This is a genomic window from Rhodopirellula bahusiensis (assembly GCF_002727185.1).
In the GTDB taxonomy this organism is placed as follows: domain Bacteria; phylum Planctomycetota; class Planctomycetia; order Pirellulales; family Pirellulaceae; genus Rhodopirellula; species Rhodopirellula bahusiensis.
In genome coordinates this window covers 403,700-519,042 of sequence record NZ_NIZW01000001.1, presented here as the reverse complement: position 1 = coordinate 519,042, position 115,343 = coordinate 403,700, and the positions used below count along the sequence as shown (strand labels likewise).

At 56.3% G+C, this 115,343-nt stretch carries 88 protein-coding genes, 2 tRNA genes and 1 pseudogene (1 of these 91 cut by a window edge); 49 read left to right on the top strand and 42 right to left on the bottom strand.

Features of this window, described 5'->3' with window-relative positions; genetic code table 11:
* Positions 1–62 precede the first annotated feature (62 nt).
* Positions 63–1,745, top strand: coding sequence for an FAD-dependent oxidoreductase (locus tag CEE69_RS02105; RefSeq protein ID WP_099258966.1), 1,683 nt, complete (start codon positions 63–65; stop codon positions 1,743–1,745).
* A 10-nt stretch (positions 1,746–1,755) separates the two neighbouring features.
* Here CEE69_RS02105 and CEE69_RS02100 read toward each other — a convergent pair whose 3' ends face one another.
* A complete protein-coding gene (locus CEE69_RS02100) occupies positions 1,756–2,970 on the bottom strand; it encodes an NAD(P)/FAD-dependent oxidoreductase (RefSeq protein WP_099258965.1) in 1,215 nt (404 codons plus the stop codon).
* A gap of 1 nt (position 2,971) precedes the next feature.
* Entirely contained in the window at positions 2,972–3,910 is a 939-nt protein-coding gene (locus CEE69_RS02095) for a TIGR04282 family arsenosugar biosynthesis glycosyltransferase (RefSeq protein ID WP_233214519.1), read from the bottom strand.
* A 167-nt stretch (positions 3,911–4,077) separates the two neighbouring features.
* Here CEE69_RS02095 and CEE69_RS02085 point away from each other — a divergent pair, with 167 nt between their 5' ends.
* The 3 genes from CEE69_RS02085 to CEE69_RS02075 are packed head-to-tail and all read left to right on the top strand — an operon-like array spanning position 4,078 to position 8,292.
* Complete coding sequence (locus tag CEE69_RS02085; RefSeq protein WP_099258961.1) at positions 4,078–5,610, top strand: serine/threonine protein kinase; 1,533 nt, start codon at positions 4,078–4,080, stop codon at positions 5,608–5,610.
* A complete protein-coding gene (locus CEE69_RS02080) occupies positions 5,607–6,833 on the top strand; it encodes a lysophospholipid acyltransferase family protein (RefSeq protein ID WP_099258959.1) in 1,227 nt (408 codons plus the stop codon). Before CEE69_RS02085 ends, CEE69_RS02080 begins: the two co-directional genes overlap by 4 nt.
* A gap of 34 nt (positions 6,834–6,867) precedes the next feature.
* The gene (locus CEE69_RS02075) at positions 6,868–8,292 is read left to right on the top strand and encodes a c-type cytochrome (RefSeq protein ID WP_099258957.1); all 1,425 of its coding nucleotides are present in this window, start codon (positions 6,868–6,870) and stop codon (positions 8,290–8,292) included.
* A 54-nt stretch (positions 8,293–8,346) separates the two neighbouring features.
* Here CEE69_RS02075 and CEE69_RS02070 read toward each other — a convergent pair whose 3' ends face one another.
* Both CEE69_RS02070 and CEE69_RS02065 read right to left on the bottom strand, forming a co-directional pair.
* On the bottom strand, positions 8,347–10,134 hold the full coding sequence (locus CEE69_RS02070; protein ID WP_099258955.1) for an aspartate kinase: 1,788 nt from the start codon (positions 10,132–10,134) through the stop codon (positions 8,347–8,349).
* Between the two features lie 78 nt (positions 10,135–10,212).
* Positions 10,213–11,454, bottom strand: coding sequence for a cofactor-independent phosphoglycerate mutase (locus CEE69_RS02065; RefSeq protein WP_099258953.1), 1,242 nt, complete (start codon positions 11,452–11,454; stop codon positions 10,213–10,215).
* A gap of 271 nt (positions 11,455–11,725) precedes the next feature.
* On the opposite strand from CEE69_RS02065, the gene CEE69_RS02055 reads away from it, so the two are divergent.
* A complete protein-coding gene (locus tag CEE69_RS02055) occupies positions 11,726–13,072 on the top strand; it encodes an acyltransferase family protein (protein ID WP_099258949.1) in 1,347 nt (448 codons plus the stop codon).
* A 279-nt stretch (positions 13,073–13,351) separates the two neighbouring features.
* Here the strand turns inward: CEE69_RS02055 and leuS are convergent, their stop codons facing one another.
* Both leuS and CEE69_RS02045 read right to left on the bottom strand, forming a co-directional pair.
* On the bottom strand, positions 13,352–16,204 hold the full coding sequence (leuS, locus tag CEE69_RS02050; protein WP_099258947.1) for a leucine--tRNA ligase: 2,853 nt from the start codon (positions 16,202–16,204) through the stop codon (positions 13,352–13,354).
* 294 nt (positions 16,205–16,498) lie between these two features.
* Positions 16,499–17,557 carry a hypothetical protein gene (locus CEE69_RS02045; RefSeq protein ID WP_233214517.1) on the bottom strand — a complete coding sequence of 353 codons (1,059 nt, stop codon included), beginning with the start codon at positions 17,555–17,557 and terminating at the stop codon, positions 16,499–16,501.
* Here CEE69_RS02045 and CEE69_RS02040 point away from each other — a divergent pair.
* The 3 genes from CEE69_RS02040 (at position 17,556) to CEE69_RS02025 (ending at position 19,177) form a co-directional block, all read left to right on the top strand.
* Complete coding sequence (locus CEE69_RS02040; RefSeq protein WP_099258945.1) at positions 17,556–18,209, top strand: phosphoribosylanthranilate isomerase; 654 nt, start codon at positions 17,556–17,558, stop codon at positions 18,207–18,209. The genes CEE69_RS02045 and CEE69_RS02040 overlap by 2 nt on opposite strands.
* Before the next feature lie 76 nt (positions 18,210–18,285).
* Positions 18,286–18,370: transfer RNA gene (locus tag CEE69_RS02035), tRNA-Leu, on the top strand.
* A gap of 381 nt (positions 18,371–18,751) precedes the next feature.
* Entirely contained in the window at positions 18,752–19,177 is a 426-nt protein-coding gene (locus tag CEE69_RS02025) for a hypothetical protein (RefSeq protein ID WP_143549132.1), read from the top strand.
* On the opposite strand, the gene CEE69_RS02020 is transcribed toward CEE69_RS02025, so the two are convergent.
* Together CEE69_RS02020 and CEE69_RS02015 are read right to left on the bottom strand one after the other, a co-directional pair.
* A complete protein-coding gene (locus tag CEE69_RS02020) occupies positions 19,174–19,590 on the bottom strand; it encodes a DoxX family protein (protein WP_099258940.1) in 417 nt (138 codons plus the stop codon). The genes CEE69_RS02025 and CEE69_RS02020 overlap by 4 nt on opposite strands.
* Positions 19,591–19,702: 112 nt before the next feature.
* Positions 19,703–20,266, bottom strand: coding sequence for a DUF1579 domain-containing protein (locus CEE69_RS02015; protein WP_099259220.1), 564 nt, complete (start codon positions 20,264–20,266; stop codon positions 19,703–19,705).
* Between the two features lie 179 nt (positions 20,267–20,445).
* On the opposite strand from CEE69_RS02015, the gene CEE69_RS02010 reads away from it, so the two are divergent.
* Together CEE69_RS02010 and CEE69_RS02005 are read left to right on the top strand one after the other, a co-directional pair.
* Positions 20,446–20,907: an SRPBCC family protein gene (locus CEE69_RS02010; protein ID WP_099258938.1), complete on the top strand. Its 462-nt coding sequence runs from the start codon at positions 20,446–20,448 to the stop codon at positions 20,905–20,907.
* Positions 20,888–21,241: an ArsR/SmtB family transcription factor gene (locus CEE69_RS02005; protein WP_099258936.1), complete on the top strand. Its 354-nt coding sequence runs from the start codon at positions 20,888–20,890 to the stop codon at positions 21,239–21,241. The genes CEE69_RS02010 and CEE69_RS02005 overlap by 20 nt, the downstream gene beginning before the upstream one ends.
* Before the next feature lie 96 nt (positions 21,242–21,337).
* Here CEE69_RS02005 and CEE69_RS02000 read toward each other — a convergent pair whose 3' ends face one another.
* The 7 genes from CEE69_RS02000 to CEE69_RS01960 all read right to left on the bottom strand — a co-directional run bounded on the left by CEE69_RS02000 (position 21,338) and on the right by CEE69_RS01960 (position 33,680).
* A complete protein-coding gene (locus CEE69_RS02000) occupies positions 21,338–22,159 on the bottom strand; it encodes a glycosyltransferase family 2 protein (protein ID WP_099258934.1) in 822 nt (273 codons plus the stop codon).
* 110 nt (positions 22,160–22,269) lie between these two features.
* Positions 22,270–23,334: an NAD-dependent epimerase/dehydratase family protein gene (locus tag CEE69_RS01995; protein ID WP_099258932.1), complete on the bottom strand. Its 1,065-nt coding sequence runs from the start codon at positions 23,332–23,334 to the stop codon at positions 22,270–22,272.
* 145 nt (positions 23,335–23,479) lie between these two features.
* Positions 23,480–24,439 carry an acetyltransferase gene (locus CEE69_RS01990; protein WP_099258930.1) on the bottom strand — a complete coding sequence of 320 codons (960 nt, stop codon included), beginning with the start codon at positions 24,437–24,439 and terminating at the stop codon, positions 23,480–23,482.
* Between the two features lie 148 nt (positions 24,440–24,587).
* Positions 24,588–26,066, bottom strand: coding sequence for a family 43 glycosylhydrolase (locus tag CEE69_RS01985; RefSeq protein WP_099258928.1), 1,479 nt, complete (start codon positions 26,064–26,066; stop codon positions 24,588–24,590).
* 281 nt (positions 26,067–26,347) lie between these two features.
* Positions 26,348–27,430 (bottom strand): sialidase family protein, encoded by a 1,083-nt coding sequence (locus tag CEE69_RS01975; protein WP_233214516.1) that lies wholly within the window; start codon positions 27,428–27,430, stop codon positions 26,348–26,350.
* A 428-nt stretch (positions 27,431–27,858) separates the two neighbouring features.
* Positions 27,859–31,767 carry a PVC-type heme-binding CxxCH protein gene (locus CEE69_RS01965; RefSeq protein WP_233214515.1) on the bottom strand — a complete coding sequence of 1,303 codons (3,909 nt, stop codon included), beginning with the start codon at positions 31,765–31,767 and terminating at the stop codon, positions 27,859–27,861.
* 329 nt (positions 31,768–32,096) lie between these two features.
* Positions 32,097–33,680 (bottom strand): alkaline phosphatase D family protein, encoded by a 1,584-nt coding sequence (locus tag CEE69_RS01960; RefSeq protein ID WP_099258920.1) that lies wholly within the window; start codon positions 33,678–33,680, stop codon positions 32,097–32,099.
* A gap of 431 nt (positions 33,681–34,111) precedes the next feature.
* Between CEE69_RS01960 and CEE69_RS01950 the strand changes: the two genes are divergently transcribed.
* From CEE69_RS01950 to CEE69_RS01940, 3 genes are all read left to right on the top strand, one after another.
* A complete protein-coding gene (locus tag CEE69_RS01950) occupies positions 34,112–35,545 on the top strand; it encodes a PhoX family protein (protein ID WP_233214514.1) in 1,434 nt (477 codons plus the stop codon).
* Positions 35,546–35,908: 363 nt separating this feature from the next.
* Positions 35,909–36,964, top strand: coding sequence for a DUF1559 family PulG-like putative transporter (locus CEE69_RS01945; protein ID WP_099258916.1), 1,056 nt, complete (start codon positions 35,909–35,911; stop codon positions 36,962–36,964).
* 1 nt (position 36,965) lies between these two features.
* On the top strand, positions 36,966–37,412 hold the full coding sequence (locus CEE69_RS01940) for a peptidase associated/transthyretin-like domain-containing protein (RefSeq protein WP_099258914.1): 447 nt from the start codon (positions 36,966–36,968) through the stop codon (positions 37,410–37,412).
* A 5-nt stretch (positions 37,413–37,417) separates the two neighbouring features.
* Here CEE69_RS01940 and CEE69_RS01935 read toward each other — a convergent pair whose 3' ends face one another.
* Genes CEE69_RS01935 through CEE69_RS01925 form a run of 3 tightly spaced genes read right to left on the bottom strand, consistent with a single transcriptional unit; the run spans position 37,418 to position 39,743 of the window.
* Positions 37,418–38,380, bottom strand: a complete 963-nt coding sequence (locus CEE69_RS01935; protein WP_099258912.1) for a hypothetical protein — start codon at positions 38,378–38,380, stop codon at positions 37,418–37,420.
* A gap of 7 nt (positions 38,381–38,387) precedes the next feature.
* On the bottom strand, positions 38,388–39,326 hold the full coding sequence (locus CEE69_RS01930; RefSeq protein ID WP_099258910.1) for a hypothetical protein: 939 nt from the start codon (positions 39,324–39,326) through the stop codon (positions 38,388–38,390).
* Positions 39,327–39,371: 45 nt separating this feature from the next.
* Positions 39,372–39,743, bottom strand: a complete 372-nt coding sequence (locus CEE69_RS01925; protein ID WP_158230944.1) for a hypothetical protein — start codon at positions 39,741–39,743, stop codon at positions 39,372–39,374.
* 14 nt (positions 39,744–39,757) lie between these two features.
* Between CEE69_RS01925 and CEE69_RS01920 the strand changes: the two genes are divergently transcribed.
* Positions 39,758–42,190 carry a hybrid sensor histidine kinase/response regulator gene (locus CEE69_RS01920; RefSeq protein WP_099258906.1) on the top strand — a complete coding sequence of 811 codons (2,433 nt, stop codon included), beginning with the start codon at positions 39,758–39,760 and terminating at the stop codon, positions 42,188–42,190.
* 42 nt (positions 42,191–42,232) lie between these two features.
* Here the strand turns inward: CEE69_RS01920 and CEE69_RS01915 are convergent, their stop codons facing one another.
* The 5 genes from CEE69_RS01915 to CEE69_RS31800 all read right to left on the bottom strand — a co-directional run bounded on the left by CEE69_RS01915 (position 42,233) and on the right by CEE69_RS31800 (position 46,854).
* Positions 42,233–42,982, bottom strand: coding sequence for an MIP/aquaporin family protein (locus CEE69_RS01915; protein WP_099258904.1), 750 nt, complete (start codon positions 42,980–42,982; stop codon positions 42,233–42,235).
* Positions 42,983–43,043: 61 nt separating this feature from the next.
* Complete coding sequence (locus CEE69_RS01910; RefSeq protein ID WP_099258903.1) at positions 43,044–43,799, bottom strand: SDR family NAD(P)-dependent oxidoreductase; 756 nt, start codon at positions 43,797–43,799, stop codon at positions 43,044–43,046.
* Between the two features lie 54 nt (positions 43,800–43,853).
* Positions 43,854–44,984 carry an Mrp/NBP35 family ATP-binding protein gene (locus tag CEE69_RS01905; protein WP_099258902.1) on the bottom strand — a complete coding sequence of 377 codons (1,131 nt, stop codon included), beginning with the start codon at positions 44,982–44,984 and terminating at the stop codon, positions 43,854–43,856.
* A 38-nt stretch (positions 44,985–45,022) separates the two neighbouring features.
* Entirely contained in the window at positions 45,023–46,360 is a 1,338-nt protein-coding gene (locus CEE69_RS01900) for a hypothetical protein (RefSeq protein WP_099258901.1), read from the bottom strand.
* Between the two features lie 290 nt (positions 46,361–46,650).
* A complete protein-coding gene (locus tag CEE69_RS31800; RefSeq protein WP_143549131.1) occupies positions 46,651–46,854 on the bottom strand; it encodes a hypothetical protein in 204 nt (67 codons plus the stop codon).
* 355 nt (positions 46,855–47,209) lie between these two features.
* Here CEE69_RS31800 and CEE69_RS01890 point away from each other — a divergent pair, with 355 nt between their 5' ends.
* From CEE69_RS01890 to CEE69_RS01850, 9 genes are all read left to right on the top strand, one after another.
* Positions 47,210–48,631 carry a prolipoprotein diacylglyceryl transferase gene (locus CEE69_RS01890; RefSeq protein WP_099258899.1) on the top strand — a complete coding sequence of 474 codons (1,422 nt, stop codon included), beginning with the start codon at positions 47,210–47,212 and terminating at the stop codon, positions 48,629–48,631.
* An 81-nt stretch (positions 48,632–48,712) separates the two neighbouring features.
* Entirely contained in the window at positions 48,713–49,711 is a 999-nt protein-coding gene (locus CEE69_RS01885; RefSeq protein ID WP_099258898.1) for a 2-hydroxyacid dehydrogenase, read from the top strand.
* Positions 49,708–50,463, top strand: a complete 756-nt coding sequence (locus CEE69_RS01880) for a methyltransferase domain-containing protein (protein ID WP_099258896.1) — start codon at positions 49,708–49,710, stop codon at positions 50,461–50,463. Before CEE69_RS01885 ends, CEE69_RS01880 begins: the two co-directional genes overlap by 4 nt.
* Positions 50,460–51,791 carry an NAD(P)/FAD-dependent oxidoreductase gene (locus CEE69_RS01875; RefSeq protein WP_233214512.1) on the top strand — a complete coding sequence of 444 codons (1,332 nt, stop codon included), beginning with the start codon at positions 50,460–50,462 and terminating at the stop codon, positions 51,789–51,791. Before CEE69_RS01880 ends, CEE69_RS01875 begins: the two co-directional genes overlap by 4 nt.
* Positions 51,788–52,891, top strand: coding sequence for a type III polyketide synthase (locus CEE69_RS01870; protein ID WP_099258894.1), 1,104 nt, complete (start codon positions 51,788–51,790; stop codon positions 52,889–52,891). The genes CEE69_RS01875 and CEE69_RS01870 overlap by 4 nt, the downstream gene beginning before the upstream one ends.
* 84 nt (positions 52,892–52,975) lie before the next feature.
* On the top strand, positions 52,976–53,839 hold the full coding sequence (locus CEE69_RS01865) for a fumarylacetoacetate hydrolase family protein (protein WP_099258892.1): 864 nt from the start codon (positions 52,976–52,978) through the stop codon (positions 53,837–53,839).
* Between the two features lie 46 nt (positions 53,840–53,885).
* The gene (locus tag CEE69_RS01860; protein ID WP_233214511.1) at positions 53,886–54,776 is read left to right on the top strand and encodes a hypothetical protein; all 891 of its coding nucleotides are present in this window, start codon (positions 53,886–53,888) and stop codon (positions 54,774–54,776) included.
* The gene (locus CEE69_RS01855) at positions 54,731–55,498 is read left to right on the top strand and encodes a class I SAM-dependent methyltransferase (protein WP_233214510.1); all 768 of its coding nucleotides are present in this window, start codon (positions 54,731–54,733) and stop codon (positions 55,496–55,498) included. The genes CEE69_RS01860 and CEE69_RS01855 overlap by 46 nt, the downstream gene beginning before the upstream one ends.
* A gap of 51 nt (positions 55,499–55,549) precedes the next feature.
* On the top strand, positions 55,550–56,332 hold the full coding sequence (locus CEE69_RS01850; RefSeq protein ID WP_233214509.1) for a hypothetical protein: 783 nt from the start codon (positions 55,550–55,552) through the stop codon (positions 56,330–56,332).
* A gap of 241 nt (positions 56,333–56,573) precedes the next feature.
* Here CEE69_RS01850 and CEE69_RS01845 read toward each other — a convergent pair whose 3' ends face one another.
* Positions 56,574–58,409 carry an AAA family ATPase gene (locus CEE69_RS01845; protein WP_099258888.1) on the bottom strand — a complete coding sequence of 612 codons (1,836 nt, stop codon included), beginning with the start codon at positions 58,407–58,409 and terminating at the stop codon, positions 56,574–56,576.
* Positions 58,410–58,607: 198 nt separating this feature from the next.
* Between CEE69_RS01845 and gyrA the strand changes: the two genes are divergently transcribed.
* Positions 58,608–61,535: a DNA gyrase subunit A gene (gene gyrA / locus CEE69_RS01840; RefSeq protein ID WP_099258886.1), complete on the top strand. Its 2,928-nt coding sequence runs from the start codon at positions 58,608–58,610 to the stop codon at positions 61,533–61,535.
* Positions 61,536–61,645: 110 nt separating this feature from the next.
* Here the strand turns inward: gyrA and CEE69_RS01835 are convergent, their stop codons facing one another.
* Positions 61,646–61,930: an acylphosphatase gene (locus tag CEE69_RS01835; protein ID WP_099259216.1), complete on the bottom strand. Its 285-nt coding sequence runs from the start codon at positions 61,928–61,930 to the stop codon at positions 61,646–61,648.
* A gap of 109 nt (positions 61,931–62,039) precedes the next feature.
* On the opposite strand from CEE69_RS01835, the gene CEE69_RS01830 reads away from it, so the two are divergent.
* Positions 62,040–62,987: an alkaline phosphatase family protein gene (locus CEE69_RS01830; protein WP_233214508.1), complete on the top strand. Its 948-nt coding sequence runs from the start codon at positions 62,040–62,042 to the stop codon at positions 62,985–62,987.
* Between the two features lies 1 nt (position 62,988).
* Here CEE69_RS01830 and CEE69_RS01825 read toward each other — a convergent pair whose 3' ends face one another.
* The 4 genes from CEE69_RS01825 to CEE69_RS01810 form a co-directional block, all read right to left on the bottom strand.
* Positions 62,989–64,851 carry an alkaline phosphatase D family protein gene (locus CEE69_RS01825; protein WP_099258882.1) on the bottom strand — a complete coding sequence of 621 codons (1,863 nt, stop codon included), beginning with the start codon at positions 64,849–64,851 and terminating at the stop codon, positions 62,989–62,991.
* Positions 64,852–64,925: 74 nt separating this feature from the next.
* A complete protein-coding gene (locus CEE69_RS01820) occupies positions 64,926–65,921 on the bottom strand; it encodes a cation diffusion facilitator family transporter (protein WP_099258880.1) in 996 nt (331 codons plus the stop codon).
* Between the two features lie 23 nt (positions 65,922–65,944).
* Positions 65,945–66,835, bottom strand: coding sequence for a ZIP family metal transporter (locus CEE69_RS01815; RefSeq protein ID WP_099258878.1), 891 nt, complete (start codon positions 66,833–66,835; stop codon positions 65,945–65,947).
* Positions 66,836–66,874: 39 nt separating this feature from the next.
* Positions 66,875–68,446: an ABC transporter permease gene (locus tag CEE69_RS01810; protein ID WP_233214506.1), complete on the bottom strand. Its 1,572-nt coding sequence runs from the start codon at positions 68,444–68,446 to the stop codon at positions 66,875–66,877.
* 95 nt (positions 68,447–68,541) lie between these two features.
* Between CEE69_RS01810 and CEE69_RS01805 the strand changes: the two genes are divergently transcribed.
* Positions 68,542–70,248: an ABC1 kinase family protein gene (locus CEE69_RS01805; protein ID WP_099258874.1), complete on the top strand. Its 1,707-nt coding sequence runs from the start codon at positions 68,542–68,544 to the stop codon at positions 70,246–70,248.
* Positions 70,249–70,544: 296 nt separating this feature from the next.
* Here CEE69_RS01805 and CEE69_RS33605 read toward each other — a convergent pair whose 3' ends face one another.
* The gene (locus tag CEE69_RS33605) at positions 70,545–70,760 is read right to left on the bottom strand and encodes an addiction module protein (RefSeq protein ID WP_390179956.1); all 216 of its coding nucleotides are present in this window, start codon (positions 70,758–70,760) and stop codon (positions 70,545–70,547) included.
* Positions 70,761–71,041: 281 nt separating this feature from the next.
* Between CEE69_RS33605 and CEE69_RS01790 the strand changes: the two genes are divergently transcribed.
* Positions 71,042–72,148, top strand: coding sequence for a hypothetical protein (locus CEE69_RS01790; protein WP_099258868.1), 1,107 nt, complete (start codon positions 71,042–71,044; stop codon positions 72,146–72,148).
* 2 nt (positions 72,149–72,150) lie between these two features.
* Here the strand turns inward: CEE69_RS01790 and CEE69_RS01785 are convergent, their stop codons facing one another.
* Positions 72,151–72,600 carry a nucleoside deaminase gene (locus tag CEE69_RS01785; protein ID WP_099258866.1) on the bottom strand — a complete coding sequence of 150 codons (450 nt, stop codon included), beginning with the start codon at positions 72,598–72,600 and terminating at the stop codon, positions 72,151–72,153.
* 123 nt (positions 72,601–72,723) lie between these two features.
* Here CEE69_RS01785 and CEE69_RS01780 point away from each other — a divergent pair, with 123 nt between their 5' ends.
* On the top strand, positions 72,724–73,683 hold the full coding sequence (locus CEE69_RS01780; protein WP_099258864.1) for an alpha/beta hydrolase: 960 nt from the start codon (positions 72,724–72,726) through the stop codon (positions 73,681–73,683).
* A gap of 19 nt (positions 73,684–73,702) precedes the next feature.
* Here the strand turns inward: CEE69_RS01780 and CEE69_RS01775 are convergent, their stop codons facing one another.
* Positions 73,703–74,458, bottom strand: coding sequence for an RNA polymerase sigma factor (locus CEE69_RS01775; protein WP_099258862.1), 756 nt, complete (start codon positions 74,456–74,458; stop codon positions 73,703–73,705).
* Positions 74,459–75,266: 808 nt separating this feature from the next.
* Between CEE69_RS01775 and CEE69_RS01770 the strand changes: the two genes are divergently transcribed.
* Positions 75,267–76,196, top strand: a complete 930-nt coding sequence (locus CEE69_RS01770; protein WP_099258860.1) for a ComF family protein — start codon at positions 75,267–75,269, stop codon at positions 76,194–76,196.
* Positions 76,193–77,429, top strand: a pseudogene (locus CEE69_RS01765) (DUF502 domain-containing protein). The gene CEE69_RS01770 and the pseudogene CEE69_RS01765 overlap by 4 nt, the downstream one beginning before the upstream one ends.
* 2 nt (positions 77,430–77,431) lie before the next feature.
* On the opposite strand, the gene CEE69_RS01760 reads toward CEE69_RS01765, so the two are convergent.
* Entirely contained in the window at positions 77,432–77,926 is a 495-nt protein-coding gene (locus tag CEE69_RS01760; RefSeq protein ID WP_099259215.1) for a 6-pyruvoyl trahydropterin synthase family protein, read from the bottom strand.
* Between the two features lie 175 nt (positions 77,927–78,101).
* Between CEE69_RS01760 and CEE69_RS01755 the strand changes: the two genes are divergently transcribed.
* The 4 genes from CEE69_RS01755 (at position 78,102) to CEE69_RS01740 (ending at position 83,186) form a co-directional block, all read left to right on the top strand.
* Positions 78,102–78,947 carry a hypothetical protein gene (locus CEE69_RS01755; RefSeq protein WP_233214502.1) on the top strand — a complete coding sequence of 282 codons (846 nt, stop codon included), beginning with the start codon at positions 78,102–78,104 and terminating at the stop codon, positions 78,945–78,947.
* Between the two features lie 128 nt (positions 78,948–79,075).
* A complete protein-coding gene (locus CEE69_RS01750) occupies positions 79,076–80,464 on the top strand; it encodes a Gfo/Idh/MocA family protein (protein ID WP_233214501.1) in 1,389 nt (462 codons plus the stop codon).
* A 173-nt stretch (positions 80,465–80,637) separates the two neighbouring features.
* The gene (locus CEE69_RS01745) at positions 80,638–81,561 is read left to right on the top strand and encodes a dihydrodipicolinate synthase family protein (RefSeq protein WP_099258854.1); all 924 of its coding nucleotides are present in this window, start codon (positions 80,638–80,640) and stop codon (positions 81,559–81,561) included.
* Positions 81,562–81,569: 8 nt separating this feature from the next.
* Complete coding sequence (locus CEE69_RS01740) at positions 81,570–83,186, top strand: sodium:solute symporter (RefSeq protein WP_233214500.1); 1,617 nt, start codon at positions 81,570–81,572, stop codon at positions 83,184–83,186.
* Here CEE69_RS01740 and CEE69_RS01735 read toward each other — a convergent pair.
* Entirely contained in the window at positions 83,153–83,848 is a 696-nt protein-coding gene (locus CEE69_RS01735; RefSeq protein ID WP_099258850.1) for a GntR family transcriptional regulator, read from the bottom strand. The genes CEE69_RS01740 and CEE69_RS01735 overlap by 34 nt on opposite strands.
* A 215-nt stretch (positions 83,849–84,063) precedes the next feature.
* Between CEE69_RS01735 and CEE69_RS01730 the strand changes: the two genes are divergently transcribed.
* The 5 genes from CEE69_RS01730 (at position 84,064) to CEE69_RS01710 (ending at position 92,229) form a co-directional block, all read left to right on the top strand.
* Entirely contained in the window at positions 84,064–85,422 is a 1,359-nt protein-coding gene (locus tag CEE69_RS01730) for a DUF3748 domain-containing protein (RefSeq protein WP_233214499.1), read from the top strand.
* A gap of 54 nt (positions 85,423–85,476) precedes the next feature.
* Positions 85,477–87,822 (top strand): FG-GAP repeat domain-containing protein, encoded by a 2,346-nt coding sequence (locus tag CEE69_RS01725; protein ID WP_099259214.1) that lies wholly within the window; start codon positions 85,477–85,479, stop codon positions 87,820–87,822.
* Between the two features lie 119 nt (positions 87,823–87,941).
* On the top strand, positions 87,942–89,585 hold the full coding sequence (locus CEE69_RS01720) for a ribulokinase (RefSeq protein ID WP_099258846.1): 1,644 nt from the start codon (positions 87,942–87,944) through the stop codon (positions 89,583–89,585).
* Positions 89,586–89,606: 21 nt separating this feature from the next.
* Positions 89,607–91,235, top strand: a complete 1,629-nt coding sequence (locus tag CEE69_RS01715) for an L-fucose/L-arabinose isomerase family protein (protein ID WP_099258844.1) — start codon at positions 89,607–89,609, stop codon at positions 91,233–91,235.
* A 166-nt stretch (positions 91,236–91,401) separates the two neighbouring features.
* Positions 91,402–92,229, top strand: a complete 828-nt coding sequence (locus CEE69_RS01710; protein WP_099259213.1) for an endonuclease/exonuclease/phosphatase family protein — start codon at positions 91,402–91,404, stop codon at positions 92,227–92,229.
* Between the two features lie 84 nt (positions 92,230–92,313).
* Here CEE69_RS01710 and CEE69_RS01705 read toward each other — a convergent pair whose 3' ends face one another.
* The 4 genes from CEE69_RS01705 to rho form a co-directional block, all read right to left on the bottom strand.
* Positions 92,314–93,429: a Gfo/Idh/MocA family protein gene (locus CEE69_RS01705; RefSeq protein ID WP_099258843.1), complete on the bottom strand. Its 1,116-nt coding sequence runs from the start codon at positions 93,427–93,429 to the stop codon at positions 92,314–92,316.
* Between the two features lie 116 nt (positions 93,430–93,545).
* Positions 93,546–94,859, bottom strand: a complete 1,314-nt coding sequence (locus tag CEE69_RS01700) for an L-serine ammonia-lyase (RefSeq protein WP_233214548.1) — start codon at positions 94,857–94,859, stop codon at positions 93,546–93,548.
* Positions 94,860–95,083: 224 nt separating this feature from the next.
* Positions 95,084–95,166: transfer RNA gene (locus CEE69_RS01695), tRNA-Ser, on the bottom strand.
* A 52-nt stretch (positions 95,167–95,218) separates the two neighbouring features.
* Positions 95,219–96,550: a transcription termination factor Rho gene (gene rho / locus CEE69_RS01690; protein ID WP_099258839.1), complete on the bottom strand. Its 1,332-nt coding sequence runs from the start codon at positions 96,548–96,550 to the stop codon at positions 95,219–95,221.
* An 842-nt stretch (positions 96,551–97,392) separates the two neighbouring features.
* On the opposite strand from rho, the gene CEE69_RS01675 reads away from it, so the two are divergent.
* The 10 genes from CEE69_RS01675 to CEE69_RS01625 all read left to right on the top strand — a co-directional run bounded on the left by CEE69_RS01675 (position 97,393) and on the right by CEE69_RS01625 (position 111,912).
* Positions 97,393–99,012, top strand: a complete 1,620-nt coding sequence (locus CEE69_RS01675; RefSeq protein ID WP_233214497.1) for an SPFH domain-containing protein — start codon at positions 97,393–97,395, stop codon at positions 99,010–99,012.
* Positions 99,009–100,601, top strand: a complete 1,593-nt coding sequence (locus CEE69_RS01670) for an SPFH domain-containing protein (protein ID WP_099258834.1) — start codon at positions 99,009–99,011, stop codon at positions 100,599–100,601. The genes CEE69_RS01675 and CEE69_RS01670 overlap by 4 nt, the downstream gene beginning before the upstream one ends.
* Before the next feature lie 275 nt (positions 100,602–100,876).
* Positions 100,877–101,920, top strand: a complete 1,044-nt coding sequence (locus CEE69_RS01660) for an AAA family ATPase (protein ID WP_099259212.1) — start codon at positions 100,877–100,879, stop codon at positions 101,918–101,920.
* A gap of 3 nt (positions 101,921–101,923) precedes the next feature.
* Complete coding sequence (locus CEE69_RS01655) at positions 101,924–102,799, top strand: DUF58 domain-containing protein (RefSeq protein WP_099258831.1); 876 nt, start codon at positions 101,924–101,926, stop codon at positions 102,797–102,799.
* Positions 102,800–102,813: 14 nt separating this feature from the next.
* On the top strand, positions 102,814–103,845 hold the full coding sequence (locus CEE69_RS01650; RefSeq protein WP_233214496.1) for a hypothetical protein: 1,032 nt from the start codon (positions 102,814–102,816) through the stop codon (positions 103,843–103,845).
* On the top strand, positions 103,842–104,915 hold the full coding sequence (locus CEE69_RS01645) for a vWA domain-containing protein (RefSeq protein ID WP_099258830.1): 1,074 nt from the start codon (positions 103,842–103,844) through the stop codon (positions 104,913–104,915). The genes CEE69_RS01650 and CEE69_RS01645 overlap by 4 nt, the downstream gene beginning before the upstream one ends.
* Positions 104,916–104,989: 74 nt before the next feature.
* On the top strand, positions 104,990–107,056 hold the full coding sequence (locus tag CEE69_RS01640) for a VWA domain-containing protein (protein ID WP_099259210.1): 2,067 nt from the start codon (positions 104,990–104,992) through the stop codon (positions 107,054–107,056).
* Positions 107,057–107,064: 8 nt separating this feature from the next.
* Positions 107,065–109,944, top strand: coding sequence for a BatD family protein (locus tag CEE69_RS01635; RefSeq protein ID WP_099258829.1), 2,880 nt, complete (start codon positions 107,065–107,067; stop codon positions 109,942–109,944).
* Between the two features lie 160 nt (positions 109,945–110,104).
* Entirely contained in the window at positions 110,105–111,133 is a 1,029-nt protein-coding gene (locus tag CEE69_RS01630) for a DUF1349 domain-containing protein (protein ID WP_233214494.1), read from the top strand.
* A 128-nt stretch (positions 111,134–111,261) separates the two neighbouring features.
* Positions 111,262–111,912 (top strand): pentapeptide repeat-containing protein, encoded by a 651-nt coding sequence (locus CEE69_RS01625; protein ID WP_099258825.1) that lies wholly within the window; start codon positions 111,262–111,264, stop codon positions 111,910–111,912.
* Positions 111,913–111,918: 6 nt separating this feature from the next.
* Here CEE69_RS01625 and CEE69_RS01620 read toward each other — a convergent pair whose 3' ends face one another.
* The 4 genes in view from CEE69_RS01620 to CEE69_RS01605 are tightly spaced (at most 6 nt apart) and all read right to left on the bottom strand, a layout consistent with a single transcriptional unit that may run on beyond the window.
* A complete protein-coding gene (locus CEE69_RS01620) occupies positions 111,919–112,836 on the bottom strand; it encodes a dihydroorotate dehydrogenase (RefSeq protein ID WP_099258823.1) in 918 nt (305 codons plus the stop codon).
* 6 nt (positions 112,837–112,842) lie between these two features.
* A complete protein-coding gene (locus tag CEE69_RS01615) occupies positions 112,843–113,499 on the bottom strand; it encodes a phosphopantothenoylcysteine decarboxylase domain-containing protein (protein WP_099258821.1) in 657 nt (218 codons plus the stop codon).
* Positions 113,496–113,936 (bottom strand): tellurite resistance TerB family protein, encoded by a 441-nt coding sequence (locus tag CEE69_RS01610; protein WP_099258820.1) that lies wholly within the window; start codon positions 113,934–113,936, stop codon positions 113,496–113,498. The genes CEE69_RS01615 and CEE69_RS01610 overlap by 4 nt, the downstream gene beginning before the upstream one ends.
* Positions 113,933–115,343, bottom strand: the 3' portion of a protein-coding gene (locus tag CEE69_RS01605) for a sigma 54-interacting transcriptional regulator (RefSeq protein WP_099258818.1). Its footprint extends 395 nt past the window's final position; the window shows 1,411 of its 1,806 coding nt (coding positions 396–1,806); its start codon lies off the right edge, out of view; the stop codon is at positions 113,933–113,935. Before CEE69_RS01605 ends, CEE69_RS01610 begins: the two co-directional genes overlap by 4 nt.

Genomic DNA, 115,343 nt, shown 5'->3' with positions numbered 1-115,343 from the left:
GAGGGGGAGTCGATATTTATGTGTCGTAATGTTACGAGGTAACGACCGAAAAGGGAAGTCAAATGTCGGCTGAATCAAATGCACCCGTTCGCTTGGTCATCGTTGGTGGCGTCGCTGGAGGCGCTTCGGCGGCCACCCGAGCCCGACGCATGAACGAACAAGCTGAGATCATTCTGTTTGAAAAGGATGATGATGTTTCGTTCGCCAATTGTGGGCTGCCCTATCATATCGGGGAAGAGATCAAAGACCGCGACGCCTTGGTGGTGGCTTCAGCGGATTTTCTTCGTCGGCGTTTTCGGTTGGACGTGAGGACTCGGGAAGAAGTGGTCTCGATCGATCGCGAAAAGCGGGTTGTCACCGTGGTTCGGCGTGGCATGACATCTGAGCAAGACAAAACGTATGAGCAGCCTTATGACAAGGTGATCCTGGCACCGGGTGCTTCGCCAATCGTTCCGGATCTTCCGGGTGTTGATTCAGACAATGTTTTGACGTTGAGAAATTTGGTCGACATGGACCGGATCAAGGCTCGTGTGGATTCCGGATCGGTTCGCCGTGCCGTGGTCGTGGGAGCTGGTTACATCGGATTGGAAATGGTCGAGCAACTGCGCCGTCGCGGTGTGGCCGTTGACTTGATCGAGCTGCGCGATCAAGTCCTGCCGTTGCTCGATCATGAGATGGCTCGTCCGATTGAGGAGGCTTTGCGTCGAAACAATGTTGGTGTTCACACCGGCGTGGGGCTGGAGTCGATTCAGCGCGACGGAGAGTTGGCAACTTCTGTTCGATTGAGCGATGGAAAGGAATTGCCGACAGAGTTGGTGATCCTTGGAATCGGCGTCCGCCCCAACGCCCGGCTGGCGAGCGAAGCCGGTTTGGAAATCGGCGGAACTGGTGGCATTTCCATTGATGAGTATTCCCGGACCAGCGACCCGGATATCTATGCCGTTGGCGATGCATCCGAACCAGTTTACGGTCCAACCGGGACACCGATGCGAGTGCCTTTGGCTGGTCCAGCCAACCGTTCCGGACGACTGGCTGGCGAGCATGCGGTGACCGGAATGTCCGCCACGGCGACGTCGGTGTGGGGAACGAGCGTGGTGCGAGTGTTTGATGTTTCGGTTGGCATGACTGGATTGACACGAGCCTCGGCAAAACGGTTTGGCAAGGAAGCTGACAGCGTGACCGTCGTTGCAAAGCATCATGCGGGATACTTTCCCGGTGCCGAGACGATGACTTTGAAATTGGTCTATGAGCCGAATACTGGAAAGGTATTGGGGGCTCAGTGCGTTGGCGGTGAGGGCATCGATAAACGGATCGATGTGATCGCCACCGCGATGCATTTTGGCGGAAGCGTTCGTGACTTGGCTGGGTTGGATTTGGCCTACGCACCGCCATTCGGTTCGGCCAAGGACCCGGTTCACATGGCCGCCTTTGCGGCGAGCAACTCGCTGGATGGCATCGAATCGTTTCGCGATTCCGATGCTTCGCTCGAGGAGGTGCAAATCGTCGATGTCCGTGGTGCGACAGAGATCGAGAAGGCACCTCTTTGCAAAGCATCCGGTTCGATTCACATTCCCGTTGACGAGCTTCGTGATCGACTGGATGAACTGGATCGAACCAAGCCAACCGTTGTCAGTTGTGCCGTCGGAGTCCGCGGTCACATCGCCGCCAGGATTCTGCGACAGAACGGTTTCGAAGTTCAGAACCTTGCGGGCGGTGCCACCGTTCGCAATCGTTGCTTTGACTGAGTCGGTTGGCTCAATGCACAACGGCTTGCTGTTTGCCAACTGAAAAGGCGGACAGGTCCATGAAGGACTGTTTGCCTTCGAGAATGTCAGCCATCGCGACGGCGGTTCCGCTGGCCAGGTGGATCCCGCTGCGATAGTGACCGCCCGCGACAAACAGGTTCGATTGATCTGGCACGCGTCCGATCATTGGGAAGCCGTCGAACGTCATTGGTCGGTGACCTGACCACTGCGAGACGACGGTGGCTGATTCAAGTTCCGGGCAAACTCGATTCGCGAAGTGCCGGAGTCCTTGAATGACTTCGCAGGTGGTGCCTTCTTCAAAGCCCACTTCTTCTTCGCAAGAACCGACCAACACGTTTCCATCTCCGCGAGCAACCAAGTAGCGGTTGCCGACGTTGAGCACGATCGGGTCCGTGAACGTTTCGCTGTGCAGCAACAGGATCTGACCACGGATTGGAATCACCGAGGACTCCAGTCGGATCTCGGGGCAGATGCTGCCGATCGAAGCCCCGCCGCAAAGAACCACGCGGTCGCACCGCAAAGTGTGTTCGGTGGCATCTCGAGTCATGACCTTCGCGGTGCAACCGGTATCGTCCGTCGAGAGATCTAGGACGGAAGTGTGCGGCAGCAAAACAACGCCTCGACTTTGGCAGGCGGTGGCCAAAGCCGTCAGCAATCGCGACGGGCGAATTTGATATTCATCGGGTGTCCACCAAGCGGCGCTGTTTGGATGCGACTGAATCCATGGGTTGGTCTGTGCCCAATCTTTGAGTCGAGGTTGTCGGCGGAGCAAATCGGTCGCTTCGATTCGTTCGCATTCCAAATCAAGGTCGCCCCAGTACGACATCATTCCGGTCAGGGCGGACGCTTCACCGACTGTTTCGGCCAAGTACAAACCGCCGCAACGAATCAGTCCGGGATCGATGCCGGTTTGATCCAGGAGTTGTTGGCACCACAACGGCCAAAGCGTGTGGCTGAATCCACGAAGACGATCAATCGGGTCGGTCGCGCGATCGAAGTTGGCTGGCGGAAAGATGCCTGCGGCGGCCCATGAGGTTCCATGAGCGATCGGGCCACGGTCAATCACTGTCACGTCCTCGCCTCGGCGGACCAATTCCCAAGCGATGGAAAGTCCGATCACGCCACCGCCCACGATCAGCGTGCCAGTTGCTTCCTGGGCAGGCTGGCTGGGCTGGTCGCTCGTTGAGGTTGAAGAGGCGGACAATTCAGGTCGTTTGGTCGGAAAGGATGCGGCGGAGGTCTCGGGCGAGTTCAATGTCGTCGGAGGGCACTTCCTCATTGTCGACTGGATGTTCGATTTGATGAAGGAGGGCAGTCAGGTCTTCTTCCGTGTCGACATCCGATCGGACCGGAAGCGTGCCAACTCGCATACCAATCGACTCCGCCGCCGCGACCGTGCGGTCGAAGACTTCGTCGGTGCTCCATGGGATATCGTTCCACAGGGTGTCCAATATCTGTTGCGGCGAGGGAATGCCTGGCCTCGGGCAATCGCTTTCAGTTGTCCGCTGGTGAGGCTCGGAATTCGCGGTTGAGTCCGAAGACTGGAACGATCCCGATAGCCCGATCAGGTAGTAACCACCATCCGCGGCCGGTCCCAGCACCAAATCACATTCCCGAAAGAGTCGAGCGGCCTTGTCGAGATCTGCGTGACTCAGCAGCGGGCAATCGGCACCGATCAAAACTGCGTTGGTGCGGGGCAGGGCAGGGCGGTCGAAGACATGATCGGTAAACCAGCGTCGCATTCGGTCGCCCAGATTTCCGCCACCCTGGTCGATGATCCGCCACTGAGATGGTGGTGTGAATGTGGTCCGGGAAACGGATTCGATGGGGGAAGCGACCCAGTGCCGTTCGTCGCCCCAGTCCTGCAATCTGCCGAATAGATGATCCAGAAATCGTTGGTGAATCTGGGCCGATTTGTCGAAACCAATGGTATCGCCCAATCGCGTTTTGACTTTCCCTTCGATCGCGACTTTGGCCATCACACCGAGCTTGCGGATGTTCGGGGCAGAGGTCTCGAGCGAACGGAGTGGAGTCGACGGCGGTTTGGGCATGAAAAATGATTTGACGGAGTCAGGAAACGGCGGCGCTCGCGACCACTCAGCGATGTCGGATTCGTCTACAATTCCGCCCTTGGCGTTCGGCAATCCAGCAATTTCGTTCTGTCGAACGCGAAGTTTTGGTTAAACTTGATTGAGGGGGCGGTCGCGTGGGGATACCTTCGCCGCGTCGCCCACTTCCTTTGTAAGGCGTCTCGTCGATCGGGATGTTCACCAACGGACTTGTCTTCTAGCGGGATTTCTTTCCACACGCCATGGCTTCGATCACATCGGAACGATTTGTCGAAATGGTTGCACGTAGCAACTTGGTCGACGAAGCCACGCAAGAACGGTTCCTGAAAAAGGTTCGCGAAAAGTGCGGTGGAAAGTTGCCGGCCAGTTCCAAGAAGCTGGCAATGGCCTACAAGAAAGCGGGCCTGCTGTCGGATTGGCACATCGAGAAACTGTTCACGGGAAAGTACAAAGGCTTCTTCCTCGGCAAGTACAAACTCCTCGGTCACATCGGGTCGGGTGGGATGAGCAGTGTGTATTTGGCCGAGCACATCGGGTTGGGCGACAAACGCGCGATCAAGGTGTTGCCCAAAAAACGCGTCAACGATGCTTCGTATCTGGCTCGCTTCAAACTGGAAGCGAAAGCGATCGCGTCGCTGAATCACCCCAACATCGTGTTGGCGCACGACATCGACAACGACGGCGATGTTCACTACATCGTGATGGAATATGTCGACGGGGTGGATTTGCAAGTGCTGGTGCGGCGCGACGGGCCACTCGATTTCTCGACCGCCGCCGAGCTCATCTCTCAAGCGGCTCGCGGGTTGGCGCACGCTCATGATCGCGGCGTCGTGCATCGAGATGTCAAACCTGCCAACTTGTTGATCGACAGCGACGGCCGTGTGCGGTTGCTGGACATGGGGTTGGCTCTGGTTTCGAAAACGGGCGACGACGAATCATTGACCGTCGCCAACAACGAAAACGTCCTCGGCACGGCCGACTACTTGGCACCCGAGCAGGCTCTGAACAGTCACACCGTTGACCACCGAGTCGACATCTACGGCCTTGGCTGCACGTTGTATTTCTTGCTGACCGGTCGTCCTCCGTTCGCCGAAGGCACGCTCGCCCAGCGAATTGCAAAGCACCAAAATGAAATGCCCAAAGCGATTCGAGAATTGCGACCGGAATGCCCGGGCGAACTCGAAGGCATCGCGGTGAAGATGATCCAAAAGGATCCTCGCTATCGCTATCAAAACGCCACCGACGTCGCCGAGGTCTTGGAAAAGTTTGCAGCGGCGGTTCCCAAGGGCGAAGTGATTCGAGTCGGGTTGGGCGAAGGTCCAGATGAAGACAGCAGTTTGTCTTCGATGGATTTCGATAGCAGCTCGGGATCAATGGTCACGCAGTCCAACCAAGACACGCTGACGAACAAGAACGACGACACGCTGGCGAGTAGTCGATCGAAGCTCATTCGTGAACAAGATCAAGCGGCCAGCGAAAGTGGTCGATTGGTAAAGGTTGGGTCGATGGGAACTCCCGCCGACATGTTGGAAGGCAGCTTCCTCGATTTGGAAGTCGAGTCCGGATACAAAGGGCCCACGGGGCGGGCACCCAGTTCCGGTAGTCGGCGCGGAGTCGGTTCCGGCATCGATCGAGGTGAAGGGGCAGCGGCACAAACGCAACGCAACGACAGTCGGAACAAGGGCATTGATCCGGTTTTGTTGGGCACCGTGGTGACATCGCTTTTCGTCGCTGCATTGGCACTGGGTTATTTCCTCGCGAAAGTGACGTCTTGACTGTTGTTCTTGATCGGCCCTACGAATTTGTGCCGCCTTATCGCGGAAACCTTTGGCCCTCCGCAATTCAAAACTTTCGGTTGATCGACTGGCACCTTCGGAAGAAGGAAGCCGTCCTCAGTTTTGAATGCCGCAACGCCGAACGATTCGCTGAATCGTTGCGAGCCGGCCACGGCATCCTTCTGGCACCCAACCATTGCCGCTACGCCGATCCGATCGTGCTGGGGTGGTTGGCTCGCCAGGTCAACACGCACCTGTATGCGATGGCCTCGTGGCATCTCTTCAATACCAATAAATTCGAACAGTTCGCACTTCGCCGGATGGGAGCCTTCAGCGTTTTTCGCGAGGGAAACGATCGCAAGGCGTTGGAAACAGCGATCGATATTTTGGTCAGCGGCGAGCGACCGCTGGTGTTGTTCCCCGAAGGAACCACGAACCGCACCAACGATCTTCTGAAGCCACTCCTGGATGGTGTCTCATTCATCGCTCGATCCGCCGCGAAGAAACGTGCGAAGCAAGACAAAGGTCAGGTCGTTGTTCATCCCGTTGGCCTGAAATACCTGTGTCTCGAAGACGCTCACGATTGGGCCCACGAGCAGTTGGCTGAGCTCGAGCGAACGCTGAGCTGGCAACCAGCCTCCGCACCAGGATCGATCGAGAAACTGATCGAGCGATTGCTTCGAGTTTCGCAGGCGTACTTGGCGTTGAAAGAGATCGAATTCACCGGCCACGCGTCGACGGGTGAACTCAGTCCCCGGCGAGATGCTTTGATCGAGAAGTTACTTCTGCAGGCCGAAGAACGGTATAGCTTGGTGGCGAAGCCGACGGAGGATGTTCGAGAACGCGTTCGGAAAATCCGTGCCGCGGTTTCAACGACGTTCTTTGCTGCTGAGGAAGCGGTTCGTGACCCTGCGACTTTTCGTCGCGACGCAGAACGCGCGGACTTGGCACAGTTTCTCCTTTCGTTTCCCGATGAATATTTGACACCGGGGAAAATCACCGACACTCGCATCGTAGAAACGATCCAACGCATCCAAGAGGCCATTTTTGGCAAGGCGAAGGAGTCTCTTCCGATGAGTGTCGTGATTGATGTTGGGGAAGCAATCCCGGTTCCTGCCGGACGTCCACCGCGCGGAGAAGCTGATCCGGTGCTTTGCCAATTGCGTGAACAACTGCATACAATGGTGACATCGTTGTCCCAAGAGGCCAAATTGTTGGCCTGAGTCATCTTTCAACTCATCTAACGCCAACACGATCATGCCGTCCAACTTTCTTCGTCGTTCGAAATCCCTTTCGTGTTTGGCCGGGGCGTTCACGGTCGCGGCCGGCGCAGTGTTTGTCAGCGGTTGCAGCGAACCGAAACCGATGACGTTCGAGCCCAACCTCGTGCACTCGATGAAGTACGAGCTGAAAGAGGGCATCGAGATGGAGCAAGCGACCGAGGATGCGTTTTGGATTGTGACGCAAATGTTCGGAACGCCCGAGCAACCGAAGCTGCCCGAAGTCGCGATGGAGGACGAGGATTTCGCGACACTTGTGTCGCTGGACAACTTGATGATGGCATCGGGGCCCGCTGACGCCGAAGGTCGCGGGCTGTATCAAAAACACTGTGTCATTTGCCACGGTATCAGTGGCGATGGACGCGGGGCGTCATCCGCCATTCTGAACCCGTATCCTCGCGATTACCGCAAAGGCGTTTTCAAGTTCAAATCGACCGAGCGGGGTGAAAAGCCAACGCGGGAAGATTTGGCGAAGTTGATCAAAAACGGTATTCAGGGCACCGCCATGGTGGCTCTTCCAAAGCTGACTGAAGAGCAAGTTGCGGCTCACATTGGAAAAGCATTCGATACGCTCAGCGGCGACGAAGTCGAAGCGGTCAACGAAGAAGTGATTGACCAGCAAACCGAAGCGTTGACCGACTACGTGATCTACCTTTCCTGGCGCGGCGAGCTGGAGCGAAGCTTGATCGACGACGCGATCTTTGAGTTGGATTTGGAAGGTGGCGATCGAATCATCAATCCTGCCCACAAGAATTCAACCGACGAAGAAGAGAAGGAATTGTTCGACGAAGGCTGGGAGATCGCCGAAGACTACGCCCTCGAGATCGCCGATGCTTGGTTGGCGGCTCCCGACATGGTTGTGGAAGTCCCTGAGCCACCCGCTGACTTGCCTGTGGCGGACAACTACGAGGAGTTCGTCGCGTTCCAAAACGGTGACGAAGCCGAGACGCTGGCCGAATCCGTCAAGCGAGGCCAAGAGTTGTACGTTGGCAAAATTGCTTTGTGCAGCAAGTGCCACGGAGTGAAGGGACTGGGCGACGGACAAACGACCGACTTCGACGATTGGACGAAAGAGTGGACTCTCGGCATCGGTATCAAGCCGGAGAATCGCGACGAGTTGATTCCGCTTTTGGCCCGAGGTGCTTTGCCACCCATCAATGCCGTGCCACGAAACTTCACCAACGGGTTGTTCCACGGCGGTGGAACCGCGAACGATTTGTACGTCCGAATCACGCAAGGCATTGAAGGTTCACCGATGCCCGCTGCCACGTTCGTCGATGGCGAATTCGAAGAAGACGATGTGTGGCACTTGATCAACTTCCTGCGTTCGTTGCAGACGCCGCCCGAACCAGAGGAAGAAACCACCGAAGAGCCAAAAGCCACCGAAGTCGCCGCTCGGTAGTCTTCGAGGCGAACCATTTGGGACGCGAACGTCCGATTGGAACCGGACCGACGTCTAATTCAAGGCTTCCGCGAAGGCTTGTTTCAGCCTCGCGGCGGCGTCGCCGGCTTGGTCGCTTTGGATGACCACGTTCACTTGCAATTCGCTGGTCGCAATCATCTCGACATTGATTCCCGCACCGGCCAATTGTTCAAACAGCACCGTGCCGACTTGCGTGTGGCTTCGCAATCCGATGCCGCTGACGCTGAGCTTGGTGATTCCGGAAGCACCACGGACGTCGCGCATCGAGTGCTTGTCGCAAATCGCTCGAGCAACCTTTTCTGCAGCATCCAAGTCGGCTTGTTCGACCGTGAAGCTGACGCTGGTGCTGCCGTCTTCGCCATCGTAACCTTGCACGATCATGTCGACGAAGATTCCGGCCTCACCGATTTGTTCGAACATGTCCGCTGCCACGCCGACTTGGTCCGGCACGCCATCGAGCGTCACGCGGGCTTGATTGGGAACGATCGAAATGTCGGTGAGCGTGAGAGCTTCCAACGCATCGTTTTGCAAACGGGCCACGACATCGGCCACATCGGCTTCTTTCGCGTTACTCGCTTTGATCTCGTTCCAAGTTTTTGCGTCACTCGGACGTTGGTCCAAAGAGAACGCTTCGTGGACCGTTCGCAGAGCCTCGTTGGCTTGGTCGCGAGGCACCAGGCAAGAAATTTTGATCTCACTGGTCGTGATCATGTGAATGTTCACGTTGGCGGCCGCCAGAGCACGGAACATGCTCGCCGCGACGGCTTTTTGGTGAGCCATGCCCAGGCCAACGACGCTGACCTTGGACACTTGATCGTCGTGCGTGACGCCATCGGCACCGAGTGATTCCAGGATGCCTTCGAGAGCCGCGAGGGTTTTCTTCAGCTCGCCACCGGCAACTGTGAAGGACACATCGGCCTTACCGGAAGTGCCAACGTTTTGGACGACCATGTCGACGGCGACTTTTTCAGCGGCGATCGCCGAGAAGATTTGTTGGCTCATACCGGGGACGTCTGGAACGCCCAACACGGTCACGCGAGCTTCGTCACGAGTGAGGGCTGCGCCCGATACCGGAGCGGTTTCCGATTCGGGTTGGGCGACGATCATCGTGCCGTCTTGATCGGAGAAACTGCTGCGGACGTGGATCGGCACTTCGAACTTCTTGGCGAATTCGATCGAGCGGGAGTGCATCACTCCGGCGCCCAGAGAAGCCAGTTCGAGCATCTCGTCGTAGCTGATCACGTCCACGCGACGAGCCTCGGCCAGTAGTCTGGGGTCGGTCGTGTAAACGCCATCGACGTCGGTGTTGATCTCGCAAGCGTCCGCGCCCAACACGGCTGCCAAAGCCACCGCGGTGGTGTCGCTGCCGCCTCGTCCGAGCGTCGTGATGTTCAAGTCATCATCGATGCCTTGAAAACCCGCCGCAACGACGATGTTGCCGGCGTCGAGCAAGCGTTCAATGCGGCCCGTGTCGATCGATTGAATGCGTGCTTTGCTGAAGCTGTTGTCGGTCTTCAGCCCAATCTGACCACCGGTCAGACTGACCGCTTGGGAACCCATGCTGTGGATCGCCATTGCGACCAACGCCACGCTGACTTGTTCGCCCGTGCTGAGCAGCATGTCCATTTCGCGAGCCGGTGGTTCATCGCTGATTTGCGACGCCAGATCCAGCAGCGTGTCCGTGTTCTTCCCCATCGCGCTGACCACCATGACGACTTGGTGGCCAGCTTTTTGCGCACGGATAGCCTTCCGAGCCGCGGCACGAATCTTCTCGGTGTCGGCAACCGACGTGCCGCCAAATTTTTGAACGATCAGGGACATGGAAGTGACGAAGCGAAACGGAAAGAAACGGAGTTGCGGAAGAAATCGGTCGCCGGCGTTGCCACCAGGCCCGGCCGATCAACCTTTTTGAATGTAGACGTCCATCATCGTCCAGCCGGGATCGAACACCCATCCAGCCGCGTTGGCGGAGATCTCGTCAAAGGTCGTCGCCGAGTCGGATTCGATGCCGGTGCCAGCCATGGTCAGCGGCACGGGGCCGTGCGTGTGTTTCTTGGTCCGACAGAACGTTGGGTGGTCGGGCAAGATCAACATGCGATGCTCGTCGTGCTTGGAAAGGGCATCCCAAAGCGGAGCGACGATTTGCTGGTCGATCTGCTGGAGCGCTTCAATCTTGGCTTCGACATTGCCCTCGTGAGAGGCCTCGTCGGGAGCTTCAATGTGGACGCAGACGAAATCATAGTCGGCGAGCGCTTGGATTGCCGCTTCACCTTTGCCTGCGTAATTCGTGTCGAGGTACCCGGTTGCACCTTCCACTTCGATTCGAGGCCAACCGGCGAGTGCACCGATGCCACGAAGGAGATCCACCGCCGTGATCATTACACCCCGAATGCCGTAGCGTTCTTCGAACGTTGACAATTTGGGTGCTCCGCCCGAGCTCCACAACCAAACGTGGGTCGCGACGTCTTTGCCGGCTGCTTTGCGAGCGACGTTGATCGGGTGTTTGGCCAGGATCTCGGCCGACGCGTTCATCAGGTCGACCAAAATTTGGCTGCCTGGACCACGCGGGAAATCATCGACCACGCTGAGGTCGGTCAAATCGTGCGGGGCGCTCGACCGTGTCGAATTGGTGAACGGCGACGGATGTTCCGCGTCGCCGCGATACAGCATCAAGTTGCGGTAGCTGACTCCGGGGACAAATTCCAGTCGGCCGGCCAAGTCGCTGTCGCCGAGAGGTCCGTTTTCACCAAACAACTCCTTCGACAGATCTTCCAGCAACGTGGTCGCTTCTTCGGTGCTGATGTGATCGGCGGTGAAGTCGATCATCGTCTGGTCGCGAATCGTCACCAAATTGCAACGCACGGCGCAATCTTGCGGGCCCAGCTCGATGCCCTGTGCGGCGGCTTCCAAGGGAGCCCGGCCGGTGAAGCAAACGTTTGGGTCGTATCCCAGCAGGCAAAGATTCGCGATTTCGCTGCCGGCGGGGAAGTCGATCGGTGTGTTGTCGGTCACGCCGACGCGGCCCAGCGACGCGATTTGGTCCATCGCTGGCAAATTCGCGGCTTGCAGCGGTGTGCGGCCGTTCAGTGATTCGAGGGGTTCGTCGGCACAGCCGTCGGGAATGATCAGGACATATTTCATGGCGAAGGCTCCGCCTGGATGGTCGAAAGAATTGCGGCAGTTTCGTTGAACGCCCGCGAAAACGAAAGGGCCCGACAGAAACCAGCGTCGCAAGAACCGGCAAAATCGCTCCGATTGCCGTCATCGTTGACATCGGATTGATCGATGCAGCCTTCCACGCGAAAGAGTGGACTTTGACCAGACAAGCAAAAATTGGTGGTGCAGAGGGAGGAGCTGACCCATCCTTGAGCGGACACAGAGATCCTCTTCGTTCCCGGTCCATTTTCAAACGATGCAATCTGCCCCACCACCATCGGATTCCGACTCGGCGACTGGCCCCTTTTCAGGTCATTTTCCGTCTGAGCATGCGTGGGACAATCCGCCCGTTCAGGAAAGGTGGGAAGAACCGGTTGTGCCGACGTTGCCCGCCGTTCGATCCTCGTTGGAGGTTCGGCAGCTAGCGCGTGCGGTTCGTAAAGGTCGCGATGTGTCTTTCGGTGGTTTCTCGCCAGCGGATTCCGAACAAGAAACGCTAGAAAGTGAAACGGTCGAAACGCCGTCCACCCTGAAGCTGCATCGCCGGATTCTAGAGCTGGATGCGTTGCGTGCGATGGCGGCCATCAACTTGGTGTTGTTCCACTTCACGCACGTGTATGCGGTCAAGTTTGGCTTCTCCAGTCCGCTGGGCGGAGAATGGCCCTATGGTGCCTACGGCGTCGAGCTGTTCTTTATCCTCAGCGGTTTCGTCAACAGCATGTCGCTGATGCGTCGTGGCAAGCCAGTTGATTTTGTGGCTGCTCGATTGATTCGAATCGTGCCACTGTTCTTAATGGTAATTTTCGCGAACCTTTGGATCGTGACGTTTGCTCCGCTGAACGGCCAACCGGTTTCAACGCAGCAGTTCCTGGCCAATTTGACTTTGATGCCACGTGTCTTTGGCTACGAATGCATTGATCCCGTGATGTGGACCTTGCAAGTTGAGATGATGTTCTACTTCGTCTTGGTGACGCTGTTTTGCAAAGGCTACTTGCAGCGGTATTTCGTCGGCTGGGGATCGTTGTTGGTCGCTTCGTTGGTGTTGTGTCCTGCATTGGATGCTGCCCAAGCCAGCTATGGACACACGTCGTTGTTTGCTGCATTGTCCGCGGTCAGGCACTTGTTGGTGCTCGACTTCGTTCCATTGTTCGCGATCGGGTTCTTGCTCTACATGATCAAGACCGGAGTGGGACCAAAGTGGAAGAACTTGCTGGGCATTGTTGTCGCCGCGGGCGTTTTCCACAGCATCGATCACGGCAAGCACAACCCTGCCGCGACGGCCTTGATCATCGGTCTGGTAACCATGGCCGCTTACGGAAAGATTCCTGTCCTGCGAATGAAACCGTTCGTGACCATCAGTGCGATCTCGTACGCGTTGTATCTGTGTCACAACAACCTCGGCTGCGTGTTGCTGAACACATTCGATCAAGCCGGCCTGCCACCGTTGGTTTGTTTGGCGATCGTGATCGTGTTCTCATTCGCTCTGGCGTTGGTAATCACGAACCGGATCGAGCAACCCATCACGAAGGCTCTGCGTCGGCTGTATGCGAAGGTTTCCGAGCGAGTGCGACGACCCTCGGTTGCGGAAGCAGTCGCCGGCTGAGCTGCCCGCCTTCGAAACGTCGTAGCCAGTCGTAGGCCAGGTTGTACCTGGCGACCCAACCGGTGCGCGTGAGAAGCGAGGCTTGGTACCCGCACAACGCTCCTTCACGAGCGTCGGTTATCTCGGCATTTCACCATCGCCATGTGAGACATGGCCTACGGCGACGACCTGAAACATCGCAACCGGATTCACCAGAATTCGTGCGTTAACCTGCAGCGCGGTGGTCCCCCACCGAGAACTGATTCCCATTCACGACGGTGACCGCCACGCTACAGGAGGTTACTTGACGACTAGGTTCACCATTCGGCCAGGGACGGCGATCGTTTTGACAACCTTCTTGTCGCCGATCGCGTTTTGCACCGCCGCATCCGCCAGTGCTGCTTCGCCCATCTCGTTCGGCTTCGCATCGGGTGACAACGAGATCTTCGCTTTCACCTTGCCGTTGATCTGAACCGGGATCTCGATGCTGGACTGAACCAAAGCGGCTTCGTCCCACTCCGGCCAAGGCTGCAGCGAAATCGATTCGGTGTGACCGAGGTGCTTCCACAGTTCTTCGCACATGTGAGGTGCGTAGGGAGCCAGCAATATCAGGAACGATTCCATCGCTTCACGCGGTCGCGTTTCGCAACGGGTGAAGTGATTGGTGAATTCCATCATCTTTGCAATCGCGGTGTTGAAGCTCATCGCTTCGTTGTCTTCGGTTACCTTGCGAATCGTTTGATGCAGCACGCGAAGTTGCTCTTCATCGCAAGCCGTGTCCACCACCGCACCGGAAAGCTTCAGCTCGTCTTCGGGCTCATCGATGATCATCCGCCAGACGCGATCGAGGAAGCTGCGCACGCCGCCGACGCCGTTCATCGCCCAAGGCTTGGTCGCCTCCAGCGGGCCCATGAACATCTCGTACAAACGCAGCGAGTCCGCGCCATAATCGCGAACGACTGAGTCTGGGTTGACCACGTTGCCGCGGCTTTTGCTCATCTTGAATGCGCGACTGTCGACCTTGATCGAGGCGTCGGATGCCAAGACAAAACCTTCGCCTTTCTTGACGACTTGTTCTTCCGTCAACGCAACAATCTCGACTGGTTCGCCGGTGGCTTTGTGGACGCGATTGTCCTCAGAGTCTTTCTTGACGTCTTTCGTGGAAACGTGTTTGCCGGACGGATCCACAAAGCTGGTGAATTCGACTTCGCCGAGAATCATGCCTTGGTTGACGAGTTTGCCAAACGGTTCCGGGCAAGTCACATGGCCGCGATCAAACAGGACTTTGTGCCAGAACCGTGAGTACAGCAAGTGCAACACAGCATGCTCGGCACCACCGACGTACAAGTCGACCGGCATCCAATCCTTTTCCTTCTGCGGATCGATCAATGCGTCGCTGTTCTTCGGATCGATGTACCGCAAGTAGTACCAGCATGAACCAGCCCACTGAGGCATCGTGTTGGTTTCGCGGCGATAGCGTTTGCCGTCGAGCTCCACGATCAACCAATCGTCGTCGGCTTTCGCGAGCGGCGGCTCGGGGCGACCGTGTGGTTTGAAGTCCGCGAGTTCCGGCAACGTCACGGGCAATTGATCATCGGGAACCAAGCGACGCACGCCGGTCGCATTGCCTTCAGAATCAATTTCGTGCAAGACTGGGAAGGGCTCGCCCCAGAAACGCTGGCGGCTGAACAACCAATCACGCAGCTTGTAATTGACGGCTTCGCAGGCCAAGCCTTGTTTGGCCAATTCCGCGGTCAAAGCGGCTTTGACTTCCGCGGTCGTCTTGCCATCGTACTCGCCGCTGTTGATCGCAACGCCTTCCGCGGCGAAGCAGGCTTTGCCGGCCAAGATCTCTTCGCGTTGCTTGTGGTCCGCTGGTGGATCGACGACTGGGATGACAGGCAAGTCAAACGCCACGGCGAATTCAAAATCGCGTTCGTCGTGAGCAGGGACGGCCATGATCGCGCCGGTTCCATAACCGGCCAACACATAGTCGGCGACCCAAACCGGGATGCTGCGTCCGTCGGCAGGGTTGATCGCGTGCGAGCCCGTGAAGACACCCGTCTTGGCTCGGTCGCCATCGGTTCGTTCGCGGTCACTTTTGAACGAAGCCTTTTCGCGATAGGCGTCGACTTCGTCTTTCTGTTCGGGTTTGACCAACACGTCGATCAATGGGTGTTCCGGCGCGACGACCATGTAGGTCGCTCCGAACAAGGTGTCGGGACGCGTCGTGTAAACACGCAAGCAATCCTTGCCGGGATCGGATGGAAAGCCTTCTGTTTCGCGAGCTCGTTTGAACGCAACGAACGGACCGGTGTCGTCGCCCGCGGCACCGCGTTGCAAGTAGAAGTCGACTTCGCCACCGGTGCTGCGGCCAATCCAATCGGACTGCAATTTCTTGATGCCGTTGGGCCAATCGAGATCGTCCAAGCCTTCCAACAACCGTTCGGCGTAATCCGTGATCCGCAACATCCATTGCCGCAGCGGAATCCGTTTGACCGGGTGCCCGCCCACTTCACTTTTGCCATCGACCACTTCTTCATTGGCCAACACCGTGCCGAGTTTCGGGCACCAGTTCACCAAAGCGTCATCGAGGTAAGCCAACCGCTTTGAATCGCGATACTGCTCGATCGCCAACTCGCCTTCGGCGGTGACGTTATCGGGGATCGGCAACTCCGCGATCGGGCGACCTTTTTGTTGGTCCTGGTCGAACCAAGTGTCATACAAGACGCCAAAGATCCACTGCGTCCAGCGGAAGTACTCTTCGTCTGTCGTCGCCAAGACTCGGTCCCAGTCATAGCTGAAACCGAGCATCTTCAATTGGCGAGTGAAGTTGTCGATGTTGCGTTGAGTTTGAACGCGAGGGTGCTCGCCGGTCTTGATCGCATGCTCTTCTGCGGGCAATCCAAACGCGTCGAATCCCATCGGGTGCAAAACCGATTCCCCGCGAGCTCGTGCGAATCGCGAAACGATGTCGGTTGCCGTGTAGCCTTCCGGGTGCCCGACGTGCAAACCGTCGCCGCTGGGGTAGGGGAACATGTCCAGCACGTAACGTTTCTTTTCACCGACCTTTTCGGGCGTGGCGAAAGTGTGGTGTTCGTCCCAGTAAGCTTGCCAGCGAGGTTCAATTTCGTTGGGGTTGTAGCGGACCATGTCGTCTTAGCGATGCGGGGAAGGGCAGGGCAGAGCGGGGCAGGGCACTTGCAAAGAAAAAGCGACCGCTCCGCGTTGCAAACAGGTTCCCTCAGAGGGCGTTTTCGGGCAAGCGGTCTGGTAGGCGAGCCGCGTGGGATGAGAGCTGGCTGCCACGTCTGGGGTTCGCTGGATCGCTCGGTTCTCAGCGGTGGTCCAACGATTGCAACCCGCCGCGTGAGCAAGGAATCGATCACCGGGGCGTCTGGGCAGGCTCAGCCTTGCTGACGCGGCGGGTTACGAATCAGCTATCTGCTAAGCGACGCCTAGCACACGGACGATAACCAGCACGCCCGCAGCGACCACTAGGCTCACCGCAACCGTTCGACGCAGCCAGACTCCGGCGGGCTGAGTCACCGCGACCCATTCGGCGCGAAATGTCATCGCGGTCCAATCCGCTTCGGATCCCTCGGCCGCTTTCGCTTCCTGGTCACCGATGCCCAACGATGCAAGTTCCAGCCGGCGGACCGGCGAGGAATCTGCCCAGGTCCAACCCGTGATGGCAACCATCAGAGCCACGCCAGTCGCCCACATCCAAGCCTGTAGCGGCCATGACGTAGCGAGCTTTTTCACTTCGATGGACTTGGCAAACAACGCGATCCGGTCCGCATTGGCTCGCTCGTATCCCGCCAGCCACTCGTTGGTACGGGTTGTTTCGCTCCGCCAAAACGTAGCCCACTTGGAAGCTTTGGGTGGCGGTTCGGAAGTCGAATGACTGGCCAATCGGAGCGGCGATTCTGAATCGCTCTCATTCGCTGCGAATCGGCTTTGTTCCGCGTTCGCGTAGAAGGCCGCCACCTCGCTTCGCCAACGCACCCATCCGACATTGGCGGACGCCTTGGGTTGCTGGGCGTCGAGCAGCCGCTTGCGAAACCCATCCACGTTGTCGCTGGTCACAACTCGATGAGACCACTCGGTATCACTGTGGTTCGCGGCGGAAGATTTCGCGTGAACCGATTGCGGGTAGGAAACCCGTTGCCGTGCCGGTTCCGGAGGCCAGATAGCCATCATCAACATGAAACTGGCGATCGAGGCGACCGCGATGCCGACGAGCGGGTTGCGTGTTAGGATTCTCAATGCAGCGAATTTGCCAGACACGAAACGATGCCACTGAAAACGCGAGGGACCGGCGATTCGGTCGCGATCGGAGAGATCGCGGACCGTCCTTGTTGTTGATCGGCCGGTTCCACTTCGGTGATCCAGGAAACTTGAAACGATTGTGACAACCTTGCCTCCATCCGGTCCCAGTGATCCCCCCGCCGCGGCTTTTGCTCGTCCGGTGGGGCCTCCCTTCGCGATCAAAATCTGCGGCATGCGAAGCGTCAACGACGTACGAGCCGTCGCGGAGGCTGGAGCCGACGCGGTAGGACTGAACTTCTACGAACCCAGCGTCCGTTCACTCAACCCCGATGCTGCCGAAACTTTGCAGATCAACGACGCCGCCCGAGACCACGGGCTGACCCGCGTCGGACTGTTCGTCAACCACGACTCGGCATTCATCCTGCGGGTTGCCGGTTCGTTGCAGCTCGACTGGATTCAGTTGCATGGGGACGAACCGGTGTCCCTCGCGAAGACCCTGATTGCGAATGGGAAACGAGTGTTGAGAGCCGTTCGATTGCCTCGCGGGAAACTGGAGCCCGGTCAGATCGAATTTGTTATCGGTGAGTGGAATGGCGTGGACGTGTCGCTGTTGCTCGACGCCGACGCGGGAGCCTCATTTGGCGGAGGCGGCCAGTCGTTGGATTGGCCCAGTATTCAAGCGTGGTCAAAAAATCGTGGTGAGTCCGCGGCCGCGTGGGTGCTGGCTGGCGGTCTGAATCCTGAAAACGTTCACGAGGCGATTTGCGTCAGCGGGGCGAGCAGCGTCGATGTGGCCAGCGGTGTGGAACAGCCCAAGGGACAGAAAAACGCCGAGAAAATCCGCCAATTCGTCGCAGCCATCGGGCGAGGCGGGGCGGCCCGGTGAATCCAGGGTAACTGGGCGTTGACGTCGGACGGATTTGTGCCAAACTTTGCCACCCAGTCAAAGACCAACACAGCTCGCGGCCGTGGCGGAACTGGCAGACGCGCTAGGTTGAGGGCCTAGTGGGAGATAATCCCGTGGAGGTTCGAATCCTCTCGGCCGTACTGATTGAACCCCGTGATTCACGGGGTTTTTTCATGCGCGGACGGAATGGGGAGCATAGGCAATTCTGACGGAAGTTTTGTTGTTCAGGCTTGCCAGTCCCCAGGTCGAAAACGCAGCAGCTTCTTCGTCTGATGCGAACTTTGGTTCACTCCTGAGGAATCATCGATTCCCGCTCGCTCGCGAACAACAACGATGGCCGGAGGCACGCTGAGTTGAGAGATGGAATCGAACGACCGGAGGAAATCATTCTTGTTCCGGGGCTTTTGGAACCAAGCATCGCGATGGTTCCACTGCAATGGTCGCTCCTTAAACACTGTCCTTGTGTGGAGTGCTGGCAAGACCGCTGCATTTTTCGTGACCTCGATCGCAGCGTTGATCGAATGGTCAAACGTATTTCGGGAGACCGCGAGGCAGGGAAGTCGATAGGAGTTGTCACGCACAGTTTTGGTGACTGGGTTGTTCGAGCTGCGATCGCGAGGGCGCCGGAGCATCGTGTCACGACACTCGTTTCGTTGACTCCGTTGATGCGGTTCGGATTTCTGACCGGATTGCTTTCCGTCGTCTCGGGGAACCGGATCCCGGAGGTGACGGTGATCATGGATCCCGATCGAGCCTCCGCGAATGCAGACTGTGATTCCAATGTGCGGCGATTGGTGTTGTGGTCTTGGATCGACGAAAGCTTGCGAAGCGTCGACCTTTCGCACGTTAGTAACTTGGAGGCTCGACGCGTCGCTGCAACTCACCTGTCAATTCCATTGCAACCAAACGTTCACCACGCGGTGGCCGATTTTATGTTCGGTTTCTAGTCCGAATGCCCTGCGGTTTCCGTCGAATGCAGAACGGATTGAGGTGCGAAGGCCATGCGGAACACGGCCGGGTTACGAAGTCCAAGGGCAACCCAAACGGCGATCCCAACGATGATCGGGATGAAGAATGGTTCTTCCATTCGAACGTGTGTTGCGGTCGCGCCACCCAAGTAGGCAGCCAACAGAATGGCGCCGATGAACGATGTTCGCGGAATCAGAAACAGGACCGTGACGGTCACTTCGACGATGCCAATCCAGAACATCACATCTTCGCTCCATCCCATTTTGGCAAACATTTCGGATTTGCCCTCCCACGAAGTCAGCTTCCCGGAGGCACTTGCTCCAATCAGCATCAGGGCCAAAAGACCGCTCAGGATCCATCCGGCAATGGTCAACTTCTTGTTTGATTTCATCTTTGTGCCAATAGGTTCTAGAGCAGATGATTCGGTAGATGCGATGTTTACGTCGGGAATCACGATACGATGCCGGGGGACCGAGCGTTCGTGATCATGGTTGATTGTCGATTCAGTCGGATTTGCTTCGGGTTGCAATGCCGCTCATGAATGTGACCCACTTGCCATCTTCGGCGAGGATTCGAGATTTGATCGAGAGATCGTTTTCGGACTTGAACTCATAGATGTCTTCAAATTTTGTTGTCGTTCCATCCGTCATGAAATTGGGACCCTCAGCTTCCAGCGTCAAGATTTTCCCAGTGGTGTCGACCTGACCTTGATAGTGCCACATGAAGGATGTCATTGAGTCGACCCAGGTGCCCACATACTTCTTTTTCGTTGTATCGAAGCCGATCGTTTGAATGCCATTCATCGGCGTTCCCGCATAGTCGCCTTTCATGTTGTTGATCAACCAAAAGCCGCCGAGCATACGGGATGTCATGGTGCCTTCGCATTGAACTGGCGGTTGTTCCGGTCCCATGCTGGCTTCTGATTTGGTGGTCCAAGTGCCTGAGAATTTTTGCAGCCATTCATGCTTTTGAGTGGGCTCGGACATTGCAGGTTGCTCTTGTGCGATCGCGTGCCCAGTCAACAGTGATGCGAATGCAAGCGACAGCAGCAGAAATGAATGGTGCATGTTTGGTTTCCTGGTCAGTTGAGAGTTTCGATGATTGCGTTTTATTCTGGTCGAACGCATTGGTCCTGAATCGACAAAACGCCCGAAGAATTTCCAATTTGACTTGAGCATAACGCCCGATCACGCTAACGTGCAACCGATATGTTGCATGTTACTGTCTGGGAAATAAGGCGGAAGTGATGAATGAAACAACCGATCGAATCGAAAAGCAAATTGAAATCGATGCCCCGGTTTCGCGTGTTTGGAGAGCGATCACGGACCACCAAGAGTTTGGTGAGTGGTTTCGAGTGAATTTGGAAGGGCCGTTCGAGGTGGGGGAGATGACTCGCGGTGCAATCACCTATCCCGGCTATGAGCATGTGACGATGGAAGTGATCGTGGAGGCGATCGAACCGGAACGCCGCTTCGCTTTTTGGTGGCGTCCCTATGCAGTCGATCCAAAGGTTGATTACTCCAACGAGCCTCGTACATTGGTGGAGTTCATCTTGGATGCGGTTGAGTCAGGGACATTGGTTCGCGTCACCGAGTCCGGCTTTGATGGAATTCCCGCCCATCGTCGTGAGGAAGCTTTTCGCATGAATGATGGTGGTTGGGCAGCGCAGGTCGTGAACGTTCAGAACTATGTCCAAGACAACCTCTGATTCATCCAACAAAATTGACACGCGACGTCACGCGATGATGTTCGCTGCGCTAGGAGATGACACGCGACTGAAGATCTTGGTGAAGCTGCGTTCGGGTGTACCTCAGTCCATCAAGCAGTTGTCTGCGGACTTGCCCGTGACTCGACAAGCGGTCACCCGGCATCTACGCGTGCTCGAAGAAGCCAACTTCGTTTCCCAGGAAGCACACGGACGAGAACGCCGGTTTGTAGCTCGTTCAGAAGCAATCAGCGAAGTGCATGAATTTCTGGATATCGTCGCCGGGCAGTGGGAAGACGCATTGATGCGTTTGAAGTCGTTTTCTGAACGGAAGTGATTCAGGGACATTCCGTCGTTGCAAGGAGATTGCTGGTTCTCATTGTTGGACTCGAACTTGTTCCTCGTTCTTGCGGAACATTCCCTCACTCGAAGCCTACAATTTCTCAGGTTTCGCGTAGTCACCACGGCTGAAGTATTTCTCAAGCCAAACATAGGCAACGATGAAGAAGTAGCGACTTCCCATCTCACGGACTTTTAGTTTTGCCAATCCTGTCCGACGATTTCGCCAGGTGATAGGAATGACGACCCAAGAATAACCACGAGCGATTGATTTCAATGGCAATTCGACGGTCAGATTGAAATGAGGCGAAAGGAATGGACGGCATCCGTCAAGTGTCGTCCGGCGATACGCTTTGAAGGCGTTGGTGGTGTCGTTCAGCTTGATTCGAAAAAGGAAGCGGATCAGATGATTGGCTGTCCGGTTGAGAAACAATTTGAACCAGGGGTAGTCGACAACGCCTCCACCTTTGACAAATCGGCTTCCGAAGACAGCGTCGAAGCCTTCGTTCAATAAATTCCAATAGCGGACGACGTCGCGGCAATCGTCCGATTCATCGGCCATCATGATGACCACAGCATCGCCCGTGGATTGATCGATGCCGTGTCGGATCGCAAGACCGAATCCGTGTTCACCAAGGTTTTGAACGGGCTTCAACGCCGGAAGTGAGTTTGCCATTTCAGACAAGATCGCCCAGGTTCGATCCGAACTTCCGTCATCGACGACGACGATCTCGTGCGGAACTTCCTTGAGTCGTAACTCCAGATGCAGATGCTCGACGCTCGAACGAATGCAGCCTTCTTCATCGCGAGCAGGAATAACGACCGACAGGAGTTGCAACGGATCGACTACTCCATCGGGTGCGCCCCCTTCGATTGGATGGGGTGGGCTCTCTCGTTTTTGTTGTTCGTCGGACACCGCGTTAAACCACTTTCTCTCGCATTGATTCCATCGATCGATTTATCGGAGGACTTGGCTCAAAGTAGAACAATGAGTCGACTGTGATTCAGGAAAGGAGCTGTCGTCTGTCATGTTGAAATGTCGAGCCAGTCAGGGTTTGCCTTGGCGTAATCCGCGATCTCTGCGAAAATTTCCTCTTTCGTCGTTTTAGGATGCCATCCCCAGGCCGATTTTGCCAGTGTGTTGTCCAGAACCACCCACGGAAGATCGAAAGGCCGAGTGGTGTGCTGAGATTCGACTGCATGGGCACCAAGATGTTCGTCACACCAGGCGGTCAGTTGCTGCAGAGAAATTGCCGATTCGATTCCTCCGGAAACGTTTGTGATCAAAGGCTTCTCGTGAAGCTCCGATGTCATTTGGTGGGCAATCAGTGACAGTAAGTCACGCGGATGAAGACAATCACGAACTTGATGTCCCAACGCGTCAAAGCCTGTGTAGTGCAACGAACGACGTGCAAGATGGCTGTGTATCCAGAAGGCGATGATGCCTTGATCCGGCCGTCCAAATTGTCCCGCACCAGCCAGAATGCCGCAGCGATTGACCAAACAAGGGAATCCAAAAGTTGCCGCGTATTCAAGTGCAATTTGTTCGGATGCGCACTTGGTCGACCCGTACAGCGATACAGGGGGAGTTGTCGAAAAGCTCTCGCGGATCCCTTTTTCTGACATGCCATCGGGGAACGGTGGCTTGGGAAAGTAAGCCCCGTTGTTGATGCCAATCGAAAGATTCGCCAATGGAAGAATCGAGTAAACTCGACTGCTACTGAGGAGGACCAGCCCGGCCTGCGTGCGTTTACAAAGTTCCAGTACATTGATCGTGCCGACAAGATTGTGCTCGACAAGCTGCCGGCTGCTTGTTTGTCCGTCAACACCAGCCATCACAGAAGGCTTGGCAGCCGCATCGATCACCCAGTCGATTTCTCCTACGCAATCTAAATCGGACGCGTTTCGTAGGTCACCGTGAATGACGTTGATACCCCGGGACGTCAAATCGCGACGATTCAGATCGCTGCCCGGGCGGGCGAGATTGTCGATCCCTGAGATTTCCCAAGAGAGGCCTTGGTCGATCGCCAGTTTGGCGATCGTGTTTCCAACAAAGCCACAGATCCCGGTGATAAAAACTCGCGTGGCCACTCAACTCTCCTCGTCCCAAAATTATTGCTAGTGCCAACCGAGCAACCGGCCATCCGAGGCCCATCATAGTCTGCAAGCGAACAAACGGGCGACCCAACCGAGTCGTCAATTTGGCTCCAGGCGGGCGGTTCGCCAGCGAATTCGCCTAGCCGGCGAATTGTTGTTGCATGGTGTCGAGGAATTTTTGGAGTTGGTCGGCGGGGAGTTGGTTGATTCCTGCTGCGGCTTTGCGGCCGCCTCCGGTTGGGAATTGGCGAACAAGTTCGTCGGCGCCGGTTTTGGTCGCTAGCGGAGCTCGGACGCTGACGAGGTAATCGCCCGATGGCAGTTCGCTCAGCAACGCGTGGGCTCGGCCTGGATTTTCGCGGGCCAGTTGGTTGCTGTAGACGCCGCTGACTCGACGTGAGAATGGATCGTTGGGGAACAGGAACGCTGCACAGGATTCGGTCGCCATTTTGGGCTCGATCGAGGCCGCTCGTTTCATGTCGCTGTCGAAACCATCGCGAAGGGTTTCAAAGGTGGTGTCCGATGCGATGAACTCAAACGGGTCCGCGTACGGTTGGACTTTGCGATACAAGTCGTCGGGTGCGAAGTAGAGATCGTCGAGTGTTCCGCCGTAGCCGTTGTAGTTGAGCAACGTGCCGAGTTGTTCCAGTTCCGCGAGTTGCGAATCGTTGAGGTTCAGTGGTGCGGCGGCGGACTTTGCCGCGTCGTGCAGGTTGTCGCCGTACAGAGCGGTGACCGCCCAGGGCAAGAATTGACCATTGAGGAATCGATTGACGAGCAGTCCGGTGCACACGTCGCCGGCGGTGTCGATGTTCGTCGACAGCAGCGGCGAATCGGGAATGTCGCCAGCGAAGTGGTGATCGAAGTAGGTGACCGGAACCTCAGCATCCAAGACTCGCTGGAGTTCGTCGCGATTCTTGTCGAGCGAAATGTCGAGCACGGTCACCGAGTCGCCCGAGACCGCGGGGACACGTTTGAGAAGGTTGATGTCTCGTTTGACGCCTGTCACCAGCGTGCTGTCTTTGGGTTCCGCCAGCCGCAGTTGATGCAGCGCGCAAATGCCATCCGCGTCGCCATTGAAAACGTCAAAGTGAGTCACGTCGTTATCTCGATCGGTGTGAGCAGATTGGTCCGAATTTCGGTTCCATGGCTCCCGATTCTAGTTCCTGGCCGAGAAAGCGAAACGGTGCCAGAGCGAAAGTCCGAATGGAGAATCAAACGCCCGCTCGTTCGTGAGTAGAACGAGCTCAGTCGAGCGGTGAATACTCAAATGATCGGATCTCTGCGTTGCCGGTTCCTTCCGCATAAATGGCGGGGCGAAGGTAGGAGAAACTCCCCAGAACGTTGTGGTCGAATCCAGACAGCTCAAAGGTTCTTGAACATTTGGTCCAGTTCTCGCCGTCTTCGCTGACGTAGAGATTGGCGGTTTGGTTGGACAGAGTGGCTCGCAAGAATCGAATTTTGTCACCTCGGACGCCACGGAATGACCGACGAGAATCGTTCAGTCGCATGATGACTCGGTCGCCTTGCACGGCGACGCCGGCCAAGCGGGCTTCGGAGTACCAGATTGAAAGTCCTAGTTCGACATCGGGATCACGTTCACCGAGTTCGATCCGAACGTCGTAGTTCTTTTCGGGCGAGATGACTTGCAGCGTTCGCATTCGATCATCAGGGTTCTCGAACTGAAAGTGTCCATCGCCGACCTGGTAAGAATTCAGCGCGTGAGCGCCGGTCAGTTGCCATTGCAAGCCAAGTTCGGAGGACTCAAACGAATCGTTCGAGACCGGACCGTTGAGGTGTTCGATGATCTTGGGCTCTTGATTGGGATCACGTTTGAGTTTGAACCATCCGTCATCCGTCCACTCGATCGCTTCGATCAGCGTGTGACGTCCGTGTGGCAAGGCTCCCTTTTTGTATCCGTGGTAGACGACGTACCAATTGCCATCGGCGTCGTCGATGATCGTGCCGTGTCCTTTGGACCAATAGGTTTCTTTTCGCGACCAAGTGTGGACGACTGGATTGTGAGGGCTGTTTTCCCAAGGCCCCAGTGGCGACCGCGAGCGAGCCGATGTGACCATGTGGCTGGTCGCGGGACCGGCCGTGCCACCTTGCGCCGCGGTCATGTAGTAGTAACCGTCGCGAAAAATGAGTTTGGGAGATTCGAGGCAAAAGCATTCGACTTCCCAGTCGGCCGGGTACTGCCAGCCACGGTGCTTTTGTTCGGGATCGCCCGTGACTTTCAATCCATCGCGTGAAAGCGGAACGACATTGCCGTTGTGCATGTACAAGTAGCGGTCGCCTTCGGGCGTTGCGATGTGGCCCGGGTCGATGCCGGGAACGTCGAGTTCGATTGGATCCGACCAAGGTCCATGAGGATCTTCCGCGGTGACGATGTAGTTCTTGCCGCTCGATGGAAAGTACAGATAGAACAGCCCATCGTGTTTGATCAAGTCGGGGGCCCAGACGGTGCCAACGTCTTGATGGAGGGCATTGGAAATCGGCTTCCAGTCGGTCAGGTTGGTGGAGTGCCAAATCGTCAGACCGGGATAGGTCCGGTAAGAGCTGTGCGTCATGTAAAAGTCTTCGCCATCACGAACGATCGTTGGGTCGGCATGATCGCCGCCCAAAATCACGTGCAGGTTGCCGTCGGCGGGTGGTGCTGCGTTTGCGACAGCAAACGGGAACGCGAGAAGAAGACAAGCGGCGAGGATTGTTTGGGACTTCATGAGCGAGGGGAGTCGTGAGGCGGTGGGGAGAAAGCAGTGGTGGGCAGTTGAATCGAACCAAGTGGTTGATTCTCGAAGCTGATTTTAGTTGTTGAATCGAAACGCCATTGAGAACGATGCCTGCACCCGCCATAAATCACAACTCGATTTTGAACTCTCACCGTCGCGAAACTGTTTGGCGACGTGGGAATGTTGTGGCGGGAGAGTGCAACGCATTTTCGAAGGCACGGTCAATGTCGGTCGTTCGTGCGTCTGATTGAGATTTGTGCTTGGGAGGATCTTCACAAACCGAACTCGTCGAGTGAGATGGTTTGGAAATCCAGGTCCGCTCGCGAAGATTCGTAGAGGATGCCGAGGGTTTTGTCGTCGACCATCACGAGCGAGCTGTAGGCTCCGCCTTCCGTGTCCAAGACGACTTGTCGCTTTGACGGCCAGGTTGCACCGTCATCGAGGTTTGCTCGGACAGTCATGTTGGCACGCCGAGTTTTGTGGTTCGGGTTGCTGAAGAACAGGACGCGGCGACCATCGGGCAATGAGTGTGCGATCAGGCTGGCCATGCAGACAGGTTCAGGCAGGGCGCCGTGGTCGCTGGGGTGAACTGTCCAGGTCTGGCCCAAGTCGCTCGTCACGCTGATGGCTCGTCCGTTGGTATCAGATTTGTCTTTGCGATTTTGGTTGTCTCGCATGTTCAACATCAACGAACCATCGGCCAACTCAGCCACAGCGCACTCGGTTGTATCGGAGCGTGCAGGAGACGAGACCGTCCATGTCTTTCCGTGATCACGCGAGTAGATGAGATTGGAAAACGGAAGTCCGGTTTGGTCGCGGCCTTGTGTTGGAATCACCAGCGTGCGGTCGGTCATGGTGATTCCGTTGCCTGGCGCGGGAGCGAACAAGTACCACTTGGGATCCTTGAGTTGCTTGGTCCAGTTCTCGGGGGACGACCACGTTTGTCCGTCGTCGGTGGAACGCACCGCTAAGAATTGGGTGGAGGTTTCAATGTCCAGTCCCGGTTCTGATCCATTGCCACGCCATTGATGCGTGCCTGGTTTGCCGTGTGTCCAGACCGCGGTGACGATGATTTCTCCGGTGTGCGTGTCGACCAAGATATTGGGGTCGGAGCATCCGTTTTGGTCCTTGGGCAATCCTCCGTGGGTGCCCATGTCCATGATCGGACGTGGAGCGGACCAAGTCTTTCCGCCATCAGTGGATCGCGAAAGTCCGATGTCCATGTGGCCTTGGAGATCGCGGCGACTGTCGTAACGCATGTCGTAAACCGCCAGCAAAGTGCCGGTGTTGGAACGAGCGATACCGGGGATGCGAAATGTGTGGCAATCGTGATCGCCTTGGCGGTGAAGGATCACCGATGGTCGTTCGTTCGCGCTTGCAATGGGTGTGAGCGAGCAGGTGGTCAGGATTGAAGCCAGGATCGTTGCGAGGCAACGTGGGGAGATGAATCTCTGTGACATGGAAGGGGACTTGGCGGGGCGGGTTTGGTGGGAGGCAAATAAAAAAGCCGACGCGAAACTTGGCTGGCAAGTTTCGCGTCGGCTTCAAGATAGTCGAGTTCGAAAACCTAGGAGTTGCTGGGAAGGGTAACACGCGTCACTTCCCATGCCGGGCCCTCACCCTCGCGTACGCCTGAACGGCGTCGCTCGACCTCTCCCCAAACTTCGTTTCGGGAGAGGTGTGCTATGCGAAAATCTGCCGAAAAGCGGTAGCAGAAAACTGCACGACCTCGAAGCGGGCCGAGGGGGGGAACGTGTCTTTCGAAAGCGAGCTTCCTTCTGAATCAGTTTTTGATCTTCGCTTTCTTCTTCAACTGGTTCAGCTTCTTCGTGCCGCCTTCGTTGACTTCGAAGATGAACTTGGCGAGGTCCAAGAACTCTTGTCGATCCTTCAGCATGTTGACGAGTCCGGGCGGCATGGTCGAGTTTTGTGACTCGAGCACGTCTTCCACATCATCGATTGGAATGGTGCGGGGTTTGCCCTGATCGGCTGCGATGCTGAGCGTGATCTTGTCGTCCGTTTCTTCGACCAAGAAGCCCGACAGGATGGCACCGTCGACCGTGATCACGTTCACGGTTTGGTAGCCTTCCAGGATCTTCTCGGATGGTTTCAGAATGGACTCGAGCAAGTGCTCGTGCGTGATGTCATCACGTGATTTGGTGAGCTGAGGGCCAAGCTGGTAGCCTTCGCTGACATCGTGGCACGTCGCACAAGCGGTCTTGGAACCATAGAAGTAACCGGCGCCTCGAACGGCGTCGCCTTTTTCAGTTGCGTCACGAACGAGATCGCTGAGTGATTCCGCGAGGAGTTCGTTTTCGAGCTGGTTGGTGGCGGGTTCGTCTTCCACCATCTCGGGACGACTGCCTTCGGGGAACGGATGCATTTCGATCAGTTCTTCAGGGCTGTAGAAGCGTTGACGATCTTCGGTCGCGGCGCGAATGCTTTTCACCTCGTCCGGTTTGATTTCGCTGGCGTCATTGCCCCAGCTGTTTCGGACGTACGTCAATGCGGCGGCGATTTCTGCATCGGAGAACATGTTCCCGATCGCGGTCATCGGTGGCACGCCTTGGGTTGGTTCAAAGACCTTGCCGCGAACGCGAATTTTTCCCCAGATGCCGTGCAGCGTGAGTTTGATCAGACGCTCAGAATCGCCGTTGACCCATTCACTACCAGCCAGTGGCGGGTAGATCCGAACGATGCCTTCGCCGTTGTCACGGTGGCAGGCGTAACAAGATCCTTCTTCAAAGAAGACTTGTTGACCCAGAGCGTAGGTCTTCGCGAATTCCTTGTTCTTGAACTTGTTCGACTTGGTTCGATAGTTCTTGGGTTTGGCGGCGCCTTCCAATTTGCTGGCGAGCAACTGTTTGTATTCCACCAACAAGTTTTCAGGATCAAATTGTTTGCCTTCGATCAACTGTTCGACGTCTCCTTTGAGCAGCGGCATGGCACTGTTGAGAGCGTTGCGAATCCAGCGATCCGTTTTCTGGGAGGCGACCGTGAGCAACACTTCCGCTCCGCGTTTGCCACCCAACCATGAACCGGCCGAGAGAGCTTCTAGGCGAACACGCGCGTGTTCGTCGGTGGCGGCGGTCAACAAGTATGTCTCAGGTTGATCGAGCAGGTGCAGGCAGTGACGAACCACTCGAACCGCTGCGGAGCGGACGCGGTGGTCTTCAGCTTTTAGGCACTGATTGATCAACTCGGTGGATGGTTCTTGGTGACCCCAGGTTGCCCAAAGAGCTTCGAGAACCAAGCGTTCGTTGTCAGCGTTGTCGCTGGCGAACTTCATCGCGGCGTTGATGACCGTTTGTTTGTCGCGTCCACGCAGTTCGAGATGCGAACGTTTGCGAGCGTTGAGCTCGTGCAATTTCATGTTCTCGAACAGTTGCTCGATTTCGGCGTCGGCAACCGTTGGTGGTTCGACCAGATCGCGGTCCGAATGAGTGATGCGATAGATGCGGCCGTACTCTGAGTTCCGCACCGGGTCACGAGCGCTGTGTTGCATGTGACCGATCAGCGTGTTGTGCCAATCGATGAAGTATAGGCTTCCGTCGGGAGCGACTTCCAGGTCACAAGGACGGAAGTTGCCATCGGAAGACTGGATCAAGTCTTGGCGGAATTTGCCTTTGATTTCAACGCCGTCTTCCACCGTCTTGTACTGCTTGATTCCCAGGAAGCCAATTGTGTTGGCGTACATGTAGTCGCCTTGGACTTCATCGGGGAAGTGACGGCTGTAGAGGAATTCAGAACCGGAAGTGGGACGAGCGTGGTGTTCGTAGTTGAACTTCGAAACCTTTGGGATTTCCTTCGAGTGCGGGATCTTCATCGAGTAACCGAGCATCCAGTACTGCGAACCGCCGGAGGCATCGTTGACGAACGTTTGACCATATTCGTCGTGAGCGACGCCCCACGGGTTGGAAACATCGGACTGCATGACGCGTTCGACTTTCCAAGAGCTTGGATCGAAACGCCAGACGCCTCCGTCGGTCATGCGTTCGGGACCCCAGGGCGTTTCGACTTGCGAGTGCAGGAAACGACCTTCGCACATGTAAATGCCGGCACCGTGGTCAACATCAAATGCTGAGATGGCATGGTGAGTGTCGTGCGGATCGAAGCCGTCGAGCAAGTATTCCATCTTGTCGGCGTGGTCGTCTCCATCGGTGTCCTTCAGCAGAACCAAGAAAGGTTCTTGTGAAAGGTAAACGCCTTCGGGAGCCAGTTCGAAACCGATCGGCATGTGCAAGCCATCGGCAAAGACCGTTTCCTTGTCGGCTCGTCCGTCGCCATCGGTGTCCTCGTAAATGAGGATCATGTCGTTGGGTTTTGAGTCACCTGGTTTGTAGTGCGGGTAACTCGGCAGTGTTGAAACCCACAGGCGACCTTTGTTGTCGAAACGCATCTGGGCAGGGTTGCCCAGGTTTGGGAAATCTTGCTCGGAAGCAAACATCGAGACTTCGTAGCCTTCGGGCAACGTGAATGTCTTGAGGGCTTCTTCTTCAGCTTTGAGGTAGTCCGGGTTGCCGTTCTTTTCGCTCATTCGGAAGTTGGTTTCAACTGAAGTGAGCGGTCGCGTGATCGTGTCATCCACTTCGATTGTGGACGATTTGCCCTGCGCGATTGCCCAAACGTTTTGGTCTCGCAGAACCGTCATCTGACGGATCTTTTCGATTTCTTCGGGGTAGTTGAAGTTGCCGTAGGGAGCCCAGCGGCGGCCGTAAGCGTGAACACCGTTGAGCATGCGGAAGTCATTTCGCCAGAACCACGCTTTGTCTTGGACGGCCGCGTGCAACAGCGAATCGGTTGGTGCGACACCTGAGTCGGCACCAAACAATTGCTGCATGATGACCGGGGCGAGTTTCGCGTAACCGGCGTCCGAGAGGTGCACGCCGTTGATCGTCAATGGCTCATTGGAGGTTTGGAACCAATCCAAAGTCGGTGTGTAGAGGTCGAGGAACCCGATGTGTTTTTCATCGGCGACTGCACCAATGGCATCCGCATACGCCTTCAAAATGGCGTTTCGATCTTCCGCATTGGGAAGATTGAATTCGGGGTGCTGCTCCATCGCGATTGGAGTCGCGAGAACCAAACGGGGTGGTTTGGATGCGTCACGTTCGTAGGATCGCGAAAGGGTGTGATCGACAAAGGCACGCAGTTCGTTCTTGAAGTTTTCGACTCCGTCCATCCCGTCGAAGGACTCATTGAAGCCAAAGAAAGCGACGATTGTGTTGGCTTTGACAATGGTCAACCATTCGTCCGGTTTGGGATAATGCCCCTCACCGAAGTGACCTTGGATTTCAGGTCGGAACTTCTCCGCACCGGGAAACGCCCACGGGTCTTTCTTGCCCGCTTCGGGGCGATAGGCCGGCGTGTGGCCGGGGAAGCCCATGTTGCGGAACGTCAGTTCTTTGTCGGGGAACTGTTGGTAGAGAGCCGTCTCAAACGAATTGAACAGCTCCATTCGCGAAGCCAAACCGTTGCCAAGAAAAGCGATCGTTTCGCCTTGCGTTGGTTTCAGTGGCAATGAAACGGGGGCGACGTCGCCTTCGACAGGAACGGGTTGCAGGTATTCCGGACGGACTCGTTTGGTCTGTTGAGTCTCATTGTCGGTAACGGTCGTGATGACATCCGGTGCGGAAGATTCGTCACTCGAGTTGTCATCTGCGTGAGACAGCGAGCATGCGCTTGCGAACAAGAGACATGCGCAAGCGAGACCAACGCGAGTCAGTTCTGACACCACACGCCGCAATTGATTCGCTGGGGGTCGCATATTGTTTTGAGTTGGTGAGTTCATTTTGAGGCAGGTTCTTAGCAGCAAGTTTCGCTCGCTGAAGATGGTGAGAGGTGGGAAGACAGGGGAGGGATACATTCTAGTTCATCGGACTCGGCGTGGGATGGTGGAAGCGCATGCGAGTTCAACGAATTGTCGCATTTGAAATGCCGACAGCCCTTGGATGTCTATGGATTGCTTGTCGCGCTGCAAGCAATCCAGATTGATGTTCTCACCGAGAGAACCTGTTGCGATCAGGCTTGGTTCAGCTTTGGGGAACCCGATTCGACGACGAATGAATTGCGAGCGAACGTTTTGCCGCCCGGTTTCAACACATCGTCCACGACCATGTAGTCGGACTTCCAACTCTCGGGCGTGACATCGCAGCGGATGTAGCCACGCTCGGCGTTGTGCCATTTGACGCAAGCGTTTTCGGCCAGCAACGCGTCGAGGTTCTTGGGTTTGTCCAGGCCGTTGCCGCCACTTGAAAGCGACGTGGCGACGAACTCGGTGGCGACGAGGCTTTGTTCCGTTTGGCGATCGTCGACGCGAAGTTCGTTGGCCCAGTTGGAGTGGATGTCGCCGGTTAGGACGACCGGGTTGCTGACTTGTCGGTCGCGGATGTAGTTCAGCAAATCCATTCGCTCATGTGCGTAACCGGGCCACTGATCCATGGAGTACTGCTGGTTGTCCGGATCGCCCGAACGATTGACCATTCCCATCATGACTTGTTGGGCCAGCACGTTCCATGTCGCGGTCGATCGAATCAGATTGCGAGACAACCATCCGCGTTGCTTTGTTCCCAGCATCGATTGAGTTGGATCCAAGGCAGCCTCATTGAGCGGGCTCTTGCGATCGCCGTTGGGTTGATCGGTTCGGTATTGGCGTGTGTCCAAAATCGAGAACTCCGCCAAGCGTCCAAATTGAGCCGATCGATACAAACGCATGTCGCTTCCGCGAGGAATCTGACGCAATCGAAGCGGCATCATTTCGTAATACGCTTGGTAGGCGTTGGCACGACGCGTCAGGAAAGAGAGCGAGTCGATGCCAGACTCTTCTGAAATATCGCAGGCACAGTTGTTGTCAAATTCGTGATCGTCCCAGGTGACCCACCATGGGCACTGAGCGTGCATGTTTTGCAGCAACGGATCGGATCGGTATTGAGCGTGGCGGACGCGGTAGTCACCAAGCGACATGATTTCGGATCCGTGGTGCGTGCGGACCTTGCCGTTGCGACCGGCTTCGTATTCATAGATGTAGTCGCCCAAGTGAAAGACCAAGTCGACATCGTCGTTGGCCATTTGTTCGTAGGCGGTGAAGAGACCCTGTTCGTAGTTTTGGCAGGACGTAACGGCAAAGCGAACTTGATCGGGCAATTGATGCGGCAGCGGCATGGTCCGTGTGCGACCGATGGGGCTTTCGGCATCGCCACATCGGAATCGATACCAGTACCATCGATCCGACTCGAGTTGGTTCAGTTCGACGTGGACGGAGTGACCTAGTTGAGGCGTGGCCAAGTGAGTGCCGGATGCGACCACGTTTCGCATGGAATCATCCGTGGCGACTTCCCATTTCACTTCAACGGTTTGGGCGGGCATGCCGCCATCGGGAAGCAACGGCGAAGGCGCCAACCGAGTCCAAAGCACCATGCCGCGATGATCGGGCTCGCCCGAGGCAACGCCCAAGCTGAATGGATCGCTCGAGAAGGAAACCTTGGAATCCGCCCAAGCATGCTGGGCCGACATCACGTAGGCGGGAAGCGTGCCGGAGAACGCGAGGAAACGTCGGCGATTCCAGGCGGCAGTAGAAACGCGATCGGTGATGGAGGGTTGTGACATGGTTGGCTTTGGGGGTGAGTCAGGTGAGATCGGCAGTACGAATGTCAAACGGCAGGGCGTCGGCGAGCAAAGAGAGCAGGGAGGCAAACTCAATTGTCCCCTTGGCCCACGTCAGCTATTTCGCGGGAAGTTTATCGGCCGCTCATTTTGAACCAACGCGAGCCAGCGTTGGGTGATCGGATTTCAAGAAAACTTCATCAGTTCGGGGGGAAGCCTAGTGTGAACAAACCATGAAGATTGACCTTTGCAGCCAAACAGCGAGAGGCGATCGGATCCAAATTGGATACTCTGTCGCGAAAACGGGGATGAGCCAGTTCTGGGCCCATTGCCCGTTGCATTCAAGCTAATTCAGCATCCAAGCCAATTTTAACGGATCGCTTGGGCCCGTCCGCCTTTGTCGTTCCACCATCCTGATAGGAGTGGTCTGTACCGTGACCGATCGCAATCGTCGACAATTCTTAAGCGACAACTTTTCTGCCCTGGGTACCTTTGGCGTGACCGCGGCGCTGACAGGATTGGGGCAACGCGTTGTCCATGGCGAACAACCGAGTCATTCCAGTGGCTTGCGTCCCACTTCGGATGAAACGACGGGGCTGCCGTTGCTTCGCCTGCCGGAAGGATTTCAGTACCGCTCGTTTGGTTGGACGGGTGACATCATGGGCGATGGAACGCCAACTCCAGCGGCGCACGACGGCATGGGCGTGATCGCCAGCGATGGCGATGTGTTGACTCTTTGCCGAAACCACGAGATCGGCGACGACGGTCGATCGATCGCGTTCAAATCGGGGCATGCGTACGACAGCCGAGCTCAAGCCGGTTGCACCGAACTGCGATTTGACAGTGCCAAGGGTGAATGGCTTGACAGTCGCGTGGTGTTTTCAGGAACCAGTCGCAACTGTGCTGGTGGCGTGACTCCGTGGGGAACGTGGTTGACCGCCGAAGAAACCGTGCTGGGGCCTTTGGATGCCGACCACTACAAAGAAGACAAGGTTCGTACTTTCGAAAAGACTCATGGTTGGGTCTTCGAAGTTGGGCACACCGATGACGATGGCAATCCGGTTCCACTGAAAGACATGGGACGCTTCGTTCACGAGGCGGTCGCGATCGACCGGAACAGCGGCATCGTTTATCTCACCGAAGATCGTTCCACATCCGGCTTCTATCGCTTCTTGCCAAACACCCCTGGGAAGTTGGCAGACGGTGGACGCTTGGAAATGGCCGAGATCGTTGGCCAATCGGATTTACGTGGCGGCTTCCAAGATGGAGCTGAGTTTGATGTGCGTTGGCACTTGATCGACGACCCGACATTGGCTCACAGTCCTGAGTCATTGAAGAACGTTTCCAAGGAAGGCGAAGTTGGGGACGAGTTGGGTTGTTTCAAACAGGGGCAAGCCAAAGGCGGATCCGCTTTTTCTCGTTTGGAAGGATGCTGGTTTGGAAACGGCGTTGTTTACTTTGACGCAACGAGTGGCGGTGCGGCGAAGGCCGGACAGATCTGGCAGTTCGATCCGAAGCAGCAAACGTTGAAGTTGTTGTTTGAATCACCCAGCAAGCCGACGTTGAATATGCCCGACAATCTGTGTGTAAGTCCTCAAGGCGGTTTGGTGCTGTGCGAGGACAACGACTACGGAGCCAACGAATACCCGCAACGTGCTTTTACTCTGTCGCAAGATGGGAAGTTGAAGTTGTTGGCTGAGAACAACGTTCAGCTTCACGGCGAAAAGAACGGCTTCCGAGGTGACTACCGAACCAAAGAGTGGGCCGGAGCGACGTTCAGCCCCGATGGAAAATGGTTGTTCATCAACTTGCAAAGTCCCGGTATCACCTGCGCCATCACAGGACCTTGGAAAGACGCTTTCGCCTGAGGACCTGGGCGTCACGTGTTGGTCGATGAGCCCTGGCCTTTTGTGTTGAAGGCAGACCGAGGCTCGGACCAGCAAAATGTTGTGTCGTGTAATTCCTCCTTTGACGACGGCAATGTTTCTCGGGACTCCGTTTTGAAGTAGAAGGTGGATTTTCGCGCCTTTTGGCGTCCGGGTATCCCCAGAACGGTGTATTCTGCGAACTCTTCATGGTTTTTCACCTTGAACATCGCGGGCGTCAAAAGAGTGGCCCCTCAAGCATTTAACACGCGAATTTGTGTGTAGCTGAATTGCTGCCGGGGGGTGAGTGATCTGTGCGGTGTCTCTGGGTGAATGCATCGACAGGTTGCAAACAGGTACGAGGCAATGAGACGAACGACATTGCGAATTGACGTGGACGATTGCGGAATTGGCCCGACGGCACAGCCGGTTGTGAATTCGCGACTTGGATTCACGCTGGTCGAATTGTTAGTTGTCATCGCGATCATCGGAATGTTGGTGGGGCTGTTGTTGCCTGCGGTCCAGGCGGCGCGCGAGGCGGCACGACGAACAGATTGCGGCAACCGGTCACGACAACTCGCGCTGGCGATTCACAATTACCACTCGGCGTACCGAAAATTGCCGCGAGCTTGGTGGCTGGAGACTCCGCCAAAGTCATTCAATGGCAGCAACTGGATGATGGCGATCTTGCCGCAGTTGGAACAGCAGGGTTTGTACGACCAGATTGATCGAAGCATCTTGCCGGTTGATCAGTTGAGCCCGGACAATGTGGCGGCTTTGCAGACGCCGATGTCGTTGTTTGTGTGCCCTTCGTCACCGGGCGGGATCGAATCGCGACGTTACTTGTTTGATTCCAATCCTGCTGGATTGCCGTTCACCGCGACAAACTTGGCACCGGCTGATTTCTCACCGACCACCGGCGTGCGTGGTACGTATGCCAATTTCGCTTACGGGGCGACACTGAGCGGCGGTCGCGAAGGCGCACTTCAGGTCGTCAGCCCGATCTTTGGTGGAGATCAAGATGGCCGGTTTGCTGACATCTTGGATGGCTTGTCTCACACAACTTTGTTCGGTGAACGCACCGGTGGAAACGTGGTCTACAGCGCCGGTCGCGAAGATCCGGTGGCGACCGCTGCTCTGATCGGAGTGGAAGGCGGCGGTTGGGGCGATTTGCTCAACGGCGAACATTGGTTGCAAGGTTCTTTACGAAGTGGATTGAGTTGGCCGCCAGTTGGTGGGCCCTGTGCGATCAATTGCACCAACGCTCGCGGGTTTGGTTTCCATAGCTTTCACGCGGGAGGCTGCCACTTTGCGTTTGCTGATGGATCCATTCGCTTCATCAACACCAGTATCGAACCGCTCGTTTTTTCCTCGAATGTCACACGACGTGGACGGGAAGTGATTGCCCAAGATGGAATTTAGGTTGTTGAAACGAAGAAGGATGGCAGTGGCGGAGATTGGGCAATGCTTGGGTTTGGTTCTGCTGCTCGGTTTGATTGGCGGATGCGGTGGCAAAAAGCCGGACAACGGAATGGTTCCGGTCAGCGGTGTGTTGGAAGTGGATGGCCAGCCCGCAGTAGGGGTCGTGATTGAGCTGCACCCTCAATCGAATGCACCCACGCTAGCGAAGGGCATCACGTCCGATGGCGGTCGCTTCGAAATCAGCACGCTGACGCAAGGCGATGGTGTGAAGCCAGGAACGTATGACGTGACGTTTGTTTGGAGTGAATTCAACATCGTCACGCGTTCGCAAGAAGGCGATCGGTTGAACGGCCACTACGCGAAACCGGACAAGTCGTCGGTGCAGTGGATCGTGCCCGAAGGCGACGCTTGGGATGCCGGCACGGTCGAGCTATCCAGCAAGAAGTAGTTCAATCACTGAGCCGCAGCGATTACAACCAAGAACAGCAGTGCCAATGCGACGGCACCGCCGATCGCAAGCACGATTTTCGCGGTCGAGTAGGGCGCGGTCCCCGTCAGGTCCTTGGCATTTTGTCCGCTGATCACAACCCGGTAAAGTTGATCGTGATAGCGATATGCCATCACGTATGCGGGCAACGAGAGTCGCCGCGTGGTCAAGCCTTTGACGACGGTCTCGACATGGACGTTGCGAAAGCTCGAACCGGGAATTTGAGTGTCCTCGACATGCTTCTTTGCCATCAAACGCAGAGCGTCGCGAACTTGCCGGCGGGCTTGAGATCGTTGAACGTCAAACTGTTCTCGCGTGACGCCGTCTTCTTGATTGGGAGTCGCTCGAGCGGTGCGGAGATCGAGTCGTTGGCTGACCGCGACCGCTTCGGCTTGGGATAGACCTCGCGAAGCTGACACGAGGATGTTTTGAAATGCGACATCGGTTTGACCCGATTGAGGTGCCCAGCTCGATCGCCGTGAATTGGCGTTGGAATCAGCGGCCCAACTGATTTTGCACTCGGTGTCGAACACCCAAGCGACCCAATACAGCGGATGCAGATCGTCGACGTGAGAGGCGGAAGTCAAATCGCTCGGTCGGAACCAACCGAGCGAGCCGAGCCACTGCCGCAGAGCTCTCTGGGCGTCATCGGGCGAAAGAACGAATGGCAGGTAGGCCTCGGTTTGCTCCATTGGGTCCACGATCGTTTCGATCTCAACGATTCCATCGCAGAACGAACATCGCAACGCCTGATGTTCAGGATCGAACGCAACGGCCGCGCCGCAGCCTTTGCACCGCAGAATTTTCGACGTGACGTTTTGTTTGACCGCTTCATTTGGTGGTGACGATTGTCCACAAATGGAACAACGCAGATCACCATGTTCGAGTGGCGTGTCACAGCGAGAGCAAAGAGAAATGATTTCAGGCATCGTCCACTCACTGCAGGGCGAAAAGAAGAACGATGAAGGCAATGAACAGCAGCACAGCACCGACAACGATTGCAACTTTGGTGGTCGAAGTTGGCACCCTCCCGGCGACTCGCCCTGTTTGTCCATTGACCAAGATTTGCACCGGAGGTTGGCTGTCGTCGTACCGGATTGCAAAGCACCAGATCGGCAGAAGCGTGAGGTCAATCACTTCGCGGGATAGCTGAGTCCGATGTTGCAGGTTGCGATGGGAGTCGCCGGGCATGAAGTGTTTCAGCTGCGCTCCAACCTTGGCGACTGTTTCACCATGAGCCAACTGAAAGCAGGTGGCTTGGTCTTTGGACGGGAGTTCCGCCAGCCAACCCGTGATGATCGATGGAGAGTAGCGTCGAAGTGCTCGTAAATCGAAAGGCTCGATGGCTTCCAGCGATTCATTGTCGGTGCCTTGCGAGGCGGTCACAATCACATCCAGCACGTAACAAGAATGATGTCCTTTCAGGCTTCGCCATTCGGTTTTGGTGACGGTTCGAGTCCGTGTGACTCGTTTTCCTTTGGAATCGGTCGTCGTGTAAGTTTCCGTTTCGGTGTAGTTCTCACCGATGCTAGCCGAATACTGCGTGTCGGCGACGGCGCCGTACAGGTAGGCGGGCAAGTAAACGCCTCGTGTGCAGTCCGGTGCCGCACGTTTGAAATCGGATCGAGCGAACCAGTGAGATCGGCCAATCCATTGCTTGACCAATTCGGTCGCGCGGTCTTGGTCCACGACGAAGCCGATTGCGAATGTCGGCGTGGGACGATTCTTCGACGGAGGTCGCTGGATCACGGATGGCGACGCGCAATACGGACAGATCGTCGCCAGCATGCCTGACAAACCGGTCAGCGCAGCACCACACGATTGGCACGCAATCTCTTGCAGTTCAGGCTCGGTCGTCACTTCCACAGCGGGCATTCGAAGCAGGTCTCGCTTTCTGTCTAATTGTCGTCAATGAAAAGATCACCAGTGGTAAGGCTTGGTTTTCAGAAAAACGGGGCGCTCATTGATTGGTTTGATAGCAACAAAGCCTCGATTCATTGACACGCAAGTCTCGTAGGTGTCGAAGCGGGCCACGAAAGGAACCTGTACATATTTACGGCGGTCCACCATGCTTTGCGAATTCACGCCTTGTCGCTTCTGGTGAGAGGATACACTCAAATCGCGTCGGCGATTTTGAACTTGATCGCTTGTCGATTCAATGTGATGGGGCAGCGGAATTGACCAAACCGGCCGGATGGATTTCAATTTCTTTCTCGCGAGGTTGTCAATCTGGGTGAGTTCCACTGGATGGAAGGCGGAAGAGTTTCTTAGCTTCTGCGAGAGAGGTGACACCCCTTCGCTTTTGCATGGAAGTGGTAGCTGTCGGTGACATCGAGGCCCGTCATGTTGACGCCGCCCATTTCGAAGCCTTCTTTCACTCGAGGAAGAAAACACGGGTGAATTCAACCACAACGACTGAAAATCAACGAAGCCTGACTCGCAGTTTGGTCAATCCGCTGGCGGTGGCAGTGGTGATCATCGTGTTGATCATCAGTGGGGTGATTGCATTCCACAACATTCGCGAACTGCAGGAAACACGACTGAAGGTTGGCTTGACGCTGAAAGTGCTGGCGTCGTTGGCTGAGATCGAAGGCGCGGTGATGGACGCCGAACGCGGCCAGCGGGACTACCTGATCACCGGCGATTCTCGTCACTTGGATCCCTTCCGAGAAGCCGTCCGGCGTACCGAGGAAGGACTGAAGCAGTTTGAGGAACTGACTCAAGACCATGCGGTTCAGCGAGCCAAGTTCGATGAACTGAAGAAATTGGTCGAGTCTCGCATTCGGCACCTCGACGCGGTCCTCGATGTTCACGCCGAAGAAGGTCCGGACGCTGCCCGAGCCGCCGTGATTGAAAATTCAGGTTGGAACTTAATGGGTGAGATCGAGGATCTTGCCGTCTCGATGCGGAAGATCGAGGAGGATCTGCTCGTCGTCCGTGAGGCGATGGCGACGCGAGCCTATCGCAGCGGAATCGTGACATCCGTGTCCTCCACATTGATTGGGTTGATTTTGGTCGGCAGCGTTCTGTACTTGCTCGAACGCAACCGACGCAAAGCCGAGCGGGACGCGCTGATGTTGAACGCGACTCGGGAACGGGTTCAGTTGGCATTGGATGCGGCGGAAATGGGAGCGTGGAATATCGATCCCAAAACGAACGCGATGCAAACCGACGAACGGTACCGTCGAATTCACGGTGTCGAACGAAAAGAAATGACGTTCGAGGATTCTTTGAAACGAATCCATCCGGATGATCGGGCTCGGGTCAAGCAAGCGGTGCGAGCATCGATGTCGCCTTTGGATCCGTCACCGTATTCGGTGGAGTACCGCGTGGTGCACAAAGACGGTTCGATCCGTTGGGTGTCGAGCAAGGGAATCGCTCGGGCGAGCAAGCGTCGCGGAGCGGCGGTGCTGACCAGTTTCGATGGAACGGTCGCGGACGTGACCGAACGCAAACGGCAGGAAGAACGTTTGCAACGCAGCGAGCAAATCGCTTTGGCGGCCAATCAATCCAAGAGCGAATTCTTGGCCAACATGAGCCACGAGATTCGGACTCCGATGGCTGCCATCTTGGGTTACGCGGATGTGTTGTTGGGCCACTTGGAAGATCCCGACAACCGCAACTGCGTGATGATCATGAAACGTAACGGCGAGCACCTGCTGTCGTTGATCAACGACATCCTGGATTTGTCACGCATCGAAGCGGGCAAGCTCAGTGTGGATGCGGAGCCAGTGCCGTTGCCGCGACTGGTGGGTGACATTCAATCGTTGATGCAAGTTCGAGCAGACGAAAAGAACGTCGACTTCCAGGTTGAATTCGAAGGCCGCGTGCCACAATCCATCGAAACCGACCCGACTCGATTGCGTCAGGTGTTGATCAACTTGATTGGCAACGCGATCAAGTTCACTGACGAAGGCGATGTGCGTTTGAAAGTTCGCTTCATGGAAGGTGCGGATCCGCCGGTAGTTGAGTTTTCGATCGTCGACACTGGGATTGGAATCAGCAAAGAGCAGCAAGACCGCTTGTTCAAACCGTTCTCGCAAGGCGATGCCTCGGTGACGCGAAAATATGGCGGCAGCGGGTTGGGGCTGGCCATCAGTCAGCGATTGATTGAGATGATGGAAGGCGAGATGTCGCTGGAAAGCGAGCTGGGCGAAGGTTCGACTTTTTACGTTCGACTGCCCGTTCACACGGTCGAAGGCATCGAATTGGTGAAGCCGGATTTGGTCAGGCAACCACCTCGACCGGAAGAATTACTTGCCGAAGCACCGACATTGGATTGCCGCGTGTTGGTGGTCGATGACCGGCGAGACGTTCGCCACATCAGCCAGCATTTTCTCGAAAAGGCCGGGGCGAAAGTCGACACGGCGGAAGATGGACAGCAAGGTGTTGATGCGGCGATTCAGGCTCGCGATTCGGGCGACCCGTTTGACTTGATCGTGATGGACATGCAGATGCCCGTGGTTGATGGGCTACAAGCGACTGCGCTTCTGCGTTCGGCTGGGATCGATTGGCCGATCATCGCGCTCACCGCCGATGCGATGAAGGGCGATCGAGATCGATGTCTCAACGGAGGCTGTGACGATTATTTGTCAAAGCCAATCGACCACATCAAACTGGTCAGCATGGTGGCCAGTTACACGCAAGAAATGGACACAAGCGAGTTGGTCGAACGTCGCTATTTGCGAGCCAATCAGTTGCAACAAAAGATCGAACGCGAAGGCCGGGCACGATCTTGATTCAGAAGCTGCGTTTGTGTCCAACTGGCAGATCAACAAGGCCTACAACAACGCGTTGACCAGGGCAGCCAAGGCGGCACCGGTGAGCGGCCCCAGCACGGGAACCCAAGCGTACTGCCAATCGTTCCCTTGTTTTCCTTTGATAGGCAGCAACGCATGAATCAGCCGAGGGCCCAGGTCTCGGGCCGGATTGATTGCGTATCCCGTTGTCCCTCCCAGCGACAGCCCGATACCAAACACAAGCAGACCAACAGGCAACAAACCAATTGATCCAAGGCCGAGCACCGGATCGCTGTCGACGGGTTCTGGACCGGAGCTGAAACCGGGGGCCACCATCAAGAAGATCGGCAGGATCAACGCGAAGGTGCCAATCGTTTCGCAAAGGAACGCCTGAGGAAGTTTGCGGATTTGTGGGGCCGTGCAGAAGCAGGCTCGCATACCATCAGGGTCGTCCGACGCTGTGCGAAAATGTTCGCGATAGAACACGTAGACCAGCAACGCTCCGGCCATCGCACCCAACATCTGGGCGACGATGTATCCGCCGCCGTCGACTAGACCGAAGCTATCGTCCGCCAAGTACATCGCGAATGTGACGGCCGGGTTCAGGTGCGCTCCGCTGAATTCACTCGAACAAAATGCTCCGATGAAAACGGCGATTCCCCATCCCGCAGCGATCACGATCCAGCCACCGTCGTTCCCACTCGTCTTCGGGAGAACAACGTTCGCGACCACTCCATTCCCAAACAGGACCAGGAACATCGTCCCGATCAACTCAGCGACATACGGATGCATCGTTCCACCTTTTCTTCGGAGTGAGAGTGACCGGCGAGACAGCTGAACACTCGGTCTGGAATCAGCCGAGCGTCTGTCCGCCGTCGACAGACAGCAATTGCCCAGTCGTCATGCTGGTTCCCGTTGCGAAGAACAGCACCGCGTCGGCGATGTCTTCCGGCTGGGATGCCTTTGGCAACGGGTAGTCCGCGACCATCGCCTCGAGATCCCAGTTGGGATTGCCTTCTCGAATCCAGCGACTGTCGATTGGGCCCGGGCAAACCGCGTTGACGCGAATTTTTGGGGCGAGAGATCGTGCGAGTGATTTCGTGATTGTGTTCAAGCCGCCTTTGCTAGCGCAGTAAGCGATGGAAGATCCCGATCCAGTGATTCCCGCAACGGAGCTGACGTTGACCACGGAGCCACCTTCGCCTTCGCGGAGCAATTCAGCGGCGGCTCGCGTGACGAAGAAGGGACCTTTCAAATTCACGCCGAGAATGCGATCCCACATCGGTTCCGTGAGCGTTTCCAAATCGGAGTGTTCGATGAATTCAGTCGTCGCCGCGTTGTTGATTAAACAATCCAGTCGACCAAAGTTTTCGCGAATTTGGTGGAGCATGGCACGGACGTCTTCATCGATTGAAACGTCGCACCGGACCAACATGGATTTCGCGCCGAGAGCTTCCACGTCCGTGGCGGTTTGTTTGGCTTCGGCCTCGCTGCGGGAGTAGTTGATCACGACATCGTGACCTTGCCGAGCCAGCCCGATCGCACAGGCTCGGCCAACTCCGGTGGCGGCGCCGGTGACCAGAGCGACGGGACGTGATTGCGGTGACATCGTGGACTCGATGGGGTGGGGAGAGGACAAGCCAGGTCAAACGACGTGCTGATTCTACAGCGTCGGCAGCGAGGCTTTGGGCGGCGCCGAAGCAGCTTTCGCGGCCAAGTTGCGAACCAAGGATCGAGCGACCTGATCGAATGGCGCTCGAGCCCGCTGGTCATTCGCCAGGACCTCGGCCAATTTACCCGCGTCGCCGGCTTCGCGGAGGGTGATGTCAATCGGCAATCCGCCCAGGTACGGAACAGTGAGTTCTTCGGCTTTGTCGCGGGCACCACCACGACCAAAGATGTCATAGGTCTTGCCGCAATCCGGGCAATTGAAGCCGCTCATGTTTTCGACCATGCCGGCGATCGGAATGTTGACCTTGCGGAACATACTGATGGCTTTGACAGCGTCCAGCAACGCGACCTCTTGCGGAGTGCAAACCACCACCGCGCCGGTGATTGGGATCGCCTGCGAGAGTGTCAACGCGATGTCGCCGGTGCCCGGTGGCATGTCGATGACCAAGTAATCCAGTTCGCCCCACGAAGTGTCACGAAGGAATTGTTGGATCGATCCGTGCAGCATCGGTCCACGCCAAATCACAGCCTGATCCGGTTCCAGCAAGAAACCCATCGACATGACCGGCATCGCACCTTCGGTTTCGGGTGGGACTCCTGATTCGCCGTTGGGCCCAAGTCGAATTGGTTCGATCTTTTTGTCTTCGGAGATGGCGGGTCGGCCGGACAGTCCGAGCAGGTGTGGAACGCTGGGGCCGTACACATCGGCGTCCATCAGGCCGACGTTGGCACCCAACCGACGAAGCGTCAAAGCCAACGATGCCGCCACGGTGCTCTTGCCGACGCCGCCTTTGCCGCTGCCGACCAGGATGACGCTTTTGGCTTTCAAGCCGACCTGGCCCAAGCGAGCGGGCGGGCGATCATGAACAGGTGTTTGCACCTCGATCGTTTTGCCTGGTGCAACGGTCAGTGCCAGATCGCGAATGGTGTCCGCGATCTCGTCAGCGATGGGCTGACAGTGGGACGTGATTCCGACGGACAGTTTGACCGTGTCGCCGTCCAGCGTGATATCGCCCAATTGCCCGGTGCTGTCGATGGGCCGCCCGGTTTCAGGGTCCGGGTGTTGGCCGATTCGTTCACGGAGAGAGGCGATCAGGGCGTCGGGTTCGACGGGAGTCGTCATTTCAAAAACCAGGGGCGATCAAGACCAAGGAAGCGGTGTCACGAGTTGGCATCCAGCAATTCGCCGATGTCCAGCAAGTGAACTTGGCGTCCGCCTTCGTTCTGGTCAACCGCGTGGGGGCTGTCGATGGCAACGGTTCGACCATCGGGGCTGCATCGCGGGTGCGTGTCGCAACGCCATTCGCCGGTGTAGCGTTTGGGTGACGGAAAATGCCCCAGGTCAAACCGGCGGTTGCTTGGGACGTGATACAGATAAACCGTTTGGCGCCGGGAGCGGCTTGGGTAGGTGTCGTTCAGGATCCAGTCACCGTAGTCGCCGGCCAGATACGTGTTGTGCCCGTTGGTTGGCATCTTACCGACACCGACCGGCCGAACGACATCGGTTTGGTCGTCGAAAACATAGAAGCCATTGGGTTGGCCGGCGGGACGAGTCCACATGGTCACGGCGTCGTCGCCTTTCCAGATGAAGTGCGAGGTGTACCCGGAAGGATCCAGCACGCACAGATCGGACCCGTCCATGTTGGCGGTCAACATTCGCGTGACAAATCCGCCTTTGTACTGCAGTGTCGACGGATCGAACTCGGGGCGATATCGATGCAGCACAATGAAACGGGTGCCGGATGGATTGATCAGCAAGTGATTGAAATAGTGCCATGCGTCCGCATGTTTGTCGCCATCGGGCCACGCCAACTGAGCGACTTGGGCCAGGGACAGAATCAGTTCGCTGCGACCGGTTTGCAGGTCCACACGCCACACGCCGGAGTCTTCCGGGGCACGCTCATCGACGTGCGGATCGGCCAAACCGGAGTAGCCATAGCCTGGGCGGAGGTTGTTGATTCGTCGGAAATCCGCCGACAAACCGGTCCGGCCGTCTTGGCTGATCGTGTAAATCGGACGATCGATCGTCTTGGTCTGACCTGAATCCAGGTTGTGAACGCGGCACACGAACCGGTCGCCATCTTGGTCGTTCCAGAGAACCCGTTTGCCGTCTTGGCCGACGAACTGCAGCATGCATCCTTGTTGCCATCCCCAGGCTTGGCTGGTGCCGAGCGGAATCCATTGGTCATCGTTGGCTGTGTCGACGTAGCCCACGCCGATGCGATCTTCGGCGTTCGGGCTGCGGCCTTCGAAGTTCACTTCGTTGGACAACACGAATCGGCCGGTTGGATCGAACTCTTGTTTGTCGTAGTAACCGAACCAGTGAAATTTTGGGCCGTGAGTGATCGTGCGGACGGGGACAAACGTTTCCAGCGGGCCAGTTTCGCTCTTGGAATCCTGGGCGGAGGCAATCGAGGATGATCCCACCAGCAGCGCGGATCCGGCGGCCAGGTTCGTGGCGAGGAATTGACGGCGGGGGAGGGAATTCGAGTGGGGCATCGAGACAACTCCGGCGGGAAGGTGGGGTGGGAGGATGAAGGCGGGAAGCGGGCGACGTGAGTCAGCCCAGGCGGTGCGACGCAGGCATGGGGGTGGTCGGACCGGGCCAGCAGTTTAGTTCATCGGCGGTCGTCACCGGGGTCCGTGCCAGATCGCGAGCGGCGGGGCGGGAAAGATCGCCAGCGAATACGCCGGCGGCGCAGACTGATGGGGGCTGCTTTGCAGCGGCGAGCGTTTCAGCGAACGGCTCGAAAGAGAGCGGCGAAGAAGATTTTTCGCCAGCGGGTTCGCTATCGTTGTTCGCGATAGGTGGTGAAGCTGAGGAAGGCCAGCAGACCAGCGAAAACGACAAATCCAAGGTTCATCAGCATGCTGGCTGAGCCAAGCGGGGCCATGTCGCTCATTCCAGCCACGCCCAACAGCAAATCGGCTCCAAACAGCACCAACAGCAAGATGGACGCCACAAGGCTAATTAGACAAAGAGCCTTGGGCATGGATGGGAACCTCAGTCAAAGTCGGAAAAGCAGGATGCAGATTGTTCGGGACGCATGCCCCGGTTTGGGCGAGACGATCGGCTCGCGAGGCAAGGATAACAAACTCGCCATCTAGGTTTGGCCGTCAGTATAGTTCAACCAAAAGAAAATACCCAAGTTCACGTCATTTCGCCATTTCCTCGCGGCGGTTCGGTCGGTTTGAACTGCCTGCAACGGTTGTCGGAAGCCAATTCGCCTATCGTTTAGAGCCGAACGATGCGACGATACAGGCCTGTGCCACGCGAAATTTGCGGCGGCGAAAACCTGTGCGAATTCCGCACCTATTTGACGGACGACCCTCTCTCGACAGGCAACCATGCGTCGGACGCTGTTTTTGATCCCTCACGAATTCGCGGGCTGGCCCATTTTCGGGATTGGTTGGGCGTTGATGTTCCTGGTGATCGCCGTTTTGGCTTTCATCGGCTGGGAATCTCGCCGGGGTGGCCTTGGGGCCTCCGCTGCCGCTCGCCAAATTTCAGGCTTCGCCCTGATGGCCGCGGTGATCCTGGTCGTGGTGGTTCCGAGAACCGAATTGGTCAACACGCTGGGCGATCCAGTCGGTGTCGCGGTCCGCGGGTACGGGATGTTCCTGATGCTGGCCGCGGTTGCGTCGGTTGGCTTGGCGGCTTGGCGGGCCGAGCGTGCCGGATTGGGAGCGGACTCAATTTTGCAATTGGCACCGTGGACGTTCATCGGCGGCCTGTTGGGCGCACGCGTTTTCTACGTCACTCAGTATTTCCAAGATTTCATGCGACCGACCTGGGGCGAAACGCTGATGTCGATGGCGGCACTCAACCAAGGTGGATTGGTCGTCTACGGCGGTTTCATCGGCGGGTTTATCGCCTCGTTGATCGCTTTGAAACGACATCAGACACCGATCTGGCGGATCGGAGATGTGATCATCCCCTGCGTGTTTGTGGGATTGCTGTTTGGACGGTTGGGGTGCTTGATGAACGGTTGCTGCTACGGCGGTGAATGCGAAGCGGGGCCATTGGCGGTTCGGTTCCCGGCTGGCTCGCAAGTCCACGCGGAACAATTGTTGTCAGGCGACTTGTTGGGAATTGAGGGCCAGCCGGTCGTCTCAGAAGAAGAGACGCGGCCTGGTCAATCACGCATGGTCGTGGATTCCGTGCGTCCAAATTCATTGGCCAGTCAAGCGGGAGTCGAAGCGGGACAAACGCTCACCATTGCCCTGGATCCATCCTACCGAGACGAGGTTCCGTTGAATCGTCCCGCGGAGGAAGCCTTGCCGGGTGTCATCGTGCTAAAGGGTGACGAAGTTTTGAAGAGATTCTCGCCTCAGGACTTGCCGTCGATTGCGGAGCCTGTTTGGGGCACGCAAATTATCAGTTCCGTTTTTGCAGCGATCATGTTTGTCGTTTTGCTGGTTGTGGAACGGATCCTGCACCGACGCCCCACGCAGTCCGATGACACCGCGAAACAGCAAGCCTTCACGGGCGGACGTCGACCGGGTGTCTTGATGCTGATTGGTTTCATTGCCTACGGCGTGCTTCGAATCGTGTTGGAATGGATTCGAGTGGATGAAAAGGGCCAGTTCGGAACTTCATTATCGATCTCGCAATGGGTCAGTCTGATCGTCATCGCGGCCAGCCTGGTGACGCTGTTCATTCGTTGGCGTGGAGTGGACTCGGCATCGGGGCAGCGTCCCGGCGATGGTGACTCGCGGATGGTTGGCGGTTCAAGCGTTGCGGGTGACGCCGCAGCAACCGGATCGTGATCAGTGGACTGACGACCGCATACAATTTGCTTCGAAACCATTTTTGATTGATTGAAAAACTGTGCACCACGAGAACGGCTCATGAAGATCGCCTGCTTCAGCACCAAGCCCTACGATGAGCAATTCTTGTCAGCGGCTTCGCAAGAGTTCGAGCACGAGTTTGTTTTCTTGGAGCACCGCCTGGATGCATCAACGGTGGTGTTGGCGGATGGATGCGATGCGGTTTGTGCGTTCGTCAATGACACGTTGGATGCATCGGTTCTCGAGCAACTTGGGAAGCTTGAAATTGGCTTGCTCGCGATGCGATGTGCGGGCGTCAACAATGTTGACTTGGATGCTGCCGCAAAGTTGGGAGTCCGTGTCGTTCGAGTTCCTCGCTATTCGCCCTACGCGGTGGCGGAGCACACGATCGGACTGATTTTGACTTTGAATCGGAAGATCCACAAAGCTTACAATCGGGTGCGTGAAAACAACTTTTCGATTGACGGCTTCTTGGGATTTGATCTGCACGGCCGAACCTTTGGTGTGATCGGAACCGGTGCGATTGGTCGCACGTTGGCGTCGATCGTCGTCGGCTTTGGTTGCCGGGTGTTATTGTATGATCCCTATCCAAACGACGAGGCCAGAAAGCTTGGCGAGTATGTTGAGCTGGAACAATTGCTGGCCGAGTCCGATTTGGTTTCGTTGCAGTGCCCGCTGACACCAGAGACACACCATTTGATCGACGCAGACCGGCTGAGCAAAATGAAACGCGGTGCGATGTTGGTCAACACATCTCGCGGCGGATTGGTGGACACGTCAGCGGCCATCGAAGGTTTGAAGTCCGGGCAGTTGGGCGGGTTCGCCTTGGATGTCTATGAAGAGGAATCAGGCGTGTTCTTTGAAGATCTTTCTCAGCAAGTCATGCAAGACGATGTGCTCTCGCGTTTGATGACGTTCCCAAATGTGTTGGTGACTTCACACCAAGCCTTCTTCACTCGGGAGGCTTTGGAAACGATTGCTCAAACCACTCTTCAGAGCATTGGCGCGTTCAGCCGCGGCGAAGAGTTGGTCAATGAGGTTGTCGCATCACCATCATGAGCTCCACACGCGTTCGCAGTGATGAGTGGATGGACGATCCCAATTTGGATCCAGATCGACATCGCCAGGCATTGGTTGGATTGGCTCGGTTGAACCGAATCAGTTTGGTATCGAGAGTCTTCTACCCGCGGTTGGCCAAACTGGCCTCGCAGCAACCACGTCGATCTCTGCGCGTATTGGATGTTGCCAGCGGCAGCGCCGATTTGCCGATCGATTGGTTGTGCCGAGCCAAACGGCAAGGTATTCGAATGGAAGTCACGTCGTTGGATTGCAGCGAAACCGCCATGGACTTCGCGTCGGAATCGGCCAAGGCGGCTGACGTCACCTTGGGAACGGTTGTGCGAGACTGTTTGACCGATGGGTTGCCCTCAGGATTTGATGTGGTGACCAATTCGCTGTTCATGCATCACCTGGAAAACTATCAGGCGGTTCGCTTGATTCAGGAAATGTGGCGAGTGAGTGAACGGTCCGTGCTGATTTGTGACCTGGATCGCTCAACGGTCAATTTGGCTTTGGTTGCCGCTGCGTCTCGCCTGGTTTCGCGAAGCGATGTCGTTCACCACGATGCGACCACGAGTGTCCGATCTGCGTTCAGTCGTCCCGAGTTTTCGCGGCTTCTCCGGCAAGCAATGGGATATGACATTCCGGTACGCATATCCTTTCCGTGCCGGTTCTTGGCCGTGATTGATCAGGCGTGCGTGGCAGAGTTGGCGGGAACACCATCACCCATTTTGTCGGGCGCGATTCCGTGAACGGAGTTGACGAAACGCTGGGAATGGGAAAGGTCGCGATCATCGGTGCTGGCGTGGCGGGATCAGCCGCGGCAATTCGATTTGCTCAGCGGGGCGCCCGCGTCACCTTGTTCGAACGAGCTGTCTTCCCTCGGGAAAAAGTCTGCGGCTGTTGCTTGGGTGCTGCTGGGTTGGCGGCGTTGGATGCGATCGGCGTTGGGCAATCGATTCGAGAACGTGGCGTTCCAACGACGTTCTTCCATGGTTTCTTTCAGACCACTGAAAAGGAACCGAAAAATACTGAAAGTGTGGCAGCGGCAGGTGAATTCGTCCGCGGTGTTCGCGTTCCCATTCAAGAAGGCAGCGCCCTTTCGCGAGCTGATTTGGATCAGCATTTGTTGAGCCTGGCGGTGCAGGCTGGCGTGGAAGTGCGTCAGCCCTGTGAGGCGACCATCGTTTCGGAGTCCGGTGAAAAGGTTTTGGTCGACACCGGATGCAAATCGCTCGAGGAATTCGATTTGGTGGTCGTAGCGTCGGGGTTGACCGGTCGTTTTCGGCAACGCGATGCGGCCGATTTGCATTGGGTCGAAACACCCAATGGTCCGATGGGGCTATCCGCTCATGTGAGCGAGTCTGACGCGAGCAAAGTCGGGTGGCATTTGGATCCCGGCGAGATCCAAATGCATTGCGGAGGTGATGGCTATGTGGGAATCGTGCGGCTACCGAATGGGGATTTGGACATCGCCGCGGCCATTCATCCTCGACGGAAATCAACGTCCGACGTCGCAGGTGGGCGGCAGGGGATTCAGCAGCAGATCCTGGCGTTATTGTTGGGTTCGGGGCTTTTTAACTCGGCCCAATCTCAGCAACTGGGTCACTGGTTCACCGAAGTTGCCCAGTGGCAAACCACACCACCGCTCAGACGCAGGCGTCTCAGTGGGCGGGGGCGAATCGTCGCGATTGGGGATGCAGCCGGCTATGTCGAACCGCTGACGGGGGAGGGGATGACCTGGGGGATTGAAGGCGGATTGGCGGTGGCTGATTTGTGGGCTTTGTATCGCTTGCAGCAGATGACGCCTAACGGTGGAGCCGATTTTGGTGCAAACTGGGAACTTCGAGCAACGAAGTTTCAAACCCGCCGTCGGCAATTGTGCCGGTGGGTCACCGGGATGGTTCGATATCGTCCGGCTCGCTGGTTAGCATGTCATGGTCTACGACGTGCTCATTGGTTGGCGACTCCTTTCACTCGTAGTCTCGCAAACGGACCGCGTTTCGACACAACGTCCACCATCCATCGCACCGCATCGAGCTTCGCGGACGCTTCTCTTCGGACTCACGTCTCTTCATGACTGCCCAGATTCTATCCATTGCGACGGCACAGCCGACGCACAAGGCTGACCTAGCGTTCTCGACTCTTTGTGCCCAAAGCATGTCGTGCGAGGATGAGAAGCAAGCTTTGAAATTGGCGAAGCTCTACCGTCGAACGGGTGTGGATACCCGCGGAAGTGTGTTGGTTGAAAAAGGTGACGCTGGTGAGCTGACTCAGTCGTTCTACCCACCGTTGGAAGAAGGTTGTGATCGCGGGCCGACCATGGCCACTCGCAACGATCGCTTTGCCGCCGAAGCACCGACGCTCGCATGTCGAGCCGGGCAGGGGGCTTTGGATGGCAGTGGCATCTCACCCGATGATGTTACTCATGTTGTCACCGTCACTTGTACCGGGTTCACAGCGCCGGGAATCGATGTGCAGTTGATCGACAAGCTTGGTTTGCCGATCACGACCCAGCGAATCCAAGTTGGCTTCATGGGGTGCCATGGTTTGGTCAACGCTCTTCGAACTGCGCGCGGTTTGGTAGCTGCTGATCCCGACGCGGTTGTGTTGATCGTTTGCATCGAACTTTGCAGTCTGCACTATCAATACGGATACGACGCTCAACGGATCGTTTCCGGATCGCTGTTCGCGGATGGTTCGGCTGGGTTGATCGTGGCGGGCGACGATTGTCCTGAGTCGAGTGTCGAATCACCACTTGGTGAAATTGTCTCGGTGGGGTCCTGCCTGATCCGAGACAGCCACGATGCGATGACATGGCGAATCGGTGACAACGGATTCATCATGACGCTCGAGGCCAGCGTGCCTGGATTCATCGAAACTAACCTTCGCGAATTTCTGGTGCCTTGGCTGGCGAAATCAGGATTGGATTTGGATTCGATCGGCGGTTGGGCGGTGCACCCCGGTGGTGTTCGGATTTTGCAGTCCGTCGAAACCGCGTTGGAGTTGCCTTCGGATGCGCTCGATGTTTCTCGCGAAGTGTTGCGAGAGCACGGCAACATGTCGTCGGCAACCCTCGGATTTGTTCTCCAGAAATTTCAGCAGCGAGACGTTCCTGGCCCTTGGTTGATGCTGGGGTTTGGTCCTGGGTTGGAAATTGAAGTCGCCGTCGTCCGCTGAACGTTCTCGGACGCTTTCTCGCGAGGGATGCCTTTTGCCCCTTGAGGTCTTCTGACGGGGCGTGGAGGCGGTTATCTTGTCGGCATGAATATCACCAAATGCATTGATTCGGCTGGCCAGACTCGTGTTGCCTTGGTCGAAGCCGGCAACCTGATCCCGCTTCAAACGACCACGGAATTGCCAACGCTCTCGGCGATCTTGGCAGCAGAAGATCCTAAAGCAGCAGCGGAGTCCTTGGCCCGCGATCAGCCGATGGCGATCAATGACTCGACGCAGTGGTTGCCTCCCATTGATCAACAAGAGGTCTGGGCGGCAGGTGTAACGTATAAACGCAGCCAAACGGCTCGGATGGAAGAGTCCGAAGCTGCGGCGTCTTGCTACGACCAGGTCTACAACGCGGATCGGCCGGAGATCTTTTTCAAAGCCACTCCTTCACGCGTCAGCGGCCATCTGCAACCGCTTCGCATTCGAACCGATGCCACTTGGAATGTGCCGGAACCCGAGATCACGTTGGCGCTCAGCCCGAAGTTGAAGATCGTTGGATTGACGGTCGGCAACGACATGAGTTCGCGGGACATCGAAGGGGAGAACCCTTTGTACCTGCCTCAAGCCAAGTGTTACGACCAATGTGCTGGGCTGGGGCCGTGGATCACGTTGATGGATGAGTTGCCTTCGGTCGATGCCATCACAGTGGATCTGAAGATCGTTCGCGCCGGAGACATCGTTTTCGATCAAGCCACGTCGGCGGCCGAGATGGCTCGGAAGTTTGACGACTTGGTTCAGTGGTTGGGACGCGACAACACGATGGCCGATGGAGCGTTCTTGATGACCGGAACGGGGATTGTTCCGACCAGCGATTTCACGCTGCTTCCCGACGACGTTGTGAACATCACCATCGGTGGCGTGGGGACGTTGTCCAACCGGATTGTTCAAGGTGCAGGATCCTGAGCCAAGCCCTACGCCGATAACAACGCTGGCCTCGATTCAACAATCGGTGACGCCGGCTGAGCGTTTGCCGTTGGCATGTTGGCTGAACGTGCTGTCGCTCGATGCAGCCTTGGTGGCGATGCTCTGGCAGTTCGTGTTCTTGCTCGCGTTCTGCGATCGAACGCCGCGTTGGCATGAGTCCTTCGTTCTAGCTGCCGTCGTTTGGCTGATCTATGTCGCCGACCGATTGCTGGATGGTTCGCGATTGGATCTGTCGCGTCCACACTTGGTTCGTCACCGGATGCATCATCAGCACGCGAGGATCTGGGTGTTGGCTTGGACGGTTGTGTTGTTGGCGGCCAGTTCGGTGGTGGTGGTTTGGATGGACGCGGCTGCGATTCGGATGGGGTTGTTGGTTGCAACTTTGGTGTTGGCATACGGCGCCGGAGTTCATTTTTGGCCCGGCCGTTCCACCGTCCGTCACGTTTTCGCGAAAGAAGTTCAGATCGGTGTGATCTTCGCTGCGGGAGTCAGCCTGATCGCGTGGTTGGAATCCCCGAGTGTTTCCTTGGCGTTGGCTTGTGCCGCATCAGCGATCTTGTTCACCGCGAATTGCTGGGCGGTTGCAGAGCGTGAATCGGTGGCGGATCAAAACTACGACGCGAGTCGTTCAGGAAATTCACGACGTGGAACGCTAGCAACTTTCGCTGTGTCTTGTCTGGCTGGAGCCGGTGGCTTCGTGGGATGGTTGCCTTGGTTGATGGTCGCTTGCTTGCTCGCCGGTTCTTCGGCGTTGCTTGCGACAGCGTGTTGGTGGCGACGGCGGGGCGGAGGGCTGAGTGAGTGCAGTCGTTGGTCGGCTTCGGCGAATGTGCGAAGGCCTTGGTTTGATCGATTGGTTCCGATGGCCGATTGGTCGTTGATCGTGTCACCGATGATCTGCTGGGCGATTCTTTGAACGAAACCGTTCGCGACTCGGTGCGCGGCTACGACCGGCTGGCTCGGTGGTATTGGTTGTTGGAGAAGCCGGTGTTTCGCAATGATCTGCAACGGGCTCGTACGGCTTTGTTGTCGGAGTTGCCTGAGCTCGATCGAATTTTGATTTTGGGTGATGGGGACGGACGCTTGTTGGCCGAGGTCTTGTGCTTGCAACCTCATGCTCAAGTCACCAGCGTTGAGCAAAGTCCTGAGATGCTACGGCTTCAGCAGCAACGTGTAACGCGATTAGGGGCTGATTATCGGGTTCGTTTGGTTTGCCAGGACGCGAGGGAGTGGGATGCGGGCGGTGCGGCATTCGCATGTGTCATCGCTCCGTTCTTCTTGGACTGTTTCACTGAACCAGAGTTGCGTCTCCAATTGCCGCGATGGATGAACTTGGTCGAACCGAGAGGGTGGTTCTATCACGTTGACTTTGTGATGCCAGTTTCAGGGTGGCGGCGCCATCGAGCACAATTTTGGAGCGGTGTGATGCATCGCTTTTTCAGATGGCAAACGGGGCTCGTTTCTCGATCGCTGGTCCCTGTGGAAGATTTTTTTGGTGCGACCGAATGGACTGTTCACCGAACCCAGTCGCTCAACCAAGGATTCCTTCAGTCGCGACTGTACCGGCGGATTGAATTGCCACTTGCGAGTTTGGGGCACAGCCCCGAGGATACGCGACCGCCGGTTGGCGGGATGTGATTCCTTTTCACTTTCGAAACGCATTGTTTTGCCGGAAATCGGCTCAGTTTTATGAATGATTCCACTCTTGATCCTCCCGGTTCCATCGTTGTGATTGGCACCACGGAGTTGGGGATCGAAGCGGCTCTGTACGGACGTTTTCTCGGTTACGACGTGACTTTGGTTGGTGGGGCGGACGCATGGGCCGACCGTCCCAATGTCGACGTATCAGCGCAGCGAATCGGCCCGACGTTTCGAGACGATTGGTTTGGCCGGTATTGGTTGAACGGTCGTGAATTGGCCGAGTGTTGGGATCTCGCGTCACCGATGTTGCCGGACCGAAGTTTGTCGCCCTTGGCCTTCAATGCGATCGCGGCGCAGCGCGGGGACGAGATTCCGGCGGCCCTGCCGGTAACGATTCGTGAATGGATTCAAGATGGCCTGCTCGCGGTGACTCGGTCGGATTTGTTGCGAGGCCGGGTGTGGCCGAATGTGATGGTGACTTCGGTCGAGACGGTGGACGTTGTTGACGACGCGGACGAGGAAGAGGAAGGCGACGACGACTCGGGTGTTTCAATCCCGCCGGACTACCTGCTGCAGTACCACAGTGTTGGTGATGCTGATGACAACTCGCCCGAATCACAGCAATGCGAATGTGTGATTGTGGCCGGGTTGCCGGTAGGTTCGCGTGGCTTCACCAAGCCTGATGCGGATGAGTATTGGTTGGAACTGGCCGAGATCGAGACCAGCGACGCGGAAGAGATGTTGCGAGAAGGCCAGCGTCAAATCGCAGCCATCTATTCGCAGCTGATGGGACGCGAAGAGTTGGATTTGTATCGCCCGCTTCGGGGTTGATCCGTCGCAATGCTGTGATCGACGTGAGTCGCTTGTCGTTGATTTACAAAGCCGTTTCGGTGTTAGCATCGGCTGTCTGCTTTGATTCCGACTTCAGTCTTTCTTCATCCCTACCGGGATGAAAACTCGCGTAAAGGAATGGGCTGTCCAGCCCCAACCGTTCAGCCGTCTAGGCCAACGTCGAAACGGCGCCCACAAAGAATCGAAAGTTGGCTCAATCAACCGTCCATCATGCGGCGGGTTACGAAGTGGAAAGATCCTGATCGGGCTGTGGTTCGGCGGGGGCTTTCAAGTCGATCACGGGGCTGCCCCACTGGACGTCCATGGGTTCGTGGCATGCATTGCAGTTGGTGGTTGTGCCCATCATTGTGTCTTCGATCACTTGAGGTGTGTCGCAGTGTGGGCAAGTGACTCGAATCATGCCGCTTGGTTCGGTCATCGCGTCGAGTTGTGCGTCGGTCAGGTCCGGGATTTCGATGTCGGATGGCTGCAGCGTTGTCAGCAGTTCGCGAGTGATTTCCGTTGAGCCTGCGATGCGGTTTGCCAGTCGGCGGACGCTGCGTTCGAAGGAGTTGCGAGACGTTCGGCCGTTGCCAAAGTGCCGATCGCGATTGAAGTACAGATGTGTGAAGCCTCGCAGCAGTCGCCGTCGACTTTCGGTCGGAATCACGTACTGAGCTTTTGCAGCGATCAGTTCAAAGATCCGGCACAAGGCCTCGGCGTCGTAATCGTCGAAGTGCATCGTTGTTCCGACCCGCGAGCTGAGCCCGGGGTTGCTGCGGATCATCTTGGTCATTTCCTTGGGGTAACCCGCCAGGATCACGACCAACCGATCGCGTTGGTCTTCCATGCGTTTCAGAAGCGTTTGAATTGCTTCGCGGCCGTATTGGTCTTGGCCGCTCTCGTCGATCAACGTGTAGGCTTCATCGATGAACAGCACGCCGTCGAGTGCTTCGTCAATTTTCGCGTTGGTCTTGGGGCCCGTTTGGCCGGCGTATTCAGCGACCAAGCCGCTGCGATCAGTTTCAACCAAATGGCCTTTTTCTAACACGCCCAGTCCGCCATAGATTTCCGCGATGATCCGCGCGACGGTGGTCTTGCCAGTTCCTGGGTTTCCAACAAAGGCCATGTGAAGGCTGGGCTTAGTCGTCGGCAAACCTTCTTTTTCGCGGTGGCGTTCCATCGCCAGGAAGTTCGCAAGCGTTTGAATCTGATTCTTGATCGCGTCCAATCCGATCAAGCGATCCAGTTTGGCTCGGGCGTCGGCCAAGCGTTCTTCCGCAGTTCGTTCGTCGACCTCGGCAGGTTCATTTGGGGCAGGTTTGGATTGCTCGTTCGTCACGGGCGGCCCACCACCGGCGCGCGTTGGCGTGGGCTTGTTGGCGGCATCGTGGCCAGTTCCTTCACGCAGTCGTTTGGCTTCGGTTCTCAGCCACGAGATGGCTTCGCGGGCGTTGTCCAGGTCGGCTTGATGATCCAAAGTCGGTGACTCGGACGTGACGGTCGGCGCGGTGACGCTGGTCGGTGACTTGGCGACTTGCTTTGCGTTCTCGAGGCCATCGAGCATGGACTGCAAACGCGAACGTTCAACGCTACTGTCATCGCCATCGACCATCACAATCAAGTGAGCCATGCGAGTCGCAGCGGTGATGACTTCGCCCCATCGGTCGCGAAGCGAGGGCAGTTCGAGGAACGGCCGCGTGACTTCGTACCAGGAGAATCCTTCGGCGGTGGTGATCAGCCAATCGATTGCCTCGTGCAGTTTGCTGCCTTGAACGGATTCGCCCCAAACGTGTTCCAGCAGGATGCGACCGAGTTGGCGTTGTTCGAGGTTGCGTGCGGTGCTGGCGGGCACCATCGTCGCGAAAACCTTCATCGCGAACCCTTCGTGAAGGTCGGCCATCTGCTGCGGCAGGTTGTCATTGTCGGTCGGTTCGGGCTCGTTCGATCCCGCCAGCCAACCGTAGCTGCCTTCGGCGATTTTTCCCGATTCGACGAACAGATCCAGCGTTTGCTGAAGGGCTTCGCGATACAGCCGAATGGATTGCAGAATCGCGTCGTCGCTGGGGGAACTCATGGCTGGAATCCGGAGGGGACATGGGTATCAAAAAGACCGTCGTAAGTATTTGGAAAACAATGGCTTGCGTCAATGTTCAGAAAGCCTCGCGGCGTTGTGAAAAACGTGTGAACGAGGTAAAATGGGCATTCCAATTTTGGGCCTGCGGATCAGCGATCGGCACCAGCCCGCTTCCCCCGTGACAAACGAGCAAATCCCTTGGCTGAAGACGGCGAAAATCAGGAACCAGGCGACGAAAACGCGGGCGAAGTGAACGGATCCTCCGACAACGGTGGACAGGAAAACGGGGCTGGCAACACCGATGCAGCTGCCGGTGGTGGCACTCAAAATCCGCCTGGTTCAGGCAATCCGCCCGGTGGCGCCGAACCACCTCCTGGCAACGGTTCGGAAGGCAACCCGGATCCGCACGGGGGGCATGGCGCGCTTCGGATGGTCGATCTGCCCATCGAAGACGAGCTCCGCGAGAGCTATCTGACTTACGCGATGAGCGTGATCGTCAGTCGAGCCTTGCCCGATGTGCGTGACGGTTTAAAACCGTCGCAGCGTCGAATCTTGGTCGCCATGAATGACTTGAACCTCGGCCCAGGCAGCAAGCGGGTCAAATGTGCCAAGATTTCCGGTGACACCTCGGGTAACTATCACCCTCACGGTGAAAGTGTGATCTATCCGACGCTCGTTCGGATGGCTCAAGAATGGAACATGCGATGCTTGTTGATCGACAAGCAGGGGAACTTCGGTAGCGTTGCTGGATTGCCCCCGGCTGCCATGCGATATACAGAAGCTCGCATGGGCGCGGTTGCGGCCGCGATGTTGGAAGATCTGAAGCTTGACACCGTCGACTACATCCCAACGTACGATGAAGCGAGAACCGAACCAACGGTCTTGCCCAGCAAGTTCCCCAACCTGTTGATCAACGGATCAGGCGGCATCGCGGTCGGGATGGCGACCAGTATCCCGCCTCACAACCCGACTGAAGTTTGCGATGCTTTGATCAAGTTGATCGAAGAACCGGAAACATCGCTCGATGAGTTGTGCGAGATCATCCCCGGTCCTGACTTCCCGACCGGCGGCATCATCTGCGGACGTGCCGGCGTGCGTCGTGGGTACAAGACCGGACGAAGCACGATGGTGGTCCGCGCCCGTTGCCAAGTCGAAGAGATGAAGGGCAACCGGAGTCGCATCGTCATCACCGAGATTCCTTACCAGCAATATCGCGACCGGATCATTGAAAAGATCGCGGCGCTCGTCAACGGAGACCGGATCAAAGGGATCTCCGGAATTCGCGACGAAAGCGATTTGAAGGAACCCGTTCGATTAGTGGTCGAACTGAAGCGTGGCGAAGATCCGGACGTGATCTTGAACCAGCTGTACCAGTTCTCGCCACTGCAAGACACGTTCTCGTTGATCTTCTTGGCCCTCGTCGACGGCAAGCCGCGCGAGTTGACGCTGAAGGAGATGCTGGCCGAGTTCCTGCGTCACCGCGTCACGGTCATCCGGCGCCGCACGCAGTTCCTCCTCGCTCGTGCCCGTCGTCGCAAACACACCGTCGAAGGTTTGTTGCTGGCGCTCGCCAATATCGACGAGATCATTCAAACGATCCGCACGAGTCGCACACAGCCCGAAGCGAAAGAACGCTTGATGGGCATTGAGTGCCCGTCATCGATGATGCAGCGGGCTCTCGGTGACGAAGGGTTCAAGCAGTTCCAGTTGGAACGTGGTGAAGCCGATTCGTACACGCTGACCAGTGTCCAAACCGACGAAATTCTTCGCATGCGTTTGGGACAATTGGTCAACCTGGAGCAAGAGAAACTCTCCGGGGAGCATGCTGAACTGCTGAAGGAAATCATCGACTACATCGATATCCTGGGCAGCCCCAGCCGTATCAACGGCATCATCAAAGAAGACCTCGAGGAAATGAAGCGTCGCTTCGGCAACAAACGTCGAACCGAGATCAGCCACGAAGAGCTGGGCAACATTGACCTGGAAGATTTGATCACGGAAGAGACGATGGTCGTGTCCATCAGTCACCGTGGTTACATCAAGCGTACGCCGACCAGCGTCTACAACACGCAGCGTCGTGGTGGCAAAGGCATGAAGGGTGCCAAGAGCGATAACGAAGATCCGATCGAGCACTTGTTTGTCGCCAGCACCCACGCGTACCTGTTGTTCTTCACGACGGCCGGGAAAGTGCGTTGGCAGAAGGTCTATGACATCCCGCAGCTCGCTCGTGATGCCAAAGGCCGCGCGATCGTGAACCTGTTGCAGATGGAAGAAGGCGAACAAATTGCTGAGTGCTTGGCCGTTCGCGATTTCAACCAGCCCGGTCACACGATCGTGATGACGACCAAAAGCGGTCTGGTGAAGAAGACTCCGCTGGAACAATACAGCCGACCGAAACGAGGTGGCATCATTGCCATCAAACTTCGCGACGGCGACGAGTTGGTGGATGCCGCGGTGGTTGGGCCTGGCGATGAAGTCATCTTGGTCACCTCCGACGGCATGGCGATCCGTTTCCGTGAATCCGATTCTCGTCCGATGGGACGTAACACGTCCGGCGTGAAGGGGATTTCGTTGGTCGGCGACGACGCGGTGGTCGGAATGGTCGTGACCGATCCCGAGGCGACGCTGCTGACGGTTTGCAAGAACGGCTACGGCAAACGCACGCCGTTTGGACCCAACCTGGCCGAACTTTCCGAAAACGATTCGGATGCGTCCAGCGAAAGCGGCGACGAAGAAGGCTCGGCCGCCAGCGGTTCGGCTCGCTATCGCACTCAGAAGCGAGGAGGCAAAGGTCTTCGCGACATCAAGACCAGCGAGCGGAACGGCAAGGTCATCGGTATCGCTCGCGTCAACGATGACGACGAACTGTTCCTGATGACTGCGAAAGGCAAACTGCAACGAATCAGTGCCGGCGACATCAACGTGATTGGTCGGAACACGCAAGGTGTTCGCATCATGAATGTGGATGACGGCGATGAATTGATCGCCGTTGTACGTGTGCCTGCTGAGGAGAACGCTGAAGAAGTTGCCGAAGTTGAAGGCAGCACGCAAGCTGAATCTGCATCGCAAGCCGAACCCGCAGCGGAAGCTGACGCCGCTCCCGAAACCGACTCCACATCGGAATGAGGTACGTCAGGTCTCGCTGACAACTCATTGATGCATTGAAACGTCGATGCAACGGGTCAAGTTAAAACAACTCACCGGCCCGTTGATGGTCGGCGTTTTGTATTTATTTCTCAATAACGAATTGAGAATTTTTCGCGATCCGGCAGCGGTTCGCGATCATCGATCAATGTCTCGTTGATCTTTCTTTCCATCGAACTGCCAATCCGGCGAAGCAGTTCGTTCAGGTCTTTCCCCGGCCCTTGCACGTCCAGAACGACGTCTCCATCGGGTTCGTTGCGGACGAAGCCCTTCACGTTCAGGCCACGGCCTTGGTGAATGGCGTTGGCTCGGAAGCCAACCCCCTGAACATCGCCTCGATAGCGAACGATCTTCCTGGTTTGTTCGATAGCATTCATTGGTTTATGGTGTCGGCCGCTTTCAAGTTCGGCAATGCAGATCACATCACACGGTCGGTTTATGAGTTGGTTTCGTTTGAGTTCAGTTGGCGTCGCATTGGTATGTTCCGTGTCACTGTTTGCAGCCCATGCAACCGCTGGTGAACCCAAAGTGCTGACGATCGGCATCGATGGTTTGCGTCGCGATGCGTTCGTTGCGGCCAAGACTCCTCACTTGGATTCGCTTGCTGACAACGGCACGCTGTGTCTCGAAACGCGAGTGACCTCCGATGATGTTACTGACAGTGACACCGTCAGTGGACCGGGCTGGACAACGTTTCTGACAGGTGTTTGGGCGGATCGACACGGTGTGCTCGACAACTCTTTCAAGGGACGCGATGCAAAGGCCGCGCCGCACGGTTTTGCGTTGGCGAAACAGGTCAAGCCAAACCTGAGGACCGCTTCTTATCTTTGCTGGACTCCTTTGCGAACTCACGTGACGACGGATGCGGACATCGATGTGGTTGTCACGCCAGGTAAGAATGCGACGGCTTCGACCGTCTGGACGGAAGCGGACCAGGCACTGGCTTGGTCGGCCATTCCTGTACTAAAGAATGACAATGCCGATTGGACGTTCATCTACTTTGGGTCGACCGATGAAACGGGGCACTCTTACGGGTTTCATCCCAGTGTGCCGCCTTACGTGGCCGCGATTGAGAACGTCGATCGGATGGTGGGGGAACTGCTGGAGGCGGTCAAGCAACGAGAGGCCTATGCTGACGAAGACTGGTTGATTCTGGTGAGCACCGACCACGGTGGCGAAGGGACCGGCCATGGCGGCGGTCGCGAAAATCCGAATGTCTACACGGCACCGATGATTGTCAGCGGGTCTTCGGCGATGAAGGGGGAGACAATCCAGCGAGCGGAAGGTTCCGCACCGCCGGCGACGGTGGATTTGGTCACCGTCGCATTGGCTCATTTGCAGATTCCGATCAACCCGGAATGGAAACTCGCCGGCAGCGCAGACGGTTGGTTGAAACCAGAATCCACCACTGCCGAAGCGATTTCCAAGCAGTGATTCACTCTCGCGGCAAAGAGACGGACTCGGCGTAGGCCAGTTCGCCGGTCCAGCCGTCGTAGTACTGAAACACGACCTGCGGATGCGGGTAAGCGACCAAGCGTTTGTCGCCTTGTTTGACCGGCATGTTGAAGACGTTGTTGATCTGCACCACACAAAAATGCGGGTAAAGTCGTTCTAAACGAGGCAGGTCAGCTAGCACATAACTGCTCCATCGGATGTCGCACTCACGCGGTCCAAATTGAAACCGTCCTGTCGCAGGGCGGTCGCTTTCGTCGAGTTCCGGCACATGATTGACGCTGTTGTGTGGCCCGCAGCAGAACTCCCAGACGTTGTCAGTCACTCGAATTGCGAAGCTGTTGTGCAGGTCTCCTGTCATCACGAAGACTTGCTTGTCCATCTCGTCCCAAGCGTCAATCAGCATCTCTCGCTCGTCTAAAAAGCCGGTCCAAGCTTCTTCTTTGTTGGCTTCGTCGGCTTCGAATCCACCCGCACCACTGTGTGGGATCATCATCGGAACGCTTGAGATCAGAAAGGAGAACTTGGCGTCGCTGGCTTTCATTTCACGAAGCAACCATTCGCGTTGATGTTGCCCCAGCATCGAAACACCCGGTTTGTCTCGCTGGGAAACATCGTGCATGTCGCGATCGCCACGCGTATCGAGCAAAAAGAAGTCGCAGTTGGAGACAGTGAATTTCCCGTAGCTGCGTTGCCCGATGGAGTAGCTGACTTGGCCGTCTGCTTTGGCTGGCATGTGCAGCCGGACGGTGTGCTCATCGACGACTTCCACGATGTCATAGACATAGGAGTTGGCTTCGCCATCGTCGGTGTCGTAGATCATGTCGTTGACGCCCGCGGTGTCGGTTCCCCAGTGCACATGCAGGTTCAGCATTTCGTTCAGTGGCAGTTGCCGGAAATTCGTTTGCCGATCGACCAACAAGTCGCTGCCAGCGGTTAGCTTCGCTTTACCAACATGCAAACGTTGTTTGGATTCGAATGGGTTCGCCCAGCCTAGGTAGTCGTTCCAAGCGTAGGTTCCAATGTCGCGAAAAACGGTTCGGCGATGACGTTTGCCCGCTTCGGAGGCTCCCCAAATGTCATTGACGAGTTCGTGGTCATCGAAGGTGAACATCGACGGCACGTTGCGATGCCAGGTCGATAAGGCGTGATTGCGAGTGAGATAGAGTTTGTAGTTCTCCCAAACGCCTGCCACGGTTGGCATGGTTTGAACAACTTGTGGGAGCTCATCGATGCCTTGGGTGAGTCGCCATGCCTCGGCGGGATACTCGCGAAGTTCTTCGTACAACCAATCCCCGTTCATGATGTGGAAGTGGACTTTGTCCGCCCAATCTTGATTCAGATGTTTGTAGGTGGGGCTGTCGTGGCCAACCCCGTGCAGTGGATTTTGATTCGCACAGGAACCGATCTGAAACCGGAAGTTGAACAACCCGTCGGGATTGTGTTCGGACTCCGATCCCGCTTGATCAGGAAGTGTGCGGAACGTGCCCGGTTCGCCTTGCGGGCGATCGTTGACAAAGACGCGGTAGTGATACCGCGTGTCGGGTTCGAGATCGCTCAACGTTACGGAGCCGGTGTTGTCGTGCTCGATACGAGTGAGGCCCGGTTCACTGGTGTGTTCTGATAGATCACCACCATGGTTTTCAGGCGGTCGAGTTCCGTAGTGAACGGTGAATTCACCCGGGTCGGATGTGCGAGCCCACACGGCGACGCTGGTTGAGGAGGGCTGGCCCAGCATCGGACCATGGGTCATTCGATTCGGATCACGTTGGGCGGATGCGATCGAAGGATCCGAAACAAGAACAACAAGTGCAAGAACGAGCACAGTCGATTGAAATCGAGTCATGGGGCAAAGCATGTCCGAGGGCAGGGGATGAGAGGGGTTCCCAGTGTACCTGCCGGACATGTTGTCCGTGTCTCCTACAAGCAATCGCCATTGATCAGATTGCCTTCGGAATCGTGGCAATCGGACGTGCCCGCAAATTCAAACTCGAGCGTGGAGTGACGGATGTTGTGCTCTTCGATCAAATACGCCTTGATGAGACGTTTGATTGGCTCAAAATCTTCGTAGCGAGTCGGTTCGATGACCACATGAGCTTCGAGGGCTCGATGCGATTCGTCCAATTCCCAAAGGTGAACGTGGTGGATTCCGGACACACCATCGATTTTGCCGAGGTCGGCAAGCATCTCGTCGAAATGGAAATTCGCAGGTGCTCCTTCCATCAAGATGCGAGTCGCCTCAGGAAGCATTTTCGCGACTTGGTAGAGGATATAGGAAGCGATCAACAAGGTTAAAAACGCATCGACCCACAGCCAGTCGAGGTAGATGACCGCTACGGCACCAATCAGAACGGCCACGCTGCCGGCGGCGTCGACCAAGTTGTGAATGAAAGCGGCTCGCACGTTCAGGGAGCCTCTGCTCATCGCCCACAGCAGAAGTGCGGTGCCGAGATCCACGACCAATGCAATCGCTGCGGTCACAGCCATCAACCAACCGATGATCGGTTGCGGGTCAAAGAAACGATGCACGGCTTCGTAAATCAAATAGCAGCCGACAACTGCCAAGAGGGTGAGGTTGATCGTGGCGCCAATCAGTTCGGCTCGGCGGTAACCAAAGGTGTATCTTTGATTGGCTTCCTTGCGAGCAATTCGCCGAGCGATGTAGGCGATCAGCAAGGAGTTGGCATCGCTGAAATTGTGAGCCGCGTCGGACAGCAACGCGACACTGCCCGAAAAAATTCCGGCGACGATCTGAGCAACCGTGAGGCCTTGGTTCAGCAATACCGACCACAGCAATCTAGCGTCGCTGACGGAATCGAACTGGCCAGCGGAAGTCAGGCCGTGATGGTGCAAGCTTCCGCAATGATCGGATTCACCCGTCGAACTGTCGGAATGATTGTGATCGCAACTTCCCATGAGATGGGTTCTGGGTAAGTGGATTAAGGGGTCACGTCGGATAGGTCGATGCTGTCAACGATCGGTGTTGCTTCCCGAAGCGGAGCCATGGAATGGCTGTGCCCGGGCAGGCTTTCGATCGCAACGGCCAAGGCGACTCCAAGCAACAGCGCGGTGGTGAGTTTCAATCGGTCGTGGTCATGAAAAGCGACTTCGGGAAGCAGGTCCGACAGCGAGATGCAGATGAAGAATCCAGCTGAAAGAGCCAGTCCCCAGCCGAGCAGCATATCGGTGTTGGCGAACTGAGTGGCACCAAAGTAAAACGCGATCGCACCAATCGGGCAGGCCATCGAAAAGGTCAGGTTCACCATTGTACGCTGGGCGGATGTCCATCCACCTTTGCTCATGACTGATGTGATCGCAAACGCATCCAAAGGTTTGTGAAGGGCGACTGCGAGGAACGTGCCCAGTCCCGCTAGTCCGAGCCAAGGTGAGTGCTGAGATTCGGCAGCGATACTGGCGGCCAGAGCGACTCCATCCATCAGCGTGTGAAGTCCCAAGCCAAACAGCATGCCGAGCCAACCGAGCGGTTTGCTGCTCAGGTGCTTCGAATTCGCATGAGAATGCTGGTGGTTATGTTCATGAGACTCCCCGTGGCCGTGCACCTGTGTGTGAAACGCTCGGAGCAAGATGAACATCGTGATGACGCCAACCAAAACGCCACCGCCGGTACGAGATGCGGAGCTGATTTTGTGCATCGAATGCGGCAGCAAGTGCAGCGTTGCGATCCCCAGCATCAAACCAGCGACAAAGCTCATCAGGAGCTGAGTCCGAAGGTGGGTCATCCGCACCAACGACGGCAACCACCCACCACTGACCGAGGCCGTGATGATCAGCACACAGTACACCGCGAGCAAAGATTCGGGGACAAACAAGGCAAGGGCCGAAGCGGGGTGCGGACGCGGCGAAACATTTCAATCTAAGCTTTTGCTTGATCGACGCAAGTGGAGTCGCAGGACCAAGATTAGCCCGCACAGCACGACCACCATTCCCGTGTGAACCATTGCCAAAGATGCCTCTTGATATCGGGCTCCGCTGTGCAGCAATCCGAACAGTCGGGTGCCGGTCGTGGTCACTCCGGGGGGCAAAACAGGCATCGCCGCTGGGACGTCTCCCGCGGAAACAATTGCCACCGCCAATGCTGCGACGCCCAATCCACGTCGCAGCAAGGGAAGCTCCAGGTGCCACCACCGCCAGGTGACTGATCCGTCCATTTGCCCGGCTTGCCAAGTGGCATTGTCGATGCCGTCGTAGGCGTTTCTCAAAATCGCGTAGGCGACCAAGACGCTACGCACACCAACGGCGAACAAGGTTGGCACCAAGGTGTGAGTTGCCAGCCAATCCAGCCCCGGAATGTGCAAACGGAAGAAGGCCGCGATGGTCATCCCAATCACGGGGCCTGGGATGAGAAACAGCATGGTGCCCGCGATATCGATGACGAGTCCCGCCACCCTCGATGATCGTGCCAAACGAGCCAGTCCCATCGCGAGCGGTAGCGACAGGAGGATCGAAAACAGTGCAAGCTGAATCGTCCAGACAATCTCTTCGCCGAACAGTTTGGGGGCCTCCGCGATCGCGCGGAGCGACGCTTGCCAGCGAAAGGTTGCTTGTCGTACACCGTCGACCACTTCCACCGAGTGGCCCGTTTGGACAATCAATCCAGCGAGCGGCAGCACCAGAAGCAGCGTGTAAAATGCGACGGCGAAGGAGGCAGCCACGCGAGTGCCACGCGATGCGACATCCTTTGTTTGGGGCGGCACGTCGATGGGTTCAGGATTCCAGTCCGATGCCACTTGCCATCGGCGACGTTGCAACCAAAACCACAGCAAGGTTGGGATTCCACCGACAACCATCGGAACCAACGTCGACACCAACACGGACGTGGTGTTCGGATCCACCGAGTAGAACAGGTAGAACTGATCGGCGACGGTGCGAACACTGTGCAGATCCGCGACGCTCATTTCGGTGGAGGCAAGCACCATCACTCCGACGGCCGACGCGACGATCCAAGGCATCGCGATTGGCAATTTGACACGCCACCAACTTTGGCTGGGAGAGAAATCCAGCACGCCCTGTTGAATTGCGACGGGAGAAATTCGACGGGTCGCCCAGACGGTTGCCAGCGACACCAACGCGACGCCGTGCATGCCATGGATCCAACCGACCCAACCCAGGTTGCCTCCCGTCATGGTGGTGACCAACCAACCAAATTTTCCGGCCGTAGCTTCCCAGGCTGCGGCGAGCAAGATCAGCGGCATCGCCAAGGTCACGAACGCGAAAAAGGTCCAGGTTCGGACCAGCCAGTGGTTCGGACGCAGCAGGCTGACGCAGAATGCGGTTGGCACCCCGATCAAAATCGCGATTCCAGCCGACACCAGCATCAGCTCGATTGTTGTCGCGATCGCGGTCGCCCAATCGTCTGCAAATGACGGATCGGGCGTCGGCAATCCGGACGGAACCAACGCTGCAAGCGGAATATTGGTCATAAAGGGAAGGATTTCGAGGCCGAAAATTCGTCCTGCTCGACGATTTGCCAAGCCTGCGATCACAATGGAACGACCAACCACCTCCACGGAAACTCATGAAGCTGACATCGATCCCCCAGTTGTACCGCAATCTGCGCCGAGGACGCGAGATCCTGAGGGTGCTGCGCCGGTACGGGTTGGCAGATTGGATCAGCCGTACCCGCCGATTGCCGCTGCAGAACTGGATCAAAGATCGCTCGGGCGTTCCGCTGACCCAGTACACGCGGTCGCAACGCATCCGGATGGCAATCACCGAGTTGGGGCCGACATTCATCAAAGTGGGCCAGGTCCTCGCGGCTCGCCCTGACCTCGTCGGCAATGAAATCGCGGAAGAGTTGAAACAGCTTCGCAACGAAGTCTCGCCCGACAGCATGGAAGTTGTCGAAGCAACGTTGGCCGAAGAACTCGGTCCGAACTTTCGAAAGCACTTCCGGCATATTGAACCGGTGCCGCTGGCGACCGCCTCGATCGGGCAAGTCCACCACGCCGAGTTGATGGACGGACAGCGAGTTGTGTTGAAGGTCCAACGTCGCGGCATCGAGAAAATGATGCGTGAGGACTTGGATGTGCTCGAAGGGTTGGCTCAATGGGCCGACCACGTCGAGTCGCTCGCCATCTGGGGACCGTCGGACATGGTCCGGCAGTTGATGCCGATGATCCTTCGCGAACTCGACTTCAACCGCGAACGCAGCAATCTCAAACAGTTCGCTCAGATCCTCGAGAGTGACCAGGCTGAGATCGCCATTCCGTCGGTGTTTGACCAACTCTGCACACGACGTGTCTTGGTCATGGAAGAGATGGTCGGTGAACCGCTGGCCAAAATTTTCGAGCGAGACGATAGCGAGACCACTGGCGAGTCGACCGAGATGACTCGGGCTGACTTGCCGCCGGAGCTAGGCCGAACACTGGCTCGAACCTATTTGCGAATGGTGTTTGAGGACGGATTCTTTCACGCCGATCCGCACCCGGGAAATTTGTTTTGCTTGCGAGACGGTCGATTAGCGATTCTTGACTTCGGAATGACAGGCCGCATTGATGAAGCGATGCGAGAGTCGATCGAAGAAATGCTTGCCGCGATCAACTCGGGCGACTGCCGACGGTTGACGCGTTTGATCCGTCGGGTTGGCAACCCACGAGTCGACTTGGATCAGTCTGCTTTGGAAATCGATGTTGCCGATTTCGTTGACACGTACGGTCGACAAACGCTCGACCGTTTCGACCTTGCCGGGGCGTTGAACCAACTCAGCGAGATTCTTCACCGGCACGGGATCGGACTTCCCAATCAATCCGCGCTGCTGTTGAAGATGTTGATTTCGCTCGAGGGAACCTTGCGAGAGATCGGCGTTGGGTTTGATTCGCTGGACATTGTTCGCTCGTATCTTCGCCGCGTGATGATCCGCCGCTTGACTCCGGCGCGGCGGCTTCGGCAAGCCCGACGGATTTATCTGGAGAGCGAAGCGTTCATGGAGAACGCGCCGGAGCAATTGCTGTCGCTCATGAACCAAGCCCGACTGGGGCAATTGCAAGTCCGCTTGGAACCCAAGCGTTTTGCCCCGGTGGTCAATCGCTTGGTGGTTGGGCTGATGACCAGCGCGGTGTTCTTGGGGTCGGCGTTGATGCTGTCCTACGAGGTTTCGCCGGTCCTTTTCCCCGACCAGCCAACGTTGGGGATCCAGCGAGTCAGCATTCTCGGTCTAGTCGGCCTGGTCGCCAGTTTCAGCGTGATGGTCGCTCTGTGCCTCGCGATTTTGCGAAGCGAATAGACGCGACACGTAGCCCAATTCACATGGTTCGTCACAGTCTCTCGTCTGTTGACTTGGGGGCAACACGACAGTCGAGTACGGCGACCACGTGCACTGCATCTGACGTGACGAGGTAGTAAATTGCAAACGGGAAGCGTTTCACGAGTGCGCGGTGAAATCCACGGTACAACTCATGCATGCCCGCCGTGGATCCTAGCAACGCCAAATCTTGACGCACGCAATCAAGAAAACGCTCACTTAGCCCGGGGGAAATGTTTTCGTAAAATTCGGCCCTGTCCACGAGGTCAATTCTAGCTTCAGCCCTGAGTTCGACGCGCATCTAGCCGATCCCTGACGTCGTCAAATGCGGCATCCAGTCCCAATGGTGGTTCCGAAGACGGTTTCTGACTCCGAGTTGCCAGAACGTCTCCGTGCCAATCGGGCGATACTATTTGCGTCGGTGTAGCAGACAGATCCCGCCACAGGATGTCCATTGCGGCGATTTTTTCGTTGGGCGTCAAGGCTGACAGCATGTTTTCGAGCGACATGTTTGCTCCTCCTACGATCCAGTGTACACGAAGCAAAAAGCTGAAAGGTTCCTCTCACCATCCATTGGTAGTGAGAGGACCGCTACTCAGAACGTTTGAAAGAAAGCAGGTTCCAGGGCTCTTCAATCATCGAGTAATGGGCTGTCTTCCGTCGCTCAAGCCGGAAACCTCGAGACTGATTTCGCGGGATCTTCGCGAAGAATATTGAAAGCGTGGGCTCTAGGCTAAGGGAACCCATTCTCCGACGTTGGCATTGAGGCGAACAGATGAAGACAAAGAAACACCGCGGATCATTCATGCTTCGCTTCATGGTTTTTGGGTTCAGCGTCGCGGTTGGTTTGCTGGCGTTTTGGTTGCTCGGTTACATCGTTCGCGACATCGATCGCGTGCAGGGGCCGAATTACAACCAAATGCTGGACGAGGGCTTGCCCAAAAAATTGCAGGACGAGCGGCAATTGCTGGCGGCGCAATTGGTGGATTTGAATCAGCAAATCGCGTCGACCGAACGGCGTCGAAAACTGACAACGCAAACGACTCGAGATTCGCAGCAGACGATCAATCAACTGCTGGAACTCAAACGCAACGCGGATGAGAACGCGACGTCGCTGAGTGAAGGTCAACAGTCGGCTCTCACGGACAGTCTGCAATTGTTTTTGGCAAATCAGAGCCAGACACAAACGCTGAATGCCGAACTATCGGATCTCAACGATCAGTTGGATGACATTCAAGAGAAGCAGCGTGCCAATGGCGACGCGATCACGCGTGAAAGTCGTCCGATTGCGGACGAGTATGATGCGCTCGCGGAACAGCATCAATGGAAGCTTGCGGCGTACAAGCTTGCCTTGCTGATTCCGTTGCTGTTGATCTGCGGTTGGTTGTTCGTGCGTCAGGCGGGCGGCACCTACGCGATGCTGGTTTATGCACTCAGCGGCGCCGTCGCCGCTCGAGTTCTGCTGGTGATGCACGATCACTTTCCTGCGATCTACTTCAAGTACATTTTGATCTTGTTGTCGCTGGCCATTGCGACGGGAGTCTTGGTTCGGTTGTTGAGACTGATCGCCCGGCCCAGTCGCGATTGGTTGCTGCGACAGTACCGGGAAGCGTACGCCCATTTCTTTTGCCCGATCTGCGACTACCCGATCCAGCGTGGCCCATTAAAATTCGCGGTGTGGACGCGGCGGAGTTTGAAGAAACGCACTCCTGTCACGGTCGATGGCGATGCGGCCACATTTGACCAGCCTTATACCTGCCCCTGTTGCGAAACGACGCTCTTTCACGCTTGCGAAAAATGCGGTGGAGTCCGTCACTCGCTCTTGCCCGCCTGTGAAAAATGTGGGGCAGGCACAGAGGTTGAACAAGAGGTCGAGGCTTGAGCTCAATTCTGAGTCGGCAAACCGATGTCTTCGTTCCAGAGCGTCGGGTTCTCTTCGATGAAGGTCCGCATCAGCTCAATGCAAACCGGATCATTGACGATCTGCAAGTCAACGCCACGGCTGCGAACGTAGGATTCCGGTCCTTGGAACGTTTGGTTCTCACCCACGATGATTCGCGGGATTTTGTAGAGCAGGGCAGCACCGCTGCACATGTCACACGGCGACAAGGTGGAATACAGCGTCGAACGCGAATAGTCATTTGCGGTCAGGCGACCGGCTCGTTCCAGGCAATCCATCTCGGCATGCAAGATGGCACTGCCGCTTTGGATGCGGCGGTTGTGACCACGCGAGACGATTTCGTTGTCAATCACCAGCACGGAGCCGATCGGGATTCCATGTTCTTGGAGTCCAAGTCGTGCTTCATCGAGAGCGGCTTGCAAGAACGGATCCATCATTGTCTCGCTTCGTTATGGCAGAGAAGGAAATGCGTGGCGACTGCATCGCGGCGATGGTCGCACTTCGGATGAGTATAGTGGTGCCTCCCCACCAAATTCCCCGCCCCACGAAGTTTGCCCATGCGTCGCGTCGTTTGTTTGGTTGCCTGTCTGTCGTTGTTCGCTGGACCATCTTTGTTCGCGGAACCGCCGTCGGTTCCTACTAAATCCAAGCCGGCGTCTGTTACGGACTCTAAGCAAACACCCAAAAAGGCGAAGAAGAAGCCTGCGCCGTTCGCTTGGGTGAACCCGATTCCGAATAAACGACTACACCCCTCGCTCCAGCATGGCACGTTTCAAAGCCCATCGCTGAAACAAGACGTGGGGTACGCGATCCTGTTGCCGCCGGGTTACTCCGAAGGTGAATCGTCGAAGCGATATCCCGTCGTCTACTACCTTCACGGTAGTCGCCCGGGCAGCGAGGCGAAGTCACTCGCACTGGTTCCGTTGCTTCACTCTGCGATGGAATCGAAGCAAGTTCCGGGGATGATCTATGTGTTCGTCAATGGCGGCCCGGTCAGTCACTACAACATTCCCGGCGAGCCAACCAAGCAAGGAGCGGATGTGTTCATCGATGAGCTCATCCCGCACATCGATTCCACCTACCAAACGATCGCAGACCGTGAGCACCGTGGAATCGAAGGGTTTTCGCAGGGCGGACGTGGGACGATGCGGTTGTCGCTGCGTTACCCCGATTTGTTCTGCAGCGCAGCGGCGGGCGGTGGCGGTTATGAAACCGAACGCAAGATCAGCGAGTCAGGAGGCCGCGAATCCGAGAAGCTCGTTTTCGCAGAAGGCGACAACACTTGGGATTTGGCACGAGCCTTTTCCAAGACGAAGACTCCCCAGGTTGATTGGATGATTTACGTTGGCACCAAAGGTTTCAACTACCAGAACAACCTGGCGTACATGAAGTTTCTGACATCGCTTGGCATTCCTTTTGAACGCATCGTTGTCCCAGAGGTTCCCCACTCGGGATTGAAAATCTACGAGCAACGATGCGTGGAGATCATGCGATTCCACGCCGCGAATTTTCGCTGATACGAAGGGCGACGGACATTCAAACCGCTTGCGCGATCAGTGTTGAGTCTCCGATGGAATCGTCCGACCGGTCGCGAGCCGATGGCATCGGCAAGACGGCCGGGGATTCGTCGGCACTATCGTCCGCCGAATCCCCAAAAGCCATTTCGTCTTGCAGCGTTTCTGCCAGTCGACGTCGCGCGGTGTGCAGACGACGCTTGATCGTTCCCACGGGAGCGTCGAACGCATCGCTCATCTCAATCAACGATTGTCCATTGAGATAGAACGCGTTGAGCGTTTGACGGTCCAACGTTCCCAGGCGAGCGATCCCGCTTCGAACCGCAGCGGCTTGCTCGCGATCTTGAGCCACGTTTTCAGGCGTGGTGTCATCGACGCAAGTTGCTTCCAGGGTTTCTGGATCGCAAGCGGTGGCGGTTCGTTGTCGGCTGAATCGATTGATCGCCATGCGGTGAACGATTTGACGCAACCATCCACCGAATGCTTCGGGCACGCGAAGTTGATCCAGCTTTTGCATCGCTTGGATGAAAACGTCCTGGGTCAATTCTTCGGCTTCGTGCACGTTGCGAACTCGGCTGATTGCCAAAGCGACGATGACGGGTCGGTACCGTTCGAACAAATCGCCAAATGCAAGTTGGTCTCCGCCTTGAGCAGCGATAACCAACTGCGCCACCGTTTGACCGGAAGCAGATGCGGAAGGTGAGTTGCGAACGATGGCGTTGCCGTCAGACGACGAAACGGTGGTCGTGAAATCAGGGGTGATCTTCATGGTGTCCATCCTCCCGGAGTTCCGGGAATACTTTCCTGTTCAGGTCAGCCAAGCGACTGCCTGCTGAATTGTTTCAAACCAGTTGGAAAACCCGATCGAAGAATCTGCTCAGTCAGCGAGCCCCGTGGGTGGATGAGAACGCTTCGCTGGATGCAACAACGTCTTTCAGAAGTCTGTTGAGAAGACTTCTGCCATCGGTGTGAACGATGGACGAAGGTGCAGGCGAGGTTCGGATCCGAGCGGGGCGCTGCCGACGCGAAACGCGATGGGCGGCAAACGAAAAGTCAGCGGCGTGACCCAAGGGTCAGTCGTGCCAGAGACTTTTCGCGTCGTGCTTCAGTTCAATGCGAGGGAAAGGCTGGGGCCTTATCGCATGGACCTGTGACACGTTTGGTCAGTGGCAAATGAAAACCGCCAGGGTTTTATTGCCGCAAAACTGGCTGCCAGAGGCTCCGGGCCGGTGGACCCCGGATAACCGAGGCCCTCCCACTGCAATGAGCAGGTATGGACGACGACGCACAGAGTCTCGGCAGCATTCGTACGCATAGCACCCAGGATCTGGGAAATGCGGACAACACGTTGAGTCGAGATCAGGTTACGCATCGAATCCTCCCTGCGCCGATTTTCTCGGTGCGGTGATGGAGCTCAAAAACGGAAAGTAAGGACACCGAATTCGTTACAATCACAAATCGGCCAAGGGAATCTTGCCCATGACCGACCGCTTCATGCAACGTCCCCGCCCGTGCGGGGTGGTGATGTCGCTGACTGGTTAGAGGATTATTTCAGCAGAAGGTTCGCGGGAACACAAAGTTATTTTGTGAAAAGCTCTGACTTTTTGATCGAAAGTGTGCAAAACACCAGCGAATTGCTGGCTCCGCTGATATTTCCGCCAGTTTGCGTTCTTTGCGGTGAGCTGACGGGGGATGCCCTTGAAGGCGAGGGCTCGCACGAACAATCGTCGAATTCCCGGCGTCGGTTCGCTTCGTTTTGCCGAGTTTGCGAAACGGCGTTGGTCCAGTCGGCTCCGGCGATGCGGTCCGCCTGCGAGCGTTGTGCCTGGCCCGCGGCTGGTCACGTCCGACCCTCTCATGTCGAGGACGACCCGGAAGGGAGCGGCGATGCTGACGTGCCGGACGCGTTGCCGTGCCCAGAATGCGTTCGACGCCAAACCGCGTTTTCATTCAAATCGGTGACCGCGATTTATCGCTACCACGAAGTCGTCCGGCACGCGATCATCGCTGCCAAATACCCACGCAACACCGCGATTGCCAGGGAATTGGCCGTTCGGCTGGCAGATCGTTATCGCGCAGGGGAAGCAAGGCTCTCGCTGTGCGTGCCGGATGATACGACTGATGCGGAGGGCGAATCAGATCAGTCGCCGATGGTAACCCATGTGCCCAGCCCGTTTTGGCGACAGTTTCGGCGGGGAGGAGTCGGGACTGGATCGCTCGCCAGCCGATTCGCTCGCGAGATGAATTTCTGGTTTGGATCGTTGTTGGAAACGACGCGTTCGGTACAAAAGCAGGCGTTGTTGGACGATGAGGCTCGCCGCGAAAATGTGCGGGGAGCCTTCCGAGTTCGTCGACGATGGAGAAAACGGGTGTCAGGCCGAAACGTTCTTTTGGTCGATGATGTGATGACAACCGGAGCGACCGCCGATGAAATCTCTCGGGTGTTGCTGGACGCTGGTGCCGCTCGAGTGGATTTACTGGTTGTCGCTCGGGCAATTCGTGACGCACAAAAATGAAACGTTCACCGTACCCATCCTTTTGGAATGGGCCGGTTGGGGCGAGTTTGCGGGTTTGTGCATCGGCATTCCGTGTTAAAGTCTGTCGTGCGGTTGGACGTGTCGGCGGAAACAACGTCCCTTTTCACGATGGCTTCTCATCCCTCGGGCGTGAAGTCGCTTTTCGCGAGCGATCGTCCCACTGATATTCTCATCCGGTTTTCCCGCAAGATGACTGAATCGACCGACACTTCTCTCGAAGACCAAGCCGACGCAATCGCTCCACACAAAGGTGGTGCTCGCCGCGCGATCGTTCGCGGATTGGGTGTCGTTCTGCCGCCACTGTTGACGATCGTGGTGTTGATCTGGGCTTGGAATGCGATCGAAAACTACGTTTTGCTGCCGGTTGAAACCGGCATTCGACGCTTCGTCCTGATCCCGGCGGTCAGCGAAACGTTCGAGCGTCCGCCTGAAGGTGCAATCATCAATGACGCACCCGAAGGATCGCTGAGCAAACCGAATCAACGCGGATTCACCTACAAAGGTTTGTCATACGTCCCCGACCCGACTGGGCGACGTTACTTGCCTGGATACGTGGTCCAGAGAGTCGATTCGGAAATCGATGCGTTTGGTCCGTATGCAGTTCCGCCCAACAACGCGATGGCGTACTGGGATCGGTTTGTCCAGCTTCAGTACATGCCGCGATCGGTGGTTGTTCCGGTCTTTTTGATCGTGTTCTTCGTGCTGCTGTATTTCCTAGGCCGGTTGTTCACCGGCGGAATCGGACGCTGGTTTGTGACAACGTTTGACGCCACGATTCTACGCATCCCGATCGTGAACAAGGTCTACGGAAGTGTGAAACAGATCACGGACTTTGCGTTTGATGATCGGCAAATTGAATTCAACCGAGTCGTCGCGATCCAGTATCCTCGCGATGGCATTTGGTCGCTTGGGTTTGTGACCGGTAACGGCATGCGTGAAATTTCAGAAGCCGCTGGCGAACCAATGTTGAGCGTGTTGATGCCGACCAGCCCTATGCCGATGACCGGATTCACGGTCAGTGTTCGCCGCAGTGAAGCGATCGACCTCAACCTGACGATTGACGAAGCGTTGCAGTTCATCGTCAGTTGCGGCGTGGTGGTGCCAATCAATCAACGATACGACTTGCCGGGCAACAAACCAGCCAAGCAAATCGTCGTGCCGGCGATCGGGGATTCGGTCGCCAGAGACAACGCCGCTTCGTCCAACGTGTGAGTTCACTCGTTCCAAGGCAACTTGCAAACGCCCCATTGGCCAGCGTTTTCATCGACGGCAACTTCGATCGATGACAAGGCACTGCCGAACTGTTCTCGTGTTTGTTCGCGAACGTTTTCTGCAATCACGCGAGCGATCTCTTCCGCCGTGGTGTTGATGACCGGCATGATGATGCAGTCTTCATTGGGAAAGACCCATCGTCGTTCGCGAAAGCGTGCCGTGGTTTCTGTCTCGTCTTGCGTGATCAAGATTTCTTGGTGGTCTCGCGGCAGGATCACGTGGTGATCCAGGGCTTGCGTTTGTTTGAGGACCGCGTCTCGCAGCGCGATGAAGTCGACGACGTAGCGGTTCTCATCCAAAGGCCCTTCCACGCTGACACGGACACCATAATTGTGGCCATGAATGCGTTCGCAAATGTCGCCGGCGAAAGTGATGAAGTGTGCGGCGGAGAAAATGAATTGCTCTTTCGAGACTTCGACGCGAAACGTGGCTGACATGGAGCGTTGTTGAAGAGAAGGAATCGGAACTTGGTGACGGTGCCGAACCAATCATAGACGAGCGTCCAATCGAGAGCACGTGGCGTCGGTGCTCGGTTGAAGCTGTGTTAACTTATCCCAGCAGACTGCTTGTTCCGGTTTGCAGTTGGTGGATGCGTTTGTGGGGATGGTTTGGATGGAAGCTTTGTTGGAATGGCTCTCCGAGATGGAGTGGCGACGTGTCTTTCCGGAATTGGTTGGCAAAGCCGCCGGTGTGCTGCTTGGCATTGCGATCAGTTGGTGGGTGCTGTTTCGCAGACGACTGAAGTATCTCGATCGGCTTCGCCGCGGCGATTCAGATGAGTTGCTATTCCAGGCCCACTATTTGTTGCCGGTTGATGGTGAAGACGGCACCGTGCAGTTGGTGTTTCGCAATGTTGCACCAAGGCGAACGATCGATGATGCCTACGACAATCCTTCCGCGCGAGAGTCGCTGCGTCAGTTGGCTCGTGCGACAACGTTGAATGCGCCCATCGTTCCCACCGAAGGTCGTGTCGGGTTTGAAATTCTCAATGATGCCGCGAGCATTCTGACTGGTTGGCTGGCGACGTCGTCGATGCCGCGAAAAGTTTGGCTGTTCTGCATGACTTGCGAAGACCGAAACGTGGTTCGCAAAGAGTGCATCCGCTGCTTTCTGTTTCAAGAAGACGAGTTGCTTCGTTTTGCGGATTGGCGTTGGTGTCGCAATCACGTTCGCGTCGAACGGCCATGGCATTGGTTGCGAGTTGTGACGTTGCACCGGATCGCTTGTTACCACCGAGATGAACAGATTGCGTTGCCGGTCGCTCTGGACCGCAGTGTTCCCTTTGTCGACGACCAGCGGCAGCATCGCCGAATCATGCGTTTGGCGTTGGGGATTTGCGACTCAGAAGTCGCTACCAGTGAACCGTGTCGCGTGGATTGGGACGACAAAGAATCCGTTTTGCTCCAGCGTGGCGTGCTAATGTCTTCGGAGACGCCATCGTCGCCAGTAGCGGGGTAGGGCCTTTTCGCGAGCCGCAGGTGCTCATTTTACACATTACAATGTCGGCTCGTTCGGTTCGGAGCACACGCGAATACCAGGTCGTTTGTTCCGGCTGATTCAATGCAATTGACCAACGAGGCCCACCGATGAATCCTGCCCGCCCTGCCGTCTCCTCCGCATCCGTCCAGCCGTCCAGTCCTGCCAAGCCCGCGTTGAGATCGTCTGTCGATCGCCGCCAGTGGATGCAGTGGACTGGTGCCACGTTGGGGTTGGCTGCCACTTCACAAGTGAGTTCGCCAGTTGCGAAAGCCGCCAAGGACATCGACCCCAACCGGCCGTTGAACTTGGCCGTCATCGGGATCGCCAATCGTGGTGCCTCCAACGTTGCCGGGGTGCAGTCTCAGAACCTGGTTGCCCTTTGCGATGTCGATGCAAACTACTTGAAGGCGGGCGGCGAACGATTCCCGAAAGCAAAACTGTATCGCGACTATCGCGAAATGCTTCGAGAAGAAACGGAGTTGGACGGCGTGGTGATCAGCACGCCGGATCATCATCACGCACCAGCAACCATACGAGCGATCGAGCAAGGGCTGAATGTCTATTGCGAAAAGCCTTTGACTCACACCGTTGCTGAAGCGCGGGCGATTCGAATGGCGGCGAAGGAAGCCGGCGTGGTGACTCAAATGGGAACGCAAATTCACGCCGGTTCGAACTACCGCCGTGTGGTGGAGATGATCCAGGACGGAGTGATCGGCAACGTCACTCGAGTTCACGTATGGGTTGGGAAAGGCTGGGGAGCGACCGAACTGCCGAAGCCTCAAGGGGAAGCACCGGACAATGTCGACTGGGATTTGTGGCTCGGGCCAGCGCCGAAGATTGATTACACACCAGGTTTGCACCCCGCGTCGTGGCGTCGTTACCGTGCCTACGGTGCTGGCACACTCGGCGACATGGGATGTCACTACGTTGACTTGCCTTTCTGGGCATTGGGTCTGCACTTGCCATCCAGCATCGTTGCCGATGGCCCGCCACCTTCGGATGACTATTGCCCGACCGGGCTGAAGGTTCGCTACCACTTCGATGCGACGGACAAACACGACGAGTTGGATTTGACCTGGTACGACGGCGATCGCTCACCGAAAGAACTCGAAGGTGTTTCCGTGCCCGGCAGCGGTGTGTTGTTTGTTGGTGACAAGGGAATGATGATCGCGACGTATGGCAGTTACACATTGCTTCCCAAAGACAAGTTCGCGGACTTCAAACCCGCGGCGCCACGGATCGCAGACTCGGTTGGTCACCACATGGAATGGATGCAGGCGATCCGCGGCCAAGGCACACCGTTGTGCCAGTTCGACTACTCCGGTCCATTGACCGAAACAGTGTTGCTGGGCACGGTCGCTCACCAATGTGGTCGCGAATTGAAGTTTGATGCGTCGGGCATGGTTTGCACCGGTGACGAACAAGCTACCTCGTTGTTGAGCAAAAACTATCGCGAGGGATGGTCGGTGGATGCGGCAGCCACCGCGAGCGTATAGGCTATTGTCCCCTTCGCGGATCGGAAGCATTTCGGTTCGCAATGAAACCATGGTGAGCGGTCGTTCAAAACTGGACGGCCGATCACCATTTGGGACCTGTGCCCAGCCCCGCCCCCACTTTTCGTCTGCCCCACAAGATGAAATCTCCCGCCCCCACTTCCGACGCTCGCGATATGTCCCGTCTGTTCACCGCAGGCAATCGCTTGCAAGGCATCGTGCCTCCATTGATCACTCCTCTGAGTGCCCGCGACGAGCTGGATCAGGAGGGATTGGAACGATTGATCGAGCATGTCATCGACGGTGGCGTTTCGGGGATTTTTATCTTGGGAACGACCGGGGAAGCACCCAGTCTGAGTTATCGATTGCGGCGCGAATTGATCTCAGCCACGACGAAATTGGTCGCCAATCGCGTGCCCGTGCTGGTCGGAGTGACGGACACGGCCTTTGTTGAATCGGTGTCACTCGCTCGTCACGCGGCAGATTCGGGAGCGGATGCGGCGGTTCTAACCACGCCTTACTACTTCCCCGCCGGTCAGACCGAGTTGACCGCGTATGTGCAGAACATCGCACCGGAAATTCCTTTGCCGTTGATGCTCTACAACATGCCGGGTTTGACCAAGGTGTGGTTTGAGATCGAAACGTTGAAGACGCTTTCTGATATCCAGTCCATCGTGGGTGTTAAAGACAGCAGCGGCGACCTGGACTACTTCCGTCGTTTATGCGACTTGCGAAACGAAGTGCGTGAGGATTGGTCAATCCTGCTTGGTCCCGAAGCCATGCTGCCGGAAGCTCATCAATTGGGCGGCGACGGTGGTGTGTCCGGGGGCGCGAATGTGATGCCGCGTTGCTTCGTGGATTGCTATGAAGGTTTGACGACGAACGACTCGGCCAAGACGGAGGTATCAATTGCCAAGATTCGTCGTTTTCAAGACATCTATGACGTCGGCAAGTATGCATCGCGACATATCAAAGCCACCAAGTGCGCCGCGTCGTTGCTGGGAATCTGCAGCGATCTTCCCGCTGATCCGTTTCATCGCTTTTTTGAACCCGAGCGAGAGAAAGTGGCTGCGGTCCTGCGAGACTTGGGGATCTTATGATTGCGGCGATGGCGTTCACCGGCCTGGACTATGCGGTCTTGGTCGCTTACTTCATCGCCATCATGGCGATGGGGTTCTACTTTTGGGCTCGCAATCGTTCCGCCGATGATTTCACCGCAGGTGGTCGCTCACTTCCGGGGTGGCTTTGTGGGTTGTCGATCTTTGCGACGTATCTCAGCAGCATCAGCTATCTGGCGCTTCCGGGAAAAGCATTTGTCGACAATTGGAACGCCTTCATGTTCTCGTTGGCAATTCCGTTCGCTGCTGCGATCGCGGTCAGGTGGTTCTTGCCGTTGTACCGAAAAAGCGGTGAGGTCTCGGCGTACTCGTTGCTGGAACGCCGATTCGGGCTCTGGGCTCGATTGTTCGCTAGCGGGTTTTACTTGCTTTATCAGATCGCTCGCATCGGCGTCGTGATGTATCTGATGGCGTTGCCGATGGCGGTGCTGTTTGGCTGGGACATTCGATTGGTCATCCTGTGCACCGGAGTCGTGGTCACGGTTTACTCATTTGTCGGCGGGATCGTTGCGGTGATCTGGGCGGATGCAATCCAAGCAATTGTGTTGCTGGCGGGCGCCTTGTTGGCGTTGGGGATTTTGCTGCTCGGTATGCCAGGTGGACCATCGGAAGTGTTGGCCGTGGCGAACGAGAACAACAAATTTTCGCTCGGTGACAGTTCTTTCTTCGTGTTGTCAAAGCCTACGATTTGGGTAGTGTTGGCGTTTGGGTTGTTCGACAACCTTCGCAACTTCGGTGTCGATCAAAGTTACGTCCAACGTTACATCGCTTCCCGATCGGACAAAGAAGCCGCCAAGAGTGTTTGGTTGGGGGCTTTGTTGTATGTCCCGGTCAGCGCGTTGTTCTTGTTCATCGGATCATCGCTGTTCGCGTACTACGAAGGTCACCCGCAAGATCTGGATGAGGTCCGGAGGATCGTGGCTGAACAAAAATTGATGCAGGATGGGGTGAGCGAGAAAGACGCCGACTACTCGATCCGGTTGTTGGCGATGTCGTCGCAATTGACAGATGAAGATCTGGGCGATCGAGTCTTCCCTCACTTCATTGCTGCTCACCTACCACAAGGTGTTCGCGGCTTGCTGATCGCTGCCGTGTTCGCTGCTGCGATGAGCACCGTGTCCACTTCGCTCAACTCATCCGCGACGTTGGTGATGAGTGACTTTTACAAGCGTCTGTTTCGTCAAGATTCGACGGATGCCCAGCACGTCGGTGTGTTGAGAATGTCAACGGTCGCTTGGGGGGCCATGGGGACGGCAATGGCATTGGCACTCGTCCGTTTGACCGACAGCACGCTGGATGTCTGGTGGACTTTGTCCGGTGTCTTGGGCGCGGGGATCGTTGGTTTGTTCTTGCTGGGGATCACCGTGCCGCGTTTGCACGGCGCGCCCGCTATCACCGCATTCGCGATCGGTGGTTTGGCAATCGCTTGGATGACCGTTTCACAAACTAGCGTTTGGCCCGAAGCCTGGGAAACTTACGCCAATCCGATGGATAAGTTCATGACGATCGTTGTCGGACCGTGTTTGATGATTGCGATTGGATCAATCTTCGCTGCGGCAGGATTGGGTGGCGATCAGGCTTCGCGAAAAGATTGGAGCGAGAGTTGAAGGCCCTTCAGAATGTGATTCGAAGCCGCTTCGTGCGCCGCCTCGGCATTCCCGTTCTGAATGGCGGTGAAGATCTTCTCGTGCTCGTTGCAGGTGTTTTCCATCACGTCGGCACCTTGTCGGTGCATCCAGATTCCAAACACGCGAGTCAAAATGTTGGACTGGGTGGAGGTTCGCACGAGCGTGTGATTGCCGGTCGCTTCGACGATTCGCAAGTGAAAGTTGTGGTCCGCCTGATTGAATTGGTAGGCGATCTCTTGGCTTTCTTCCGGCGAATTGGTTTGCTTTTGACGCTCCACCAACTCCCGCATGGTGTTGTATTCTTTCGCGATCAGCTGAATGTCTTCCGACGTCGATCGCTCGGAGGCACGAGCGGAGGCGAAGGATTCGATCAGGTTGCGAACCTCGTAAAGCTCTTGAATTTCTGGTTCGTTGATCGATCGCACGACCGCACCGATTTGCGGAACGAGTTCGACCATTCCTTCGGTCGCGAGTTGACCGGCAGCTTCGCGAACGGGTGTGGCCGAGACGCCGATTTCTTTGCCGATGGGACCATACAGCAATCTGGTGCCGGGCTTGAATTCGCCCGAGATCAGTTTTTGACGCAGATGGTGATAGGCACGGCTCGCGTGCGTTTCGACTTGGTGACGCCCTGGAGTCATTGTCGTGAAGTGGGTGTGGGGAGGGACGAGATGGATCCGGGGCCGACGCGATGCAACGCAATCGGGCCAGTCAGTCTACCAGTCACGCAACTCCGATCCTATGCGTCTATAGATGCAGCGGTCCAAACGCACAGCGACGAAGTCTATGCAGTGGTTGCTGAACAGAAACGTTCGCGCCATGCAGGTTTGGTTGCTCACCGTCCGTGGGTGGCTGCATGACACGCCAGCTCACTTTTCGACAGCAACAACATCATCTCACCAACACCGGCGTGTGGTCGTGGGACGGATGCTGGATCTACTACGACATTCGCAGTGATGAGAACGGATCCGTGTTTGATGGTTCGCGAATCGAGCGAGCGCACACGAAGACGGGTGAAGTCGAGGTTGTATATCAGGCTCCGCGCGGCGCATCCGTCGGTGTTGTGACGGCCAGTCCCACCGAGAACAAAATCGCTTTCATTCACGGTCCGGAAGAGCCGACTCCTGATTGGAGCTACTGCGCCTATCACCGCCGTGGTGTCTCGGTGTGTCCTGGTGACGAGTCATCGATGCGAAACCTGGACGCTCGTGATGTGGTGGACCCATTCACTCCGGGAGCACTTCGCGGCGGAAGTCACGTGCATGTGTTTGATGCCAAGGGCGAATGGATCAGTTTCACCTACGAAGATCACGTGTTGGCGACAAATTTGGCAAACGGGCAACTGAACCAACGCAATGTCGGTGTCTCGATCCCGGTTCAAAGTGTGTCGGTACCGAAGAGTCATCGCCGCAATCATGATGGGGATTGCTTTAACGTGCTGGTGACGCAAACGCACGATCGTCCGGAAATTGGCACCGACCAAATCAGCAAAGCCTATGAAGATGCCTGGGTGGGAATGAAAGGTTATCAGCGTCCCGATGGGACAACTCAGGACAAGGCATTGGCATTTATCGGCGACGTGTTGATTCGCAACGAAGAAAGTGGCGACCAAGAAAGTAGCAACGGAGCCGGGTCGGAATCTTCGAAGCAGCAATTCAAAACAGTTCCCGAGTTGTTCATCGTGGACTTGCCGCGGGACTGCACGGTCGCGGGAGCCGAACCATTGCAAGGCACAGCGACGACTCGTCCTGTGCCTCCCGCCGGAACCGTTCAGAGGCGTTTGACTCGAACCGCCGACCGCGTTTTTCCAGGTCTGGCCACCGACGTGCGTCATTGGCCGAGAAGCAAACCGGACGGCAGTGAAATCGTTTTCTTGATTCGAGATGACAACGGAGTGATTCAGCTTGGTGCGGTTTCACCCAACGGCGGATCGCTTCGGCAAGTCACCGATGGTAACGAATCGGTTGCTTCGGCCTTTTCGATTCATCCGGGCGGAGAGTTTGCCGCGTGTGTGATGGGTAACTCCGTTTGCGAAGTCAATTTGAACGACGGTCATGTGGAGACGGTGGCGAAAGGCGATGGTTTGTTTCGGTGTCTTTCTTTCGCCGTGGTTTACTCGCCTGATGGAAACAAGATTGCATTTGGGGGAGCCGTTGAAGATGGCGAGCGATCATTCAACCAGATTTTTCTGACGGACTCGAAGCAGACAAGCTAGATCGATCCATGAAGTGTGTTGGACAGCAACTACATCAATAGAGAGGGAGCAACCATGAGTATTTACAGACGGACGTCGAAACCGATTGCGTTGGCATTTGGATTGGGAAGCATGTTGTTGGCTCATGCTGGCCAACAACTTCACGCCGAAGAGAGTCCCAAGTTGGTTCCGCTGAACTACAACCATGCGGGCTTGGAAGTGGACTTGGGAGTTGGGCTTTGGGCGTATCCGCTGCCGATGGATTATGACGGCGATGGCGATTTGGATTTGTTGGTCGGTTGCCCAGACAAACCTTCCAACGGCACGTACTTCTTCGAGAATTCAACTCAGGATCCAAACGTCACAATGCCGGTGTTTGAAGCACCTGTTCGTCTTGGTCTTGGGTTCCACAATATGTTGGCGAGTGAAGTCAACGGAGAGGCCAGGATTTTGACGCCCGGCAGGTACTTCGCTCAGGATCCGTCGACCGGGAAGTTTGATTTTGACAAGCCCACGGGCATCCCCGCTCCTAAGAAACCACTGACGACGCCGGGAACCCGTATTCGCGGCAACATGTGGCGGTACGTCGACTACGACGGTGACGGTGATCACGACTTGGTGGCCGGCGTCGGGGATTGGGCCGGTCTGGGTTGGGATCACGCCTACGACGAAACCGGCGCGTGGCACAATGGACCGTTGCATGGCTATCTGTTTTTGATGAGCAATGCCGGGAACGATTCCGATCCCGACTACGACGATCCCGAAATGATTCTCGCTGGTGACGAAGCCATCGACGTTTATGGCTGGCCTTGTGCAAGTTTTGTTGACTTCGATGGCGACGATGACCTGGACATCGTTGTCGGTAATTTCTTGGACTACTTCACGTACTTCGAGAACGTTGGCTCCCGAGAGAAGCCTCGCTATCAAACCGGCAAAGAGCTGCAGAATGCTGATGGCGAACGGCTGACGATGCATTTGCAGATGATCACGCCCACGGCGATTGATTGGGATCGCGATGGCGATGCTGACTTGATCGTCGGTGATGAAGACGGTCGCGTGGCATTCATCGAAAACACAGGCGAACTTCGCGATGGGCGGCCTGTGTTTGAAGACCCGGTTTACTTCCGTCAGAAAGCGGACACGTTGAAGTTTGGCGCTCTCGCAACGCCCTATATCTCGGACTGGGATCAAGACGGTGATGACGACATCGTTTGCGGCAACACCGCTGGCAACATCGGTTGGTTTGAAAACCTGGGCGATGGAGCGGATGGATTGCCGAAGTGGGCGGAACCCGTTTTGCTGAACGTTCGGAACTCGGACGGAACGGAAGAGCCTTTTCGAATCTTGGCCGGCGACAATGGTTCCATTCAAGGGCCGTGCGAAGCCAAGTGGGGCTACACGACGTTGTCGCTCGCGGATTGGGATGGTGATGGTGACGACGACATCGTTTACAACTCGATTTTGGCTGAAGTGGGTGTGCTGCTGAATGAATCAGGCACTCTGGTAGAGCAGGAGTTGAGCTCGGCTCCGGTCGAAAGTCCGCCCGCTTGGTACCCGTGGAAGTCTGCCACAAAGAGTTCGTTGACCCAGTGGCGAACAACACCTGTTGCGGTTGATTTTGATGGCGACGACGAACTCGATTTGGTGCTGATGGACCAAGAAGGCTATCTGACACTTCGTCGGTCGGTCGGTGAGGCCGAGCGATTATTTGTCGATGAATCCGGGCATCCAATTCGATTGGCGGCGGGGACCGCGGGGCGATCTGGACGCGTCAAGGTCGCTGTCGGTGACTGGGATTCCGATGGACGATTGGACATCCTGATCAATTCTGAAAACGTGACTTGGTACCGCAACGTGGCCGACCAGGACGGCAAAGTGGTGCTGAAACGCATCGGCAATTTGGCTCGCCGCAATGTTGCCGGTCACACCGCCAGTCCCGCGATTTGCGACTTCAATCGAGATGGGAAGTTGGATCTGATTGTCGGCAGCGAGAATGGTCGCATCTACCACATCTTTCATGACGATTGCATTTCGTTTTCGGATGCGGAGTTGGCTGGGAATGTTCAGTTTCGACAAGCATCGCCGGCCAAACCGGTTGATCCCAAAGTCGATCGCGACGATGCGATCACGTTTGATTCCACCCGAGGACGCATTGCTGCTTGGATCGAGCCGAACAAAGATTCGGCGAAGCCTGACCTGGTGCGATATCGCTATCATGACGGCATCAAATGGTCCGGCCCAATCACGGTTCTTTGGGAGCCAACCGCGTCAGGGAAAGCCGAGTGTTCGAAATTGCGGTTCGACGAGAGTAGCGAAGACGACCGAATCGTGTTGACGTTTCGCGCTCGGGCCGATGGCAAGTCGCAAACGGTTTCGAAGATCAGTTACGATCGAGGGCGTTCTTTTCGCGATGCGAAATGATCACCACTGGTGATCACGTTTGTGTATGACCGCTGTCAAAGGGTTTTGGGTTTCGAAACCCTTTGGTGGTTGGTTCTTTTCGTCTGCTAGTTTGTTTTCTCAACGATTTCATACAATCCATGCCTGTCATCGCTCTAGGTCTCGATTTCGGAACGGAATCCGTTCGTGCCATCCTGGTGGATTCGGATGGACGCGAGGTGGGTTCCGCGGTCCATGCGTTTGAGCACGGGCAAATCCTGGACGCTTTGCCCGGCAGTACCGAATCTCTGCCGGAGCGTTTTGCATTGCAGTGCCCGGCCGACTGGATTGAATCAGCGGCAATTGCAACCAAACAGGCGTTGGCCGCTGCGGGACTGAATGGCGACGAGATCGTTGGCATTGGTGTCGACTTCACAAGTTGCACGATGTTGCCGGCCAAACATGATGGAACTCCGCTGTGTGAATTGGATTCGTTGAAGTCGCGTCCATTGGCTTGGCCAAAATTATGGAAGCATCACGGCGCTTTGGATCAAGCGGATCGGATGACGGCGATCGCGAAAGAGCGGGACGAGTCGTTCTTGAAGCGTTATGGCGGCGTGATTGGTTTGGAATGGTTCTTTCCTAAGATGCTGGAGACGATCGAACAAGATCCGGAGGTAGCGGAAGCCGCCGAGGTTTGGTTGGAAGCGGGTGACTGGCTCGTTTGGCAGCTTGTCGGTGGTGACAGCAAGTCCTTGGTTCGATCGACTTGCCAGGCCGGTTACAAAGCGATGTGGTCGGCGGACGAAGGCTATCCCTCGCAAGACTATTTCGATGCTGTTCATCCGAAACTGGCCGAAGCGGTTGCTCATCGAATGCCCGGCGAAATGCTTTCACCGGGGCAGGTTGCGGGGCAATTGACGGACGCGATGGCAACGCAGTTTGGATTGCCAACGGGCGTTCCTGTTTCGGCCGCGATCATCGATGCACATGCGGGTGTGCCGGGTGTGGGTGCCGCGGAACCAGGGACGTTGGTGATGGTGCTGGGGACCAGCAGTTGTCACATGCTCAACGCCACAAAAATGGTGGAAATGCCCGGGGTGGCTGGAGTCGTGGAAGGCGGGATTTTGCCGGGGCTGTTCGGATATGAAACGGGGCAAGCGGCGGTTGGTGATGCGTTCGCTTGGTTGTTGAAACTGCTGAACCGCGAATCGTTCGACGACTTGGCGAAGGACGCGATGAGTCTGCCGCCCGGTGCGGAGGGCGTCGCGTGCTTGGATTGGCTGAATGGTTGCCGAACGCCGTTGATGGATGGTTCCGTTCGCGGGGCGTTCACAGGGCTGGGGATGCAGCACGGGCCCGCTCACTTGTACCTGGCGTTGATGGAAGCGTCCGCATTCGGTGTGCGTTGGATCGTGGAAATGCTACGTCATGGTTCCGCTGACCAATCATCGTCGAGTTCCGTCGACGCGGGAGTTCCCATTGACCGTATCATCGCGACGGGCGGGCTGCCGCATCACAACCGAGCCTTCGTCGAAGTGTATGCGGATGTGCTGGGGATGCCGATTGAGATTCATCCTTCGACACAAGGGCCTGCGGTCGGGGCGGCTGTCTTGGGAATGGTCGCGGCGGGACCTGAGAAGACACCCTTTGCCAGCATCGCCGAAGCTGCATCTGCGATGGCGGCCGTGCCCGAAGATCAATGCGATCTGATTTTGCACCGGTCGGAACGAACGCAAGCTTACGAACCGCTGTACGATCGCTATCGGCAGTTGGCCGACGCGGTCGCTCAACAACGAATCTAAACCTCTTTTCCTACTCCTTCATTGGCTGACCAAACGATGCCTGCAACCATCACATTGATTGCCTCCGGTGACCTACGAGATTCCGCGAACCAAGTTTGTTGGGAGGCTCAAAAAGACATGGAGTCGCGGTTGATCGCGGCAATTGAATCGTTGGACCACCAAGTCATTCGCGGGCATGAGTTTGATGAAGCTCGCGGCCATGGTTTCATCCGGTCGCAACGACAAGGCATGGATGTCTTCCGATCCATTGATCCGGATGCTCCTCTGGTTGTTGCCGAAGCGGTTTGGCAATACTCACATCATATCCTGGCCGGATTGACCACTCATCGCGGGCCGATTTTGACCGTGGCGAATTGGTCGGGGCAATGGCCTGGTTTGGTGGGACTGTTGAATCTCAACGGATCGCTCACCAAAGCGGGAATCCAGTACAGTTCGCTATGGAGTGAGGAATTCGCGGATGAGTTGTTCTTGAAGAAACTGAAGAGTTGGTTGGACACAGGGTCCGTTGCTCATGACATGGGGCACGTGACGCCATTTGAGATTGCCAGCTGTGATGCGAACACGCGAGCCATCTCGCTTGGGATTGCAGAGACGCTGCAGCGAGAAAAAGCGATCTTGGGTGTGTTCGACGAAGGATGCATGGGAATGTTCAACGCCATCATCCCTGATCACTTGCTGCATGCGACGGGAGTCTTCAAAGAACGCCTTAGCCAATCGGCGCTGTACCACGAGTCGCAGCAAGTGAGTGATGAAGAAGCCCAGGCCGTGCGAGATTGGTTGGATCAAGCGGGCATGAAGTTTCATACGGGCCCCAACCACGAAACCGATCTCACCGACGCACAGATCCTTGGGCAATGCCGTGTTTATATCGCAGCGATGCGAATCGCGGATGACTTTGGGTGCGATGCGATCGGAATCCAGTACCAGCAAGGACTGAAAGACTTGCTTCCCGCCAGTGACTTGGTCGAAGGCATGCTCAATGATTCGGTTCGTCCGCCGGTTTTGTCACGCGATGGTTCGCGAGAGTTGTATGCGGGCGGTCCATTGACTCACTTCAACGAAGTCGATGAGTGCGCAGGACTGGACGGGCTGATCACCAATCGGGTTCACCAAGCACTTGGGCAACCGGTCGAGAACACACTGCATGATTTGCGTTGGTCAGATCGCGATGCGAGTGGCACGACGGACGAAGAAGTTTGGGTGCTAGAAATCAGCGGTGCGGTCCCCGCCTCTCACTTCAAAAATGGTTGGGCGGATGCCGAAGGGTTCCGGCAACCACCGATGTATTTCCCCTCGGGCGGAAGCACGATTCGAGGGGTCTCCAAGCCAGGTGAAGTCGTTTGGTCGCGAATTTTTGTTGCCGACGATCGGTTGCACATGGATGTGGGGCGAGCGACGTCGATTGAATTGCCAGCCGAAGAAACGCAGCGACGCTGGGATTCGACGACGCCACAGTGGCCAATCATGCACGCGGTTCTCCATGGTGCTTCTCGCGATGAGATGATGGCACGTCACAAGGCGAACCATATCCAGGTCGCTTACGCCAATTCGGCGGAGGAAGCCGATCTGGCGATGAGGACAAAGGCCTCCGTTGCCAATCAACTCGGCATGGTTGTCAGCTATTGCGGCGTTCGTCCAGACGCTCACTGACTTTAGAACGCTGGGCGGCAGGTGCCGACCAAAAGAACCGTTTCTCAATCCATCTAACTTGCTGACTCAATCCGGGGATGTCCCCTAAAACCGGAGGCTTGAAATGACCATTCAACCGACAGTTTTCAAAAAGCGAGTGACTGCTTCGCTTGGCCTGTTTCTCGGATTGCTTCTGCTGGGAAGCCTTGATGCTAGATCCGCGAAAGCTGCTGAATCGTTTGCTGCGATGACGTACAACGTTCGCTATTTGAATGCTCATGATCGCGAAGATCTTTGGTCGATGCGGCGTTCAAAAGTGGTCGAGACCATCGCGTCTGCGGATGTGGTTGGACTTCAAGAAGTCACAGTGCAGCAGTTGCACGACATCCAAGAAGGCACATCCGATTGGACTTGGTACGGCGTTGGACGTGACGATGGAAAGGAAGGCGGTGAGTTCGCTCCCATTGGATACCGGCACGGTCGATTCGAAGCGATGGACCACGGCACGCTTTGGCTGTCGGACACACCCACGGTCGCGGGTTCGAAAGGTTGGGACGCGGCGCTGCCTCGAACAATGACTTGGATGGTGCTGCGTCGCAAATCGGATCGAGCCGAGTTCTTGGTTATCAACTCGCACTTCGATCACCGAGGCCAGCGTGCTCGGGAAGAATCCGGTGCTTTAGTCGCCGCGGAGGTGGATCAGCGAGCGAAGAATTTGCCCGTGATCGTGATGGGCGACTTCAATGCGACGACCGAGTCCGCACCATTGAAAGCGATGCGATCTGGGAAATCGGTGTCGCTACTGGACGCTCGTGACACGGTCGAAGGGAAGCCAACAGGACCCACCGGAACGTGGAACGGATTCAAATCCATTCAGCCTGATCGACGAATCGATCACGTGCTGGTCGACGATCGAGTGATCGTTCAGAAGTACGAAACGCTGGACCCGCGGACGGAGGCCGGCCGATTCGCGAGCGATCACTTGCCAATCGCCATTCAGGTTGACTTGAAGTAGAGCGGGCTCGCGATTGTAGGGACATCAAAAAAGCCCGCTCGGAGAGAGTGGGCTTTGAAACACTTTTGAGTTCGTCAGTTCGAATCAGCTGAAGTCGGGGAGGCGAACCAGTTCGCCGCCCTTCATGGCTGATTGATGGGCACACAAGCCAGTGCAGGTCCAGTTGGCCGCGGTTGGAGCGTTTGGCCACGGGTCGCGGCCTTCTTTCACAGCGGAGACGAATTCGTGCACCATGTGTGGGTGTGATCCGCCGTGACCGCCGCCCTGGACAAACGACAGGTGATCGGCGTCGTGGATTTCAGCAGGCAACGTGAAGCGTTGGATCGGTTCCGGCAACAGGTGAGCGAAGTCAGGGATCTCGATCTTCTCAGGGATTTCGTTCTCAGGTTTCTTGGCCGTGTGCAAGACGTGAGGTTCGTCTTCAATCAACGTCCACTCAAAGCTGCGTTTGGTTCCGTAAACATCGAAGCTCTCGCGGTATTGGCGGGCGACGTCGTACAGGAATCGCCAGATGTGAGCCGTGATGTCGCTGTCCTTGAGTTTGATGTGGCAGCTTTCCACGGCGAAAGGGCTGCCTGACTTCTCGGCGATGTCTTCGCGAACGGTTCCGGATCCGAAGCAACTGACCGATTCAGCCAAAGCGTTCGTCAGTCCGAGGCAAGGGCTGACCACGTGGGTGGCGTAATGCATTGGGATCATTTCTTCCCAGTAGCTCGGCCATCCGTCCATGTCTTGTGGGTGCGATGCGGCGAGGTGTTGGATTTTTCCGAGTTCACCTTTCTCATACATCTCTTTGATGAAGAGGAATTCGCGGCTGTAGACGACGGTTTCCGCCATCATGTACTTCAAGCCGGTCTCTTTGACTTTCTCGCAGATCTGTTGGCACTCTTCGATGGTTGTTGCCATCGGCACGGTGCACATCACGTGCTTTCCGGCATCGAGGGCCTTCAGCGACATCCACGCGTGGTCCGCGATGGGGCTGTTGATGTGCACGCATTCGACTTCGGGATCGGCCAATACCGCGTCGTAGTCGGTGTAGCGGCGATCGATTCCAAACTGATCGCCCGCTTTGTTCAGCTCCGTTTCGTTGCGTCGGCAAATCGCCACGACGTCAGCGTCCGGGTGAGCTTGATAGATCGAAATGAACTCCGACCCGAAGCCCAAGCCGACCATTGCCATCTTCACTTTGCCATCACTCATCGAAAGGGTGTTCCTTTGCCGTCGAATCTATCTGGAGGAGCTGAAATCGACCGTCAGTATAAAGAGAAGGTGTTCCGATTCTATGTGAAATAAAGAATCGCGGTTGTGATATTTGACTAGCATTCGCTGATGTTCACGGCCAGGCCGCCTCGCGAGGTTTCTTTGTAGCGAGCGGACATGTCGGCTCCGGTGCGTTTCATCACGCGGATGACACGGTCCAGGGAAACGAAATGTTTGCCATCACCACCCATCGCCAATCGGCTCGCGTTGATGGCTTTCACCGCACCCATCGCGTTGCGTTCGATGCAGGGGACTTGGACCAGTCCTTTGATGGGATCGCAGGTCAGGCCGAGGTTGTGCTCCATCCCGATCTCGGCGGCCTCTTCGACTTGATGGGGTGTTCCGCCCAGCACATCGGTGAGAGCTCCCGCGGCCATCGAGCAGGCCACGCCGACTTCGCCTTGGCAACCAACTTCTGCACCGGAGATGGACGCGTTTCGTTTGTAGAGCGATCCAATCACGGCGGCCGTTAGCAGGAAGCGTTCGATCGTTTCGTCGGTGACATCGGGGCAGAAACGTTGAAGGTAATGCAGCACGGCGGGAATGATTCCGGCGGCACCGTTGGTGGGCGCGGTCACGACACGCCCGCCTGCCGCGTTTTCTTCGTTGACTGCCAGTGCGTACAAGTCGACCCAGTCCAGAACACACAAAGGGTCTTGGTTGACTGGATCGCCGCGCTCGGTCAATTTCCGATACAGGTCTGGTGCGCGGCGCTCGACATTTAATCCGCCGGGCAAGATGCCCTTGGTTTGGCATCCCTTTTCAACGCACTCCCGCATGACCTTCCAAATCCGCTGAAGCCCCTCACGAATTTCTTCGCGGGATCGAAAGGTCAACTCGTTCGCCAACGCCAGTTCATTGATCGAGATGCGATGCTGTTCGCAGTGTTGCAGCAGCTCGCTGGCAGATGTGAAAGGGTAGGGCACTTCGGAAGAGCACCTCGCCTGCGATGTTCGGGTTTGTCCTTCGCGAACGATGAAGCCGCCACCGATCGATAGGTAAGTTGCTTCGATGGCAGGCGTTTCAAGATCGCCTTCCTTGAACGCAGAAAAACGCATCGTGTTAGGATGCATTCCTTTGACCGCTCGACGATGCATGATCAGGTCAGTCGATTCGCAGAATGCGATTGGATGGTCGCCGTTGAGTGACAGCTTTTGGGATTCGCGAATCGAGGCGAGCTTTGCCGGAACGGTTTCGGTGTCGATTTGGTCGGGAGTTTCACCGAGCAGTCCCATCAGCAACGCCACATCGGTTTGGTGGCCCAGGCCGGTCAGTGCGAGGGAGCCATAAAGATCGATCTGGACCCGCGAGACTTGCTGCAGCAGGTCGGCTTCTTGCAGTTCGTTCAGGAACGCTTCCGCGGCTCGCATCGGACCGACCGAATGTGAGCTGGAGGGGCCGATCCCAATTTTGAACAGGTCGAAGACACCGAAGTACGGAACGACGGTCTCCTCTGATTCATTGGTGTGACTCACGGGGCAGATTTTCCTGTCCGAAGAATGCGATCCGAGCACAGAGAAGTGGAATGGCAGCGAAAATCAGGCATGAAAAAAGCCCCGTCAAAACCATGTTCTGACGGGGCTTTTCAGCTCAGCGGAGGACACGGGATTCGAACCCGCAGCCCCTTACGGGGTACCTCAGTTCCAGTGAGGCCGCTCGCCAATTCGCTTATCCTCCGTAGCGATTCAACAGTTTGGTTGATCCGCTTGGGTTTGGCAACCGTGCCTGATCAGGCGAGTTTCGCACCGGAGATCAGTTTCAGGAAGCCTTCATTGTCATCAAATCGGCCAAGTTGCTTGGTCAATTGTTCCATGGCATCGACGGGGTGCATTTCACTGAGCGTGCGACGCAACATGGAAACCGTTTCGTAGGTTTCTTCGTCGAGCAAAAGTTCTTCGCGGCGGGTGCCGGATTGCGAGATGTCGATCGCGGGATAGACGCGGCGGTCAGCCAAACGTCGGTCCAGCACGACTTCCATGTTACCGGTGCCCTTGAACTCTTGGAAAATCGCCTCATCCATTCGCGAATTCGTGTCGACCAAGCAGGTGCCGACGATGGTGAGCGAGCCACCTTCTTGGAACGCACGTGCGGTTGCGAAGAGTTTCTTGGGAACGTCCATGGCTCGGATGTCCAAACCACCGGTTCCCGTCGCACCGCCGCGGCCGGATTTACCAACCCATTTGTTGAAGGCACGAGCCAAACGAGTGATGGAGTCGAGCATCAAGAAGACGTCCTGTCCCATCTCGGCCAAGCGTTTGGCTCGGTCGATGACCAGTTGGCTGAGTCGAACGTGGCTTTCGATGTCCATGTCCAAGCTGCTGGCAATGACTTCGCCGCCTTTGATGCTGCGACGCATGTCGGTGACTTCTTCGGGCCGTTCGTCGATCAACAGAACCATCATCGTCAGTTCGGGATGGTTCGTTGAGATGCCTTCGGCGATGTGTTGAAGCATGATCGTTTTCCCGCTGCGTGGCGGTGCGACGATCAAGGCACGTTGGCCTTTGCCCAGGGGAGCCAGCAGGTCGATGACCCGGTTGGTCAGAGGCATTTTGCCGTGTTCGAGCTTCAGCGATTGCTCGGGGTTGATCGGCGTCAGTTCATCGAACTTGGACACCTCGGCGTAAGAATCGGGTGACATGCCATCGACGTCGAGGATCTCTCGAACGCGAGGTCCTTGTTGTCGTTTGGCTTGTTGCACCATCGTCTTGAGAATCAGGCCCTGTCGAAGCCCAAATTTCTCGATCATTGTGCCAGGCACAAACGGATCGGTGCGTTCGCGTGAGTAGTTGTTTTTTGGGCTTCGAAGAAAGCCGTAGCCATTGGGGTGCAATTCCAGGATGCCGTCCCACTCTTCGAGAGGTGCATCACTTACGAAATCGGCTGGTTCGCCATTGTTGCCACCACCATTTCCGCCTCCGCCACCACCGCCACCGCGGCGCCGACGTCGTGAGCGTGATTTTCCACCGCCGCCCTGGCCGCCGCCACCTTGGCCTTGGCCCTGACCGCCATTTTGGGAACCAAAACCACCTCGACCACGCGGGGCACGTTTTTTCTTCGCCATCTGTTATTCCTGTTGTCGTTCACCAGAATCCCAAAAGGGATCAGCTTGGTTTGTCACGCTTGGACAGATCGAAAACGATCGGAACCACTGGGCAGAAGCCCGTGGTGGCATCCAAGCACCAACTCGCTTTGACAACCAATCAAGAGTAACCGCGTTTGAAATACGAGGTCTTGTGCGTCGAGGGTTGCGGTAACACCAACAACGCGACCGTTGGACATTGCATGTGAGTCAAACTGCGTCTGAGTCAAACTCATCGCGACAGGCAATTCCTTGCCGTGGGGAGATTCCCGTTGGACGAGTCCTTGACCCGCCATGAAACATCACCGACTTGAGCGATTCAAAACAAATCTGACGCGAGGTCAAATTCACTTCATGCCCGATTGCGGATGGCGACCCAATGGTCGTGATTCAGTTGCACGAGGGTTTACCTGAGTCACGGCGAATGCACCACAACGCGGGAGAAACCGGCCTCGCACCACGTCGAGTCATTGGGGGGCCTGAGGAAGGGGGAACATTTGCGACATCAGCGTTTCGATGTCTGAACCACCCAACTTTCGACCGAACTATAGGCTGAATTGAGGCTGTGTCAAGTGAGTTTCACTCCGCTGCCACGGTGGAACCATCAAGACGCCCCGGTTTTGGGCGAAATACGAGTGGTCGGCGTGCTCCTGGGGCGTGAAATGCGAAAGGTGGGGTGTTTTTGATCGCTTTTCGGGGTGACGCGCGCCCGCCGTGCTAGCTTTTGGCTGCCTGGGCCCTCTGGTAGGCCATTTGTTCACATCGTTTCAGGTTTTCCTATGGAAACTTCCTCGAATTCCAAATCCCCACTCGATTCGCCGGCGATGCGTCGCCTGTTGCGACAAGGTCTGATTGGCACAGCTGGTCTCGGCCTGCTTGCCGCCGGACTGTTGGGGCTGATTTGGTTCTACATGTTCTGCCGAATCGAGGTGCCCAGCGGTCACATCGCGGTGCTGCTTCGAAAAACAGGTGGCGAAATTGAGAATTCGACGGAAGTCGTTGCGGAAGGTGACTTCGACAGTTTCAAAGGTTTGCAAGAAAAGGTTCTGACCGAGGGTCGGTACTTCTACAACCCATGGAAGTGGGAATGGGACATCGTTCCGCAGGTTGAAATTCCCGAGAACCGTTTGGGCGTCCGCATTCGTTTGTATGGAGACGATCTGGGCTACGGGAATTTGATTGCTTACGAAGCCAATCAAAAAGGAATCGCCGCCGAGGTGTTGCGTCCTGGTCGTCACCAGTTGAACGCGGTTGTCTACGAAGCGGGAGAAGATGTCCCTCGCTACCGAGACAACTTCATCGAGTTGGTGGAGTTGCACGAACCAATCGTGATCCCCGCCGGCTTCAAAGGTGTCGTGACGCTGTTGTCCGCTCCTCCCGCCGATGATCCAAATCAACTGCTAGTGGAAGAAGGCAAGCGTGGCGTCCAAGAGAAAACGTTGGACCCCGGCGTTTACTACATCAATCCCTATGTCCAACGTGTGAACTTGGTTGATTGTCGCAGCCAGCGGTTCAATCTTTCGACTGGTGGCGAAATGGGTTTCCCAAGTCGCGATGGGTTCTGGGTTCGTTTGGATGGCCGAATCGAGTTCCGGGTGGATCCAGAGCGAGCCGCAGAGGTCTTCGTGACCTACAACGATTCAGGCAACGATGACGGTGCCGACGCACGGGTCGAGCAAGAGATCATTGAAAAGATCATCCTGCCCAACGCACGATCTTTCTGTCGTCTTCGCGGGAGTGACAACTCTGGTCGTGATTTCATTTTGGGTGAGAAACGCTTGGCGTTTCAAAAGGACTTCCAACAAACGTTGGGTGAAACCTGTCGCCAGCAGGGCATCGAAATCATTCAGGCCCTCGTGACTCGTATCTCGCCACCTCAGCAAATCGCGTCACCGGTTCGTGATCGTCAAATCGCGACTCAGCAAGCTCAGCAATATGTCAAAGAAATTGAGCAGCAAGCCAGTGAGCAGCAACTGAAGATCGAACAAGAGATGGTCAAACGCAAAGAGGCGTTGGTCGAAGTCGATCGAGAGGTGATCAAGCTGACCACCGAAGCCATGCGGCAACAAGAAGTCGCGGTGATCGAAGCGGAACAAAGGAAAAAAGTCGCCGAAGTCGAATTGGCCGCGGCCAAGGATCAGTCCGAGGCGATCTTGGCCCAAGGCAAGGCCGAAGCCGAAGTCATCGGTTTCGAGAATGAAGCCGAAGCGGCTGGATGGGTGAAGTCGGTCGAAGCCTACGACGGCGATGGTGACGCGTTCGCCCGCTGGGTAATGCTTCGCAAACTGGCCCCGAGTTATCGACAAATGATGGTCAACACAGCGGACAGTTCGCTGATGAACATCTTCACCGAATTCAGCGGTGAGACAACCAAAGAAAAGCCTCAGCCAGCGGCTGAGCAAGCCGACGCAACGAATCAAGACAACTCGGGAGAAACAGAATGAGCCTTCGACGTCATAAATCTTGGATTGGTTTGGCGTTCAGCGGTCTGTGGATCCTGGGCGGTTTGTACCTCGCGTTTCTTTGGTTCTTTTGCCGTGTTTATGTCCCTGAGGGGCATAGTTTGCAGCTCCGCTACAAAGGGCCGCTAGTGTTGTCGGCTTCCGAAGCGGAGACCAATCGATTGGCGGGTGAGGGCGAGATTGGTGTTCGTGCGAAAATGCGAGGGCCCGGTCGGCACTTCTACAACCCAATCTATTGGCAACGAAACATTGTGCCGGACTCCGTGATTCTGCCGGGCGAAATTGGAGTTGTGACCTGCAAGGTTGGCGACAGTTTGCCCAAGGGAGAGTTCTTAGTCGAAGGTGATTTGGACGGCCCCAACCAAGCGACTCAGCGTGGCATCCTACGAAAGGTGTTTGGTCCCGGTCGCTATCGTGCCAATCCCTATGCGTTTGAATTCAAAGTCGTGAAGCGTGAAGTGAAGCGGTACGGCAACCAAGAAAAGAACAGCGGTTGGGTTGAAATCCCAACGGGCTACGTGGGTGTTGTGACGCTGCAAACGAACAACGACGAAGCCGGTTTGGTGAAGGGGGTTCAGTCAAAGGTTTTGCAACCGGGACTGTATCCGATCAATCCGAACGAGCAGCAGATCGACGTCATCAATGTTGGCTACAACGAATCCAGCATCGAAGTCCGCAAGCAAGTCGATACTCAAGGCAATCCAATGCATGACGAGCATGGTGAACCCCTCGCGACGCAAGACACCGGGATCAACTTCCCCAGCAACGATGGTTTCGACATTCAGCTCGACTTCTCGGCGATCTGGGGTGTGATGCCCGAGAATGCGGCACAGATTGTTCGCGTGTTTGGCAACTTGGACGCTGTCGAGCAGAAGGTCATCGAGCCGCAGAGTGAAAGCATTTGTCGCAACAATGGTTCCAAGATGGGGGCGATTGAATTGCTGATCGGTGAGACTCGGGAGCAATTCCAAACCGATGTCAGCGAAGATTTCCAAAGCGTGCTGTCAGAGAAAGAAATCTCAATGCTGTACGGTTTGGTGCGGCACATTTACATCCCGAAGAACGTTCGTGAACCGATCCAGAAGGGATATGTCAGCGACGAGTTGAAGTTGACTCGTGACGAAGAAACGAAGACCGCGCGGATCGAGGCCGATTTGCGAGAAGCGGAACGCAAGGTCGACTTGGAAGCGGAACGCGTTCAGGTGGAAACCGAGCGAATGCGAGCTGGCGTGCTGGCCGAGGGTGGGAAGAAGGCGAAAGAAATTGCTGCGGAAACGGAGCGTTTGATTGCACAAATCGACCGCGAAACGGCAGAGTTGGACGCTCAACGTTCTGTTCTGCTGGGGCGTGCCTCGGCGGAAGCCAAGCAAATGGCGGCGGAAGCAACGGCTGACAAATTCCGTTTGGCGGTTCAGGCATTCGGATCGCCAGGAGCGTTCAATAAATGGGAATTCGCCGAGCAACTGCCGACCTCGCTGGACCTGAAAATGTTCTACGCCGGTGAAGGCACGCTTTGGACCGACCTGGAAAGTGTCCAGCCAACGCTGCCGTTGAAAGCAGCCACCAAGTAGCGGCTGGTCAAAAACCTGACGCCCATTGATTTATCAAGGCGGAGACTTTGGTCTCCGCTTTTTTTCGTTGCTGGAACAAACACTTCTCGCTGATTTCGGCCGCGTCGTGGTGGCTGAATCGCGTGTTGGTCCAACCGCACCAATTGCGGTTTGGCCGCGTACTGCTGTGGACCGACCGGATGAGATGGGTATCTTCGTTTGGATCGGATGCCCGAGTGCGTAGCGAGACCTCGCCGATCGGGCACATTTCACGTCGTCCTTTCATGCTAGTTTCGATGAACGAACTGAACGAACACGCTGAGCTTTCGTCTGACATTGAGCTTTCTGATGCTGCGAAACAGCAACGGCATTTAACGGAACGGATCGCTCACGCCAGCAGCCCCTTTCTCGAAATAGTGTCGCAAATCAACCACGTCCTGGTGGGGCAATCTCATCTGGTCGATCGCATGCTGATTGGTTTGTTGACCGGTGGGCATTTGCTGATCGAAGGCGTTCCGGGTTTGGCCAAGACCACGGCGGTGGCGAGTTTGGCCAAGGCGATCAACACCGGGTTCCAGCGTTTGCAGTTCACACCAGATCTACTGCCCGCTGACTTGATCGGGACCCAGGTTTACCGTCCTCAGGATCAAACGTTTGTCGTCCAGAAAGGGCCGATCTTTTCGAACTTGGTTCTCGCTGATGAGATCAACCGGGCTCCTGCGAAAGTGCAGAGTGCGTTGCTGGAGGCGATGCAGGAACACCAAGTCACGATCGGCAGCGAAACGTTTCCTCTTCCCGAACCGTTTTTGGTGATGGCGACCCAGAACCCCGTCGAGCAAGAAGGCACGTACGCGTTGCCGGAAGCACAGACGGACCGTTTCATGCTGAAGGTCATCGTCGATTATCCCAATCGCGAAGAGGAGTTGTTGATTCTTCGTCGAATGGGAAAGACGGGTACAAAATTGGAAGTCGACGCGGTCGCTTCGCCAGAAGACATCTTGGCGGCACGAGCCTTGATCGATGAAATTCGCGTCGACGAAAAGGTGGAGGGCTACATCGTCGATTTGGTGATGGCGACGCGTCGGCCGGAAGCCTACGGGTTGCAGTTGGACGGATTGATTCAGTTTGGCGGTTCTCCACGAGCCACCATCAACCTGACGCTCGCCGCGAGGGCAGCTGCCTTCCTCGCCGGACGTGCCTACGTCCTTCCGGCCGATGTGCGTTCGATCGCTTTGGACGTGTTGCGGCATCGTGTGATGATCACTTACGAAGCCGAGGCGGAAGAGCTGACCAGCGAATCCATTGTGCAGCAAATTCTCGATCACATCCCGGCTCCTTAAGCGATGACTCCCAGCGAAATCCTTCGCAAGATTCGTCGGATTCAGATTCGAACCAGCCACCGCGTCGATGAGATGTTGGCGGGGACATGGCATTCGGCCTTCAAGGGTCGAGGCATCGAGTTCGAGGAGGTTCGGCCTTACCAAGTCGGTGACGATGTTCGCACGATCGACTGGAATGTGACCGCGCGCCAAGACGCCCCATTCGTCAAGCTGTTCCGAGAGGAACGTGAATTGGCGGTGATGCTGATGGTTGATTGTTCGGCATCACTGGACTTTGGGACCCAGTCGCAAACCAAGCGTGAGCTAGTGACCGAGCTGGGGGCAACGTTGGCGATGTCGGCTATCAAAAACAACGATCGTGTGGGTTTGACTTTGTTCAGCGAAGGCGTCGACAAGAGTTTGCCACCACGCCAAGGCTCACGTCACGTGCTGCGATTGATACGTGAGCTCTTGACTCATCCGTCCAGTGGCACCGGAACCGATGTCGGTTCCGCACTGGATCACTTGCAGCGGACTGCGAAACGAAGAACGGTTGTGTTTCTGATCAGTGATTTCCAATCCAAGGACTACGAGAAATCGTTGCGGATCGCTTCTCGAAAACATGATCTCATTCCGGTCGTGGTCACCGATGCCCGGGAAGCGGAGATGCCCGCGGCGGGTTTGGTTCCGCTTCGCGACAATGAAACCGGAGACGTCCGCTGGATCGACACTTCCAGCCGCCTGCATCGCGAACGATACGTGCAGGCAGTTCAGCAGCGCGAGGAACAACGGGATGCTCTGTTTCGACGTTATCGCATGGAACCGTTGCATTTGCAGACCGGAGAAGATTTGGGCGAACCCTTGCGTCGTTACTTCCATCGGCGGGAGAATCGACGATGAAAATCAAGAGGAATATGAATAGACGTCAGTGGTTGCCTAGCGAGCGGATGATGCTCAGTGGTTGCATGGCAGTTTTGCTGTGCCTTGTGATTTCCCCTGGTGTGAAAGCGGACGCGATCGTCCAGCGTCAAACCGATGGCTCAATTGATTTCATCCTGCGTGTGTCCGATTCGGAAACGTTGATCGCGGAGCCGCTGCAGGTGGAGATCGAGGTCATCGTTCCAAGTGAGTTGCAGGTCGTTCTGCCTGCTCTTGAGGATTCCTTGGGCGATTGGGAGATCATTGCGAAAGAGGTCCGAGAGGACTTGCCCCACGCCGTCACCGATGGCTCCAATTCACGTCGTTGGTGGATGCGGTTGACGCTGGAGTGTTTGCAAACTGGCGAATTCGAAATTCCAAGCATCGAGGTGCAAACCTTGCCAAGGCAATCGGAAAGTCGTTCGGAGGACGTTGCGATTGATTGGGACCAGGCTGGATCCCTCGTGACGCAGCCGATTTCGATTGGCGTGCTCAGCGTTCTCTCCGAATCGGCGGACCCGATGAAACCGGAGCCCATTGCCGACGCGATCGCAATTCCTGTCGACTCGGCTCCTTCCCGTTCGTGGCTGCCCGCCGTCGTTGTTGGATTGGTTGTGATGCTTGTTGCGGGAGCAATCGGGCTGCTTCGAATCCGATCACGCCGGGGAATCTCCGATTCGGTCTGGGCTCGTCGGCGTGTAGCAGATCTTCAGTCGCAGTGGCAGAAACAAAAGCTCTCCGCGGACGAGTGCGTTTGTGAGCTGTCCCAAATCCACCGCGTTTGGATTGGCTCGATGATGGGACGCGAATCGGCGGTCTCATCGGAAGAGGCTTTGGCGTGGTTGCAGGATTCGGAGCCGGCGATTGCGGAGAACCTGCGGCCAACGCTCACCCGAGCGGACGAAGTATCGTTTGCTGGGATTTCGGCACCACCAACGGAAGCCGACGCTTGGCTGAATCAGTCAAGTGATTGGATGGACCAGATGGAAAGATTGCAAATCCAACTCGAACAGGAGGCAAAAGCATGAATTTCGCTTGGCCTCACGCGTTTTGGTTGCTGGCGTTGACGCCCCTGATGGCTTGGTGGATGTGGCGTCGTCGGGGTGTTGCCACCGTCGCGTTCAGTTCGCTGGCCGCGGTGGACGAGCTTCCGCGCAGTTTTCGACAGCGTTGGATGTGGTTGCCGAAGGCACTCGCGTTGGTCGCGTTTGCGTTGTTGGTGGTTGCCTTGGCAAGGCCACGCGAAGGACGCGAGCAAACGGTTTCGGAAACCGAAGGGATCGCGATCGAGATGGTGATCGACCGAAGTGGCAGCATGCAGGCGATGGACTTTGAAATCGAGGGCCAGCCGGTCGATCGGTTGACCGCGGTTAAGAACGTGGCCAGCAAATTCATCACTGGTGGAGAAGACTTGGAAGGTCGCTTCAGTGACTTGGTCGGTTTGATCACCTTTGCGGCATACGCCGATGCCGAGACGCCGCCGACGCTGGATCATTCGTTCGTTGTGTCTCGATTGAACCAAACCCAAATCGTCAATCGCAGGGACGAAGACGGGACCGCAATTGGAGATGCGATCGCATTGTCGGTTGAAAAATTGAACGCACTGGACGCACGTCAGAAACGCAAAGTGCAAAGCAAAATCTTGATCTTGTTGACTGATGGTGAGAACACCGCCGGGGAGCTCGATCCGGTCCAAGCCGCTGAGCTTGCCGAGACGATGGGAATCAAAATCTACGCGATCGGCGTGGGGACGAAAGGCAAGGCTCCCGTGCCCGTCCGAGATCCGTTCACCGGTCGCCAGCGTTTGCACTACATGGAGGTGAACATCGACGAAGAAACGTTGCAGAAGGTCGCGGAGTTGACCGAGGGCAAGTACTTTCGAGCGACCGACACCGATTCGCTCGATGCGATTTATCGCGAGATCGATCAATTGGAAAAGACGGAGGTCGAAACTCAGCAGTACGTCAGCTATCGAGAGTTAGCGGTTCAGCCTTGGCACTGGGGATCGATCTTTGTTCCGCCCGTGATCGCGTTAGCGTTTGGCGTGCTGGTCCTTGGCTCGGTGTTGGAAAACCTCTGGCTGAAGGAGTTGGTGTGAACACGTCCGAAATTCAATGGGGCAATCCTGGTGCACTGATTTGGTTGGTCGCTGTCGCGTGCATTGCCTTGGTGATGGTCTATGCGGGAATCTCACGGCGAGTCGCGTGGCGACGATTCCTGGGGACCGGCTTGGCAAATCGTTCCTTGAATCCAACGTGGTGGAATCGGCCTGCTCGGGCGCTGCTGTCATTGGGAGCGTTTGTGATGTTGGTCTTCGCACTGTCGGATTTGCGCTGGGGCAAGGCCTGGGAAGAAGTTCCTCAACGTGGGATCGAAGCTGTTTTCGTGCTGGATGTCTCACGCAGTATGTTGGCGGAAGATGTTTCGCCAAATCGATTGGAACGAGCCAAGCAGCAGATCAAGGACATGGTCGACGAGATGCCGGGTGACCGTGTCGGGTTGATCGTTTTTGCGGGTGAGACTCGGCAAACGCTGCCGTTGACCCGTCATGTGGAAGATTTTAAACAGACATTGGACGCCGTCGGCATGCATTCGGTGCGTCGTGGCGGTTCGCGGTTGGGGGATGCAATTCGAGTCGCTTCCGACGCTTTCTTGGACAAGACCACCGACCACAAAGCCATGGTAATCTTGACCGATGGAGAAGACCAAGAGAGCGATCCGGTTTCTGAGGCGAAGCGGGCCTATGAAGAGCAGGGTATTCGCATCTTCACGATCGGATTGGGGGATGTGACCGAAGGTTCGCGAATTCCGGATGTGGATCCTGAGTTGCCTCGTCGGCAGAGCGGACGCTACGTGAAGCACAAAGGGCAGACGGTGATCTCAAAGATGAACGGAGCCATTTTGAAAGAGGTTGCTGCACAATCCGACGGGGCTTACATCCCCGCCGGAACCAAACGAGTGGACATGTCCGACGTCGTTCATGGATACATCGCGAATGTTGGCGAAGCGGACTTGCAAACGGCCAAGATCAACACTTATGTCCCTCGCTTTCATTGGTTCTTGATCCCGGCGATGGTGTTGCTCAGCCTGGAAGTTTTGCTTCGCGGATGGCCTGCGAAACGACCGGCGGCTACGGACGACATGCCAGCCCGCTCAATCGAATCCGTGTCGCGGCAAGCTGCGAAAGTGGCGATGGTGTTTCTGATCGGGACGTGGGGTGCGGCTGATCGGATCCATGCTCAAGAAGGAATTGAGTCGCCCGATGGATTGACCTCTTTTGTTGATCGAGCTGGGCGTGAGCAATTCAACGAAGGCGTGCTGCAATATCAATCGCAGGAGCTGGAAGCTGCGGAAGCAATCTTTGCCGAAACAGCGACATCACCGGACTCGTCGCTCGCCCTGCGGGCTCGGTACAACCTTGGCAACTGCCAGTACGCACGCGCGATCGCGGGATTGCAAACCGAACCTGCTGTTGCAGAAGAGTCGTTGACGGCGGCGATCGCGAATTTTCGGTCGGCAATTCGGGTGGCTCGGTCGAAAAATGACGCTTCGGAGTCGAGCGACGAGGCGGCCGGCGATCTGGTGCGGCGGGCTCGAACCAATTTGGAGTTGGCTCTCCGACTGAAGAAGGAATTGGAACAACAGGAAGAAGAACAGTCTTCGCAGTCCGAGGACCAGCCTTCCGACGACGAATCCAAGCCTTCAGAAGATGATTCATCGGAAGAGCAACAGGATCAAAGTGGAGAAGATCAATCGGCATCGGGCGACCAGAACGAAAGCGAATCTGAGAATGACGGTGGTCAATCGCAGGGGGATGATTCGGAGTCTTCGTCCGGCGGTGAGCAACAGGACGGTGAGAATGGAAACGAAGGAGAGGCGGGAGAATCTGGCCAGTCGCAATCCGAGTCTAGTATGAATCCGAACCAATCCTCGCAACAGAATCCATCGCAAGACAGTTCTGAAGAGCAGGGTGGCTCAGACGCCGCTGAACAGCCATCGGATGAATCAAGCGGGGCTGCTCCCGAGGGCCAACTGCAATCTCAAATGGAAGGGTCCGACGAGTCGAAGAACCAGGAGGGTCAGGCCGGGGCGATGGCTCAGCAAGCGATGTCGCAATCGATGACACGCGAGGAGGCTCTCAAAATGCTGCAGTCCGTTCGCGACCGAGACATGCTGCGGCGATTTGGAAAGGAACAAAGAGAGCGATCACGTCAGATTCCAGTGGAAAGAGATTGGTGAGGTCAATCATGCAATCCATCGAAGTGACCAAGCTGAAGAGGCAATGCGCATCTCCTGTGATTTGGCTGCTGTGCGTTGTGATTTGTTGTGTGGCGTTCGTCATCGGTGGCGAAACCAACGCGGCCGATGTCTCCGCCAAGTTGTCGTCCATGGAGGCTTATGTCGGGGCCTCATTGACGCTGCAAATTCGGATTGAGAATGCTCAGGACTATGAGCTTCCGGAATTGCCACAGATCGATGGTGTGCAGATCGTTCGCGAAGGATCGCCACAACAGAGCAGGAACATCGTGGTCATCAGTGGGCGGATGATTCAGGAGCAGAGTGTCACGTTTCTCTACAAAGTGACTCCCGCGGTACCGGGGACCTATGAGATTCCTCCGATCGGCATCCGTGTGGATGGGGACGTGGTCGAGACCGAGCCATTGAACTTCGTTGCGACGGTGAGCGAAACGGGTGACTTGTTATTCGTAGAAATCGAAGGCGAGGAGTCATCGGTCTACGTCGGCGAACCCATTCGCTTGACCTTGAAGATTTGGTTGCGCCCCTTTCGGTTGGCCGACTATGACGTGACACTTTCAGATGGTGACATGTGGTCGTTGCGTTCTTCGCAAGTCGAGTGGGGGGAGTTTGGGAAGGCGTTAGAAGAGATGCGAGGACGCAACCAACGTCCAGGTGGCCGGTCTGTGTTGCGCGAAGATCAAAATGGCCAATCCCACGAATACTATTTGTATGAGATCGACACGGAGATCTACCCAAAGAAACCCGGCAAAGTCGACGTTGGTGATGTGGAGATCGTCTTCAACTATCCCGTCAAAATCGGGCCAGCCAGGCGCCGCGATCCTTTGGGGATGGGATCCGTGTTTGACGATGACTTCTTTCGGTCTCCCTTCGATCGACCTCAGCTCGCGATTCAAAAGTCTCGGCCAATTCGGGCGAAGGCTAAGTTCAATTCGATTGATGTTCTTCCCATTCCCACCGAAGGCAGGCCGGCGGGGTACAACGGCGCCGTGGGGAAATACGAGATCGTCACGCAAGCGACACCCGATTCGGTTGAGGCAGGCGATCCCGTCAAGCTGAAGATTGGCATCACCGGCGATGGCCCGATGGAATTGGTGCGTTGTCCTCGGTTGTCGACCATGCCAGAACTGACCACCGATTTCAAAGTCTCCGATCAGCCGCTACCCGGTTTCGTTCAAGACAACATGAAGGTGTTTGCTCCGACGATCCGTCCGAAGCATGAAGGAGTGACCAAAATTCCGCCGATCGAGTTTCACTTTTTTAACCCCGAAACGGAATCATTCGAAGTCGCTCGAAGCAAGCCAATTTCGTTGCGAGTCCGAGCGTCGGAGACTCTTCAGTTGAATTCGATTGTTTCCAATAGCGATCCGCCAGAAAGTCAAGGCTCGACGAATGGGGCAGGGCAGGGCGGTCAAAACGCTAAAGATTCCTGGGCGTCTTCGCTTTGGCAAATTCATTCGTCGCCTCGTTCCCTCAAAAACATTCCAGTCCAACATTCCTATTCGTGGTGGTTGGCTGTTGCGCCGGGATTGGTTTGGTTGAGCCTGGTTGTTTGGCAGTCACGAAGCCGCTGGATGACTTGGCTTCCTGAATGGAAGTCGCCGGCCCAAAGAGCGCTCGCGGAGTTAGAATCGGCGTCCGACGAGTCTGCGATCGGCCAAGCCATGGCGACTTATTTGCAGCGGCAATTTGGGAGCAAACGCGAATCATCGAGCTGGTTGTCAGGCGTCGGTGGATTGCGGGCTGCGGGTGGCTATGGATTGGCTGCTGAAGTGGAATCGTTCCTCGAGAGTTGCCAGCGAGAAGAGACAGCGATCTCTTCCGAGTCGACAACTGAGATCAGCGAATTGCGTTCTCGAGGAGCGGAGTTGATTGAACAGCTAGAGATCTTTTGTCGCCACCAACGACCCTCGCGGCGAACTCAGGCGAAGGATGTGCCCGCGTTTCAATCGCGAAGCGTTGCAAGGATTTTGGGTTGGGTGCTGGCCGGATGTTCTTTCGTGTTTGCGAGTGACGTCTCAGCGGGCGAACCAATGGAAGGCGTGACCCTGGATCAAACATCGATGTCGGTTTTGTTCCAAGAGGCCAATCAATCCTACGAGCGTGGGATGGCGATGCTCAAACGGTCTGGATCCGATGCCGCATCGGCGAATGACCTGGTCGGCGAGGTTGCCTCGGGACAGGCCGACGCGAAGGCGGAGTTTGCGCTGGCGGCCACCCGCTATCAAACGCTGGTTGATGCCGGAGTTGAGAACCCGCAGTTGTATGCGAACTTGGGCAATGCTTGTTTGCAGTCTGGCCAAATCGGACGAGCGATTGTGGCCTATGAACGAGCGCTGAAGTTTCACCCAGAAAACGATTCCATTCGCACTCGTTTGTGGTTGGCTCGTGATCAAGTCAACGAGTCAAGCGATCTGGATGTGTCATGGAAGCAGCAAGCACAGCGAGCGATCGCACCAATCTTGTTCCGCCATTGGAGTTCGAGTCGCTTGCGATGGAGTGTCATCTCTTTGGCGTTCGCTTTTTGGGCGGTTTTGATCTCGCTTCGGATTGGTCGGTGGACACCAGAAGCACGCCGGGTTGCACATTCGATGGTGTCATTGATCGCCGTGATCGCCGTTTGTGGCGGCGCGATTTGGTGGTTGTCAACTGCAGCGATATCGAAGCAATCGACCGGTTTCATTGTTGCTGACCAAGTCACTGTTCGGGCTGGCGATTCCGAGTCCTTCCCCGCTCTCATCGAATGGAACAACGCGGATGGTAGGCAGGTCCATGTCATCCAGTCGCGAGGCAACTGGTCACTCATTAGGACGGCATCCACCAAAGGCTGGATCCCCCAGGCCAATCTTCAAGTCATCGCAGAAGGGTGAACTGCCAATTTGTTTCGGACCGATTGCCAAATCAGGGGGGTGAGTCGGGTATATTGAAGGGAACGGTTCTGTTTCCTTGTGGCGGGTGATTCGAATGTTGTGCGGACGGTTGAGTTTCGGATGCGGGTTCCTTGTTGCCTCGTTTGTAACTTTGGCTGGGATGTCCAGTCCGCACGTGGTCGCTCAAGAGTCCGATGCATTGTTCTTCGATGGATTCGATGGAAAAGTCGACGCTCGATGGGATCCGATTCGTCCTGATCCCAATCGCGTTTCACTCACCAGCCATCCTGGCAAACTCACGTTGAAAACGCATTTCGGTGGTATCGGTGGCAACGCTCGAAACCGGCGAATGCCGCTGACCCGGAATCTGTACATGGTTCCCAACCCAGCGAAAGATGGTGGCGATTTTGTTGTCACGACCTGTGTTGAGGCTTTTCGTCCCGTCAAGCTGTACCAACAAGCAGGTTTGATGATCTATGACGATGACGACAACTATCTCAAGTTTGATTTCGAGCACAGCGGACATGAGGCTGGTTTCAAGCACATGCGAGAAAAGGACACCTACCGTTTAGTTGACACCCACGACTTCATGGAGCCACCGGAACAACTTTGGATTCGGTTGATCAAACGCGGCAATGTCTATGAGCGTGCCTACAGCACTGACGGCAAGACCTACGAAATAATGGGAGAAGCTGTTTGGGGTGATGGTAGCCCGCAGCATCTTGGGATTGTCGCCTGCAATGGACCTTTGCAAGGCAACGAGATTGAAGCTCAGTTTGACTTCTTTCGCATCCGTGAATTGACACCCAAAGAACGCCAAGACCCTGGCTATTTGCAGCGTCAGAAACTGGCTGGCTCATGGGATGTGGTGAGCACTCGAGCAAGCGGGGGAGATTTACCCGAGAGTCCAATCACCGAGTTCAATTTTGATGGCGGCAACGTTTCATTTTTGATTCAGAATGAATTGACCGAAGTGGACTATTCGCTGAACGTCGAGTCCGAACCCAAAGGCTTCGTGATGTCATCATTGACTGTCGGAGCAAAGGAACCCGTCAATGGCAACTTTTCGATCGAAGGTGATCAGCTGATTTTGTGCCTGTCACTTCCGCCTGGCACACCTGCTCCGAACAAGCTGGAAACGCTGGAGAACGACGGGCGAATTCTGTTGACACTCGAACGTGTCGATTGAGGAATCGCCGTCTGCCTGCTAAACCGATTTCAGGTGACCTTTTAAGTGTGTGAAGCTATCTCTAAGTTGCTCGGGAACCGCGCGGTTGGCTCCGTGCGTTCCGTGCTCCTCCGTTGACGCTCCATTGCATGAATGCCAAACGTCGCTCGCTTGTCGATAAGTTTTCCAGGGCTCGATTGGTTCCAACGCTTGGCGATGAACTGCAGCCTGATCAGTCCTACCATTCCGTTGTGTTGCAGGACGCGGAGCTCAGCCAGTCTCGAATTTCAGATCTTGTTGTTGAGCATTCGCTCTTCGAGAAAGTGAATCTCTCGGGTGGAATGTGGACGGCCGCTGATTTCACCGAGGTGCTTTTCAATCAATGCGCGTTGTCGAACCTCGATTGTTCCGCGGCAAGATTGACAAACGCCGAGTTTCTGCGGGCACGAGCCACGGGGCTGAACTTTTCCGACGCAAGACTTCGGAACGTTTGTTTCAGTGCCTGTAAGATCGATCTTTCGATCTTTCAAGACGCCCAGCTCACCCATTGCCGGTTTGAAGACTGCGATTTGCGTGAAGCAGACTTTCAGCGTGCGACACTGAAGCAAGTCGTGTTCCGTGATTGCGATCTTCGTGGCATTCGGTTGGGAGGAGCAACGCTGACCGATCTGGATCTGCGGGGGGCACAAATTGCAGGAATCCAAGTCGATGCCAATGAACTGCGTGGCACCAAGGTCGACGCCCACCAAATCGTCGATTTTGCACCTCTGTTGGGCGTCGTCATCGAGCCAATTGACTGAAGAGGTTTACGAGAGGGTGCCGATGATTTCGGAGACGCTGGTCGCGTTGATCTCGTCGAGTGCCGCGGGGAGTTGGTCGATCAGACGCATGGAGACCGTTGGGTCGTAGTAGTTTGCTGTTCCGATCTGCACGGCAGAGGCTCCTGTCACGAGGAACTGCATCACATCGTCGATGTTCGCGACGCCGCCGATTCCGATGATCGGGATGTCGACCGCTTGGCGAACTTGGTGCACGCATCGCAACGCAATGGGTTTGATAGCGGGGCCACTGAGGCCGCCCATGCCGTTGCCGAGAATTGGCCGGCGTTTCTTCCAATCGACGGCCATGCCCAAGACCGTGTTGATCAAGCAAACTGCATCGGCACCGCCATCCGCGGCGCCTTGAGCGATGTCGGCGATGCGAGTCACATTGGGCGTGAGCTTGGCCAAAATCGGTACGTCACAAGCGTTTCGTGCGGAAGCAACAACTTCGCGACAGGACTCCGCGTTGGTGCCGAAGTCGATTCCGCCGCTGACGTTGGGACAGGACAGATTCAGCTCGACCGCCGACACGCCATCGCACTGGCCGACCCGGCGAGCAAGTTCGGTGAAGTCTTCGACGGTTCGTCCGGCGACGCTGACGACGATGGGCGTTCCGAGTCCGGCGAGATACGGCAGGTGATGTTCGAGAAACGCGTCGACGCCATCGTTATCGAGCCCGATCGCATTGAGTAAACCAGCTGAGGTTTCAACGGTTCGCCACGGTGCGTTGCCGATTCGCGGTTCGGCGGTGATGGTTTTGGGCAGGATCCCGCCGAGTCGAGGAAGGTCGACGATGCCTTCCATTTCGCGAGCGTAACCGAAGGTTCCCGATGCCACCAAAATTGGATTGGGAAGCGTCAGGCGACCGAGTTTGGTTTGCAGGTCAGTTTGCGTGGTGGTCATGAAGGATCAGGAAGAAAGCAGGCGGTGATGAATTTGGTGTAGAAGTCGCTCGGCGACGTGTTCTTTGGTCCCGCGAATTTGTTCGATCACGTCGCCAGACGGATCCAACAGTTCAACTTGATTTTCGCTGGAGTTGATCGCTTCGGGGCCGTTGCTGACCATCAAATCGCAGTGCTTGCGTTCCAGTTTGACGGTGGCTCGAAATCGGCGGTCATTTGTTTCGAGGGCGAAGCCAACGACCCATTGGTTCTCGCGTTTGCTTTGGCCGAGAGTGGCGATGACGTCGGGGGTTTCGATCAATTCCAGTTGCAACGGTTCACCGGTCTTGGACAGCTTTTGCGTCGAAACGTGCCGGGGCATGTAATCGCACGGAGCAGCCGCACCGATGGCACCGTCGCAGCTTTGGAAAGCTTCGCCCGCTGCTTGCAGCATCTCTTGAGTGGTCAGCACGTTGATCAGTTCGACGCCCTCGGGGTAATCGACCGACACGGGGCCCGAGACCATGACCACGTCATGTCCGAGAGCGAGTGCGGCACCGGCCAGGGCTGCGCCCATGCGTCCGCTCGACGCGTTGGTGAGGTAACGAACCGGATCGAGGTACTGCCGAGTCGGTCCGGATGTGATCAAGATGCGACGACGGGACGAGGTGGTTGCATCTGTCACGGAGTGCGACCCAGTTCGAGCTGGACGGATTGAATCAAGGTTTGCAGTCGTTGCCCGGTCAGTCCCATCTTGGCAGCCGCCAAAGCAAACAGTCTCTTTTCGGCTTCGACGAATTGACCGTCGGCGGCCATCATTCGGATCAAATCTTTCAGCAATGACTCGCGGACATCGGGCTCGGTGGGCAGTTGAAGTTTGGCACTGTCGCTGATCCCGAACGCCAAGGCGGCCTCCAGTTCAGATTCGTGCAATCCAAGTTCTTCGCAACGCTCGGCGACCAGTTGGACTTCGCGGTGGCTGAGTGATCCATCGGCAAACGCCATCACGACCAAATTGCGAAGGTGTTGCTTTCGCTGGGCAGAGATTCGATCGTGATCGGAAACGACTACATCCTTTGACTTAGATTCCATCGGGTCCGGAGCAGAAGATGAATCGCTCATCGTTCGATCTCATATTCGGTGATCTTGCGGTAAGCGGTCGCTCGGCTGATGCCTAGCAATTTCGCGGCTTCGGGGACGCTGCCGTCGCATCGATTGAGCGCCTTTTCAATCAAGCGTTTTTCCCAGACATCGATTCGCAGCGTGTCAATCTGAGTCAGGCCCGCGTCACGAAGACCGAGATCGTCTTCTTGAATCATGGGCTCGTCCGCCATCACCACGGCACTGTCGATCACGTTGCGAAGTTGACGAACGTTGCCCGGCCACGCGTAATTCCGCATCCGCTGTCGAGCGGAATCGCCGAGCGATAACTTGGGCCGTCCATGTTGACGAAGGAAATGATCCAGGAAGTGATCGATCAGAATGTCGATGTCTTCGCCTCGTTCTCGAAGCGGTGGCACCGCCAATTCGAACACGCTGAGACGATAGTAAAGGTCTTCGCGAAAACGGCCGTCGCGAACGAACTCGGTCAGGTCTCGGTTAGTGGCCGCGATCACGCGAACATCGACGCTGACTTGTTTGGTTGCCCCGACCGGAAGGAACGGGTGACCTTCCAAAATCCGAAGCAGTTTGGCTTGACCTTCGAGGCTTAATTCACCGATTTCATCGAGAAACAGCGTTCCCTCATTGGCTTGTTGAAACAGACCATCGTGGTCGTTGTCCGCGCCGGTGAACGAGCCTTTCTTGTGACCAAACAGTTGGCTTTCCAGCAAGTCACGCGGAATCGCGGCACAGTTGACCGTCAACATTGGGCGATCGGTTCGGGTCGACGATCGATGGACGGCGCGGGCGACCAGCTCTTTGCCCGACCCGCTCTCGCCACGGACCAGCACCGAACCGTTCGCAGCGCCCACTCGGGAGATTCGTTCTTTGAGACGCAACATGGATTTGCTGCTGCCGATCAGTTCGCCTTGGTCGGCGTTGCGATCGGCGATGCGTTGGTTTTCCAAACGCAGGTTTTCGGTCAGCGTTGATTGAGCGATCCCCTTGGTTAGCAAGCTGCCGGCGCCAACTGTGAGATCCAGCAATCGTTCGTCATAGGGTGCACCACTGCGATGCAGCACCAAGGCTCCCAAAGGCGTCACGCCATCGAGGATCGGAACGATCATGCAGGCGTCATTGCCAGATTTGCCGTTGTTCTCGGGATGGTCACTGACAAACGGTTTTTGTTCGCTGCAGATGTGGCGAAGGCGAGCTCGGTCGACTTTGATCGGTTGAGATTCCTTCGGGAATTGCCGGCGAATCTTCCAGCGTCCGTCTCCCAAGTCAGCAACGAGTGTCACGGTTTCCGACGCGGTGCGATCAAGCAGCAGCTCAAGCGTCGTGTTGATGACTTCGTCGGCTCGCTTGCCACCCAACAATGAAAGGCTGAGTTGGTACAGGTCCAGCAGATCGTCCGGGTGATCGACC

Excerpts from the sequence above, each read along its gene's own strand:
- CEE69_RS02105 (WP_099258966.1), top strand. The coding sequence starts at position 63 with ATGTCGGCTGAATCAAATGCACCCGTTCGCTTGGTCATCGTTGGTGGC.
- CEE69_RS02085 (WP_099258961.1), top strand. The coding sequence starts at position 4,078 with ATGGCTTCGATCACATCGGAACGATTTGTCGAAATGGTTGCACGTAGC.
- CEE69_RS02075 (WP_099258957.1), top strand. The coding sequence starts at position 6,868 with ATGCCGTCCAACTTTCTTCGTCGTTCGAAATCCCTTTCGTGTTTGGCC.
- CEE69_RS02070 (WP_099258955.1), bottom strand. The coding sequence starts at position 10,134 with ATGTCCCTGATCGTTCAAAAATTTGGCGGCACGTCGGTTGCCGACACC.
- CEE69_RS02065 (WP_099258953.1), bottom strand. The coding sequence starts at position 11,454 with ATGAAATATGTCCTGATCATTCCCGACGGCTGTGCCGACGAACCCCTC.
- CEE69_RS02055 (WP_099258949.1), top strand. The coding sequence starts at position 11,726 with ATGCAATCTGCCCCACCACCATCGGATTCCGACTCGGCGACTGGCCCC.
- leuS (WP_099258947.1), bottom strand. The coding sequence starts at position 16,204 with ATGGTCCGCTACAACCCCAACGAAATTGAACCTCGCTGGCAAGCTTAC.
- CEE69_RS02040 (WP_099258945.1), top strand. The coding sequence starts at position 17,556 with ATGCGAAGCGTCAACGACGTACGAGCCGTCGCGGAGGCTGGAGCCGAC.
- CEE69_RS02045 (WP_233214517.1), bottom strand. The coding sequence starts at position 17,557 with ATGCCGCAGATTTTGATCGCGAAGGGAGGCCCCACCGGACGAGCAAAA.
- CEE69_RS02025 (WP_143549132.1), top strand. The coding sequence starts at position 18,752 with ATGGTCAAACGTATTTCGGGAGACCGCGAGGCAGGGAAGTCGATAGGA.
- CEE69_RS02020 (WP_099258940.1), bottom strand. The coding sequence starts at position 19,590 with ATGAAATCAAACAAGAAGTTGACCATTGCCGGATGGATCCTGAGCGGT.
- CEE69_RS02015 (WP_099259220.1), bottom strand. The coding sequence starts at position 20,266 with ATGCACCATTCATTTCTGCTGCTGTCGCTTGCATTCGCATCACTGTTG.
- CEE69_RS02010 (WP_099258938.1), top strand. The coding sequence starts at position 20,446 with ATGAATGAAACAACCGATCGAATCGAAAAGCAAATTGAAATCGATGCC.
- CEE69_RS02005 (WP_099258936.1), top strand. The coding sequence starts at position 20,888 with ATGTCCAAGACAACCTCTGATTCATCCAACAAAATTGACACGCGACGT.
- CEE69_RS01985 (WP_099258928.1), bottom strand. The coding sequence starts at position 26,066 with ATGAAGTCCCAAACAATCCTCGCCGCTTGTCTTCTTCTCGCGTTCCCG.
- CEE69_RS01960 (WP_099258920.1), bottom strand. The coding sequence starts at position 33,680 with ATGTCACAACCCTCCATCACCGATCGCGTTTCTACTGCCGCCTGGAAT.
- CEE69_RS01945 (WP_099258916.1), top strand. The coding sequence starts at position 35,909 with ATGAGACGAACGACATTGCGAATTGACGTGGACGATTGCGGAATTGGC.
- CEE69_RS01935 (WP_099258912.1), bottom strand. The coding sequence starts at position 38,380 with ATGCCTGAAATCATTTCTCTTTGCTCTCGCTGTGACACGCCACTCGAA.
- CEE69_RS01930 (WP_099258910.1), bottom strand. The coding sequence starts at position 39,326 with ATGCCCGCTGTGGAAGTGACGACCGAGCCTGAACTGCAAGAGATTGCG.
- CEE69_RS01920 (WP_099258906.1), top strand. The coding sequence starts at position 39,758 with ATGGAAGTGGTAGCTGTCGGTGACATCGAGGCCCGTCATGTTGACGCC.
- CEE69_RS01915 (WP_099258904.1), bottom strand. The coding sequence starts at position 42,982 with ATGCATCCGTATGTCGCTGAGTTGATCGGGACGATGTTCCTGGTCCTG.
- CEE69_RS01910 (WP_099258903.1), bottom strand. The coding sequence starts at position 43,799 with ATGTCACCGCAATCACGTCCCGTCGCTCTGGTCACCGGCGCCGCCACC.
- CEE69_RS01905 (WP_099258902.1), bottom strand. The coding sequence starts at position 44,984 with ATGACGACTCCCGTCGAACCCGACGCCCTGATCGCCTCTCTCCGTGAA.
- CEE69_RS01900 (WP_099258901.1), bottom strand. The coding sequence starts at position 46,360 with ATGCCCCACTCGAATTCCCTCCCCCGCCGTCAATTCCTCGCCACGAAC.
- CEE69_RS31800 (WP_143549131.1), bottom strand. The coding sequence starts at position 46,854 with ATGCCCAAGGCTCTTTGTCTAATTAGCCTTGTGGCGTCCATCTTGCTG.
- CEE69_RS01890 (WP_099258899.1), top strand. The coding sequence starts at position 47,210 with ATGCGTCGGACGCTGTTTTTGATCCCTCACGAATTCGCGGGCTGGCCC.
- CEE69_RS01885 (WP_099258898.1), top strand. The coding sequence starts at position 48,713 with ATGAAGATCGCCTGCTTCAGCACCAAGCCCTACGATGAGCAATTCTTG.
- CEE69_RS01880 (WP_099258896.1), top strand. The coding sequence starts at position 49,708 with ATGAGCTCCACACGCGTTCGCAGTGATGAGTGGATGGACGATCCCAAT.
- CEE69_RS01870 (WP_099258894.1), top strand. The coding sequence starts at position 51,788 with ATGACTGCCCAGATTCTATCCATTGCGACGGCACAGCCGACGCACAAG.
- CEE69_RS01865 (WP_099258892.1), top strand. The coding sequence starts at position 52,976 with ATGAATATCACCAAATGCATTGATTCGGCTGGCCAGACTCGTGTTGCC.
- CEE69_RS01850 (WP_233214509.1), top strand. The coding sequence starts at position 55,550 with ATGAATGATTCCACTCTTGATCCTCCCGGTTCCATCGTTGTGATTGGC.
- CEE69_RS01845 (WP_099258888.1), bottom strand. The coding sequence starts at position 58,409 with ATGAGTTCCCCCAGCGACGACGCGATTCTGCAATCCATTCGGCTGTAT.
- CEE69_RS01835 (WP_099259216.1), bottom strand. The coding sequence starts at position 61,930 with ATGAATGCTATCGAACAAACCAGGAAGATCGTTCGCTATCGAGGCGAT.
- CEE69_RS01825 (WP_099258882.1), bottom strand. The coding sequence starts at position 64,851 with ATGACTCGATTTCAATCGACTGTGCTCGTTCTTGCACTTGTTGTTCTT.
- CEE69_RS01820 (WP_099258880.1), bottom strand. The coding sequence starts at position 65,921 with ATGGGAAGTTGCGATCACAATCATTCCGACAGTTCGACGGGTGAATCC.
- CEE69_RS01810 (WP_233214506.1), bottom strand. The coding sequence starts at position 68,446 with ATGACCAATATTCCGCTTGCAGCGTTGGTTCCGTCCGGATTGCCGACG.
- CEE69_RS01805 (WP_099258874.1), top strand. The coding sequence starts at position 68,542 with ATGAAGCTGACATCGATCCCCCAGTTGTACCGCAATCTGCGCCGAGGA.
- CEE69_RS33605 (WP_390179956.1), bottom strand. The coding sequence starts at position 70,760 with ATGCTGTCAGCCTTGACGCCCAACGAAAAAATCGCCGCAATGGACATC.
- CEE69_RS01790 (WP_099258868.1), top strand. The coding sequence starts at position 71,042 with ATGAAGACAAAGAAACACCGCGGATCATTCATGCTTCGCTTCATGGTT.
- CEE69_RS01785 (WP_099258866.1), bottom strand. The coding sequence starts at position 72,600 with ATGGATCCGTTCTTGCAAGCCGCTCTCGATGAAGCACGACTTGGACTC.
- CEE69_RS01780 (WP_099258864.1), top strand. The coding sequence starts at position 72,724 with ATGCGTCGCGTCGTTTGTTTGGTTGCCTGTCTGTCGTTGTTCGCTGGA.
- CEE69_RS01775 (WP_099258862.1), bottom strand. The coding sequence starts at position 74,458 with ATGGACACCATGAAGATCACCCCTGATTTCACGACCACCGTTTCGTCG.
- CEE69_RS01760 (WP_099259215.1), bottom strand. The coding sequence starts at position 77,926 with ATGTCAGCCACGTTTCGCGTCGAAGTCTCGAAAGAGCAATTCATTTTC.
- CEE69_RS01755 (WP_233214502.1), top strand. The coding sequence starts at position 78,102 with ATGGAAGCTTTGTTGGAATGGCTCTCCGAGATGGAGTGGCGACGTGTC.
- CEE69_RS01750 (WP_233214501.1), top strand. The coding sequence starts at position 79,076 with ATGAATCCTGCCCGCCCTGCCGTCTCCTCCGCATCCGTCCAGCCGTCC.
- CEE69_RS01745 (WP_099258854.1), top strand. The coding sequence starts at position 80,638 with ATGTCCCGTCTGTTCACCGCAGGCAATCGCTTGCAAGGCATCGTGCCT.
- CEE69_RS01740 (WP_233214500.1), top strand. The coding sequence starts at position 81,570 with ATGGCGTTCACCGGCCTGGACTATGCGGTCTTGGTCGCTTACTTCATC.
- CEE69_RS01735 (WP_099258850.1), bottom strand. The coding sequence starts at position 83,848 with ATGACTCCAGGGCGTCACCAAGTCGAAACGCACGCGAGCCGTGCCTAT.
- CEE69_RS01730 (WP_233214499.1), top strand. The coding sequence starts at position 84,064 with ATGACACGCCAGCTCACTTTTCGACAGCAACAACATCATCTCACCAAC.
- CEE69_RS01725 (WP_099259214.1), top strand. The coding sequence starts at position 85,477 with ATGAGTATTTACAGACGGACGTCGAAACCGATTGCGTTGGCATTTGGA.
- CEE69_RS01720 (WP_099258846.1), top strand. The coding sequence starts at position 87,942 with ATGCCTGTCATCGCTCTAGGTCTCGATTTCGGAACGGAATCCGTTCGT.
- CEE69_RS01705 (WP_099258843.1), bottom strand. The coding sequence starts at position 93,429 with ATGAGTGATGGCAAAGTGAAGATGGCAATGGTCGGCTTGGGCTTCGGG.
- CEE69_RS01700 (WP_233214548.1), bottom strand. The coding sequence starts at position 94,859 with ATGCGAGCCGCGGAAGCGTTCCTGAACGAACTGCAAGAAGCCGACCTG.
- rho (WP_099258839.1), bottom strand. The coding sequence starts at position 96,550 with ATGGCGAAGAAAAAACGTGCCCCGCGTGGTCGAGGTGGTTTTGGTTCC.
- CEE69_RS01675 (WP_233214497.1), top strand. The coding sequence starts at position 97,393 with ATGCGTCGCCTGTTGCGACAAGGTCTGATTGGCACAGCTGGTCTCGGC.
- CEE69_RS01670 (WP_099258834.1), top strand. The coding sequence starts at position 99,009 with ATGAGCCTTCGACGTCATAAATCTTGGATTGGTTTGGCGTTCAGCGGT.
- CEE69_RS01660 (WP_099259212.1), top strand. The coding sequence starts at position 100,877 with ATGAACGAACTGAACGAACACGCTGAGCTTTCGTCTGACATTGAGCTT.
- CEE69_RS01655 (WP_099258831.1), top strand. The coding sequence starts at position 101,924 with ATGACTCCCAGCGAAATCCTTCGCAAGATTCGTCGGATTCAGATTCGA.
- CEE69_RS01650 (WP_233214496.1), top strand. The coding sequence starts at position 102,814 with ATGAATAGACGTCAGTGGTTGCCTAGCGAGCGGATGATGCTCAGTGGT.
- CEE69_RS01645 (WP_099258830.1), top strand. The coding sequence starts at position 103,842 with ATGAATTTCGCTTGGCCTCACGCGTTTTGGTTGCTGGCGTTGACGCCC.
- CEE69_RS01640 (WP_099259210.1), top strand. The coding sequence starts at position 104,990 with ATGGTCTATGCGGGAATCTCACGGCGAGTCGCGTGGCGACGATTCCTG.
- CEE69_RS01635 (WP_099258829.1), top strand. The coding sequence starts at position 107,065 with ATGCAATCCATCGAAGTGACCAAGCTGAAGAGGCAATGCGCATCTCCT.
- CEE69_RS01630 (WP_233214494.1), top strand. The coding sequence starts at position 110,105 with ATGTCCAGTCCGCACGTGGTCGCTCAAGAGTCCGATGCATTGTTCTTC.
- CEE69_RS01625 (WP_099258825.1), top strand. The coding sequence starts at position 111,262 with ATGAATGCCAAACGTCGCTCGCTTGTCGATAAGTTTTCCAGGGCTCGA.
- CEE69_RS01620 (WP_099258823.1), bottom strand. The coding sequence starts at position 112,836 with ATGACCACCACGCAAACTGACCTGCAAACCAAACTCGGTCGCCTGACG.
- CEE69_RS01610 (WP_099258820.1), bottom strand. The coding sequence starts at position 113,936 with ATGAGCGATTCATCTTCTGCTCCGGACCCGATGGAATCTAAGTCAAAG.